This is a genomic window from Flavobacterium sp. PMTSA4, from assembly GCF_032098525.1.
Taxonomy (GTDB): domain Bacteria; phylum Bacteroidota; class Bacteroidia; order Flavobacteriales; family Flavobacteriaceae; genus Flavobacterium; species Flavobacterium capsici.
Genome location: NZ_CP134890.1, coordinates 807,402 through 922,744, shown reverse-complemented (window position 1 = coordinate 922,744; position 115,343 = coordinate 807,402). Strand labels below are relative to the sequence as shown.

At 33.9% G+C, this 115,343-nt stretch carries 110 protein-coding genes and 1 tRNA gene (2 of these 111 cut by a window edge); 51 read left to right on the top strand and 60 right to left on the bottom strand.

Translation table 11 applies throughout. The features are described from left to right. The 3 genes from RN605_RS04290 to RN605_RS04280 all read left to right on the top strand — a co-directional run. Window positions 1–60, top strand: partial view of a hypothetical protein gene (locus tag RN605_RS04290; RefSeq protein WP_313322516.1) — the end only. Its footprint begins 1,308 nt before the window's first position; the window shows 60 of its 1,368 coding nt (coding positions 1,309–1,368); the start codon falls outside the window, past its left edge; its stop codon occupies window positions 58–60. 76 nt (window positions 61–136) lie between these two features. Then, the gene (locus tag RN605_RS04285; RefSeq protein WP_313322514.1) at window positions 137–412 is read left to right on the top strand and encodes a helix-turn-helix domain-containing protein; all 276 of its coding nucleotides are present in this window, start codon (window positions 137–139) and stop codon (window positions 410–412) included. Window positions 413–443: 31 nt separating this feature from the next. Next, on the top strand, window positions 444–1,469 hold the full coding sequence (locus RN605_RS04280) for a protein rep (protein ID WP_313322513.1): 1,026 nt from the start codon (window positions 444–446) through the stop codon (window positions 1,467–1,469). A 200-nt stretch (window positions 1,470–1,669) separates the two neighbouring features. Here RN605_RS04280 and RN605_RS04275 read toward each other — a convergent pair whose 3' ends face one another. The 5 genes from RN605_RS04275 to RN605_RS04255 all read right to left on the bottom strand — a co-directional run bounded on the left by RN605_RS04275 (window position 1,670) and on the right by RN605_RS04255 (window position 10,081). Next, entirely contained in the window at window positions 1,670–3,718 is a 2,049-nt protein-coding gene (locus tag RN605_RS04275) for a heavy metal translocating P-type ATPase (protein WP_313322511.1), read from the bottom strand. A gap of 3 nt (window positions 3,719–3,721) precedes the next feature. After that, window positions 3,722–4,078 (bottom strand): hypothetical protein, encoded by a 357-nt coding sequence (locus RN605_RS04270; protein WP_313322509.1) that lies wholly within the window; start codon window positions 4,076–4,078, stop codon window positions 3,722–3,724. A gap of 30 nt (window positions 4,079–4,108) precedes the next feature. Continuing rightward, window positions 4,109–5,329 carry an efflux RND transporter periplasmic adaptor subunit gene (locus RN605_RS04265; RefSeq protein ID WP_313322508.1) on the bottom strand — a complete coding sequence of 407 codons (1,221 nt, stop codon included), beginning with the start codon at window positions 5,327–5,329 and terminating at the stop codon, window positions 4,109–4,111. An 11-nt stretch (window positions 5,330–5,340) separates the two neighbouring features. Beyond that, complete coding sequence (locus tag RN605_RS04260; protein WP_313322506.1) at window positions 5,341–9,657, bottom strand: CusA/CzcA family heavy metal efflux RND transporter; 4,317 nt, start codon at window positions 9,655–9,657, stop codon at window positions 5,341–5,343. A 97-nt stretch (window positions 9,658–9,754) separates the two neighbouring features. Beyond that, entirely contained in the window at window positions 9,755–10,081 is a 327-nt protein-coding gene (locus RN605_RS04255; RefSeq protein WP_313325787.1) for a DUF6660 family protein, read from the bottom strand. Window positions 10,082–10,940: 859 nt separating this feature from the next. On the opposite strand from RN605_RS04255, the gene RN605_RS04250 reads away from it, so the two are divergent. The 4 genes from RN605_RS04250 to RN605_RS04235 are packed head-to-tail and all read left to right on the top strand — an operon-like array spanning window position 10,941 to window position 12,549. Then, a complete protein-coding gene (locus RN605_RS04250) occupies window positions 10,941–11,699 on the top strand; it encodes a hypothetical protein (protein WP_313322505.1) in 759 nt (252 codons plus the stop codon). A 35-nt stretch (window positions 11,700–11,734) separates the two neighbouring features. Then, complete coding sequence (locus tag RN605_RS04245) at window positions 11,735–12,127, top strand: DUF5675 family protein (protein ID WP_313322504.1); 393 nt, start codon at window positions 11,735–11,737, stop codon at window positions 12,125–12,127. 37 nt (window positions 12,128–12,164) lie between these two features. Next, window positions 12,165–12,386, top strand: a complete 222-nt coding sequence (locus RN605_RS04240) for a hypothetical protein (protein ID WP_313322502.1) — start codon at window positions 12,165–12,167, stop codon at window positions 12,384–12,386. Then, the gene (locus tag RN605_RS04235; RefSeq protein ID WP_313322500.1) at window positions 12,370–12,549 is read left to right on the top strand and encodes a hypothetical protein; all 180 of its coding nucleotides are present in this window, start codon (window positions 12,370–12,372) and stop codon (window positions 12,547–12,549) included. The genes RN605_RS04240 and RN605_RS04235 overlap by 17 nt, the downstream gene beginning before the upstream one ends. A gap of 85 nt (window positions 12,550–12,634) precedes the next feature. On the opposite strand, the gene RN605_RS04230 is transcribed toward RN605_RS04235, so the two are convergent. Together RN605_RS04230 and RN605_RS04225 are read right to left on the bottom strand one after the other, a co-directional pair. Beyond that, a complete protein-coding gene (locus tag RN605_RS04230; protein ID WP_313322498.1) occupies window positions 12,635–12,814 on the bottom strand; it encodes a hypothetical protein in 180 nt (59 codons plus the stop codon). Between the two features lie 25 nt (window positions 12,815–12,839). After that, on the bottom strand, window positions 12,840–13,262 hold the full coding sequence (locus RN605_RS04225; RefSeq protein ID WP_313322496.1) for a DUF6943 family protein: 423 nt from the start codon (window positions 13,260–13,262) through the stop codon (window positions 12,840–12,842). A 768-nt stretch (window positions 13,263–14,030) separates the two neighbouring features. On the opposite strand from RN605_RS04225, the gene RN605_RS04220 reads away from it, so the two are divergent. Further along, window positions 14,031–14,393: a hypothetical protein gene (locus RN605_RS04220; RefSeq protein ID WP_313322494.1), complete on the top strand. Its 363-nt coding sequence runs from the start codon at window positions 14,031–14,033 to the stop codon at window positions 14,391–14,393. A gap of 302 nt (window positions 14,394–14,695) precedes the next feature. Here RN605_RS04220 and RN605_RS04215 read toward each other — a convergent pair whose 3' ends face one another. From RN605_RS04215 to RN605_RS04205, 3 genes are all read right to left on the bottom strand, one after another. After that, the gene (locus RN605_RS04215) at window positions 14,696–16,681 is read right to left on the bottom strand and encodes a TonB-dependent receptor plug domain-containing protein (protein WP_187657984.1); all 1,986 of its coding nucleotides are present in this window, start codon (window positions 16,679–16,681) and stop codon (window positions 14,696–14,698) included. Window positions 16,682–16,739: 58 nt separating this feature from the next. Beyond that, on the bottom strand, window positions 16,740–17,600 hold the full coding sequence (locus tag RN605_RS04210; RefSeq protein ID WP_235933220.1) for a FixH family protein: 861 nt from the start codon (window positions 17,598–17,600) through the stop codon (window positions 16,740–16,742). Window positions 17,601–17,702: 102 nt separating this feature from the next. Continuing rightward, complete coding sequence (locus tag RN605_RS04205) at window positions 17,703–18,077, bottom strand: hypothetical protein (protein WP_313322489.1); 375 nt, start codon at window positions 18,075–18,077, stop codon at window positions 17,703–17,705. Between the two features lie 137 nt (window positions 18,078–18,214). On the opposite strand from RN605_RS04205, the gene RN605_RS04200 reads away from it, so the two are divergent. The 7 genes from RN605_RS04200 to RN605_RS04170 all read left to right on the top strand — a co-directional run bounded on the left by RN605_RS04200 (window position 18,215) and on the right by RN605_RS04170 (window position 25,675). Continuing rightward, the gene (locus RN605_RS04200) at window positions 18,215–18,802 is read left to right on the top strand and encodes a Crp/Fnr family transcriptional regulator (RefSeq protein WP_313322488.1); all 588 of its coding nucleotides are present in this window, start codon (window positions 18,215–18,217) and stop codon (window positions 18,800–18,802) included. Next, entirely contained in the window at window positions 18,802–20,043 is a 1,242-nt protein-coding gene (locus tag RN605_RS04195; protein WP_313322486.1) for a hypothetical protein, read from the top strand. Before RN605_RS04200 ends, RN605_RS04195 begins: the two co-directional genes overlap by 1 nt. Before the next feature lie 65 nt (window positions 20,044–20,108). Next, entirely contained in the window at window positions 20,109–20,663 is a 555-nt protein-coding gene (locus RN605_RS04190) for a fasciclin domain-containing protein (protein ID WP_313322484.1), read from the top strand. Window positions 20,664–20,803: 140 nt separating this feature from the next. Then, window positions 20,804–21,235 (top strand): c-type cytochrome, encoded by a 432-nt coding sequence (locus RN605_RS04185; protein WP_313322482.1) that lies wholly within the window; start codon window positions 20,804–20,806, stop codon window positions 21,233–21,235. Then, window positions 21,225–22,535, top strand: coding sequence for a cbb3-type cytochrome c oxidase subunit I (locus RN605_RS04180; protein ID WP_313322480.1), 1,311 nt, complete (start codon window positions 21,225–21,227; stop codon window positions 22,533–22,535). Before RN605_RS04185 ends, RN605_RS04180 begins: the two co-directional genes overlap by 11 nt. 74 nt (window positions 22,536–22,609) lie before the next feature. Next, complete coding sequence (locus RN605_RS04175; protein ID WP_313322478.1) at window positions 22,610–24,403, top strand: hypothetical protein; 1,794 nt, start codon at window positions 22,610–22,612, stop codon at window positions 24,401–24,403. A gap of 33 nt (window positions 24,404–24,436) precedes the next feature. Then, window positions 24,437–25,675 (top strand): pyridoxal phosphate-dependent decarboxylase family protein, encoded by a 1,239-nt coding sequence (locus tag RN605_RS04170; RefSeq protein ID WP_313322476.1) that lies wholly within the window; start codon window positions 24,437–24,439, stop codon window positions 25,673–25,675. Here RN605_RS04170 and RN605_RS04165 read toward each other — a convergent pair. Genes RN605_RS04165 through ric form a run of 4 tightly spaced genes read right to left on the bottom strand, consistent with a single transcriptional unit; the run spans window position 25,668 to window position 29,377 of the window. Next, a complete protein-coding gene (locus RN605_RS04165) occupies window positions 25,668–26,342 on the bottom strand; it encodes an anaerobic ribonucleoside-triphosphate reductase activating protein (RefSeq protein ID WP_313322474.1) in 675 nt (224 codons plus the stop codon). The genes RN605_RS04170 and RN605_RS04165 overlap by 8 nt on opposite strands. A 12-nt stretch (window positions 26,343–26,354) precedes the next feature. Next, window positions 26,355–26,513, bottom strand: a complete 159-nt coding sequence (nrdD, locus tag RN605_RS04160; protein WP_187657992.1) for an anaerobic ribonucleoside-triphosphate reductase — start codon at window positions 26,511–26,513, stop codon at window positions 26,355–26,357. After that, entirely contained in the window at window positions 26,497–28,611 is a 2,115-nt protein-coding gene (locus tag RN605_RS04155) for a ribonucleoside triphosphate reductase (RefSeq protein ID WP_313322470.1), read from the bottom strand. Before RN605_RS04155 ends, nrdD begins: the two co-directional genes overlap by 17 nt. Window positions 28,612–28,636: 25 nt before the next feature. Then, window positions 28,637–29,377: an iron-sulfur cluster repair di-iron protein gene (ric, locus tag RN605_RS04150; protein WP_169523520.1), complete on the bottom strand. Its 741-nt coding sequence runs from the start codon at window positions 29,375–29,377 to the stop codon at window positions 28,637–28,639. Window positions 29,378–29,564: 187 nt separating this feature from the next. On the opposite strand from ric, the gene nadA reads away from it, so the two are divergent. The 3 genes from nadA (at window position 29,565) to RN605_RS04135 (ending at window position 32,951) form a co-directional block, all read left to right on the top strand. Then, the gene (nadA, locus tag RN605_RS04145) at window positions 29,565–30,494 is read left to right on the top strand and encodes a quinolinate synthase NadA (protein ID WP_169523521.1); all 930 of its coding nucleotides are present in this window, start codon (window positions 29,565–29,567) and stop codon (window positions 30,492–30,494) included. Further along, entirely contained in the window at window positions 30,494–32,038 is a 1,545-nt protein-coding gene (gene nadB / locus RN605_RS04140; RefSeq protein ID WP_313322467.1) for an L-aspartate oxidase, read from the top strand. Before nadA ends, nadB begins: the two co-directional genes overlap by 1 nt. Window positions 32,039–32,258: 220 nt before the next feature. Further along, on the top strand, window positions 32,259–32,951 hold the full coding sequence (locus tag RN605_RS04135; RefSeq protein WP_313322466.1) for a hypothetical protein: 693 nt from the start codon (window positions 32,259–32,261) through the stop codon (window positions 32,949–32,951). A 5-nt stretch (window positions 32,952–32,956) separates the two neighbouring features. Here RN605_RS04135 and RN605_RS04130 read toward each other — a convergent pair whose 3' ends face one another. The 16 genes from RN605_RS04130 to RN605_RS04055 all read right to left on the bottom strand — a co-directional run bounded on the left by RN605_RS04130 (window position 32,957) and on the right by RN605_RS04055 (window position 47,855). Continuing rightward, on the bottom strand, window positions 32,957–33,400 hold the full coding sequence (locus RN605_RS04130; RefSeq protein WP_313322464.1) for a copper resistance protein CopD: 444 nt from the start codon (window positions 33,398–33,400) through the stop codon (window positions 32,957–32,959). After that, a complete protein-coding gene (locus tag RN605_RS04125; RefSeq protein ID WP_313322463.1) occupies window positions 33,397–33,771 on the bottom strand; it encodes a group III truncated hemoglobin in 375 nt (124 codons plus the stop codon). The genes RN605_RS04130 and RN605_RS04125 overlap by 4 nt, the downstream gene beginning before the upstream one ends. A 1-nt stretch (window position 33,772) precedes the next feature. After that, window positions 33,773–34,540, bottom strand: a complete 768-nt coding sequence (locus RN605_RS04120) for an ABC transporter permease subunit (RefSeq protein WP_313322461.1) — start codon at window positions 34,538–34,540, stop codon at window positions 33,773–33,775. A gap of 24 nt (window positions 34,541–34,564) precedes the next feature. Continuing rightward, on the bottom strand, window positions 34,565–35,317 hold the full coding sequence (locus RN605_RS04115) for an ABC transporter ATP-binding protein (protein ID WP_313322459.1): 753 nt from the start codon (window positions 35,315–35,317) through the stop codon (window positions 34,565–34,567). Continuing rightward, the gene (locus RN605_RS04110; RefSeq protein WP_313322457.1) at window positions 35,314–36,543 is read right to left on the bottom strand and encodes a nitrous oxide reductase family maturation protein NosD; all 1,230 of its coding nucleotides are present in this window, start codon (window positions 36,541–36,543) and stop codon (window positions 35,314–35,316) included. The genes RN605_RS04115 and RN605_RS04110 overlap by 4 nt, the downstream gene beginning before the upstream one ends. Beyond that, window positions 36,540–36,971, bottom strand: a complete 432-nt coding sequence (locus RN605_RS04105; RefSeq protein ID WP_313322455.1) for a nitrous oxide reductase accessory protein NosL — start codon at window positions 36,969–36,971, stop codon at window positions 36,540–36,542. Before RN605_RS04105 ends, RN605_RS04110 begins: the two co-directional genes overlap by 4 nt. 1 nt (window position 36,972) lies before the next feature. Beyond that, on the bottom strand, window positions 36,973–37,557 hold the full coding sequence (locus tag RN605_RS04100; protein ID WP_313322454.1) for a hypothetical protein: 585 nt from the start codon (window positions 37,555–37,557) through the stop codon (window positions 36,973–36,975). Between the two features lie 51 nt (window positions 37,558–37,608). Beyond that, on the bottom strand, window positions 37,609–39,588 hold the full coding sequence (nosZ, locus tag RN605_RS04095; RefSeq protein WP_313322452.1) for a Sec-dependent nitrous-oxide reductase: 1,980 nt from the start codon (window positions 39,586–39,588) through the stop codon (window positions 37,609–37,611). 62 nt (window positions 39,589–39,650) lie between these two features. Further along, window positions 39,651–40,127, bottom strand: a complete 477-nt coding sequence (locus RN605_RS04090; RefSeq protein ID WP_169523532.1) for a c-type cytochrome — start codon at window positions 40,125–40,127, stop codon at window positions 39,651–39,653. A gap of 990 nt (window positions 40,128–41,117) precedes the next feature. After that, on the bottom strand, window positions 41,118–42,320 hold the full coding sequence (locus tag RN605_RS04085; protein WP_313325785.1) for a type II toxin-antitoxin system HipA family toxin: 1,203 nt from the start codon (window positions 42,318–42,320) through the stop codon (window positions 41,118–41,120). A gap of 149 nt (window positions 42,321–42,469) precedes the next feature. After that, on the bottom strand, window positions 42,470–42,766 hold the full coding sequence (locus tag RN605_RS04080; RefSeq protein WP_140996399.1) for a helix-turn-helix domain-containing protein: 297 nt from the start codon (window positions 42,764–42,766) through the stop codon (window positions 42,470–42,472). A gap of 569 nt (window positions 42,767–43,335) precedes the next feature. After that, window positions 43,336–43,956 (bottom strand): hypothetical protein, encoded by a 621-nt coding sequence (locus RN605_RS04075; protein WP_313322447.1) that lies wholly within the window; start codon window positions 43,954–43,956, stop codon window positions 43,336–43,338. Between the two features lie 83 nt (window positions 43,957–44,039). Continuing rightward, entirely contained in the window at window positions 44,040–44,663 is a 624-nt protein-coding gene (locus tag RN605_RS04070; protein WP_313322445.1) for a P-loop NTPase family protein, read from the bottom strand. A gap of 92 nt (window positions 44,664–44,755) precedes the next feature. After that, window positions 44,756–45,628: a transcriptional regulator gene (locus RN605_RS04065; RefSeq protein ID WP_313322443.1), complete on the bottom strand. Its 873-nt coding sequence runs from the start codon at window positions 45,626–45,628 to the stop codon at window positions 44,756–44,758. A 205-nt stretch (window positions 45,629–45,833) separates the two neighbouring features. After that, window positions 45,834–46,121 carry a helix-turn-helix domain-containing protein gene (locus tag RN605_RS04060; protein ID WP_313322442.1) on the bottom strand — a complete coding sequence of 96 codons (288 nt, stop codon included), beginning with the start codon at window positions 46,119–46,121 and terminating at the stop codon, window positions 45,834–45,836. 195 nt (window positions 46,122–46,316) lie between these two features. Then, entirely contained in the window at window positions 46,317–47,855 is a 1,539-nt protein-coding gene (locus RN605_RS04055; protein WP_313322440.1) for an AraC family transcriptional regulator, read from the bottom strand. A gap of 225 nt (window positions 47,856–48,080) precedes the next feature. On the opposite strand from RN605_RS04055, the gene RN605_RS04050 reads away from it, so the two are divergent. Further along, window positions 48,081–48,944, top strand: a complete 864-nt coding sequence (locus RN605_RS04050) for a restriction endonuclease (RefSeq protein WP_313322438.1) — start codon at window positions 48,081–48,083, stop codon at window positions 48,942–48,944. 95 nt (window positions 48,945–49,039) lie between these two features. On the opposite strand, the gene RN605_RS04045 is transcribed toward RN605_RS04050, so the two are convergent. Next, the gene (locus RN605_RS04045) at window positions 49,040–49,177 is read right to left on the bottom strand and encodes a hypothetical protein (protein WP_313322437.1); all 138 of its coding nucleotides are present in this window, start codon (window positions 49,175–49,177) and stop codon (window positions 49,040–49,042) included. A gap of 270 nt (window positions 49,178–49,447) precedes the next feature. On the opposite strand from RN605_RS04045, the gene RN605_RS04040 reads away from it, so the two are divergent. From RN605_RS04040 to RN605_RS04030, 3 genes are read left to right on the top strand one after another with little or no spacing between them, the layout of a single operon-like run. After that, complete coding sequence (locus RN605_RS04040) at window positions 49,448–49,660, top strand: helix-turn-helix domain-containing protein (protein WP_313322436.1); 213 nt, start codon at window positions 49,448–49,450, stop codon at window positions 49,658–49,660. Continuing rightward, the gene (locus tag RN605_RS04035; protein WP_313322434.1) at window positions 49,657–49,989 is read left to right on the top strand and encodes a HipA N-terminal domain-containing protein; all 333 of its coding nucleotides are present in this window, start codon (window positions 49,657–49,659) and stop codon (window positions 49,987–49,989) included. The genes RN605_RS04040 and RN605_RS04035 overlap by 4 nt, the downstream gene beginning before the upstream one ends. A gap of 16 nt (window positions 49,990–50,005) precedes the next feature. After that, the gene (locus tag RN605_RS04030) at window positions 50,006–51,007 is read left to right on the top strand and encodes a type II toxin-antitoxin system HipA family toxin (protein ID WP_313322432.1); all 1,002 of its coding nucleotides are present in this window, start codon (window positions 50,006–50,008) and stop codon (window positions 51,005–51,007) included. Window positions 51,008–51,451: 444 nt separating this feature from the next. Here RN605_RS04030 and RN605_RS04025 read toward each other — a convergent pair whose 3' ends face one another. Then, a complete protein-coding gene (locus tag RN605_RS04025; protein ID WP_313322428.1) occupies window positions 51,452–51,583 on the bottom strand; it encodes a hypothetical protein in 132 nt (43 codons plus the stop codon). Window positions 51,584–51,957: 374 nt separating this feature from the next. Between RN605_RS04025 and RN605_RS04020 the strand changes: the two genes are divergently transcribed. The 10 genes from RN605_RS04020 (at window position 51,958) to RN605_RS03975 (ending at window position 62,778) form a co-directional block, all read left to right on the top strand. Then, the gene (locus tag RN605_RS04020) at window positions 51,958–54,492 is read left to right on the top strand and encodes a cation-translocating P-type ATPase (RefSeq protein WP_313322426.1); all 2,535 of its coding nucleotides are present in this window, start codon (window positions 51,958–51,960) and stop codon (window positions 54,490–54,492) included. 217 nt (window positions 54,493–54,709) lie between these two features. Continuing rightward, window positions 54,710–55,801 (top strand): sensor histidine kinase, encoded by a 1,092-nt coding sequence (locus tag RN605_RS04015; protein ID WP_313322425.1) that lies wholly within the window; start codon window positions 54,710–54,712, stop codon window positions 55,799–55,801. Between the two features lie 5 nt (window positions 55,802–55,806). Continuing rightward, window positions 55,807–57,132 (top strand): sigma-54-dependent transcriptional regulator, encoded by a 1,326-nt coding sequence (locus RN605_RS04010; protein WP_313322423.1) that lies wholly within the window; start codon window positions 55,807–55,809, stop codon window positions 57,130–57,132. A 174-nt stretch (window positions 57,133–57,306) separates the two neighbouring features. Continuing rightward, on the top strand, window positions 57,307–57,516 hold the full coding sequence (locus RN605_RS04005; RefSeq protein WP_313322421.1) for a hypothetical protein: 210 nt from the start codon (window positions 57,307–57,309) through the stop codon (window positions 57,514–57,516). Continuing rightward, entirely contained in the window at window positions 57,516–58,796 is a 1,281-nt protein-coding gene (locus RN605_RS04000; protein WP_313322420.1) for a Glu/Leu/Phe/Val family dehydrogenase, read from the top strand. The genes RN605_RS04005 and RN605_RS04000 overlap by 1 nt, the downstream gene beginning before the upstream one ends. Window positions 58,797–58,812: 16 nt before the next feature. Further along, window positions 58,813–59,205 carry a GreA/GreB family elongation factor gene (locus RN605_RS03995; protein ID WP_313322418.1) on the top strand — a complete coding sequence of 131 codons (393 nt, stop codon included), beginning with the start codon at window positions 58,813–58,815 and terminating at the stop codon, window positions 59,203–59,205. A gap of 10 nt (window positions 59,206–59,215) precedes the next feature. Next, entirely contained in the window at window positions 59,216–59,620 is a 405-nt protein-coding gene (locus RN605_RS03990; protein WP_313322416.1) for a hypothetical protein, read from the top strand. A 354-nt stretch (window positions 59,621–59,974) separates the two neighbouring features. Next, window positions 59,975–61,432 (top strand): WG repeat-containing protein, encoded by a 1,458-nt coding sequence (locus RN605_RS03985; RefSeq protein WP_313322415.1) that lies wholly within the window; start codon window positions 59,975–59,977, stop codon window positions 61,430–61,432. A 319-nt stretch (window positions 61,433–61,751) separates the two neighbouring features. Further along, on the top strand, window positions 61,752–62,348 hold the full coding sequence (locus RN605_RS03980) for a DUF6498-containing protein (RefSeq protein ID WP_313322414.1): 597 nt from the start codon (window positions 61,752–61,754) through the stop codon (window positions 62,346–62,348). Continuing rightward, entirely contained in the window at window positions 62,332–62,778 is a 447-nt protein-coding gene (locus tag RN605_RS03975) for a hypothetical protein (RefSeq protein WP_313322413.1), read from the top strand. Before RN605_RS03980 ends, RN605_RS03975 begins: the two co-directional genes overlap by 17 nt. Window positions 62,779–62,949: 171 nt before the next feature. Here the strand turns inward: RN605_RS03975 and RN605_RS03970 are convergent, their stop codons facing one another. The 8 genes from RN605_RS03970 to tpx form a co-directional block, all read right to left on the bottom strand. Continuing rightward, entirely contained in the window at window positions 62,950–64,194 is a 1,245-nt protein-coding gene (locus tag RN605_RS03970; RefSeq protein ID WP_313322412.1) for a site-specific integrase, read from the bottom strand. Window positions 64,195–64,453: 259 nt separating this feature from the next. Continuing rightward, window positions 64,454–64,541, bottom strand: a tRNA-Ser gene (locus RN605_RS03965). Between the two features lie 134 nt (window positions 64,542–64,675). Further along, a complete protein-coding gene (ribB, locus tag RN605_RS03960; protein ID WP_313322411.1) occupies window positions 64,676–65,809 on the bottom strand; it encodes a 3,4-dihydroxy-2-butanone-4-phosphate synthase in 1,134 nt (377 codons plus the stop codon). A 1-nt stretch (window position 65,810) separates the two neighbouring features. Next, window positions 65,811–67,712, bottom strand: a complete 1,902-nt coding sequence (locus tag RN605_RS03955; RefSeq protein WP_394853491.1) for an LptF/LptG family permease — start codon at window positions 67,710–67,712, stop codon at window positions 65,811–65,813. Window positions 67,713–67,717: 5 nt separating this feature from the next. After that, window positions 67,718–68,359: a LolA family protein gene (locus RN605_RS03950; protein ID WP_313322409.1), complete on the bottom strand. Its 642-nt coding sequence runs from the start codon at window positions 68,357–68,359 to the stop codon at window positions 67,718–67,720. A gap of 1 nt (window position 68,360) precedes the next feature. Further along, window positions 68,361–70,817 carry a DNA translocase FtsK gene (locus tag RN605_RS03945; protein ID WP_313322408.1) on the bottom strand — a complete coding sequence of 819 codons (2,457 nt, stop codon included), beginning with the start codon at window positions 70,815–70,817 and terminating at the stop codon, window positions 68,361–68,363. A 38-nt stretch (window positions 70,818–70,855) separates the two neighbouring features. After that, window positions 70,856–71,236 carry a diacylglycerol kinase gene (locus RN605_RS03940; protein WP_313322407.1) on the bottom strand — a complete coding sequence of 127 codons (381 nt, stop codon included), beginning with the start codon at window positions 71,234–71,236 and terminating at the stop codon, window positions 70,856–70,858. 3 nt (window positions 71,237–71,239) lie between these two features. After that, on the bottom strand, window positions 71,240–71,737 hold the full coding sequence (gene tpx / locus RN605_RS03935; RefSeq protein ID WP_313322406.1) for a thiol peroxidase: 498 nt from the start codon (window positions 71,735–71,737) through the stop codon (window positions 71,240–71,242). 58 nt (window positions 71,738–71,795) lie between these two features. Between tpx and RN605_RS03930 the strand changes: the two genes are divergently transcribed. Both RN605_RS03930 and RN605_RS03925 read left to right on the top strand, forming a co-directional pair. After that, window positions 71,796–72,410 (top strand): class I SAM-dependent methyltransferase, encoded by a 615-nt coding sequence (locus tag RN605_RS03930; RefSeq protein ID WP_313322404.1) that lies wholly within the window; start codon window positions 71,796–71,798, stop codon window positions 72,408–72,410. Between the two features lie 137 nt (window positions 72,411–72,547). After that, complete coding sequence (locus RN605_RS03925) at window positions 72,548–74,266, top strand: tetratricopeptide repeat protein (protein WP_313322402.1); 1,719 nt, start codon at window positions 72,548–72,550, stop codon at window positions 74,264–74,266. 47 nt (window positions 74,267–74,313) lie between these two features. Here the strand turns inward: RN605_RS03925 and lpdA are convergent, their stop codons facing one another. From lpdA to RN605_RS03905, 4 genes are all read right to left on the bottom strand, one after another. Continuing rightward, window positions 74,314–75,717, bottom strand: a complete 1,404-nt coding sequence (gene lpdA / locus RN605_RS03920; RefSeq protein WP_313322401.1) for a dihydrolipoyl dehydrogenase — start codon at window positions 75,715–75,717, stop codon at window positions 74,314–74,316. Window positions 75,718–75,783: 66 nt separating this feature from the next. Beyond that, complete coding sequence (locus RN605_RS03915) at window positions 75,784–76,413, bottom strand: carbonic anhydrase (protein WP_313322399.1); 630 nt, start codon at window positions 76,411–76,413, stop codon at window positions 75,784–75,786. 32 nt (window positions 76,414–76,445) lie between these two features. Further along, the gene (locus RN605_RS03910) at window positions 76,446–77,504 is read right to left on the bottom strand and encodes a bestrophin family protein (protein ID WP_313322397.1); all 1,059 of its coding nucleotides are present in this window, start codon (window positions 77,502–77,504) and stop codon (window positions 76,446–76,448) included. 76 nt (window positions 77,505–77,580) lie between these two features. Beyond that, the gene (locus RN605_RS03905; protein WP_313322395.1) at window positions 77,581–78,033 is read right to left on the bottom strand and encodes an Lrp/AsnC family transcriptional regulator; all 453 of its coding nucleotides are present in this window, start codon (window positions 78,031–78,033) and stop codon (window positions 77,581–77,583) included. Window positions 78,034–78,208: 175 nt separating this feature from the next. Between RN605_RS03905 and RN605_RS03900 the strand changes: the two genes are divergently transcribed. Further along, a complete protein-coding gene (locus RN605_RS03900) occupies window positions 78,209–79,411 on the top strand; it encodes an aminotransferase class I/II-fold pyridoxal phosphate-dependent enzyme (RefSeq protein WP_313322393.1) in 1,203 nt (400 codons plus the stop codon). Between the two features lie 78 nt (window positions 79,412–79,489). Here the strand turns inward: RN605_RS03900 and RN605_RS03895 are convergent, their stop codons facing one another. From RN605_RS03895 to RN605_RS03885, 3 genes are all read right to left on the bottom strand, one after another. Next, complete coding sequence (locus RN605_RS03895; protein WP_313322391.1) at window positions 79,490–79,813, bottom strand: hypothetical protein; 324 nt, start codon at window positions 79,811–79,813, stop codon at window positions 79,490–79,492. A gap of 106 nt (window positions 79,814–79,919) precedes the next feature. Next, window positions 79,920–80,309, bottom strand: coding sequence for a hypothetical protein (locus RN605_RS03890; protein WP_313322389.1), 390 nt, complete (start codon window positions 80,307–80,309; stop codon window positions 79,920–79,922). A 28-nt stretch (window positions 80,310–80,337) separates the two neighbouring features. Further along, window positions 80,338–80,544, bottom strand: a complete 207-nt coding sequence (locus RN605_RS03885; RefSeq protein ID WP_313322387.1) for a hypothetical protein — start codon at window positions 80,542–80,544, stop codon at window positions 80,338–80,340. 480 nt (window positions 80,545–81,024) lie between these two features. Between RN605_RS03885 and RN605_RS03880 the strand changes: the two genes are divergently transcribed. From RN605_RS03880 to RN605_RS03870, 3 genes are all read left to right on the top strand, one after another. Beyond that, window positions 81,025–81,714, top strand: a complete 690-nt coding sequence (locus tag RN605_RS03880) for a hypothetical protein (RefSeq protein ID WP_313322385.1) — start codon at window positions 81,025–81,027, stop codon at window positions 81,712–81,714. Between the two features lie 164 nt (window positions 81,715–81,878). Beyond that, window positions 81,879–82,244 (top strand): hypothetical protein, encoded by a 366-nt coding sequence (locus RN605_RS03875; protein ID WP_313322383.1) that lies wholly within the window; start codon window positions 81,879–81,881, stop codon window positions 82,242–82,244. A 300-nt stretch (window positions 82,245–82,544) separates the two neighbouring features. Then, window positions 82,545–83,885, top strand: coding sequence for a M28 family metallopeptidase (locus RN605_RS03870; protein WP_313322382.1), 1,341 nt, complete (start codon window positions 82,545–82,547; stop codon window positions 83,883–83,885). A 53-nt stretch (window positions 83,886–83,938) separates the two neighbouring features. Here RN605_RS03870 and RN605_RS03865 read toward each other — a convergent pair whose 3' ends face one another. Further along, the gene (locus tag RN605_RS03865; RefSeq protein ID WP_313322381.1) at window positions 83,939–85,852 is read right to left on the bottom strand and encodes an amino acid permease; all 1,914 of its coding nucleotides are present in this window, start codon (window positions 85,850–85,852) and stop codon (window positions 83,939–83,941) included. Window positions 85,853–86,069: 217 nt separating this feature from the next. Here RN605_RS03865 and RN605_RS03860 point away from each other — a divergent pair, with 217 nt between their 5' ends. The 3 genes from RN605_RS03860 to RN605_RS03850 are packed head-to-tail and all read left to right on the top strand — an operon-like array spanning window position 86,070 to window position 87,325. Next, window positions 86,070–86,705: a peroxiredoxin gene (locus RN605_RS03860; protein ID WP_313322379.1), complete on the top strand. Its 636-nt coding sequence runs from the start codon at window positions 86,070–86,072 to the stop codon at window positions 86,703–86,705. 7 nt (window positions 86,706–86,712) lie between these two features. Further along, the gene (locus RN605_RS03855; RefSeq protein WP_313322377.1) at window positions 86,713–87,021 is read left to right on the top strand and encodes a thioredoxin family protein; all 309 of its coding nucleotides are present in this window, start codon (window positions 86,713–86,715) and stop codon (window positions 87,019–87,021) included. Between the two features lie 46 nt (window positions 87,022–87,067). Next, entirely contained in the window at window positions 87,068–87,325 is a 258-nt protein-coding gene (locus RN605_RS03850) for a DUF6952 family protein (protein ID WP_313322375.1), read from the top strand. Between the two features lie 29 nt (window positions 87,326–87,354). Here RN605_RS03850 and RN605_RS03845 read toward each other — a convergent pair whose 3' ends face one another. Together RN605_RS03845 and RN605_RS03840 are read right to left on the bottom strand one after the other, a co-directional pair. Then, complete coding sequence (locus RN605_RS03845; protein WP_313322373.1) at window positions 87,355–87,732, bottom strand: DoxX family membrane protein; 378 nt, start codon at window positions 87,730–87,732, stop codon at window positions 87,355–87,357. A 94-nt stretch (window positions 87,733–87,826) separates the two neighbouring features. After that, the gene (locus tag RN605_RS03840; RefSeq protein ID WP_313322372.1) at window positions 87,827–88,732 is read right to left on the bottom strand and encodes a DUF4349 domain-containing protein; all 906 of its coding nucleotides are present in this window, start codon (window positions 88,730–88,732) and stop codon (window positions 87,827–87,829) included. A 193-nt stretch (window positions 88,733–88,925) separates the two neighbouring features. Between RN605_RS03840 and RN605_RS03835 the strand changes: the two genes are divergently transcribed. The 5 genes from RN605_RS03835 to RN605_RS03815 all read left to right on the top strand — a co-directional run bounded on the left by RN605_RS03835 (window position 88,926) and on the right by RN605_RS03815 (window position 95,572). Beyond that, complete coding sequence (locus RN605_RS03835; RefSeq protein WP_313322370.1) at window positions 88,926–90,212, top strand: anthranilate synthase component I family protein; 1,287 nt, start codon at window positions 88,926–88,928, stop codon at window positions 90,210–90,212. Between the two features lie 66 nt (window positions 90,213–90,278). Continuing rightward, window positions 90,279–90,629: a hypothetical protein gene (locus RN605_RS03830; protein ID WP_313322368.1), complete on the top strand. Its 351-nt coding sequence runs from the start codon at window positions 90,279–90,281 to the stop codon at window positions 90,627–90,629. A gap of 162 nt (window positions 90,630–90,791) precedes the next feature. Then, window positions 90,792–92,099: a tRNA lysidine(34) synthetase TilS gene (gene tilS / locus RN605_RS03825; protein ID WP_313322367.1), complete on the top strand. Its 1,308-nt coding sequence runs from the start codon at window positions 90,792–90,794 to the stop codon at window positions 92,097–92,099. A gap of 3 nt (window positions 92,100–92,102) precedes the next feature. Beyond that, the gene (locus tag RN605_RS03820) at window positions 92,103–94,118 is read left to right on the top strand and encodes a protein-disulfide reductase DsbD family protein (protein WP_313322365.1); all 2,016 of its coding nucleotides are present in this window, start codon (window positions 92,103–92,105) and stop codon (window positions 94,116–94,118) included. Between the two features lie 536 nt (window positions 94,119–94,654). Then, window positions 94,655–95,572: a carboxypeptidase-like regulatory domain-containing protein gene (locus tag RN605_RS03815; RefSeq protein WP_313322363.1), complete on the top strand. Its 918-nt coding sequence runs from the start codon at window positions 94,655–94,657 to the stop codon at window positions 95,570–95,572. A gap of 105 nt (window positions 95,573–95,677) precedes the next feature. Here RN605_RS03815 and RN605_RS03810 read toward each other — a convergent pair whose 3' ends face one another. The 3 genes from RN605_RS03810 to RN605_RS03800 form a co-directional block, all read right to left on the bottom strand. Further along, window positions 95,678–96,043, bottom strand: coding sequence for a hypothetical protein (locus RN605_RS03810; RefSeq protein WP_313322361.1), 366 nt, complete (start codon window positions 96,041–96,043; stop codon window positions 95,678–95,680). Between the two features lie 202 nt (window positions 96,044–96,245). After that, complete coding sequence (locus RN605_RS03805; protein ID WP_313322359.1) at window positions 96,246–97,058, bottom strand: alpha/beta hydrolase; 813 nt, start codon at window positions 97,056–97,058, stop codon at window positions 96,246–96,248. Between the two features lie 120 nt (window positions 97,059–97,178). Further along, entirely contained in the window at window positions 97,179–98,096 is a 918-nt protein-coding gene (locus tag RN605_RS03800; protein WP_313322357.1) for a YfaP family protein, read from the bottom strand. A gap of 558 nt (window positions 98,097–98,654) precedes the next feature. Here RN605_RS03800 and RN605_RS03795 point away from each other — a divergent pair. Beyond that, window positions 98,655–100,421 (top strand): Ig-like domain-containing protein, encoded by a 1,767-nt coding sequence (locus RN605_RS03795; RefSeq protein WP_313322356.1) that lies wholly within the window; start codon window positions 98,655–98,657, stop codon window positions 100,419–100,421. 47 nt (window positions 100,422–100,468) lie between these two features. Here RN605_RS03795 and RN605_RS03790 read toward each other — a convergent pair whose 3' ends face one another. The 3 genes from RN605_RS03790 to RN605_RS03780 all read right to left on the bottom strand — a co-directional run bounded on the left by RN605_RS03790 (window position 100,469) and on the right by RN605_RS03780 (window position 102,772). Then, window positions 100,469–101,728, bottom strand: coding sequence for an NAD(P)/FAD-dependent oxidoreductase (locus RN605_RS03790; RefSeq protein WP_313322354.1), 1,260 nt, complete (start codon window positions 101,726–101,728; stop codon window positions 100,469–100,471). Window positions 101,729–101,949: 221 nt separating this feature from the next. Further along, complete coding sequence (locus RN605_RS03785; RefSeq protein ID WP_313322352.1) at window positions 101,950–102,141, bottom strand: cold-shock protein; 192 nt, start codon at window positions 102,139–102,141, stop codon at window positions 101,950–101,952. Window positions 102,142–102,247: 106 nt separating this feature from the next. Then, window positions 102,248–102,772 (bottom strand): DUF7935 family protein, encoded by a 525-nt coding sequence (locus RN605_RS03780; protein ID WP_313322350.1) that lies wholly within the window; start codon window positions 102,770–102,772, stop codon window positions 102,248–102,250. A 109-nt stretch (window positions 102,773–102,881) separates the two neighbouring features. On the opposite strand from RN605_RS03780, the gene RN605_RS03775 reads away from it, so the two are divergent. Together RN605_RS03775 and RN605_RS03770 are read left to right on the top strand one after the other, a co-directional pair. After that, window positions 102,882–105,215, top strand: coding sequence for an ATP-dependent helicase (locus RN605_RS03775; protein ID WP_313325784.1), 2,334 nt, complete (start codon window positions 102,882–102,884; stop codon window positions 105,213–105,215). Window positions 105,216–105,256: 41 nt separating this feature from the next. Then, window positions 105,257–105,877 carry an L-threonylcarbamoyladenylate synthase gene (locus tag RN605_RS03770; RefSeq protein WP_313322349.1) on the top strand — a complete coding sequence of 207 codons (621 nt, stop codon included), beginning with the start codon at window positions 105,257–105,259 and terminating at the stop codon, window positions 105,875–105,877. A gap of 107 nt (window positions 105,878–105,984) precedes the next feature. On the opposite strand, the gene RN605_RS03765 is transcribed toward RN605_RS03770, so the two are convergent. The 3 genes from RN605_RS03765 to RN605_RS03755 form a co-directional block, all read right to left on the bottom strand. Beyond that, the gene (locus RN605_RS03765) at window positions 105,985–106,821 is read right to left on the bottom strand and encodes an OmpA/MotB family protein (protein WP_313322347.1); all 837 of its coding nucleotides are present in this window, start codon (window positions 106,819–106,821) and stop codon (window positions 105,985–105,987) included. Between the two features lie 81 nt (window positions 106,822–106,902). Next, a complete protein-coding gene (locus RN605_RS03760; RefSeq protein ID WP_313322345.1) occupies window positions 106,903–107,895 on the bottom strand; it encodes a glycosyltransferase family 2 protein in 993 nt (330 codons plus the stop codon). 1 nt (window position 107,896) lies between these two features. Next, window positions 107,897–108,346 carry a type I restriction enzyme HsdR N-terminal domain-containing protein gene (locus RN605_RS03755; RefSeq protein WP_313322343.1) on the bottom strand — a complete coding sequence of 150 codons (450 nt, stop codon included), beginning with the start codon at window positions 108,344–108,346 and terminating at the stop codon, window positions 107,897–107,899. 63 nt (window positions 108,347–108,409) lie between these two features. Between RN605_RS03755 and holA the strand changes: the two genes are divergently transcribed. Both holA and RN605_RS03745 read left to right on the top strand, forming a co-directional pair. Then, the gene (gene holA / locus RN605_RS03750; protein WP_313322342.1) at window positions 108,410–109,417 is read left to right on the top strand and encodes a DNA polymerase III subunit delta; all 1,008 of its coding nucleotides are present in this window, start codon (window positions 108,410–108,412) and stop codon (window positions 109,415–109,417) included. Window positions 109,418–109,483: 66 nt separating this feature from the next. Then, window positions 109,484–109,666, top strand: coding sequence for a CAL67264 family membrane protein (locus RN605_RS03745; protein WP_313322341.1), 183 nt, complete (start codon window positions 109,484–109,486; stop codon window positions 109,664–109,666). 74 nt (window positions 109,667–109,740) lie between these two features. Here RN605_RS03745 and RN605_RS03740 read toward each other — a convergent pair whose 3' ends face one another. Further along, on the bottom strand, window positions 109,741–115,343 hold the 3' portion of the coding sequence (locus RN605_RS03740) for a PKD-like domain-containing protein (protein WP_313322339.1). The gene runs 1,543 nt beyond the window's last position; the window shows 5,603 of its 7,146 coding nt (coding positions 1,544–7,146); the start codon falls outside the window, past its right edge; the stop codon is at window positions 109,741–109,743.

Sequence of the window (115,343 nt, the reverse complement as noted above, 5' to 3'; positions counted from 1 at the left end):
CAAAGGGCTTTAGATGAGTTAAGTATATTAAAAATCAATAGAGATAATTTATTTGGATAAAAATTGTAACCGGTTATAACCGGTTACCTAAATCAAATTAGACAAAACATTTGCACATAACTCAAACGCAAATGTTATGAATAATCCCTTTGAGATAATCGAACAACGATTATCAAATATCGAAAACCTTCTATTGGATATTAAGCATAAACCGACTGAAGAAGACAAAGCCGAAAATCTAACGGTAAAAGAAGCCGCTGAACTCCTAAAGGTTTCTGAACAATCAATACACAATTACATCAAAAGAGGTTTTTTACCGGCTCAAAAAGTTGGTAGAATCCTGCTTATAAAACGTATTGATGTTGAGCAATCGCTCCAAGAGGTAAAATCACTAAAGTACAAAAGAGCCTAACTCTAAAAGTTGAGGTAATAATCTGCCGGAAATGGGAAACATCTATACATTAGGACAAAGTGGGACAAATAAAACGGGACAAAGACCGGTTTTTATTTCAGGAAATGGCTCTGACCTCAGCAATAATGAGGTTTTGCAAGGAAGGGCAAAGCGCAAATTTATCACCCAAAATATGATGCTAAATCTGATGGATGTAGCAAAAGAAAAAGGCGATAATGAAAAGCAAAAGGCATATTGGAATACCTACTACTGCCAAAATAGAGTTACAAGTGTCGATGGTCGTTTGTATGGTAACTACTGTAAAAACAGATTTTGTACTCTTTGTTGCAGCATCAGGAAAGCTGAAATCATAAACAGATACTATCCGATTATTGAGCAATGGGAAGAACCTTATTTTGTAACCTTAACAGTCAAAGCCTGTTCTGCTGCAAGGCTAAGAGTATTGGTCAAAAAAGTTATGCAGGGATTTCAAATGATAAAGGAAAGACACAAAAAGAATTTCCAAAGAGGAAAAGGAATCAAACTCATTGGCGTTAAATCGTTGGAGTGTAATTTCAATCCGGTAAAAAAGACTTATAATCCACATCTGCATTTGATAGTTGCCAATAAAAAAATGGCGGAAATACTGATTCAGGATTGGCTAAAACTATGGACACCGAAATTTGCCCAAAGACAGGCGCAGGATATGAGAAAAATATTCAACGCTGAAACAGGACTGATAGAGATTATAAAATATGGAAGTAAAATTTTTACTGAACCGGAAATAAAGAAAAAAGGCGATAACGCTTCCTATCAAATTTATGCTTCTGCTTTGGATAATATCCTTACCGCTATGAAAGGCATTCGTATTTTTGAGCGTTTTGGCTTCAATGCTGAGAAGAAAGAAGAAATTACAATCAAAGAACCTCAGCCGGTTTATAATTCTGAGCAATGGGAATTTAACCCAAATCTTTTTGATTGGGAAAATACAGCCACAGCTGAGGTTTTAACCGGATATAAGCCAAAACCTCAACTTACAGCTATATTGTCAAATTGTATTGACATTACTTCCCAATAGAAAGTGATTATTAAATTAATCAAACAAAGAAATAAACCATAAGATTAAAGTGGCTAAGCAAACTATATAACATATAACTTCATAAGGTTTAATAAGCTCTTTACTTTTTTTCTCAATGATTATTTTGCCGTTTTTGGTAATAACTCTTTTTGTGATTATCCTTCCCATCTCAATATAGATTATTGAACACAACCATTAGCCTAAAATTTCATTCGTTGGATTCTCACTGCATTTAGTATAGCCAATAATGCTACACCCACATCAGCAAAAACCGCTTCCCACATAGTAGCCAAACCGCCTGCACCAAGAATCAAAACAATTCCTTTTACTACAAAGGCTAATGTGATGTTTTGCCAAACTATCTTTTTGGTTTGTTTCCCGATATTAATAGCCATTGGGATTTTACTCGGCTTATCATCCTGAATAACTACATCGGCAGTTTCAATAGTGGCATCACTACCCAAACCACCCATTGCTATACCCACATCACTTAACGCAACTACCGGAGCATCATTAACACCATCACCAACAAAAGCAACGGTTTCATTTTTAGCTTTGATTTCTTTGACCTTGTTTACTTTGTCTTCAGGTAATAAATCGCCAAAAGCATTTGTGATGCCTAACTTATCAGCAACATATTTTACAACTGTGCTTTTATCACCACTTAGCATAGTAGTTTTTATATTCAAAGACTTTAGCTTGTTAATCGTTTCCTGAGCATCTTTTTTGATAACATCGGCAATAGTTATATATCCAACAAACTTTTTATCGTAGGCAACGGCTATGAGCGTGTAAACGATTGAATTAGGGTCAATATCGTATGGAATGGAATGTTTGTCCATTAACTTAAAATTACCCACTAAAAGGCTTTTGCCGTCAACGGTTGCTTTCAATCCCTGCCCTGCGATTTCTTCCACTTTTCCAAGTTTGATAGAAGTATCAACTTTGCCAACAAATTCGTGAATGGCAGTCGCTACCGGATGAGTACTTTGGCTTTCTAAGGTATTGACCATTTGCAGTATTTCCTTTTCCTTAAATTGCTTATCAAAAACAACTTCCTGTACTTTAAAAACGCCTTCAGTCATTGTTCCGGTTTTATCCATCACAACGTTTTTAACCGTAGCTATCACATCGAGGAAATTGCTGCCTTTGAATAATATTCCGTTTCTACTCGCTGCACCAATTCCACCAAAATAGCCCAATGGTATTGATATTACTAAAGCGCAAGGACAAGAAATAACTAAGAATATTAAAGCTCTGTATAACCAATTTGAAAAGACGTAATTCTCAACAAAGAAATAAGGCAGAAACGCTATCAAAACCGCCAATAAAACCACAATAGGTGTATAGATTTTGGCAAACTTTCGAATGAATAGTTCAGTAGGTGCTTTTTGCGCTGTGGCGTTTTGTACCAATTCCAAAATTTTAGAAAGCTTACTATCTGTGTAGGCAGTGGTAACTTTCACCTGAGATACTTTGTTGAGGTTAATCATTCCGGCTAAAACCGTATCGCCTTTAGACTTTGTATCGGGTTTGCTTTCACCTGTTAAGGCTGATGTATTGAATGAAGCTCCATCAGAAAGCAGTTCACCATCCAAACCTAATTTTTCACCGGCTTTCAATTGGATTATATCACCAATTTTTGCATCGGCAGCTTTGATGGTTTGCGCTTCAGATTTAACCAAAATAGTTACTTCATCAGGTCTTTGGTCTAATAAGGATTTGATATTGGCTTTGGCTCTCGTTACGGCTAACGTTTGGAAAACCTCACCAACTGAATAGAATAGCATTACAGCCACCGCTTCGGGATATTGACCAATTGCAAACGCTCCCACAGTGGCTATAACCATCAAAAGAAATTCAGAAAAGAATTCACCTTCCTTAATACTTTCAAATGCTTCCTTCAACACCGGAAAACCAACAGGGATATAAGCTGCTATATACCAAATAATCCTTATCCATCCTGTAAACCAATCAGCAGTAAAAACATTGTCAAATCCTATTGCAGTTAACAGTAATACCAAAGAAATGGCAGAAGGCGAAAACATTTTGAATGTGCTTTCATTTGCAGAATGACTGTGTTCGTGGTTGTGTCCATCATCCTCAGAATGTTGGTGCTTTTTGCTTTTAGTGGAACAGCAGCTATCATCCTCAATCAAATCTTTTGCACCGGCTTTGGTGTAGATTTTTTCTTCCTGAGTACAACAAAGCTGTTTTCCATTAGCATCGTATTTGTGTTGATGTTTCATAATCTAAGCTTTACAGCATCCATCTAAGGAAGCTAATCCTTCTTCAGTAGCTTTTACTTCATCAGCATCATAGCCTAATTTAGCAATTCCTTTTTTGATTTCAGCTAAGGTCGTTTTCTTTGGATTGTAGTAGATAGTAAAGTTTTGAGCCTTATCATCCAACTCATACATCCTAATGCCTTTTATTTTAAGCATTTCGGTTTTGAATTTCAATCCGCAGGTTTCACATTGTTTGCAATGGTCGCAATGCAAAGTTGTTTTGATTACTGCTTTTTGATTGCTCTTTTGAGCCATTGCCGAATTAGAAACAAATAGCATTATTGCCAAACAAAAAAAAGATTTTAAAATTGTAGTTTTCATAGTGTATGTATTTATATTGTTAGAAATTTATTAATGTTCGTGTTCGCCACCGCCTTTGGATTGTGCCAATAGATAGTAAGCACCTTTAATCACAATTTTGGCATCTGAAGGAATTTTTTCAATTACCTTTACTTCAGTATAACCTAAATCAGTTGTACCTACTGCCACCTCAACGGCTTTGAAATGGATTTCTTTTCCTTCTTTATGGGTTTCGCCTTCTTTGTGTTCGTGTTCTTCTGTTTCTTTTTTCGGAGCTTCTTCGTGTCCTTCTTCCTGAATGTAGATAAAATATTTATCTCCGTTTCTCACCACTGCATCTTTAGGCAGTGCCGGAACAGTTTGATTGGAAATATTGATGTTGGCTGCTACATACATTCCCGAAATCAAATCTTTGGTACTGCTCGTTATTTTGGCGTGAACGGCTACTGTTTTGCTTTCATTTGAGAAAGATTTATTGATTCCGAATATTTTCCCTTTGATGGATTTATTGGATTGGTTAGTCAATACAAAATCAACTTCCTGACCGATTGAAATTTTGCCTAAGTCTTTTTCAAACACATTCAAATCGAGGTGCATTTGTGTATTATCGACAACTTCAAACAATGTTATTCCTGTTTCTGCAAAAGCACCTTTTGTAATACTGATTTTACCAACATAACCGCTTATTGGTGAAACAATAGGCACTAAAGAAGTGCTGCCATTCGGACTTACATTCAATGCCTGTAATTTGTTTTTGGCTGCCTGAGCTTTGGCTCTTTCTGATGCCAATTTTGACTTTACTTCCTGAAATGCTTTTCGAGGATTTACATTTTCATCAGTTAGAGTTTTTTGGCGTTTATATTCCTGCTCCAAATACTCAATATTGGCAACAGCGGATTGATATTCTTCCTGCATTTCAGAAACCTCAAGATTTTGGATTGTAGCCAATGTTTTGCCCTTAGTTACAAATGTACCTTCCAAAACAAAAATATCCTTTACAACGCCACCAATTAGCGTAGAAACATCAGCCCTGTTTTGTGGTGGAACTGCTGTATAGCCATTGGCTTTTATAATTGTGTTGAGGTTCTTCATTTCGACACTTCCGGTTTCAATTCCGATTGTCTTGGCTTGTATTTCTGTTAGTGCTACTTCTGTTTCTGACTTTTCTTCTTCGTGTTCTTCAGTAGCTTCTTTTTTGCCACAGGAAACAAGCAGGAATAGTGAAACAGAAAGTATAAATAGCGATGATTTATTAATGATTATATTTTTCATTTTACGTGATATTAATTATTAAGGATTGATGGGAACTGCAACTGAATTGCGCTCTGATTGTAAAGATTAACCGCTTCAGCATTTTGTTTCTTTATATCAATAGCCTGATTTAAGAAACTGATATATGACCAATAACTCATATCACCATTAGCATAGCTTTTTTGTGCTGTATTGATAATTTGATTGGCATATTCCAAGCCTTCATTTTGATAATAGTCGAGGGCTTTTTTCTGTTTGTCATATTCATTTTGCAACTCCTCTTTTTTCAGCTTCAAGGTTAACTTATTCCTGTCGAGCATCATTTGTGATTGGGAAACATTGATTTCTGAAGCTTTGGCTTTTGCTGTATTAGCTCCACCAAACAAAGGAATCTGCAAACCGGCTGTGAATCCCTGAAACATTGATTTCGTGTCAATGGTTTGGGCAAAATATCCCAATCCCAATTTTGGCATCCTTTGGGCTTTGTAAACGCTTGTTTCCTTTTGATTAACTAAAACCTGTTGGGAGTAATAATCATTTACCAAACCATCTACTTTTGAATTGTCTGCGCCTAAAGCAATTTTGTATTGCAATGCAGAAGAAGCATCAGGAATTATATCATTATCGCTCTGCACAAAGTATTGTAATTGCTTTTGATAAATAGCCAAATCATATTCAATCTGTGCTTTTACAGTTTCAATTTCCTTTACTTTGACTTTGGCACTGATAACTTCGATTTTACCGCTTTCTCCGGTTTCAAAACGTAATTCAGCATTTTTGAGAAACTTGGTGTAAATCTCATTCAATTCATTGTTCAGTTTTTGTAATTCAACACCATACAAATACTGATAATAAGCTAATGTTACTGCCTTTTCAATTTCATACTCAGATAATGCTTTTCGCTTCTCTGCCAAATTAGCCAATTCTTCCTGTAACTGTCTATTGGCTTTAGTTACTTTCCCGATGGGGAAATACTGCTGAACCGAAACGTTGTGGTCATAGGCATCACTGTTGAACTGTCCACCCTGATATTGAATCTGTAAAGGGTCAGCCTGAAAAGCTCCTTTTTTAAGTGCTTTTTGCTTCTCAATTTCCTTATCCGCTATTTTCAAAGTACTGTTGTTATTTTTAGCTAATTCAACAGCTTGCTCCAATGAAACTTTTTGAGGGCTTTGAGCAAAAGAAAAGGCACTGAATAATAACAGTATAGCTGTAATGATTGGGGTTTTCATATTTTTTCTTCTTTTGATTTTTGTTTCAAATAATAAATAGAGTATTGGCAATACAATCAGGGTTAATAGTGTTGCAGAAAGTAAACCACCTATAACCACTGTTGCCAAAGGCTTTTGAACCTCAGCACCACCGCTGGTAGATAATGCCATTGGCATAAATCCTAATGATGCCACAGCAGCAGTCATCAATACAGGGCGTAACCTTGTTTTAGTTCCGATTAAAACTCTTCGTAATGGGTCTGTAATGCCTTCCGTTTTCAGTTGATTGAAATAGGAAATAAGCACAATTCCATTTAATACAGCTATACCAAACAAAGCAATGAAACCTATTCCGGCTGAAATACTGAATGGCATCCCTCTTAACCATAAGGCAAAGACACCACCAATAGCAGAAAGCGGAATTGCAGTAAATATCAAAAGAGATTGTTTGATACTGCCAAAAGTGAAATACAGTAAAACTAAAATCAAACCTAAAGCAATAGGAAGCGCAACCGATAACCTTTTATTGGCTTCGATGAGGTTTTCAAACTGTCCACCATAAGTGATATAGTAACCTGCAGGAAGTTTGAAGTTTTTATCCAACTTAGATTGGATTTCCTCAACTACGCTTTTAACATCTCTGCCACGAACATTTAAGCCGACAGTAACCCTTCGTTTTCCATCTTCACGCACTACCTGAACAGCTCCCTGTTCATAGCTTATAGTTGCCACCTGAGAAAGTGGGATTTGCTGTCCGTTTGGTAAGGGAATAAACAAATTACTAACGTCTGAAATATCAGCCCGATTGTCTTTGTTTAATCTTACTACCACATCAAAGCGTTTGTTTTCTTCATAAATTTTACCGGCAATATCTCCGGCAAATGAAGAACGAATTATTTGGTTTATATCACTGATATTTAATCCATATAAAGCAATTTTATTGTAATCATATTTTACAGTGATTTGTGGCAACCCTGCGACCTTGTCAGCTTTCAAATCGCCAATACCTTCAATAGATTTAATTTTACTTGTAAGCTCTTTGGCTTTATTTTCTAAAACTTCTAAATCATCGCCAAAAATTTTAATAGCTACATCACTTCTGCTTCCGGTCATAAGCTCATTGAAGCGCATTTGGATTGGTTGTGAAACTTCGATATTCGCTCCCGGAATTACTTCCATTTCCTCTTTCATCAAATTGGCTAAATCTTCCCAATTGTCAGCTGAAGTCCATTCGCTTTTATCTTTAAGCACTATAATCAAATCAGCACTTTCGATTGGCATTGGGTCAGTTGGGATTTCACCACTTCCTATTTTAGCCACAATAGTTTTTATTTCAGGGAATTTTGCTTTTAGAATCTTTTCATATTTGGTTGTGGTTTCTACTGTTTGACTTAATGAGCTTCCTGTCATTATTGTTACATTGAGAGCTAAATCGCCTTCCTCAATCGTAGGGATAAATTCACCACCCATATTTTGAAAAGTGAATAAAGCCAAAGCAAACAAACCAACTGAAATCAATAAGACAGTTTTTTTCATTTCTAAAGCCTTATTGAGTAATGGGATGTATTTACTTTCAAACCAAGCCATCATTCTATCACTAAAATTGATTTTATGCTCTGTATTCTTTGACAGGAACATTGCACTCATCATTGGTACATAAGTCAAAGACAATATGAAAGCCCCAATTACAGCAAAGCCTACTGTCATAGCCATTGGCTTAAACATTTTGCCTTCTGTTCCAACTAAAGCTAAGATTGGCAAATACACAATCAGAATGATGATTTCGCCAAAAGCAGCACTATTCCTGATTTTAGAAGCCGATAGATAAACTTCACTATCCATTTTGGCTTGTGTTAACTCCTTTTTCCGTTTTAGTTTGGCTAAATGGTGCATTGTGGCTTCCACTATAATTACTGCGCCATCGACTATGATTCCGAAATCAATAGCTCCTAAACTCATCAGGTTTCCGCTAACACCGAAGTAATTCATCAGGATAACGGCAAAAAGCATTGATAATGGAATTACTGAAGCAACGATAAGCCCTGCACGAAGGTTTCCAAGAAACAGAATCAATACAAATATTACGATTAACGCTCCTTCGATGAGGTTTTTGGTAACCGTACCTATGGCATTATCCACTAACTTACCTCTGTCGATAAAAGGTTCAGCAACCACTCCTTCAGGTAAGCTCTTGTTGATTTGTACCATTCGCTCTTTTACTCTGTCAACAACTGCGCTTGAGTTTTCGCCTTTGAGCATTAGCACCAATCCACAAACAATTTCGCCTTTTCCATCTTTGGTGGATGCTCCATAACGTAAGGCAACGCCTTCACGAACCGTTGCCACATCACGAACCAACACCGGTGAACCATTTCTGTTTTTGATAACCACGTTTTGCAAATCACTAATCCCTGAAGCCATTCCGACACCACGAATGAAGTAAGCATATTGGTCTTTCTCTATATAAGCGCCACCGGTATTTTGATTGTTTTTTTCCAAAGCATCAAAAATCTCAGTTATGGTTACACCTTGACTGTTAAGCGTGTTGGGATTAACGGCAATTTCATATTGCTTTAGTTTACCACCCCAACTACTGACCTCAGCAACGCCTTCGACACCTTGCAACTGAGGAATGATAATCCAATCCTGAATGGTTCTTAGCTGAATAGCATCATATTTATTTTCGTAGCCTTTTTTGGCATAAACATCGTATTGGAATATTTCGCCAAGTCCGGTGGAAATTGGAGCTAACTCAGGTGAACCGGCATATTTCGGGATATTTTCTTCAGCATCTTTTATCCTTTGGAAAATTTGCTCCCTTGCCCAATAAATATCCACATCATCTTTGAAAACCACAGTAACAACCGAAAGCCCAAAGCGTGAAATACTACGCAACTCAACGACTTTCGGAATGGTTTTTACAGATTGTTCTAATGGATATGTGATTAACTGCTCTACTTCCTGACTTGCTAAAGTCGGAGCGGTTGTAATAATTTGCACCTGATTATTAGTAACATCAGGTAAAGCATCAAGCGGTAACTGCTTAATGGAATAGCTACCCCAAGCCAAAAGCACAAGGGTAAAAAGTAGTATAACGAACTTGTTCTTTATACTGAATTGTATAATCTTATCTAACATTGAAAAGTATATAATGAATTAGAAAATCAGCAAATAAGATATTTGCCATTGTTAGTGCTATTGCACAACTTTCTAACCCGAAATTACTCGGGCTTCATTATACTATCTGAGGGGGTTGCCAAATACTTCCGAAGAAATTGGAATGTAAGGCTGAGGTATAAAATGAATTTGGAGTTTTTATTACCTCAAACGGATTTTGAAAATTATAAGTAATAGTAGGAACATAAGATAGTGTAATGCCTGAACAGCAGTTACAAATACAAAAAGGAGAACATAAGTCGTTTTCCTTATCGTGGGAATTAGCTTTATTTTCAGATGAATGAATAACTGTTGAATGCGCAGCACTTCCAATTTCGACATCTACACAAGGTACAGCCGAAAGAGTAAAAATGTAAATGGATAATATAACAGTTAATAATTTCACGGTTGTAAATGTAAAAATATTTTTTAGAAAATTATGATTATTGATGCTTAAACGATGCTTAAAAAACAAAGAACTGTCAACTACATTGTCAACTAAAAAATAAAAGCCCCGAATAACGGGGCTTTGCAATGTTTTAAGCGGAGAAAGAGGGATTTGTCTGCTACAAAAGACACCAATGAAATTAACACTTCGCAAAGCATATTATTTAAGTGACACCTCAACTGACACCTCCTTTATAAGGATATTATTATTCCATAATTCAAAGTATACAAATATAAGGATAAATATTTGAATATTAAAACATCAAGACTAAAAATTGAACTAGTTGTTTAAGTCTTTGATTATCTATGTCTTGATTAAAAATTGTTCAAAAGTGTTTTAAATTTTAACCAAAAATCAAGTGAGTTACTTGTTCATATTTTATTCCAGTATATGCACAGAACTCTTCAATTGTTAGGAACTCATTTTCGAGTTTGTTGAGGTCGCTTTTAATCTTTTGCATCAATCTAGTACTTTGACGATAACTCTTACCTGTTATGCGTTGTATGTCCTTTGGATAGATGCAAACCCTCTGTATTTCATTTTTCATACTTCATCCATACCTTTGATTAGGCTTTGACTAACTTCTGTCGTGCAGAAATTCTTTCCGCAATTTAGTTATTATTTTTCATACTTCTTTACTGGTTTTTTATGTTGATTTAGGACACTTATGTCGTTTTAGGACATATGGTACAATATTGATTTTTACTTTACTAAACGCTTTATAAACTTTGTCCTTATCATTCAAGATTTAGTTGCAACGATTAACGAAATGAAAGTGAGTTGTGAAAATGAGTATTAATCAAAAAATGTAAAGATTATGGCTAGACAGAAAGGCATAATTAAATTAAAAGGTACTATCGGGGATATTACTTTTTATAAAACGCAAGATGGTCACTTGGCAAGAGAAAAAGGCGGAATTGACGCTAGTAGAATTGCAAATGATCCTGCGTTTCAAAGAACTCGTGAGAATGGTTCTGAGTTTGGTAGAGCAGGGAAGGCTGGGAAGCTTTTGCGTACTGCTTTGAGATCATTGCTGTTGAATTCTGCGGATAGTAGAATGGTAAGTCGTTTAACCCAAAGAATGGTAAAAGTTATTCAGGCTGATCAAGTGAGCGAGCGAGGTTTACGTAACGTTATTGATGGTGAGGCTGAATTGTTATTTGGTTTTGAATTCAATATTCGTGGTAAGCTTGGCACTAGTTTGTATGCTCCATTTGTAGCAGCTATTGACCGCGTTTCGGGAGAGATTAAGGTGGATATGGCTTCATTTGTACCAGCCAATATGATTGCTGCACCAAGTGGTACTACACACTTTAAAATTATCTCTGGCGGTGCTGAAGTTGATTTTGAAGCTGAAACTTTTGTAGTTACTACTTCGGAGACTGCCATTTTGCCTTGGGATGCAACACCTACGGCAGTAATTAGTCAAACGAATGCAGTTACTGCTAACTCAACTAAGCCTTTGTTTTTGGCATTGGGAGTGGAATTTTATCAAGAGATTAATGGGCAAATGTACCCTTTGAAAAATGGTGCTTTTAACCCATTATCAATTGCGAAAGTTGATAGCGGTGTGTAAACTGAAGTTAGAAATTAGAAATCAGAATTTAGAAGATGGTTTTGTTTTTAACTAGAACTTATTTCCCTGATGGAACGAATGGTAAACTCGAATGCGAAGGCAAATTGATTTGTAAAACTATCGAATTGCCCTGGAAGATGAACGAAACGAAGGTCTCCTGCATTCCTGAGGGGAAATATTTTATTAGAAAGCGATACAGCGCCAAATACAAATGGCATATGGAGGTAGTGGATGTACCAAATAGAAAATTTATTCTTTTTCATCCTGCCAACAATGCTCAAAAGGAATTGCAAGGTTGTATTGCTCCGGTTACTAAACTTTCTGGACCTGGATTAGGTTTGATGTCAAGGAAAGCGTTTGATAAACTTAAAGCTTTTGTTTACAAAGCTTTGGAGAATGGAGAAAGTGTAGTGTTGATTGTTGAATAAATTTCCGCTTTAGCTGGAATGACAATAGAAATTAATTATGAATAAAATTGTAGAAAGAGCAAAAGCTCCCACGCCAAAGTTTTTTAAAGTGCTTCGAACGATTGGATTAGCCATGGCTACGCTTGGTGGAACTATTTTGGCAGCACCCGTTGCATTGCCTGTAATTGTAACCACAATTGGAGGTTATGTTGCTGTTGCAGGTGGTGTTTTGTCTGCTGTTAGTCAATTAACGGTTGATACCCATGAGCAACCAGATTAATCCAACAATGGTTGGAACTGCGGGAGGTACTTTTTTGAGTATAGTACCGAATTTGAACTCAGAAGATTTGATTAAAACGGTTGTTTTAGCAACAGTTGGTGCTGTAGTGAGTTTTTCAATTTCGGTATTGCTTAAATGCCTCTTCAAGAAGCACAAGAAATAAGTTTAACTCTCGTTGTGCCCCGAAGCTTCGGGGTTTGGGTTAAACAAAATGAAAGCCAAGTCGAAAGACCTGGCTTTTTTTGATTTTAAACTTCTCCAAATTGATTGAGAATTACCTCAATGACTACAACTTCGGAATTATACCAATATAATTCATTGTATTTTGCATAATCAAGTGCTTTAGTTCTACTATCAAATGCACCAAAAAACACTCTTGATGCTTTTGATTTCCATGTATCGGTTTGAAATAATAAAAAAATACTCATAGTGTTGATTTTAAGATTAAACGGATTATTTTTTGCAATAGCGGTATAGAATTACCCTTCTCAAATCGTTGATAAGGTTAATATTCTGACGAAATTGATTTTCTTTTAGCTCCAAAAGTCGCAATGCTTCAACATTTTTTTTGTGTTGCTCAAAATCTTGTAACATTTCCTCTGCTTTAGCTGAAAATTCTTTGACAAAATCAATTTTTCTTAGAAATGGAATAACAGAGCCACAGAGGTTTCTGTGCCAAAATTTGGATTGCCATAGACTGTAGGTTATCCAAAAAACATTTTCGTAATCTTCCTCGTTTTGAAAAATCACAACAAAGCTGTTTGTAAATGGCGTTTTTTGTGGCTTTCCGCTGTTTAATCCCTTGTTAAGTATGAATAAATGAGGTCTGGCGTAAACAGTGTCTTTTCGGTGGGTTTTGATGATAAAATTTGTCATACTTTCAGATTTAAAATTTAGTATTTCTTCTGATTTCTGTATTTCTTCCAATGAATGCTGGTATGCCTCGCTACGCTCCGCACACATAAAATTTTTTAAAAGAAAAAAAAGAAAAAAAGAAAGCCATTCGTCCAAGTGGAAGGTTTCAAAAAAGCAAGTTTTTCAGAAAAAATACTACCCGATACGTGATTGAATTCGGCAACGTCTAATCGGAAATTAAATGTGTTTTGAAACGGTTTGGGTGGAGATTTTTTCTGAAACCCGGAGGGCTTGAACTTGCTTTTTTGAATACCTGGAACTTAACTTTGCTTCCTTTTTTTATTTATTTTTTTTGAAATTTTCAATCAAATGTTCTTGTTCAATCGGAATTTGTTTGAAAGAATGGGTGTTGATTTGAAAGATAGACGTCCTCGGAAAGGGTATCAAATTCTTTGGATGGATGAATAAACCAAATCAGAAAATAAAAAAAGCTATTCATCCGGCCAAAGAATTTGATACTCTTTCTTACGGTTTGATTTTTGAGGATGCTTAATCGTCCTATGAAATGGAAGTTATCAATTTAGTCGGATGTTGTGCTGAAAATGGGAAGCATCTTCAAAAAACAATGCATTATACTACCGAGTGGGATGTGGCAGTAGCGTGAGTAAGGGTATCATTTTTTATTTGCTTACTGGGATGTTTCTGATTGCTTTAGTGGAAAAGCTGATGTTTGAAATTTAGCTGGCAGTCGTAGTGTTCAGTATTCGGCAGACTATCTAAAAAAACGGTATGGCATCAGCTTTTTCGCTGGAGCAATTACTGCTAGTTTTCTGGCAAATAAAAAATGATACTCTTACTGGGGATTTTGGTTTTGTGGGTTCTAAAAATGGATTTACCACAGGCAAATCACTAAAAGTTAAAGCCATTTTTAGAACTTACAAAAGCAATGAAAACACTTCCTATTTAAACGCAAAGTTGATAAAAACAGTTACCGTGAACGTTCATAAAAGCAATGGTAACCGAAACTATTCCTATGAAATGGTGAACGTTCTTAAAGACAGTGGCGAAGGACGGTTTTTTTTTAAAACAGGGTGGTGCGAGGAAGTTTTAAAAAAAAGTTGTCCTAGAGCCACTGGCAAGCGCGTTGGGTGAGGGGCTTTTTTACATAATGTTATTATAGTGCATGCACAATTTTGATTAGAAGCAGGATAGTCCTTATGCACTATAATGCAACATTATGTAAAGAAGCTTGGGGGAAAAAATTACTGGCGCAAGTCACGCAGTGTACGTATTATTGTTTCAATAATTGTGACAGTAATTTTTTTAGGAGCGTTGGGAAGGAGTGGTGAGTGGTAGCAAAATAATAAAGCGTTTAATTATGCTACTCTTTTAGACATCTTTTATTAGTTGAGTTTCTAAAAACAGATAAATTTCATAACCTATAAACTAATATTTTAAATTTTAATTTCTAAATTCAAATATATATTTCTACCTATTCGCGGAATTTTATTCCAATCGGAATATGTAGTATAATAAGTGTTTATTATATTTTCTACTCCCATTTTAATATGAAGAATACTTCCGTCCCAATTAAATTTATAACCTGCACTGAAATTTAGTATGGTGAAAGCTGCTGTAGGTTTTTCTTCATAAAATGAACCAAATTGAGTTTGAGATCCGTTGCCAATACATTCAATTGCTACATTCAGTTTTTGATATCTATATTTTAATTCCGTTTGATAACTTACAGGACTAATAAACGGTAAATTATTCTTGTTACTATCTTGACCTCGACTGTATTTGATTTTTCCACTCCACTGAAACTGTTTTGAAATTTTCCATTCTGTAGTTATGTCAACATTAAAAATGGTTGCATAATCCAAAGTTGTGTAAAGTTTTACTCCAGAAGCACCAATCGTCATCGGGACAAAAAAATCATTAGGTTGACCAACAATAAAATCTGAAATTCTGAAAAAAGTCGATGAAATCTTAACGTTGTATTTACTCTTTTTATATCCGAAGAAAACATTTGTTTCAATCGATTTTTCATTTCTCAAATTAGGATTACCAATATAGTCAAAACGATCAGAACTATTGAACAAATAAAAACCATATCCTTCGGAAACTGATGGTGCACGTTCGCTGTAACCGGTTCCAAAACCATATTCCAATCCGTTTTTATTGTAGTTATAATTTAATCCGATGCTTTTTAGTAAACGTGTTTTTTGAGCTTCCATTTCGGGATAAAAAATCTGCAAACTTTGTAATCCAAAATCACTTGCTACGTCATTGGTATGACTTCCTAAAGACAACGACAATTTCAAACCCGAATGGCAATTAAAAACCCAATTATCTTCGGCAAAAAAACCTGTATAAAATGTTCTCACATCGGGCCAAGTGTACATAAACATACTGTTTTCATTAGGATTTGAAGGATACATTGTCATTTCGGCAACCGATTTATTGTAAAAACTATTCAGGTTAATCAAAAAATGATGATTGCTTTTATTACCTGTAATTTTAGAATACATTCCAAACGTTTCGCTCCAACCAGGCATATCCATGTGAATAGGAACCGATGGTCGCTTGGTATCATCCATTCTGTGTGTAATAGTGTTAAAATATACTTTGGTTTCCCAATCTTTCAATAATGGAGATTTTGGAATAACCATATATTTAAGCGAAGTAATCAAAGCTTCGGCTAATGAAACATCCATTGGTAATGCTGGATAACCAACATCGGTCGCTTTATCATAAATTAAAGATGCTTCAATGAGTTTGTTTTGGCTGAATTTAAACCCCGAAGTTCCTGAAAAATTGAGTTTTTTAAATTGAGAAAACAAAACTTCTTTGTTGTTTCCTGCCTTGTAATTATCGGCATCACGAAACATAATATCGGTATCAACATAAAATAAACTGTCTGTATAATTTACTGATGAACCAATGATTTTTTGACGATTATTGGTTTCAAAACCACTATTAACCGCAAAATCCCATTTTTGATTTCCAAATTGATTTTGATTTCTTTTCAAATCAATTGCTCCGCCAATGGTCGACCCAAAACACGAACCTTGTTGCCCAGAATGTATCGTTGCTTCAGAAAGATTAGAAACTTCAACATACGAAGTAATTGGGTCCATTTTATCGGTACAAGCGCCAAAAATTCGCATTCCGTCAATGGTTATCAATGTTCTTTCGGTAGCCATATTGTTGATAATTGGTTCCCAAGCATACGCGCCACGTTTTATTAAATCTACCTGACTAGCTTTGTCTAGAAATTCATCTATTGAAGCCAATGATTTTGATTGTTTTTCGTGAATTTTTGCTTTTTTACCAATGATTATTACTTCTTTCAAGTCTTTAGGAACCAAAGTATCTTTTTGTTCTTGGGCAAAAGAAACCAAGCCGTTGAGTAACAACAGAAATAGTATTTTTTTCATCGCATTTTGGATTTTAAAAAGTCTTGCCTTTAATAAACAAGACTTTTTTGAGACTATTTTAGAATTCAATTTCTACAAAAAGACTACTTTCGGTAACAGTTTCGGTAATGGTTTCGCCTTTTAAAACATCGCCAGCAGCGTTAAGTAACTGCAAGTTTATTTTCCAATAACCTGTCATTGTTAATGATAATTTACCTTCATATAAACCGCCAATTGTTTTTTGGGTAGCATCAACATTATTAGGCGAACTGTGATTTCCCATACTTGGCATACGTGGATCGATTTTTACTTTATAGCCATCAACTACAGGAAAATCCATCATATTTTGCATTTTCCAAACGCCTAAAGCTATGTCATTAACTGCAACTTTTGGATTAGTTGGTTCGGCATAAGCCACAACATATTTCACACCATCAGTTCCTGTAAATGAACTTACTTTTTTCTTTGCCGATGCAGGAACATCAATTACAGAAGTAGCCGTATAAGCCGTTCCTTCTATCGTATAATCAACTTTTAAATCCCAATATTCTGTTGTGTTTTGTGCCATTTGAAAAACAATATAACCATTGTATAACGTTCCGTTTGGAGTTGTTTTTTCTACTTCAGATTTTGGACAAGAATGGTTCATCATTGTCATGTGCATAATTGGCATCCAACTCACTTCTGCATTTTTTTCATAATTTCCAGTAGATTTATCTTTAATTCTGATAGAAATTTCATTAAATCCTTGTTCTAAACTTCCTGCTTTAGAATATAATTCTATGGTATGTGTATCGTTTGAAAATTCTTTAAATTTAGTAATTCCAGATAATTCGTCGGTGGTTGTTGTAGTTGTATCATCATCTGATGAGCATGAAGTAAACATAGTTGTTGCTGCCATTATAAAAAAGGCAAGTGTATATTTTAGTAAAGATTTCATTTTGTAAATTTTAATTAATACGAATTCTATTGGAAGTTTTTCCAATAATTTTTAGACATAGTTTGTCCTGTCAATCCAAAAAAGATTGATGCAATTTTTGTATTAAGTAATAATTGTTGGTGGATGAAAAACGGCGCAACCATTCAAGTGAAAGTAAAGATTGGAATAGTTGTCGCTAATACTAATTTTATGTTGAAAATAAGTTTGTCTTGCGATTAGAGTTTCAATTTCTTTAAAAAACAGTAATTCCGTTTCTAAATGAACTACTTTTTTATCACTTGAAATTGGTTTATCTTCATCAGAAGCTTTTGCAAGTCCTTGCATCAACTTACATTTTCCGTTACATTCTAATTCGGGTTTTGCTTTATTTTCACAAAGCTCTTTAGAAATATAATCATAATTAACGATGTAATCTATCACCGGAAAAACCGGTTTTAAAAACATTACAAGGGCTACTATGATTACTAATTTTTTCACAGGACAAATTTATAGTTTAAAAAAGGATTGTTTATATGATTTTAGTCATGTTTTATACTCTTTATAAAATGTAGTTTTGTTTTTATAAATCAGACACATCATTTTATTGATGTTACAACTTAAAATCAACGTCTGTTATGGCAATAGATTTGGATTTACTTTTTACTTGGGGAGCAATTGCCAAAGAATATAAAAAAAATGAAATCATAATTTCAGAAGATGAAACGGCGCATTTTTATTATCAAATAATGGAAGGTTGTGTGCGAATGTTCAATTGTAATGATGATGGTAAAGAATTTACTCAAGGTTATTTTACTGAAGGACAAAGTTTTGGAGAACCACCATTGTTTATTGACGAAAAATATCCTTCTACCGCTACCGCTTTTCAAGATTGCAAAATCATTAAACTTTCTAAAGAAAAATTTTTAAAAATTTTAGAAGAATATCCCGCCATTCAGAAGCATTTTCTAACACTTATGGCGCAACGAATTCACAGTAAAGCCAAGACTTCAAAAGATATTATCAATCAAAAACCCGAATTTAGAATTATTGCCTTTTTAAATACACATAAAAAAGGAAATAGCAGCAAAAAAGAGTTAGTTCCGTTTACGCGCCAAGAAATTGCCAATTTTACAGGTTTGAGAGTAGAAACCGTTATTAGAGCTTTTTCAAAAATGAAAACAGATAAAAAAATTGACATTATCAACCATAAAATTTATTTCTGATGCCGTTTAATTCAAAATTTTGGTTGCGTTTTTCTGTAATAAATCTACTTATTGTAGCACTTCTAGGATTGTTAATGCGATATAAAATTGGTTTTGAATTTCCTTTTTTCAATCAAAAAAACATTCTGCATTCACATTCTCACTTTGCTTTTTCGGGTTGGATTAGTCATACCTTAATGCTATTGATGATTCTTTTTTTAGAAAAAAAAACAGCTCAAAAAAGAGAAACTTTTTCTGAAAATTATAATCTAATCTTGATGGCAAATTTAATTTGTGCCTATGGAATGTTAATTTCGTTTATTATTGAAGGTTATGGAGCAATTTCGATCTTTTTTTCAACTATGTCAATTATTGTTTCTTATGCTTTTGGTTATCGATTTTGGAACGATTTAAAATTTGTAGAAAAAGAAAATCTTTCTATCAATTGGTTCAAAGGAGCTATTTTTTTTAATGTACTTTCTTCAATCGGAACGTTTTTTTTGGCTTATATGATGGCAACCAAAAACATTCTTCAAAATGAGTATTTAGCATCAATTTATTACTATTTACATTTTCAATACAATGGATGGTTTTTCTTCGCTTGTATGGGTTTATTGTTCTATTTTTTCAATTTAAAAACAACCGAAAATTCATTTTACAATAAGGTTTTTTGGTGGTTTTTTGTAGCGTGTATTCCTGCCTATTTTTTATCAACACTTTGGTTGAAATTACCGTCTTGGCTCTATTTTTTAATGATTATAGCGGCTTTTGTTCAAGTATATGCTTGGTTTCGATTATTGTATATTTTATATAGAGAAAAGCAAATTTCGCTAAAAAAATATCCACTTTTTTTACGTTACATTTTACTGTTTGTTGTCATCTCACTTACGATAAAACTTTTGCTACAATTAGGTTCTGTTATTCCTGCATTAAGTCAGTTGGCATTTGGTTTCCGACCAATCGTTATTGCTTACTTGCATTTGGTTTTATTGGCAATTATTAGTTTGTTTTTGCTTTTTTACATCTTTGCAAAACATCTTTTATTTATTTCAAAAGGTGCCAAAAACGGATTAATTCTATTCTCGATTGGAGTTTTCTTGAACGAACTATTTTTGGCAATTCAAGGTATGGCATCATTTAGTTATACACTTATTCCAAAAATAAACGAATTACTTTTTGTTGCAGCTTTGGTCATGGTTTCTGGATTATCAATTATGATTTTTCATGCCTTAAAAAAAGGTAAAATTTCTCCACTTTTATGAGCAAAATCATAAAATAACCATTTCGTAATTAGGTACTTTGCTCTATAAACCAAGTATTTCACATTATGAAAAATTCTATTAAAATTTTGCTTTTAGCGAGCTTTTTTGCCATCGTTAGCTGTAAACAAAACAGCGAAACAGAAACATCTGAAACAACCGAAAGTGCTCCAACAGAAAGTGTTGGTCAAGAAGGTGTACAAGATGAAACGTCTAACCCGAATATTGTACAGATTGCTTCGGGAAGTAAAGATCACACAACATTGGTAACTGCCGTTAAAGCCGCAGGTTTGGTTACTTCGTTAAGTAATGCTGGACCTTTTACCGTGTTTGCGCCAACCAATGCTGCCTTTGATAAATTACCAAAAGGAACTGTAGAAGGTTTATTAAAACCGGAGAAAAAAGGTGATTTAGAAAATATTTTAGGTTATCATACTTATGTTGGCGTGTTAAAAACCGAATATATGCAAGACGGACAAGAGTATGATATGGTGTTTGGCGGAAAAGTTAAAATCACTAAACAAGGAGAAAAAACGTTTGTAAACAATTCAGAAATTGTAGCTTCTATCGAAACTTCCAATGGAATAATTCATGTAATTGGTGATGTTTTACTTCCAAAATAGGATAATTATTAATTCAAGTTTGTTTCCTTTTTAGAAGAAAAAAAGCGTGAAATTATATTCACGCTTTTTTTTATGATTAATGTCATAAAAAATGGAATTTAGTTTTCTTCTATTTGTGTTTTTAATCCAATCCTTCGGATATGAAACCGAAAAAATATTTATTTATTCTTTTATTACTTTCGACATTATTTCTTGTATATAATTTTTTTATTTACACAGATAGTTCTGCTTATGGAAACGTTCATCTTTCTGAAAAAGCCATTCGAGGAGAAAATCTTTGGCTAAAAAACAATTGCAATTCTTGTCATCAGATTTATGGTTTAGGCGGTTATCTCGGACCAGATTTGACCAATGCATATTCGTTCAGAAAAAATGATAATTATCTGAAAGCCATGTTCAACAGCGGAATTAAAACTATGCCAAAATTTGACTTTAACGAATCTGAAAAAGAAGAATTGCTCCAATTTTTAAAAGAAATTGACCAAACCGGACATTATCCGAGTACCAATGCCAAAATTAAACCCAACGGCTGGGTAGAAATCCAATATAAAAACGACGTTCATGAAAACTAACCGTTATCCTTTTTACTTTATTTCTGCCGGATTAATTTCGCTGTTGCTGACGTTATTTTTTGGCTTGCTTTCCGGATTTCAATACATCATTCCTGATTTTATCAAGGAAATTCTGCCGTTTAATGCGGTTCGTCCGTTGCATACTTTGTTTGCCGTTTCATGGGTAATTCTTACCGCTACAGGCGGAATTTATTATTATTTGGAGCAAAAAAATCAAAACTATAAGTTGGTTTCCGTTCATTTTTGGCTTTTTATACTAACCGGAATCGGGATTGTAGTTTCTTATTTATCGAGAAATTTTGCCGGAAAAGAATATCTGGAATTTCCGTCTTATTTTTATTTTCCTATTGTTTCGGGTTGGATTTTATTTGGAATTACTTATTTCAAAAATGTATTTTCTTCTTTCAAAAATCTTCCGGTTTACTACTGGATGTGGGCAACTGGAATTGTGCTGATGATTTATCATTTTACCGAAGCTCATTTATGGCTGTTGCCTTATTTTAGAAATCATTTTGTACAAAATGTCGCTATGCAATGGAAAGCCGGCGGTTCGTATGTCGGTTCGTGGAACATGCTGATTTATGGAACTTCGCTTTATGTCATGACAAAAACGAGCAGCAATGACAGCTATGCCAAATCAGGAAAAGCGTTTTTCTTTTACTTTTTGGGTTTGACCAATTTAATGTTTGGTTGGGCGCATCATATTTATATTGTTCCAACGGCGGCTTGGCTGCGTTATTTTGCCTACATTATCAGCATGACCGAATGGATTGTGCTTTTTTCGATTATTTATGATTGGAGAAAAAAATTATCTCAGGAGAAAAAAATCGAATACATTTTGGTGTATCGATTTACCGTTTTGGCTGATTTCTGGATATTCCTGAATATCATTCTGGCGTTGCTGATTTCTATTCCTTCTATCAATTTATTTACACACGGAACGCATATAACCGTTGCGCATTCAATGGGAACAACTATTGGAATTAATACGTTAATATTGCTTTCTTCCATTGCTTATATTTTGGAACTGAACAAAAGCATTACTTTGAATTCAACAAAAAAAATCCAAATCGGAATTAAAATTTTCAATAGTTCTTTTGTGCTTTTCTGGATTTGCCTGTTGATTATGGGAATGAAAAAAATGCATTGGACATTTTTTAATCAAACGGTTTCTTTTTCTACATTTCAGGATTCAATTCATTGGTTCTACCTGCTTTTTGTATTGTTTGGTTTGGGAATTATTATCGGACTTTATTACATCATTTTCGAATTACTGAAAAGCATTAAAAAAACCTTATGATTATGATATATATCATACTTTAATCGGGATGATTTCCCAAAATTCGCCTCTTTATTTATTCTAAAAAAATTCGCATGAACATTTTAAAAAATGCACACACTTTTCATATTCCTGTAATGGGATTGGCTTATACTATTGATAGTCCGATTCGGGTTGCTCATTATGGAATATCTTCTGTAATTTCTATCACCGATGATGAACTGATTGAAAAAATGAGAGCTTTTTACAGCAAAAAATTCAGCATTCCTTATCAGGAAATTACTCAAAAATGCTATGATTATCGTGCCGAACGCATAAAACATTATCTAAATTTGGTTGATACCATTGTTAAAAATAAAGTCGAAAATTTCAAAAATGAATTAGCCGAAAACAAAACAACATTAGATTACTATATTTCATTACTTCCTAATAAATCGGAATTGAAAAACCGTCTGCAAAAATTTATTGATGAAGGTTTACAGATCACAGAAAATGTAAAAAAATATGTAGCCGAACATCTTTTACCTGGAGATATTGATGTTAACATTATGACCAAAGTTGACAAAGATAATTTTGATAAAAACCGGCAGCTTCCGGTAGAATTTAACGATGCTCATGCTTCTTTACGTGGTTTTGCCAACAGCAACCTGAATTCTTCCGTAGTTCTTTCTGCCGGAATGAACCCAAGATTGTACAGCTATTTTGAGCAATTTTCCGACTTTTATCCGAATAAAAATGGTCAGTTAAAAAAGAAGATTATCCTGAAAGTGAGTGATTTTCGTTCTGCCATGATACAAGGTAATTTTTTGGCAAAAAAAGGACTTTGGGTTTCCGAATATCGCATAGAATCTGGGTTAAATTGTGGTGGTCACGCTTTTGCTACCGATGGTTTTTTATTAGGACCAATTTTAGAAGAATTTAAAACCAAAAAAGAGCAACTCATCCAATCGGCACACGAACTGATGATAAAAGCATTAGAAATTAAAAATTTACCTATTCCGTTGCAACCATTAGAATTAAAAATAACAGCGCAAGGTGGCGTTGGAACTGCCGAAGAACATGATTTTTTACTAAATCATTATGAATTAGACAGTATTGGTTGGGGCTCGCCTTTTTTATTGGTTCCCGAAGCGACTTCTGTTGATGATGAAACTCGAAATTTATTGGCAAATGCTAAAGAAGACGATTTTTATTTGAGCAATATTTCGCCGCTTGGCGTTCCTTTCAACACTGTTAAAGGAATGAGTAACGATTTTTGGAAACAAAAACGGATTGACGACAATAAAGCCGGAAGTTCTTGTCCGAAAAAGTTTTTGGCATTAAGCAAAGAATATGATACTCAAGGAATGTGTACGGCTTCCAAAAAATATCAAGATGTCAAATTAGCAGAATTGGAACAACAGAAAAACGATTTTTCAAATGAAGTTTTTGAGCAACAAAAAAGCAAAATATTTGAAAAATCGTGTCTTTGTGTTGGTTTAGCTAATTCGTCTTATCTTGAAAACAAAATGGAAATTAAAGGTCAGCAACAAGGCGTAGTGGTTTGTCCCGGACCAAATTTGGCTTACTTTGATAAAATTGTGCCGTTAGCAGAAATGACAAAACATATTTATGGCAATACATCTGTTATTTCAGATACCAACCGTCCGAATATGTTTGTAAAAGAATTAGGAATGTATGTTGATCATTTGAAGAATGATATTCTTAGCTTTTCTGGTGAAACTTCTACTGCAAAAATAAAAAAATGGAAATCGTTTCAAGATAATCTTCTTCAAGGTATAGAATACTATGAAAGCCTATTCCGTTCAACCTTGATTTTTAAAAATACGCTCCAAATAATCAATCAATTACATTTTTATAAAGAAGAAGTCAAGCAAATTGAATTTTAGTTTAAAAATGTAAATCCTAAACATATATTAATAATGAATAATTGGAAAAAATTAACTTCTGAAGAACGAATAACAAGAATACAAAAAGCACTAGAAGAGAATGTTAACTTCATGAAAGACATTTCATTAGGCTATCCTGCTTCAAAATTAGATAGTAAAGTTTTTAACGATGATGCTCCTTTTTTAAAAGACGCACCAGTATTAATGACTTATCTTTCTAATCCAAACCATATTGGTTGTCATACCACAGGAACTTCGGAAGTTGCGTTTAAAGGAACACAAGAAATCGAAAAAGAAGTATTAGGAATACTGGCAGTTGACATTTTTAATGTAGCCGAAAACCAGTTTGACGGTTATATTGCTACAGGCGGAACCGAAGCGAACATTCAGGCTTTGTGGGTTTACAGAAATTTTTTCATAAACACATACAATGCAAAATTATCTGAAATTATGATTATCGCTTCAGAAGACACTCATTATTCTATTGCAAAAGGAGCAAATTTATTATCTATTGAGTGGATGAAAGTTCCTGTGGATTTTGAAAACCGAACGATTCTCGAAAACGAATTTGAAACATTACTCCAAAAAGCTATTACTGAAAACAAAAAATATTTTATTGTAGTGGCAAATATGGGTACGACCATGTTTGGTTCAGTCGATAATCCTGATAGTTATACAAATTTTTTAGACAAATATAATTTAGCATACAAACTCCATATTGATGCGGCTTATGGTGGCTTTGTTTATCCATTTATTGCACCAAAAAGTAACTTAGATTTTAAAAATAAAAATGTTTCTTCTATTACTATTGATGCTCATAAAATGCTACAAGCTCCTTATGGTTCCGGAATATTTTTATGCAGAAAAAATCTAATTGAAAATGTATTGACCAAAGAAGCAGAATATGTTGAAGGCATGGATTTAACCTTATGCGGCAGCAGATCAGGTGCAAATGCTGTTGCTACCTGGATGATACTTACAACTTATGGCGAAAATGGCTGGTTTGAAAAAGTAAAAATTCTTCAAATGAGAACGGACTGGATTTGCAAGCAATTAGATTCTCTTTCTATTAAATATTTCCGAGAACCTTATATGAATATTGTGACCATAAAAGCTGAACATATTTCTGCAGATATTGCACATAAATATGATTTAGTGCCTCAAAAACACAATGTCGATAACGAATGGTATAAAATCGTTTTGATGGAACATGTAGAAGTTGACAGCTTAAATCATTTAATAGACGATTTAAAGAAAAATTGTGTCATCTAAGATGAACTTTTATCTTCTTTGTATTCAGAATTATTGGATTAAGATTTTTTAAAGAATGACGCAGATTTCCTATGGTTTCTGTATCATTCCTAAAATGTTGTATGTAAAAATTGCCTTGGTAATTATGGCTTTCCAATACAGAAATCATTGTTTGTATATCTACTTCATTAAGTAAACTTGAGTGATACGTAGTTCTTACTTCAAATGATATGTTCGAAACCATAAGCAATTTTAGACAAGAAATAAACTCATCGTAGAACACTTTTTTCGTTATTTCCCGAGCTTTTGCTATTGGACTTTTAAAATCAATAGCTACATAATCTAGCAGATTTTGTCCCAAAAGTTCCAATAAAACTTTTGGGCTGGAACCATTGGTATCTACTTTTACCAAAAATCCCATTTCTTTCACCGTTCGGATTTGCTCTACAATGTTCTTATGAATTAAACATTCGCCACCGCTAAAAACAACGGCGTCGAGCAATCCTTTTCGGGTTTCGAGAAAAGAAATCATTTCGGGAAAAGAAAGTTTTCCTTTCCCAAAAACAATTTCAGGATTGTAGCAATACAAACACCGCATATTACAACCCGAATACCAAAGAATACAAGCACTTTTATCTGGATAATCTAGTAATGTAAACGGTGTTATATTGCTGACAGGTTTAGCCATTTTAAACAGTTTCTAACATTCTTTGAAATGAATTCGTTGTTTATGTTCACCTTTTTTTCCGATGTTAAAACTTTCTACAGGACGATAATATCCCATAACTCGTGTATAAACCAAACATTTGGTTCTTGATTGCTGATGCTGTTCCAGCAATTCGTTAGTTTTTGTTTTCATAAGTGTCATTATTTAATTGTTCTAATAAATTTTCATCACATTTTGGGCAAAATTCATGCTCGCCGTTTAAATAACCATGAACTGGACAAACGCTAAAAACTGGCGTTACCGTGATGTATGGCAGTTTGAATTTTGATAAAACGGTTTTGACGAAATTTTTACAAGCTTCGGAAGAGCTTATTCTTTCGTTCATGTACAAATGCAAAACCGTTCCACCGGTATATTGACATTGTAAATTATCTTGCATTAATAACGCTTCAAACGGATCTTGAGTGAAATCTACTGGAATTTGCGAACTGTTGGTGTAATAAACGTTTTCTTCCATTCCTGCCTGAAGAATATTTGGATAACGCTTTTTGTCTTCTTTGGCAAAACGATAGGTTGTTCCTTCTGCTGGCGTAGCTTCAAGGTTGTAAAGGTTTCCTGTTTCTTCTTGGAATTCTTTCATTCGGTTACGAATATGTTCCAAAATTTCCATAGAAAATTCATGACCAAAAGTAGTTGTAATATCTTCTTTGTCTTCGGTAAAATTGCGTATCATTTCGTTCATACCGTTTACACCAATGGTCGAAAAATGATTTCTGAAATGTGGTAAATAACGTTTTGTATAAGGATACAAACCTCGATCATACATTTCCTGAATAAATTTTCGTTTTTTCTCCAAAGTAGATTTAGACAATTCCATTAAATAATCCAATCGGCGGAAAAGTTCTTCTTTATTTCCTTCATATAAATAACCCAAACGAGCCATATTTATGGTAACTACACCAATACTTCCCGTCATTTCTGCACTTCCAAAAAGTCCGTTACCACGCTTCAATAATTCCCGCAAATCCAATTGCAAACGACAACACATACTGCGAACCGCATTTGGTTTATAGGCATTTGGATTTTCGACTTTGTTTCCGTTTTCATCTAAAATATATTGACTTCCGATAAAATTTTGGAAATAAGAAGAACCTATTTTAGCCGTATTTTCAAAAAGTAATTCGGTGTTTTCACCATTCCAATCAAAATCTTCGGTGATATTTACTGTTGGAATTGGAAACGTAAATGGTTGTCCATTGGCATCGCCTTCAGTCATTACGGTATAATATGCTTTATTTATCAAGTTCATTTCTGGCTGAAAATGTTCATATCGCATTTCCGTCAACGAAGTAACGCCTCGTTCTTTGGCTCGAATAAAAACACTTTCATTAGTGATTTTTTCAAATAAATGATGGTCATTTTTTGTTGGAATTTGTTCTTTCAAATCGGCTGGAACAATCCAATCCAAAGTAATATTCGTAAATGGAGATTGTCCCCATCGTGCCGGAACATTGAGATTATAAACAAAACTGCGAACGGCTTTCAAAACTTCATCAAATGAAAGATTGTCCTTGAAAACATAAGGTGCCAAATAGGTGTCAAAAGAGCTGAATGCCTGTGCTCCAGCCCATTCGCTTTGCAAAATCCCTAAGAAATTTGCCATTTGTCCTAAAGCTTCTCTAAAATGTGACGGAGCTTTACTTTCCACACGACCACGAACACCATTAAAACCATCATTCAACAGAACACGCAAACTCCATCCGGCACAATATCCCGTAAGGCAATCCAAATCGTGAATGTGCACATCACCATTTCGGTGCGCATAACCTTCTTCTTTAGAATATACTTTATCCAACCAATAATTGGCGATGATTTTTCCAGCGACATTGTTTACCAAACCTGCGTTAGAATAGGAAGTATTTGCATTAGCATTAATTCGCCAATCGGTTTGTGAAATATATTCTTCAATGGTTTGCGTACTGTCAACATACGTCGTATCATCATTCAGTCCTTGGATGTGTTCGCGCTGTAATTTTCGTGTATGACGATACAACATGAACGAACGCATTACTGTGAAATATTCGTTTTCAAAGAGCGTTTTCTCTATAATATCCTGAATTTCTTCAACAGCCCAAGTTTCTTTTTTGTCAATGGCTTCGATGACATTCTCAAAAACACGCTCATCAAACGGAACGGTTACACTATCAAAACTCCTAATAATCGCATCCTTTATTTTAAAGGTTTCAAAAGGTTTATAATCGCCGTTTCTCTTGATAACATATTTTTCCATTATGAGCGTGTTTTTGATTTTTGTATTAGTTAATTGGTTCTATGATATTGAATTTTGTTTCCATTTCTTTGGCTTTTGGAAATACAATATTGTTTTCCAAATGAATGTGTTTGTGTAAATCTTGTTCAAACTCTTTTAGCATGGCAAAAGTTACTTTGTAGGTTTCACAAGCATCGGCTGGCGGATTATAATCATTTGTAAGCTTCGCAATAATTCTAAAACGTTCGCCTTCATTATCGTGTTCATCCATCATCATCGCGATAGGATTACTCACGGTTCCAAAATGAGCTTGTTCGATAGAATTATTTTCTCTCAAAGCATTGTACATTTTTTTGACAAATGGAAATAAAATCAGCTCTTCTTTTTTCATGTGTTGCGCCAATTCGCCTGCTGAGATTTTAAAATGAAGCGCAATTTCAAACAACTCTGGATGTCTTTGTCCGTGAACTTTGCAAAGCTTATCAAGGTAAAACAACAAAGCAGTCGATTTTTCTTCTACATAACGATGATGTGTCTTTTCGATATAATCAATAAGCAAATCAATTGGCCACGATTTAAAATCAATTTCTTGCCCGGTTTGAGTATTTAAAACTTGCAATACTTCTTTTTTTACTTCTTCGGGATCAATACCTTTTTTTTCACAAGCTTGTTCTATCGTTCTATTGCCTTTGCAGCAAAAATCAATACCATATTTAGAAAAAACGGCTGCTGTTCTAAAATCTTCGGCTACAAATTCGCCTACTGTTGGATGTTCTAATGTATTCATAATGAAATGTTTTTAATGAGATTTTCAAGTACTAAAGTTGTTTCAATATTACGCCATAAAACCAATAGCATTCTATGACTAAAATCATATTAAATGGAAAATTTCAGTAGTTACTTTGTTCTTTTATTGAACAGATTGAAATGTTGTGAATTGAAAATCTGTGTAATTCGTGGTAAAAAAATATCTAATGGAAAATCTGAAACAAAAGATACTTGCTTTAAAAAAAGAAAAAAATGCTGTGATTTTGGCTCATTATTATCAGCAACCCGAAATTCAGGAAATTGCCGATTATGTAGGTGACAGTCTAGGTTTATCACAAGAAGCCGAAAAAGTGAATTCTGATATTATCTTGTTTGCTGGAGTTCATTTTATGGCAGAAACAGCGAAAGTTTTAAATCCAAAAAAGAAAGTTTTATTGCCCGATTTGAATGCTGGTTGTTCTCTAGCAGAATCATGTCCGCCGGATATCTTCAAGAAATTCATCGAAGCGCATCCTAATCATATTGTAATTACGTATGTCAACTGTTCGGCAGAAATAAAGGCATTAAGTCACTTGGTTTGTACTTCGTCTAATGCTGAAAAAATTGTGAATTCTGTTCCCGAAAATATTCCGATAATTTTTGCTCCCGATAAAAACTTAGGCAATTACATTAACCGAAAAACCGGTAGAAAAATGATCTTGTGGGACGGAAGTTGTGTTGTTCATGAAGCTTTCTCTTTGGATAAATTAATTGAACTTCACAAAGAACATCCCGATGCTGATATTGTTGCGCATCCCGAATCGGAAACACATATTTTGGAAACAGCAACCTATATTGGTTCAACTGCCGGAATGATTGATTATGTAAAACAAAGTCCAAAAAACAAGTTTATCATCGCCACCGAAGCTGGAATTTTATACAAAATGCAGGAAGAAGTTCCCGATAAAATATTAATTCCTGCGCCATCATTTGAAAACAATACTTGTGCTTGCAGCGAATGTGGTTATATGAAACTAAATACACTTCAAAAAGTATATGATTGTTTAGCAAATGAAACTCCCGAAGTTATGGTACCAAAACAAATTGCAAAAAAAGCATTGACACCGATTAAACGAATGTTGGAATTATCAAAATAATGAAAATAGAAACCGATTATCTTATATTAGGTTCAGGTATTGCCGGACTTACCGTTGCCATCAAACTGGCAGAACAATTTCCCGATCGAAAAATACTGATTGTAACCAAGTCCAATGCGGATGAATCGAATACTAAATATGCACAAGGCGGAATTGCCGTAGTGATTGATGGCATTGATGATGATTTTGAAAAACACATTAACGACACTTTAATTTGTGGCGATGGATTATGCAATCGTGAAGTTGTAGAAATGGTCGTGAAAAAAGGACCAAAACGATTGAAAGAACTTATCGATTGGGGAACAAATTTTGATCTTACTGCCGAAGGAAATCTGGATTTAGCCAAAGAAGGCGGACATTCCAATCATCGTGTTGTGCATCACAAAGACCAAACTGGACGAGAAATTGAAAGAGCAATTTTGACCAAAACACATCAAAAAAAGAACATTGAAATCCTCGATTTTCATTTTGCCATCGATTTAATTACCAAATCCAATAGTTGTTTTGGTGCATTTGTTTTAGATGAAAAAAACGACACTATAATTCCAGTTTATTCTCGTTTCACAATTTTAGCAACCGGTGGAATTGGTCAGGTTTATAAACAAACAACCAATCCGTTAATTGCTACAGGTGACGGAATTGCTATGGCTATTCGAGCAAATGCTACCATTAAAGAAATGGAATTCATACAATTTCATCCAACCGCTTTGTATATGCCAAAATCAACGTCAACATTCCTAATTTCGGAAGCCGTAAGAGGTTTTGGAGCTTATTTGAAAACCAAAAAAGGTCGCCGATTTCTATTTGATTACGATGTTAGAGGCGAATTAGCATCACGTGATATTGTGTCGAGAAGCATTGAAACCGAACTGAAAAAATCCAAAGACAAATGCGTTTATCTCGATTGTACGCATTTGGATATTTTAGCTTTTAAAAATCATTTTCCAACCATTTATCAAAACTGTTTGTTATCTGGTATTGATATTACAAAAGACTGGATTCCGGTAATTCCAACGCAACATTATTTATGTGGTGGCATTTTGGTAGATGCAAACGGACAAACTTCAATTGAGAATTTATTTGCCTGTGGTGAATGTTCCCAAACAGGATTACATGGTGCCAACCGATTAGCATCCAATTCACTATTGGAAGCATTGGTTTATGCCAATCAGATTTTTGAATTTCTGAAAAAATTGGATGTCAAAAAAATAATCGTAGAAAAACCTGTTCCCGATTATTTTCCTTCAAAAAAAATATTGGACAAAAAAATCATCGCTAAAATCAAAAAAGATTTACAAAATTGTATGCAGCAAAATGCCGGTATTATAAGAAATGATACTGATTTGAAAAAAGCATTGGAACAATTACTTATTTGGAAAAAACAATGCCAGGAAATGGAACACGAATATAAAGTGACCAAAGAATTTTTGGAATTAAAAAACATGATTACGGTAAGTATTCCGATAGTTGCTTTTTCACTGAAAAGAAACGAAAATAAAGGAAGCTTTTTCAAAGAAGGAAAAACTATAAACCTCCAATTCTAATCAATTCGAAGTGATTGATTAAATATATAAAACTCACCTACAGATTAATCTTATCTATTTTTCATTAGATTTGATAAAAAATTAACATTTTAATCAATAATTATGAAAAAAATATTACTATTAACATTAGTATCACTTCCGTTTTTAATGTTTTCACAAGTAGTTAACAAAACTAGAAAGGCTGTAAAGATTATTGAAGAACAAAATATATTTGTAAACAGTGCCAACTAATATAGGAGGAAAGACGAGAGTTTATTATAAAATTGACTTACCACCAAACACTTTAGAATGGTATTACATTTTTACGACAACCCCAAATACTAATAATAACAGTCTACAACTTTTTACTCAATTATCAAATATATTATATGCGAATTCAATAGCCTCCATTGCTGCAAGTTCTTTATCCGTTAGTAGCGGTAATGCTCCAGTTGATGTTTTTTTAATGAATAAAAAGGGATTAGATGCCTTTTTAGAAAAAAGTATATTTGGTAACTACGAATATTCAAGACCTTCGCATTTTTATGAAGGAACTGTTTTAAACGCAAAAGATGGTAAAATAAAGATAGACGACCTACGTTCAGGAACATTCTTTTTAGGTATTAGAAATCCATCACTCAATACAGGAGTCAATGTGAAATTTGAAGTAGTTGCAATCATTGAAGAAACCACAAGCGATAATACAAAATGGTCTAAGGATATAAAAGAAAAAGTTTATAATCATATAATAAACAGCTTGAGCAGTTCTGATATGGAAGAAAATGCAAAAATAGATTTTGCTACTTGTATGATGGATGAAATCACAAAAAATATATCTCCTAGTGATTTTTCCGAATTAGCAAATTATGAAATCTTAAATATTCTAAAAAAATATTCTTTAACTTGTGATAAAACTGGTATTTTTAAATTTTAGAAAAACTATAAACCTCCAATTCTAATCAAACTTCCTAAAATTAACATTGTTACAGCAATTATTGTAACTGTTATAATAAAAAATTCAGCTGGAAACATTCGTTCCGATTTGAGTTTTGGGAAAATTAATGTTTCTGCACATGCAGCCATTAGTATCGTAGTAAATAGCAAAATTAGTTTTATAGAAATGACTTTTTCGATAGCATTTGAAAACGAAAACCATTTGGTAAATGTTACATCATAATGATATGCCATCAAAATTCCAGTAACGAACAAAACCAATAATGACGGCATTCCAACAGGTTCAAATTTACTTTTGAAATTTTTCAGGATAGAAGCATCTTTCTTTTTCAATGCTTCGGGCAAAATCCTGATAGCCAAAAAAAGATGCCCGCCAACCCAAATCGTTGCCGCCAATAAATGAAAAATTAAAATAACGTGATGCATCATTGGCTTAACGTTTTATACATCATCGCCGCCGAAATATTCATTGCCCGGTTTTTAATTTCTTCTGCTTTTTGACCTTCAAAAAGTGTATCAACCGTTTCGATAAATAATTTATTCCAATGTCCGAAATGTGTTGGGTTCATCGGGCTTTTTTGATGTAATTCTTTATGTTTTGCCATTGGATTACCTTCATAATTGGCTGTAAAAAAGAGTATATTTTCCCAAAAATCATACATCTTTGGCAAATGCTTTTCCCAATTTACTTTGGCTATGTCATTAAACAAATAACCAATCACGTCATCCGTTTTTACTCTGTCGTAAAACGCATTGACTAATGTTTCGATGTCTTTTCGGTTTCTTATGTCGGTTTTCATGTTACAAATCTTTTTTGTTGAATTTTTTCAGTGAAATAAAAAACGGAACAACTGCCCATAAACAAAGCAGCAGAAAAGAAATTATCAATCCTGATGAAGTTCCGAAGAAGTCTTTGAAAATCGCTCCGGTATAGCCCATCATTGCCGAGATGTCAAGATGCATCAATATTTGAATTCGGGCTAAATCAATCGGACTAAAAGCGGTTAATCCAACCATAAAATTCTCTATCGGATAATCTGATAACTGGAACAAAAGGAACAAAACGATGCCGTCAAAAAGCAAGGCAAAAAACAGCCAAATCATGATAGCAATCCCAATTCCTTTGGCTTTATCACGTGTTAAAATCGAGCTTAAAAATGCCAATGCTACAAAAATTATGGTAATTAAACATCCAACAGTTATCATCATAAAACCCACGCTATCAGGTGAATTGAGCAACAACGGAATTCCTGCGCCGACCAAAAAGGCAAACACCATAGAAAACGATAATCCGAGAAATAAACTCATCCAGATTTTGCGGCGTTTTACCGGTTGGCTTAACAAAAGTTCGATAAATTCATTACTGTTATAAAGGTAAATCGTTGAAAACAAAACGGAAACCAATGGCACAGTAAACAAAATCACGTTGAGAATCGTAAGTAAACCTTTGGCTGAATTGTCTTCCAAAGCAAAAGAACTCCAGGAAAGTGCTGCTAAAATTACCGTATAAGTCAGTACGATTTTGTTCTTTAGTATATCAAGTAATATGATTTTAATAATTCGGTTCATGATACAATTGTGAGTTTTTGGTTGTTATACTGAACGTAATCGGATAACCGGTTTTTCTTCTTTTACAACAGGTTGTTTTTGCTTTAAAATACAAGCGATAGCTTTTGAAATTTTATTTTCTCCGGTTTCTTCTTTTATCACTTCGATGTTTTTATGAAAATGAACTTTTCCTTCCTGCATAAAAATGATTTCAGTAATTAAATCGTCCAATTCACTCAACAAATGTGACGTAATCAAAATCAATTTTCCTTTTTCTTTTTCTCGAATGATTTTTTCTTTTAAAATTTCAGATGCCAATGGATCCAAACCAGCTGTTGGTTCGTCCAAAATCAACACATCAGGATTGAAAAGAAAAGCCAAAACAGCACTTACTTTTTGCGTTGTTCCACCAGAAAGCGTACGCATTTGTTTGTAGAACATTTTTTCGAGTTCAAATGCTTTTAATAAATCTTCGTCTAATTCTTGATTTGATTTTCTGATTTTTTTAATCATTTCGATAATTTGTCCGATAGTCATATTATCAGGATAACGACCAATTTGTGGCATATAACCAATAGTTGAACGGTATAAATAATCTCCAAGAATAGATTTTCCATTGAATTCAATTACTCCATTATCAGGAATTACCATACCAAGAATGGATTTAATCAGTGTGGTTTTTCCGCAACCGTTCGGACCAATCAAAGCAATACACTGACCTTTTTCAAACAAAAGATTAATACCATTCAAAACGGATAACTTTCCGAATTTTTTATTGATGTTTTCTATTTTTATCATAACGGTAACTTTTTCATTAACGGTTTGTTATCGATAAAATTATCAGGGGTTATACTAGGTAAAACTTTTTCGGATTTATCTAAAAGCGTAATCATAAAACTGCGGAATAAAATCATAGCAGACGGATTATTTTCTGTTAAAACACCAAACAAACTCAAAGGATGATATGGTACATCGCCAATGCCATTTTTATCCAAGTCATAACCTTCGTATTTGTCCCAATAATTACTGTTAAATGTATTGAGAACTAAACTTCCATTGGTGCTGATGTCAAAAGTATTTCCAAGAAAGTTGTTGTTCACAATCTCATTTTCCATACAGCTCGCTTGAATTTTCATTCCCCAACCATTGGCTTCAAAAGTATTTTTTTCGACTTTAATTCTTGATGTTCCTTCCATGTAGATTCCGGAAGTGTTTCGGGCAAAACGGTTGTTGAAAATATAACTATCTGAGATTTCTTTGAGTAATAAACCATAAGCCGAATCACCCCAATTTTCCTCAAAATAATTATTGAACATTTTTACATTTTTGGTAAACATCACGGCAACTCCGGCTCCATTTCCTTTGAAGACGTTGGTAAAATAGGAATCGTCATTGGAAAACATAAAATGCAATCCGTAACGAATATTATTATTGGCAATATTTCTCCAAATGACCGATTGCGTTACAAATTCAAAATAAATTCCGTCTCGATGCCCTGAAATTTTATTACCAATGATTTGCAGATTGTCACTTTTCCAGCAATGTATCCCGTTACCAATAAGCTGTTCCTGTTTTCCATAGGCTTTAATTGTGTTGTTTTTTACAACTGTATTTTTACAATTCTGCAGATAAATTCCAAAGAAATTGTTGTCGAGTATATTATTTTCTATTACTACAAAATTCCGGTCATATACTTTAATTCCGCATGGATCATCGAGTGCAGCATGACCGGAATTAATAATTTTAAATCCTTTTATCACAACACTGTCAGCAGTAACAGAAAGTACTTCAGTTTTGTTTTGACCGTCAAGAACAGGAAAATTTTTGCCTAAAAATTTAATTTTTTTATTGATGATAATATTTCTTTCTTTATAAACACCTTGAGTAACGATGATGATATCGCCATCATTAGCCAAAGCGACAGCCTGTTTTATGGTTTTTACAGCATATAATCTGCCTACGGTAATCGTTTTGGCATTACCCATCAGACAAAATAGAAATACTATGTAAATTAATTTTTTCATTTATAAGCATTATAAACTTCAGACCAATTCATGGATTGGGCTTCAAGTTTTTTTCCAAATTCAGTTTGTTTTTCAGTAGAAGTAAAAGCGGCTAAATTGCCCCGCATTGGAGAATTTATTTTTTCTCCTTTTATAAAATGAGCTGTCTCAGCCGGAATAAGTGTGTTATCTTTTAAATAATCATTTACATAAAATGATTCATAGGAAACAATAGTGCTAGACTTTGCAAACTGAATCATACAGGCTACATCATCAAATTTATAGTGTCTCCCTTTTTTTGTAATCAGTTCGGCTCCAAATTTTCCATTGGAAATAGTCATTTTACAAAATTCACATGCATCCACATTTAGTTTAATAGGAACAGGTTCTTTTGAGCCACAAGAAATTAATGTAACTATAGTAATCAGAGATAAAATTAGCGTTTTCATACTATTTATTTTTATTGAATTTATATTCTTTAAGTACTACTAAAAATATCAGTATTCCTGCAACAGTCAACATCCATCCACCAGTATCAGGAATAGAGTAGGCCCCAAAGTTTAATAATTGTTTATAACCTATAAGAGGTGGTTGATATGCCATTCCGGGGACTTTGATAGCCGCATTAGGGTCAAGATTATGTCCATATTCATAATTCCATCGATAAAAATCTACTGCAGCTAAAATTACAAAGACAACATATAGAAACAGAAAATAAAGCACTGCTTTTCTTTTGGTAATAAAAATCAGTAAAACTGAAATCAAAACAAATCCACCGATGATATAAGGCAAAACGGTAAATTCGAAAAAGTTTTCTGTATGTAAAGTTGCCATGCCGATATAGTGGTTTAATCCGTTGATTATTTCCACATCACCTCCGATTTTATTAGCATGTAATCTAAGAACAAGTCCTTCGGGATATTGCGGTGCTTCGAGTTGAATTTGCCACATTGGAACAAATAGTGAACTGGCAAAAAGTACTGCTGTTATAAGTAATAATACTTTGGATAATCCGGATATTTTTACATTTTTCATTTGATTTGAGAAAAAAAGGGAACAAATAAAATCCGTTCCCTTTGGTTAATTTTATTTGGTAGTCTTTGGAAGATTAGTTCCTACACTCCAAGTGAGCGGAACGGAACTTCCTACAGGAGAAACTCTTACATAACCTTGCATTTCCTGATGCAATGCACTACAGAAGTCAGTACAATACATCGGATACATTCCTGCTTTTTTCGGAAGCCATTTCAAGGTAGTGGTTTCACCAGGCATAATGAGTAATTCACCGTTATCAGCACCTTTGATAGCAAATCCGTGAGGTACATCCCAATCTTGCTCCAAATTAGTTACATGGAAATATACTTCGTCACCTACTTTTATTCCTTCAATATTATCCGGAGCAAAGTGAGAACGGATAGATGTCATATAAACATGAACTTTATTTCCTTCGCGAACTACCTTAGCTTCTTTTTCACCTTTGGTTGCATACGGATGATTATTATCTTTAATAGGATAGAATTTCAACTGACCGTTGTTTCGGATTAAATCAGCTGGAGCAGCTTGTGCATAATGCGGCTCACCAATAGTCGGAAAATCGAGTATTAACTGCATTTTATCTCCGCTAATGTCAAATATTTGAGCCGATTGTGCTAATTCTGGTCCTGTTGGTAAATAGCGGTCTTTTGTGATTTTATTGTAAGCAATTAAATATTTGCCAAAAGGTTTTTTACTGTCACCGCCAGGAATACAAAGATGACCTACGGAATAATAAGTAGGAACCCTGTCTAATACTTTCAGTGATTTGATATCCCATTTTACAACTTCAGAGGATACAAAAAACGTTGTATAAGCATTTCCTTTGCCGTCAAACTCAGTATGTAACGGACCTAATCCTGGTTTTTGAACTTCACCATGTAAAGCTGCTTCATATTTTACAACAGGAATTCCGCTATAATCACCTTCAAATTGTTTGTTTTTAATCGCTCCCATTAATTTATCAAAACTAAATACAGGTATTAAAGCAGCTAGTTTTCCTGAACCTACGATGTATTCACCTGTTGGATCTACGTCACATCCGTGTGGTGATTTTGGACAAGGAATCATATAACAAATGTCTTTCAGTTCAGCAGAATCCAATACCAACACTTCGTTTTTGATTTCTGATGTTGCTGTATGTGTTTTTTCATTCCATTTGTTATGAGCATATTTTACAGACTGTTTTTTGCCTTTTCCTGCTTTGATGTATTCTTCGGCTTTTTTCCAGTTTACAGCCATAATAAAGTCCTTATCACGTTGAGAAGCATTTACTTCAAGCAAAGTATTTGCTTGCTCTGTATTATAACAAGAGAAGAAGAACCAACCGTGAGACTTTCCTTTTCCAGCATGGGAAAGGTCAAAGTTAATTCCTGGAGTTACTATTTGAAAAGCCAAATCCATTTCGCCTTCCTTACCTACTTTTACAAAGCTGATATGACCTTTGAAGTTTTCTTTATACGTATTAATAGGAACGTCACCATTTGAATAATCTGCAGGTACACTGAAACGAGTTCCTGCCACTACATATTCTGTGTTTTCAGTAATGAATGGAGAAGAATGATTTCCACCACTGTTAGGCAACTCTATAATTTCGGCAGTTTTAAATGTTTTTAAATCGATACGAGCAATACGAGGTGTGTTATTAGCATTACCAAAAACCCAACGTCCATCAACTTCTCCATTGGTTTGTGACATTTCAGTATGATGCAAATCATCCCAAGGCACAAATCCATTAGAGGTATTTAACATAGGCTTTGTTTCTTCACTATATCCCCAACCTTTTTCTGGATCTACCGAAAAAACAGGAATTACCCTAAACAATCTTCCGCTCGGAAGACCATAAACACTTAATTGTCCGCTGAAACCTCCTGATACGAAATTATAGAACTCATCATATTTTCCTGGAGCAACGTATGCTTTTTGAGCAGCATCACCACTAACGGCATCACCAGAATTTTTTGGTTTACAAGAAGTGACTAAAGCACTTCCAAGGACAATAGCAAAAATTGCTTTTACAAACTTATTTTTCATATTATTGAATTTAAATAAGATTGGTCAGCACTTTTACGGGTTAACCAATCTCTTGTTTTGGTTTATTTTACACCGTCATTTTTACGCATATATTCCAAAATGTTTCGGGCATCATCGTCACTAAGCCCTTGATTTGGCATACGAACCAAACATATCTCCAATTGCGCCTGAACTTCAGGATCTTTATCAATCATTGGATCAGGATTAGTTATGAAATTCATAATCCATTCCGGTTTTCTTCTTTCTGTTACACCTTTCCAACCTGGGCCTACTAATTTTTCATCGGTAAGTTTGTGGCAAGAAGTACATTTTACACTGGAAACTTCCTCTCCTTTGGAAGCCATTGCTTGATCTAAAGTTGGCCCAAGTTCTACATTGTCAAATTTTCCTTCACCTCTTTTTGGATCATAACTCGAAGGATCTGCAGATGTTGTTGCATTTTCTGTGGCTGTTGCCGGATTGTATTCCTCTGCTTCTTTTTCTTTTTTACCACAAGAAAATAGCATTACAGCTGTGATAAATACTACTAATTTTTTCATATTGTTTAGATTTAAAATAATATTCCAAAGGTCTTAATTGAATAGAGTTAATTTTATGACTATAATCATAAAGTAGGTTGTTTTTTAATAGTTTAGGAATTAAAAAAAATTAAGCATTGGTTAGTACTTTACTTTTAGTTACATTTATTTAAAAAGGATATTATTATTTTAGAGGTATTGAATTTGTAGTTCAAATAATCAAGAAAATTAAATTTGGTTATTTACTATTTGAGATACTAATCTAACCCTAACTATTTAGTAGAGTAGGGAGTAAGAAGTAAGAAGTGAGAAAGAGAGTGGTTACAGAAGAATATAACGTCAGTTTACCAATAAATGAAAAAGTACATTCTGGTTATTACATTTTTTAAAATGTTTTATATACTTTTTTTGAAAGTTTCATTAGAAATCAATAATTCAGAATTCTTATTATGTATAATGATTCATAGCTTAGGTCTTTTATAACTTTTTTTCTATAAATATGTTTATCGATAGTAATTACTTCCTCTTTATTATTATCTACAATTTTAGAATGTACTACTACACCTAAATATGTTTTTAAATATCGTAAACTTGTATATAGTTACCAAACTATAATATGAAGGTAGGTAATGAAAATTTTTATGAAAGAAATAATAATTATCTCTTGTTGTGATTCTTTCTTGGTTTTCATTGAGTGATGAAACTTCAATGAAAAAAAATCATTAGTGTCAGTAGCTTTAATTTTTATATCAGGGGATTTATCAATATTATTTTCTACAGGAAAACTAACTTTAAATTTTTAGCGAACAAATGTATCAGCTATTTCTACAAATGGAACTCCTTCTTGTGTAGATTTATTTGTAGGAAGTAATTTTTTCTGAAGCTCTTTAAAATTGTTATCTGTTTTTTATAATTCTCTTAATGTCTCTGCAAAATGAATGATTTCATAAAATCTTCAATATTGTCTTTACTCAAATGCATATCTGATAAATGAATGATTCTCATTATTGTTTATAGTTTAAACGCTTTTTCCATCAATTCTTGTTCGTTACGGGAAATTCCGATTTCATTTGCCATTGTTTTCCATTTGTTTGTAACTCTTAAGACTTGTTGGATAATTTCCTCCATTTGATTATTGTTTAATCGAAAATATTCACCTATACTTTTTGCTAAATCGAAATCCAATTCATTGTTATCAGCATCAATATTTAAGGCTAGACCGTCCTTATCTATTGAGGAGTTGAGGTCATAAGCCGGAGATAAAATCCAACCTTCTTTGGTTAGTATAAATCCATGGTTTCTTAAATGATCATCGGTGTTGGAAATGGCTATGTTAAATATTATTCTTCTCCATAGTTGGTGTAGGTTGGCTTCTATGTTTGCTCCGTGATTACTGATGAATTCTGCTATGTCTAAGTAGCTTGCTTGGTTGTCTCGAATGGTGTCTTCGTTATTTCCTGTCATTGTCATTGCAGATGCAAAGTGGATTCGTTCTCCTTTTTCACGGTCGAAGCGTTTTGTGAAAAAGGTATGGTGTTTGCCTAAAATTCTTTCCATACGACAAGGTGCCATTTCAATACCAGCCTTAGTTGCCAATTGATACGCTAAAAATTCCCAAGCAGCTTTGTCAATGGTATCTGTTTTGGATGGAAATTTGGCAATCCAAAGACTTTTATCTGCGTCTAGAATATTGGCTTTAGGTCGTGCTCCACCTAATGAAGAACCTGGTGCCATCAATACCGATAGCCATCGATTTACTTCTTCATTATGTACGTCATTTTCGAAGATATGTGCTGCATTTTGTAATTCTCTAATGGACGACCAAGGTGGTGTGGGAACTGTTTTGTTATTATCTAAAAAATCTCTATTGGGATCTATTTTAAAACGTAATGCTCCCATACGGCTTTCATCGTAAACTCCCAATAAGTAATCTATGTCATAGAGTGTTTTCGGTTTTTCTTTTTTCTCTTTTGCCTGTTGAGCTTCTCTACGTTTCATAAGTGTGCGACCCCAAGTATCGGGCATACTGTCGAGAAAAATTCCGAAGTTCTCTTTTTGATTTGGATATTGTGGCCCACCATACAATTGTATGTCGGGGTCAAGTAAGAATTGTTGTCCTGATTTGAGCCATTCCTTATCGTACTCAAAGCTAAATGCTTTCTTGCCTTTGGCTTGTTGTGCAGACAAAATACCAACTATCTTTGGTTCTTGCATTCCAATCCAATGAGCGTAAACGTATATATCAGTTTTTGTGGACATTTTAGATGGTTGTATTTTTTAATTTAAAAGGTTTTCGATACAATTTTCACTCCATTGCATTACGTAAAAATCACTCGAATTGACGTTTTATTTATATCTTATAGTTATTTTAAAAGTTCTAGGTCTTGGAGTTTTCTTCCCAGTTCGTCGTCTGCAGCTAGTTTTAGGAAATCATCTTGTAGGCCTAACACTCGTAGTACATTGAAATAGGCACCCATAGCCACACTTGGGCTTCCTTGCTCAATTAGGTGTAAGGTTGACCTCGCAATATCAGCTCTTTCCGCCACTTGAATCATCGTAAGTTTTCGCCTTTTACGAGCCATCTTTACATTTTCTCCCATCTGTTCTAATACTTTCTCGTATTTTGGAAAAACAGATTGCTTTTTACTGGTAGTTGCCATATCAAATGTTTGTTATTCTGAACAAATATACTATTTATGTTTGAAATAACAAACATAATGGTTTTTAGTTGTGGTATAACTTTGGCAAAAAAACTACTTTTTGCCAAAGTTATATAGCAGATTTCTTTTGTTTCGTATTGTGATTTACTTTGTATTGCAAACGATAAACTAAAGTATTAATAGTAAACCAATGTGGTTTATTGTATAAAAACAGGTTTATTGTTTTGTTTTTTAAGTATTTAGTTTTTAATTTTTTTTACCCACTTTTAGATGTTAATTTCTCTTGAATTGAAAACGATTATTTTTTATTATTCAATAAATCAGTAGTTTAGCAATATGATATAAAGCGATTTTAGGTTGATTATCTACCCATCTTTTCTACCCACTTTCTTGTATTCACTACTCTATTTTGTCCCAAATGTTGTCAATAATTGGGACAAATATCGAACATTGGGATATGGGATGTTATCATTCATAGTTATTTCGTCAGGTTAAACCTGATTATTTTACTACGAAACATCTTTTTTATCAGTTAAGCTTTGGCAGTAAATGAGAATTATTGCCAAAACTTAACTTTTCATTTCAATGTCGATATAGGATTTTAGATTATATAATTCAATCTGGTTTTGATTGTCTCCTTCCAATTGTGCAATCTCAATAAATGCTATATCATTTGCAAAGGATTTTTCACCAATTAGATGTTCAATATGAACGTAAACTGCTTCGCGAAGTCTAGGGTTGTCTTTGTGGACGATGTGGTTTTTGAGTAACACTTTTATACCTAAATCGGTTGGTTTATCCGGGTTTTCTAATGGGATGAAATACATTTCGCTTATTCGTAAAGTGATGCCGTAATAGTCTAGTGGCTTGTCGGTGCCGTTTTCGTATTTGGTTAGGTTGGTTTCTGGCTGAAGGAATGCGGTTATTTTCCAGCGTTCTATAACTGGTGCATGATGGACTAGTAATTCTACTTCTTTGAAAAGATAGGGATTTCCGTTTGCGGTGATGATTAATTCTGTACCATTTGTTTTATTTTTAATGATGAGGTCTATATCATTATTGTATTGATGTAGTATTTCGATTAGCTTGTCGAAATGGTTTTTTAGTTCGTCTTTTGGGATTTCGTTTAGGAGTAGGAAAACGAAGTTGTTTTGTTGGAAGTAGTTCCAGAAGGTGGTTATAGTTTTCATGTTGTTCTTTTTTTAAACCGCAAAGGGCACAAAGAAGGCACAAAGTCCGCAAAGCACTTCGACTGCGCTCAGTGTGACAACTTTTATCTCTTGTCTGGTGTTGATTTATCGTATGCTATTAGGTTTACCATCTCTCTTAATCGTGAACGAACTCGGTTGCCGTAATGGGTTTCTATTTCTGTGGCTGATAGGTTTGTGGTGATGTGTGTTTTTAGTTTTTTAGAGATGAATAGATCGTATCTGCTTAATAGAATTTCTGCCATTACATTACACTCGTTTCCAAAATATTTTAGGTTGTTTTCTGTTCCCAAATCGTCAAAACAATAGGTTCTTGGTTCGGATTGGTAGAGTTTGCCGATGCTGTATTTGTGGATGATTTGGTAGCCGTCCTGAATAAATTCAAAGCTGATGTCTCGACAGGGTTTTACGTAGAATTTATGTTCGGTTGCTGTTAGGTATTTCATTAGGTTCATGAGCGATGTTTTCCCGCAACCGATTGGACCGGATAATAGTATTCCCTTTTCGAGATTTATTCTATATTGAAAACATGTTGGCTCGTCTCTTAGGAAATAGGCAATGAGTTTGTACACGATTGGGTAATCCGTTTCTATAATTTTGAAATGATTGCCGTATAGTTCGACGCCTTTTTTTTCTAGCCATACTATGACTTCTGAATAGCTGTAATGGGATTTTATTTCGTTTTCCATATTATTTTAAAGCTTCTCGATACAATTTTTAAGTGAAAAACTTAAAAATTACTCGAAGTGACGGAATGAGATTGCTTTGTGCCTTTCAATGACTAAAGCGGTTCGGCATAGTTTTTATCGGTTGTGGTGTTGAGGTATTTTGGTCGATTTGTCGGTGTTGTGTCGTTGTTGTGATTGAAATTGACGCTGTTTAGTATCCAGTTTTGTGCTGCGGCTTGCCAGTCGATCATAGGTGTTTTACCGCCAACTAGCCAACCGATGCTGGAGAAATAATTGAAGAATTTTTGGGCTTCAAGTTCCGGGAAGTTGTTTTCTTGGAAATAGGATTTTATTTCCTGAAAGTCTGGTTCAATGAAACTTTTCTTTTTTTTACGCAACTTTTTTTCTTTTTGAGTTCCCTCGCATCTCGACTGCGCTCGATGTGACACGCTCGGGATGACAATTTTATCTGAAGAATTATTTTTATCTTCAAAATTTTTTGCTTGATCGTTCAAGTTTGCAATCTTTTCATTGTTTGAATCGTTTGATATGTTTATATTGTTTATATAAGGTACTAGGACTTGTTCACTAACCTGTTCACTACTTGTTTCATCACTTGTACAAGACTTGTTCACTACTTGTTCAATTACTGGTTTAGAATTTGAACTGGTACTTTTTGGTAACGGCTTCAAATCATCGGAAAAATTGAATAAAAAAACATGGCTTCCTTTGAATGGGTTATAGGATGGTTCATATTTAATATAGCCTTGTGCATGCAAATTCTTCAAGCACTTGTGGTAGGTTGCTTTGGAACTGATTTTGCTTATTCGCATCACCTCATCGCGAGAGATACTGATTGGGTTTTTAAACCGGTTGCAATTCCAAAATTGGAATAATGCTATGTACAAACTTACATGGGTTGGGTTGAGTAGTTTGTCTTTTGCTACTCGGTCGAAAAAGCCAGTTAGGTGTTTTATGTAGTTCATTTCGCTAGTGATTAGTGAGGAGTGATTAGTAATTAGTGAAAAGTTTAACCGCTAAGGGCACAAAGTTTTCGCAAGGTTCGCTAAGTTTTTTGATGTAGTTCATGTGGAAGTATTAAGATTGGAGTATTAAGTATTAAGACTTTGATAAAGATTATGAGATACCTCGACACTTCGACTGCGCTAAGTACAAGCTATTGCAATGACATTACTTGAAAAGAGTAGGCAAAGCATTTACCTTATTTCCATTTAATAACTTATCGATATCTGCGTTGTCGTAATACATGATACCTCCGATTTTAGTGTAGGTTAGTGTTCCGTTGATGCGGAGGTTTTGGAGTGTTCCTAGCGAGATGTTTAGTAGTTTTCGGACTTCATTAGATTTGAGCCACTTTTTGGCTTGTTGGGTTTTGGAATGCATGATTTCTTTTAAGTCGTTTAAAAGAAGTGTTCTGAATTCGTTTAAGTCTTCTCGGGTAATAACTTCGACTGCCATAACGTATGTTTTATTAAATTATGGTGCAAAATTGTATGGTTTGGTTGTTTTTATTTCAGAAGTATATCCGAAGTGGAAATTTAATAAATGTAAAGTGTAGTTTTTTAAGCCACAAATTTCACGAATTTTCACAAATTAATTCCTAAATAAATTTTAAGAGTTACTTTTAAACTTCTTCATTTGAAAATTGTTTTTTTAGTTCGTTGATGAAATAGGTAGGGGAGAATTTATTCCGGCTGATGAATGCTTTGGTAAAAATTTGGGTTGAGCCAAACCAACCTCTTCTGCCAAGGCTTTGTTTGTGTAATTTCTGTACTTGTTATGGTTTTTTAATAGTTCGACTATATGATCTATTTTTAAATCATTGATGTAATTGGTTAATTTTTTACCGCGGTATTCTGAAATTATTACTGATACGTATTTTGTATTGGTGTTTAGCATTGAAGCCATTTTCACTAAACTTATGTCTTTTTCCAAATACTTTTTCTTGTCTTCGAACTTTTTAAGGTTCTGCAGTATTTCTTTTACTAGTTCTGGATTTATGTTGGTTTTGGATTTATTTGCATGGACTGGCTCTTGAAAAACTTCGGCTGGTTTGTTTTTCATCATTTCATTAAATCTTTGTTTGTAGCGTCTCTTTGTTCTAAAATGCCAAATTGTTACTCCAACGATTGAAGTTGAGAAAAAGACAATCGTAATAGTATAGATTCTCTTGTTGAAAACCATCTTGTTTTCAATATCTTGTTTTGCTTGAATCAAACTTTTAGTATCAAATTCTTTGTGAATTTTATACGATAGGTATTTGTAGTTATTATTTAGGATTTTATCAGCTGCTAAAAGTTTATTGATGTATTTTAATTGTTTTACTAAATCGTTATTACTACTGTAATACTCTATTAGTAGTTCGTAGTTTTCTCGTAAATCAGGTCGGATAAAATTTTTATCTGTAATTAATTGGTCGGTTTTTAAGAAATAGGATACTGCTTTGTCTTTTTCATTTTGTTCCCAAAAACACTTGCCCAAATAAAACCACGTAATTGTTTGGCTTACATAATCGTTTCTTTTTTCGATTTCGGGTACTGTTTCCTCCAGCAGTTTAATCGCTTTTTGATACTTTTTTAATTTATATTGGTTTATTCCTTCGGAGTTGATAAAATAAGGTATCATTTCTTCGTTCTCCAATTCTTTGGATGCTCTTATGCCAAGTAAATTGTTGAACGAACTCAAATCGTATCGTCCTACTTGATTATAACATAACCCGATACCATGTAATGATTTTAGATACCCTGTTTCGTTTTCTTCTTTGAAAAAGTTAATACAATCGGTAAATATAGCAATTGCTTCATCAAAATATCCGAGGTAATATTTTGTTTGCGCTATGGTGTATTTTACTTTATGAATTAAGTATTGGTCCTCCGTTTTAGAAATGTAACTGTTCGCTATGATATAATTATCCAATGCTTTGGTGTACTCTTTATTGTCGTAAAAAGCCGCACCAACTGTTAGGTATGCACTTCCAAGAGTGATGTCGTTTTTTGACTCTTTTGCTTTTATCAATAAACTATCGGCATAAATCATTCTGAACTTCTTTTCAACCAAATGCATTATTGCCTTGTATGCTGAAGCTTGCTGTTGTGAATTCTTATGCTTTTTTGCTTCTATTAGCCTTTTTATTGAACTAAATGACTTCTTTTTTCTCCATGGTAAACCTGCTAATGGAGCAATGCTAATCATTCCTATAGATGATATATTTAAACTAGCTGAATCCAACTATAAATTACCTGAACATACTAAAGCTGCATATCATTATCATCTAAAAGAAAAACAAAAAGAGATTAAAAAACGAACAACGGACAAAGATTAACTAGTTTACTGTCGTTTGCTTTATACTAATCAAAATGTTATTTATCTTTGAGAAAGCTAGATGGAAGCATTCAATACTCATTATAAACAAACAGTATGCCTAGAGCGAATACCTTAGATTGGAAAACCTATGAATCAATCACAAAATATATCTATGAAACTTTAGGAAAACAATCTGGAGTTACTATAAAAGGGTATGGTAATAATTGTAAGGTAGTGGGTAAATCGGGACTTTGTCACCAAATCGATGTACATACTTCGCACACTGAAGGCAACAATACCTATGAAACTGCCATAGAATGTAAATTTCGAAAGGAAAAAGTCAACAAGGATGTTGTTATGAAGCTGTTTGCAATACTAGAAGATACTGGAATTAGTAAAGGAATTATTATTTCGAAAAGCGGTTTTACGCGTGATGGTATTCAATATGCAAAGCATAAAAATATAGGTATAGTTAACCTCCGGGAATATGAAGAGAAAGACTTGAAAGGTAATAGTCATCAAATTGATATTGCAACTCTTGATTTGAACATCAAGATAAATAGCACTCGACCAGAAATAACAAGTATTGACATAGGTGACAATAGGAAAATTGAAATTAAAGACGAATTCGATTATTTCGCTTATATAGTAATGCTCAAGAATGGAAATCGAGTTTCTTTTTACGATTACGTGAATGATTTTCGAAAGGAAATTAATCGTAAAAACTATAAAACTAAGCCATTAACAGGAAAGTATAAAATTTTGGGTGGTAAGTTATTGAATCGACAAACTGGAGAAAAAGTAGATTTAGATGAAATAATATTTACTGGTCAACTAACTGAAAGTGATGACAATCGTAATTTAAAATATACTATTATTGACAAAGTATGGCTACTTATGAAATCTATTTTTGAAGAGCGAACATTTTCTCTGTCGGAAAATGGAATAATAATCGAGCATAAGAAGAAGGATTTATGAAAGAAGTAAACAACTATATTTGAGAATAAGATATTATTAAATAAATTGATGTTTTAAATATTCTACAGTCAAAAATATTTTTCCATTAAAGATTATCATAAATACCCAAACCCATTATTATGAGCAATGGTAATCAAGGGATGTATGTTTTCTTTAAAACGGGTGTAATCAAAGCTGTCTTTACTGTTCAAATCAGGGAATAATAATAGATATTCCTCCAGTAATTTATTCATAGTATATTCATGGTTAAGGTTCGTATTAACAAATAGATATGACTTAATGTTTGCTATAGGACAGGCAGAAATAAAGGAGTGAGGACATTTTTTTATAAAAATAGAACCTTCATAAACTATTAATCTTGTTTTTGTAAAGTGCTTTTTACGGCACTTTTAAGTATCAATCTTCTACTTGTGGTTTTTTAAATGCAAAATAGTGCTTTTTAATGCTCTTTTTGTTGTAAAATAGAAAAATGGTTTTATATTTGTATTAAATTATGCAATATAATGCACTCTATAGAAATCATAAAAACCATCAAAGAACGTAGGGAAGTTTTACAAGTAACGCAAGAAACCTTAGCAGAACTCTCTGGCGTTGGCTTGCGTACTTTAAAACAGCTTGAAAGCGGCAAAGGAAACCCAACCTTAGTAACGTTGCAGAAAATAGCCGACGTATTAGGTATGGAAATTTGTTTAAAAGTTAAAACGATTGGTACATGAGAAGTGCCAAAATTTTGTTTAAAAATGAAGAGGCTGGAATTTTAATCCAGTATGACGATGCCTCGTTTAGCTTTCGTTATCATGATGCTTGGTTTGCCAACGAGAATAAGCCCGCAATAAGTTTGGGCTTACCTAAAGTAAAGCAGGAGTATCAATCACAATATCTTTTTCCTTTTTTTTATAATTTATTACCCGAAGGTTCTAACAAGGAGGTTGTTTGCAAATTAAATAGAATTGATCGTAACGACTATTTTGGTTTGTTGCTTACTACTGCCAAGAATGACAGTATTGGTGCTGTACGCGTTATTGAAATAGCACAGGAAGTATAATGTATAATCGCTATATATGAAAGCAAAAGATATGGATTTATTGACCTTTACCCATTGCCCAGGAACACTAGCTAGTGGATTTGACACCTATAGCAAAACGGCTTTAAACAGAGTGTTTCAAGGTAAAAAAGTGCATCCTATTTTGCCTTATGCTTCTCCTGCTTCTAATGCCGAAACAGCAGCTTTGTTTGAGGAAAACCGAAGACAACTTTCGATATCCGGTGTTCAAGAAAAATTTTCTGTGCTTCTTGAAAAAAATAAACTACGCCTTGCTACTGAAAGCGAGCAAGGTACCTATATTTTAAAGCCTATTCCCGGTGCCGGAAAGAAACCCGATCAAATGCCTGCCAATGAACATGTAACCATGCAAGTAGCCCGTCAAGTGTATGGTATAGAAACAGCGGAAAACGCCATGATCTTTTTCCAAGATGGTACTCCAGCCTACATCACTAAACGATTTGATGTGCAAAGCGATGGTTCAAAATTGGCTCAAGAAGATTTTGCTTCTTTGGCACAGCGAACACCGCAAACACATGGTACTGATTACAAATATTTAGGTAATTATTTAGAACTGTTTGAGTTGATGCAAAGGCATTTACCCACTTATAAAATAGAAGCTCCCAAGCTATTGAAATTATTGGTGTTTAATTATCTTTTTTCTAATGGAGATGCTCATCTTAAAAATTTTTCTGTTATTGAAACGTCGATGGGTGACTATCGTTTAAGTCCGGCTTATGACTTGCTCAATAGTCGCATTCACATAGAGGATAAAGATTTTGCTTTGGACGATGGTTTATTGCCTAAAAATTTGGCTCAAGGTAAAATAGGTTTGCAATTTGCTAAACTGGCAGAACTTGCCGGAATTAGTGAGAAGAATTTTCAAACTATTATGGAATTGATGCTCTCTAAATCTGATTTGGTTGAAAAAATGGTAGTTGCTTCTTTTTTGAACGATACTACTAAGCGGAATTATTTGCAGTCTTATCAAGGTCGATTGAAACAGTTGGTGAAGGCGTGATGTGTTATTTTTGGTTGCTAGCATTAGGTATTGTTCTCAATTAATAAATGTATGTGGCGAAAAGAAAGTTGGAAGAGTGGGAGAAATAGTGATGAATGAGTTTTAAAATGAAGTTGAAAGCTAATTATTCACAAATTAGCTTTGTTTTTACATTGAGATGACACTATCTTACAATATTTCATTTGCCATTTACTACAGTTTGTGTAGTAAATGGCAAATGAAATGTGTCAAATGTTCTTTTGTTTTAAAATGTAAATACTGAATAGGAATAACTATTTGTTTCGTTCATATCGCATATCGCGATATGTGATATGTTTCTTTAATCACTTTTTTTTATTACTAAAGCTTATTCATGATATTGAAGGCTTATTTTAAATTATGACCGCATTTTTGCGGTGATTGATAGTTGTAATCACCGCATACTGAGGTACAAATTGAAAAGTATTATCTATTATTAACCCATTTAGCTACTGGAACTTTGAATTTATCTCTCAAAACCTGCATGTCTTCGCTTACTTTTCTATCCAAAATTTTAGCGTAATGTTGGGTTGTTTTTAAGTTTTTATGTCCGAGCATTTTGCTTACACTTTCAATAGGAATAATTACTTATCAATTCCAGATTATTAGAGTTTACTTTACTTGTCCTTTATAATTACTATTCTATTTTTGAGGATTTAATGTTTGTGCAATAGGTTTTGTGGGTGATAAATACCTTTATATCGTACAATTTTACAGAATACAAAAGTTTATTAGAAGATAGATTTATTGGTTACAAAATTGTTATTTTGAGTTGAGAATATTTTTTTACTATTATGAGAATCTATAACTTTAGTATCTACTTATTTTGTACATTGGGATAAACTTATTACTTACTTGTAGATTAGCATTAAAGTAGTGTAATAAAAATAAATAGCCATAGATAGTCACATAACTTAAATACTTCTTTGATAATGCCAACAAATCAATTCAATATATTGGGTTTGACAAACGAGCAGGTTATACTTGCAAGGGAAAAATTTGGGCAAAATAAATTAGACTACAAAAAAGAAAATAGCTTTTTAGAAGCACTAAAACATATTTTTAAAGAACCAATGACGATTATTTTATTGGTGGCTGCTACTATCTATTTCATTAGTGGTGAATCAGGAGATGGTTTTTTTTTAGTTGGAGCTATACTGTTCATTACTTCTATTTCTTTATATCAGAATTCCAGAAGTAATAATGCTTTGGAAAAACTGAAAGATCTTTCAGAACCAAATTGTAAAGTTATTCGCAATGGTATTATTGAAGAAATAAAAAGTGAGGATTTGGTAGTTGGTGACAGTATGATGGTAGAGGAAGGGACATCTATCTCGGCAGACGGAACTATTATACATTCCAACGATTTTTCAGTAAACGAATCTATACTTACTGGCGAATCACTTCCGGTTTTTAAGGATCAAACAAAAGAAGATAAATTTATCTTCAACGGCACAACTGTCTCCAGTGGTTTAGCCATTGCAATAATAACCGCTATTGGCAAAGAAACCAAATTAGGTAAAATAGGAACAAGTCTAGAAAATATAAATGAAGAAAAAACACCACTCGAAATACAAATTACAAATTTTGTAAAGAGGATGGCTATTACTGGTGTTGCTATTTTTATAATTGTTTGGGCAATCAATTATTGGAATTCTCAAAATGTTTTGAATAGTTTGTTACAGTCACTTACTTTAGCTATGAGTATTTTACCCGAAGAAATCCCAGTTGCTTTTACAACTTTTATGGCTTTAGGCGCATGGCGTTTAATGAAAATAGGTATTGTGGTTAAGCAAATGAAGACCGTCGAAACTCTAGGCAGTGCCACTGTTATTTGTATTGATAAAACAGGAACAATTACAGAAAACAAAATGAGTTTAGCAAAACTATTTTTACTATCATCAAATAAAATATCACACCCCAAAGAACATTTAACAAATGATGAAAAGCAACTTATAGCATTGGGAATGTGGGCAAGTGAGCCTATCCCTTTTGATCCAATGGAAGTTGCACTACATCAGGCTTATAAAGAGACCCAAGAAAATGATGAACGACCATTTTATAAACTCATAAATGAATATCCCTTAGAGGGTAAACCGCCTATGATGACACATCTGTTTGAGGACAAGATAGGAAATCGCATTATAGCAGCCAAAGGTGCACCTGAAGCATTGATTAATGTTTCAAGCCTCACAGAAATAGAAAAAAATCAAATAAATGAAGCTATTCAACTTTTGGCAATTGATGGCTACAGGGTATTGGCTGTAGGTACATCAAATTTTACAGGGAACGATTTTCCTATACAACAACAAGATTTGCCATTTGAATTTAAAGGGATTGTTGCCTTTTATGATCCACCAAAAAAGAAAATTCAAAAAGTATTAGAGGATTTTTATACAGCTGGTATTGCTGTAAAGATTATAACAGGCGACAATGCAGCTACGACCCAAGCCATTGCAAAACAAATTGGATTTAAGGAGTATGAAAATAGTATTACTGGTGATGAATTAATGGCATTAGATGAAGACTCATTACAAGTTTGTGTAACGAACATTTCCATTTTTACCCGTATGTTTCCGGAAGCCAAATTAAAAATTGTTAATGCCTTAAAATCCAACAATCAAGTTGTGGCAATGACAGGTGATGGAGTGAATGACGGTCTAGCCTTAAAAGCTGCTCATATTGGTATTGCTATGGGTAAAAAGGGTACAGAAATAGCCAAACAAGCAGCCTCATTGATTTTATTAGATGATGATTTATCAAAAATGGTTGATGCAATAGCAATGGGCAGAAGAATATTTACGAATCTAAAAAAAGCAATTCAATACATCATATCTATACATATCCCAATAATCCTAACTGTATTTATTCCTTTGGCTTTAGGATGGATTTATCCTAACATATTTTCACCGATCCATATTATTTTTTTAGAAATAATAATGGGGCCAACCTGTTCTATTCTTTATGAAAATGAACCAATGGAAGAAAATACTATGCTAAAGAAGCCTAAAAAATTGACCACTACTTTTTTTAACTGGAAAGAGCTATCTGTAAGTATTTTTCAAGGATTAATGATTACAGTTGGAGCTTTATCTGTTTATCAATATTCCGTTATTAATGGATACAACGAAGCACTGACAAGGACAATGACTTTTACTGTTTTGATATCCGCAAACATTTTTCTTACTTTGATAAACCGTTCATTTTATTATTCTATTTTAAAAACTTTGAAGTATAAGAATGACATGGTTTTATTTATTATTTCTATAACCATAGCTATTGTAGGACTTATACTTTATGTAAACCCACTCACAGCTTTTTTTGAATTTGAGAGGTTGAATTTGAAACAATTATTTATTAGTATTTCTACAGGTTTTATAACAGTAATTTGGTTTGAAATTGTAAAACAGATTAAAAGAACAAAAATAAATGCAGAGGAAAAGTTAGCTTCTTCACATCTGCTTTAGTTCTAAAATGATATGCAAGTCCAAAACAAAGGAAAGAGAAAACTACTTATTTAGATTTTGGAAATTTTAGTTTTTTTTATTTTTCTTTTTTAATATCTAATTATAGTGTTCTTTTTAGTCTAAAATTCTACCAGATAAGTCTAATTACAAAATATATTAGATATCTTTGAAATGGGGAAATTTTACCCGATTATTAATACTGTAAAATTATTCTGTGATGAAACAATTTTCTACTGAAGAAAAATTAACCGAACGGATTAAAGAACTCAGTTGCCTTTATGAGGTGACTAATATTCTTAATCAATCACAGTTGACTAATGAAGAGGCATTTATTGCAATTTCATCAAGGCTTAAAGAAGCTTGGCGCTTTTCTAAAAGCGCAATTGTTGAAATTTCTTTTGAAGATTTTTATTTTTCTACAGATGAAAAAATTGAGAATACAATCTTTATAAAAGATGATTTAGTAATTGAAAATAACATTGTTGGAGAAATAAAAATTCATTATCCTGCTTTGGATTTCACTGAAAATGATTTTTTGGAGGATGAAAAAAAATTATTAAAAAAAGTATGCTTTGAAGTTGGATTTTTTTTGGAAAAAAAAGAAAAGCAAATTAAAGCAGATCAACTTAAACGAAGTGTTGAACGAGTCGACAGATTATCAATTTTAGGTGAAATAACAGCCGGAATTGCACATGAATTGAACACTCCATTGGGAAATATTTTAGGTTTTGCAGAATTAATCAAACAACAAAATACAAATTCTCAAATAGATCGAGATGTTTCAAAAATTATTAATGCTGCCATTTACTCGCGTGAAATAGTTAAAAATTTAATGTTTTTTTCCTGCGAAATGCCTCAAAACAAAAGTTTTTTCGCGGTAAAACCAATCATTATGCAAGCTTTAACTTTACTTGGTCCTAATTTTAAAAAAGGCGATATAACCTGTAAAGTTAATTTTACTGATGATACAATTAGAGCTAAAATAGATAATATTCAACTTACTCAAGTTTTATTTAATATCCTTTTGAATGCCATTTATGTTTCACCTCCCAAAAGCAAAATTTATGTGGATGTATTCTCAGCAGAGAATGATTTTGTGATTGAAATTAAAGATAACGGAACAGGTATTGATGATGAAAATAAACAAAAAATATTTGAACCATTTTTTACTACAAAACCAATTGGAGAGGGAACCGGACTGGGATTAAGCGTTGTCCATGGTATTATAAAAAGCCATCAAGGAGATATTCAAGCTTTGGACAACAGACCTAATGGTACCATTTTCAGAATTAAATTACCTTTAAAATAACCTTTATGAAACTTAAAAAGGAAAATATTCTAATTGTAGATGATAATTATGACATGTTAGAACTGCTTCAACGTCACTTGAAGTCATTTAATTTTCATACTTATAAGGCTTCTTCGGTTGTCGAAGCTATTGAGGTTTTAAAGACTACTTCAATTGATCTTTTAATTACTGATTTACAGATGCCGGAAATTAATGGTATTGAGCTTATCAGATATACTTCTGAACATTTCCCGTCTATTCCAAAATTGGTTATAACCGGTTTTCCATCAGTAGATACAGCTATAAATGCAGTGAAGTCGGGAGCTTTGGATTATTTAATTAAACCTTTTACCGGTGAAGAATTTAAAAAAGCAATTCAAAATTGTTTGAAAAATGATGTTCTAAAACCTAATCAAGCCATTGAAAGAAAAAATCTGAAAGAAACATTTTATTCAGGAATCGTTGGTAGTTCAGAAGAGCATTTTAAGTTAATTGATGTTATTGAACGTGTTAAAGATAATCGTGTAACTGTTTTAATTGAAGGAGAAAGCGGAACGGGAAAAGAACTTATTGCTAGAGCAATTCATTATAATGGACGTTTTGCGGCGCAACCGTTTATTACAGTCAATTGTGGTGGAATACCGGAAAGCTTACTGGAATCGGAATTGTTTGGTTATGTGAAAGGAGCTTTTACAGGAGCAAACGAAACTAAAAAAGGATTATTTCATGCGGCGGAAGGAGGCACTATTTTTTTGGATGAAATTGGTAATGCTTCTTTAGCTGTTCAAAGCAGGCTACTGAGAGTTTTACAAGAAAAAGAAATTACTATGGTTGGTTCACAAAAGCCACAAAAAATAGAAGTTAGAATTATTTCAGCTACCAATAGTAATTTACAAGAAATGATGAAAAATGGAACTTTTAGAGAAGATTTATATTATCGATTAAACATTGTAAGTATTGAGTCAATACCTCTAAGAAATAGAAAAGCAGATTTATTACCTTTAATCAACAATTTTATAAAAAAATATGAAAAAGAATATGGGAAATCAAATATCACAATCACACCCAAAGCGATAGCCATTCTAACTCGTCATGATTGGCCAGGAAATGTTAGAGAATTAGAGAATATCATACAGCGGTTAATAGTTTTATGTGATAATACAATTGATGTTGATTTGATTCCCAATCAATTAAAGTATAAACAGCCTTCTGAAACTTTTCATCTAAAGCCATTACATGAAATTGAAAAAGCTTATATCCTTAAAGTATTATCGGCTGTACATAATAATAAAACAAAAGCAGCTGAAATTCTTCAAATAGACAGAAAAACTCTGCGACAAAAACTTCTATAAATAGCTCTAAAAAATCGGGGAGAAATGAACCGATCGAGACTTTATTCTACAGTCTAAAATACACTTGTTTTTATTTCCTTTTTTATAATCACCTATCTATCAAGCTAGTAGTTGTCTTAAATTTCTTTTGGCACATACCTTGTATACCATTAGCTAAAAAAGTTTATAATTATTATGGAGATTTTAAAAAACAAATCCGTTGAAAAGAAAGAGAAAATTTTATTTGCAGCAACCGTCTTTGAGAACAAACAAACAATGTTATCTCATTTTGAAAATCATATAGTTTTATTTGGTATTTGCAGCAATTGTTTGAATAACAGTAATTGTGTTTGGATAGAAAAAAATAAAATTGAATGTGAAGAGTATAATTTAAATAATGGATAATGGAAGTTTTAAAAGAGAAAAGACAAAATACAATGTTGGATAACGTAATTGAGCAATTCAATACCATATCCGACATCATGGATTTAAATCCAAATATTCGAAAAATTTTATCTATTACAAATAATGAAATTATAATTCGATTTCCGGTAAAAATGGACAATGGTTCAATAGAAATATTTACAGGATATAGGGTACAACATAATAATGCTCTAGGACCTTATAAAGGAGGATTGCGATATCATCCTAGTGTGGATGTAAATGATGCCAAAGCTTTGGCAATGTGGATGACATGGAAAACCTCTCTAGCAGGATTGCCCTATGGAGGAGCAAAAGGAGGCATTCAAATCGAGCCTAGGAATTACTCATTGGCAGAGCTAGAAAGAATTACTCGCCGTTTTGCATTTGCTTTAGGTGAAAATATTGGACCGGAATACGATATTCCTGCTCCCGATGTTAATACAAATGAACAAACCATGGCTTGGATTGCTGACACTTTCATGTCAACCAAATCATCTTCGGAGCGTTCTAACAATAAACATGTTGTTACCGGAAAGCCAGTTGGATCAGGTGGACTAGAAGGAAGAGACCGAGCAACGGGATTTGGAGTATATATAACTTTGCGATTACTTTTTGATAGTAGAAAGGAGAGTTTAAAAGGTAAAAAGTTTATTGTACAAGGCTTTGGGAATGTGGGTTACTGGGCTTCAAAATTCTTGACAGACGATGGCGCATTATTAATTGCTGTTCAAGATGCTCATGCTACTCTAATTAATGAAAAAGGGATTTCTGTAGCAGATTTACATGAGCACAGTAAACCAAGGAAAGGTTCTGTTAAAGGATTTGAAGGAGCCAGTGAAATGGAGCCAGAAGACTTTTTTGGATTGGAATGTGATTTTATTATTCCAGCAGCATTGGGCAATCAAATTACCGAAAAAAATGCGAGAAAAATTAAATCAAAAGTAATTGCTGAAGGCGCTAACGGACCAACAAATAATGAGGCAGAACGTATTTTACTAGCTAATAATGTTACTATTATTCCTGATATACTCTGCAACTCAGGAGGGGTAATTGGAAGTTATTTTGAATGGCTTCAAAATAGGAATGGTGAACTTTGGTCTTTGGACGAAGTAATGGTAAAAATTGAAAAAAAATTGACTGAAGTTTTCAAGAAAGTAGAAAAATTAGCTAACGAAGATAAGATAGATTACAGAACAGCAGCTTATATTTTAGCAATCAAAAGAATAGAAACAGCCTATATTCAAAGAGGTATTTTCCCATAAATAAAAATTAAAAAGTATGAAGTACGGAAAAGTAGTAGTTGATAAAAAAGAACTTGACGTTTTGAAAAATCTTTTTTCAACTATTCATAATGAAAAAGATAAAACCTATCGACTATCGTTTGAAAAATTGATGGAAGAAATTAAAAAAGCAAAGGTTTTGGATTCGACTAATATGCCATTGGATGTAATTAGATTAAATTCAGTGGTAACTATAAAAACTGATTTTGGAGGAGAAAAAAAATTTCAATTGGTTATCCCTACAAAAAGTGATTTATCTCAGAATAAATTATCGGTCATGGCTCCTATGGGATTAGCTTTGTTTGGCTATGCTGAAAGTGATGAGGTAAAATGGGAGTTTCCATCAGGATTGAACACTATTAAAATTACAAAAGTAGAACAACCTTTATAATTGGTATTTTATGAATCTATTGAATAAATTTTACAATCAGGATACAATACAGCACCAATTTCTTAATCGTGATATTAAACTTTGGCGAGAAGAATTGGAAGGAATTGAGGAAGAAATTCATTTTTTTAAAAATTTCCTTGAAGTTCCTCAAAACAGAACTAATCAGGAATTAAGTTCTGAAAAGCTACTGTTAAAGCTTACTGAAAAGCGATTGGAAAATGCTAATTTTTTATCACTACTAAGCAATTTTTCTATAAAATTGGAAGGTATAAATGAATGTGATAATATTCAGTGTGAAACTTTCTATTTTAATGATTTTGTTAATTTTAAGATACAAATTGAATCCTTTTTGTCCCAATATAGAAAACTTAAGAAGAATCTTTTTTTAAAGATAAACAGTCATTTCAAAAAATGAAAATGTTTTTTTAAGTTCTTATTTTTTAATAAAAAGTGCAATTGAAATGTTTTCTTCTTTTTATGAGTAGAACGTTTTCGTTTTTTCAATTGCTTTTTTAAACACCGGTTTTTTGCCGGTGTTTTTTTATTCTAATAATTGTTATCTTAATCATTACGTTAATTTAGGTTTTTAATCTTGATTATAAAGTTTTATTTTACAGTAATTAAATTTAAGTTTATAAAGGAAGGTTTGGAAGTTTTTATTATAGAGTAACCAATTGTTTTGAAAAAATACGGCAAATTGCGTATTGACAACGAACACTAAATTCAATAAATTACCATACGATAATATATAACTTAATAAAACAGCAGAATGAATAGATTAACACTTATTGCCACAAGCTTTTTGCTATTTATGACATTCACAATACAAGCACAAGAAGCTCATCGAAAATATAATACCACGGTCAGTCAAATTGAAAAACAGCCTGATAGCAGAAGTAAATCGGAAGAGAGAGGAAAAGCATTGGCAATTTTTTACGACAGCCGTATTATAGAAGCAGGTTCTGAAACTGCCAAAACAGAAACTGCCACAATATTCAGGCAATTAATCGACTACGATTTTCTTGCAGCATACAACTTTTTAATGAAGCTAAAAAAACAAGACGATGCGCTGCTTTTCACTAAAAGTTATATGTCGCAGCAGGAACGAACAATGATAAGGACTGTTGCAAGCCATACCGTATCAAATGTCAATACAACCACATCATCATCTTATCCCGCCAATATCCCCCAACCAGGATATGGTGTAAAAGGGAAATGGAACTCCGGTACTTTAACTGCAAACACGACCAATGCCAATAATAATGCTGTGGTGCAAACCCAAACCAACAATGGTGTAACTGAAGTAAAAAGGGTATATAATGCAGAACAGACAAAAAACTTACCAGTATTAGAACTAAAACCTTTTAAAAACCACGACGGAAAATGGGGTTTTAAGGATGATAAAAATATAATTATTGTACAATCCAAATACGATGAAGCAAGTCCTTTTTCAGAAGGAATGGCGGCTGTATGCATAACAGAAAACAATACAAAGAAATGGGGATATATCGACCAGAATGGTAAAGAAGTCGTACCACTGATATATGGCGATGCCATCCGTTTTTCGGAAGGATTGGCAGCAGTACGCCCTGTCGGAAAAACTTGGAACTCCTTTTATGGCTTCATTGACAAATCGGGGAAATTAGTTATCCCACACGAATATCCTTTTGTATTTGACACAGCAATGTATGACGGATGGGTTTTCGTTGACGGTAAAGCGAAAGTGTATAAGGATAAAAGAATTTTCTACATTGATAAAACAGGCAAGGAACTAAAAGATGGAGCAATAGTAGCACAGGAATTAAAGGCTTTTAGTGATAAGCCTTTCAATCGTTTCGGAAAATGGGGTTTTAAAGACCAAAGCGGAAAAGTAATCGTAGCACCCAAATACAATAGTTCCCATCAATTCAGAGAAGGTTTGGCTGCGGTAAGTATTGGCGGTAGCTATGATGAAGAATTTGATATGGTTTTGGGAAGCAAGTATGGCTTTATAGATAATACAGGTAAGGAGGTCATTGCACTGAAATATGAGAGTATAAACGATGGATTTTATGAAGGATTAGCAGCCGTAAAGCTCAATGGAAAATGGGGTTACATCAATACGGCAGGTAACGAAGTGATACCATTTCAGTATTCGGAAGCATTCATATTTATGAACGGGAAAGCCAAAGTAAGAAAAGACGGTAAAGAGTTCTTCATCGACAAAACGGGCAAGGAAGTGAAGTAAATGAAACCCACCAAAAACGACATACTGTTTAGCATTACCGTATTATTTGCCTTATGGTTTATGGTAGGCGGTATATTTTGGGTGTATTGGTTTGCCCTCATTTTCGCTTACCCTTTCGGGATAGCAAGTTTGGTAATATGGCTTTGTATTAAAAAAGACGACAGAAAACGAAACCGTACCATACCGATAATCCTTATCGCAGGATTACTGCTTTCGTTCTCAATGCTATTACCAATGATAGTGAACAGGTAAAACAAAAAAATGAGGATACTGAACAACAAATAACATACAAGGATATATTGAAAGAACAAAATTTAGAATGAAGCAACTCTACAAAATAGATATACTGACGATGCTTGTCATTACTCTTTTGGGTATTGTCCAAGGGCAGGTTACTGTATTCTACATTATTTATCTATTCTGGTTTCAGGAGCTTATTCGTACTTTGGTAGATTTTGTATGTCTGATATGGAAAAAGAATACCATCCGGAAAAAATTTGATTTTATAAAAATTTCTTTTGGAAGTTTTTTTATCTTGTTCATTTATGTAGTGTTTATCGTCTTACTGTTTGGCTTTATGCTCAATTGGGGCAACAGGGATTTACTCGGCAAAAATATATTGGTGCTGATGTTTCGGAATTGGTACTTCAATGCCAATATGCTGTTGTTTTTTGCCGAATACATTTACTTTCGAAGTAAATCCGATAATACAAATTTACAGATGCCGTTATTCAGCCGAAGACACATTATTTTGCACATTTCCATTATACTGGGAGGGTTGATGCAACTGGCAGTTGTACCACATTTTAATCTTGAAAATAATATATGGGCTTCCGCAATGGTTATACTACCTTTTTTATTACTGAAAATATGGATTGACAGACCTGAAAAAATTAAAAATGCTATACCAAAATAAAAGAGCTGTTACCTTACATTTGGTAAGTTTGCTGACATTGACATTGTCAGTTTTTGTATTTTATATGATTTTCTCGGATTTGGACGATTTTTTTATAGAATACAGTTCCAAAGCATCGGGTATTGGTTGGATGATTTTTTTTCTTGTAGCAGGAAATTGCATGATGGCTTGTATGCTTTGGATGAGTGGACGATACATTTTACGAATTGAACGTATTGACGAAAAAAATATTCTCATTAAAACTTGGTCAATTATTGGTTTTCACAAGACTCGGAAATATCCTGCCACTGTTCTTAATACAAGCGTATTCAATAAAGGTGTGTCTAATTACTTAGGGGCACCTGTTGTTGTAGCTCCTTATTCCGTGTTAAAAACTTCCACAGGAAAAAAACTGATTTTAGATGAACAAGGAATTTTTTATACCAATTAAAGAGAAAATAATTTTCCATACTTTTTGTCATTTTTATATAAAGAAAATGAAAATAGAATAAAGTTTGATGGCAAAAATAGAAGAGTATTTATCAAGATTATTTAAGTAGGTAGATATGCTTACTAACTAAGTATAAAATTTTGGATTGAGATAAAAACGACGTTTCCAAAATTATGAAACTTGCGTTTTTTGATCCCTAGAATTAATGATGAATTTATTTTTTAATATCTTCATATCCTCACTCACTTTTCTGTCTAAAACTTTTGCATAATGTTGAGTAGTTCTGAGGTTTTTGTGTCCAAGCATTTTGCTTACGCTTTCGATAGGCACACCATTAGTTAATGTTACCGTTGTTGCAAATGTATGTCGAGCAATGTGAAAAGTTAGTTCTTTTTCAATTTCACATACTCCTGCTATTTCTTTTAGGTAAGCATTCATTTTTTGATTGGACAGGATAGGCAGGAGTTTATCTTCATTGATACACTGCGGATGATTTTCGTATTTATCGATTATCATTTGTGTAACTGGAAGGATTGGGATTTTAGAAGCACTTTCGGTTTTTTGTCTATGCGTGAATATCCATTTCTCACCATCAATACCGATGCTTATATGGGATTTTGTCAAGTTTTTAACATCAATGTATGCCAAACCTGTAAAGCAGCTAAAAAGGAAGATATCGCGAACTAATGAAAGTCTTTCTGTTTTGAAATCTTTTTCGATTATACTTTGAATTTCAGCTTCAGTAAGATAAACTCGTTCCACTTCTTTGACTTTTGATTTGTAGTTGGCAAAAGGATTTTTTTCTAACCAGTCATTGGCCAAACAAAGTTTGATTATTTTATTGAAGTTTTTAAGGTATTTGACAGCTGTATTATTAGCACAGTTTCTAACGCTTCGTAACCAAAATTCGTAATCGGTTATAAAGGCATGGTCAATTTTGGTAATATCTATATCGGAAATGTTGTATTTCCATTGCATAAACTCAATAGTATGTTTGAGTGAAGTAGTATAACGCTCTAATGTTCCTGGAGCGTATTCTTTTCCAACCAATTCTTTTATTTTGTTGTTGTGGTCTTGGAAGATAGGAACGAGCATGCGTTTGGTTTCTGATAAACCAAACAGTTCATTCTTTAAACTCTCAGAAGTAACTATAATATCTTTTTTGAAAAGTTTCTTCTCTGCTTCTAAAACTTGATTTTTTAGATAATCAAGATGACTATTGATTGTTCTAGCTTCTTCTGTTGTACCCTTAACTTTGTTACCTTCTGAGGACCATTTATCAGGATTGATATATTTGTTAGTGCTAAGCTCAAATCGTTTAGCATTAACTGTAACTCTGGTATAGATTGGACAAACTCCTAAATTGTTGGCTTTTGCTCTCTTGATGTAGAAGAGAATGGATACTGATGTGTTCATTGTTGGTGACCTTAAAGTTAGTATTAAATTTATTCGATTTAACAACTACACACAAGATGTACATTTTTTGAATATGCTATTGAACACCTTGTAGTAGCGGTGCTTTCGTTGCGAGGTGTCACTTAAAATTTAATTTATTAGTGACACCTTGAAAGACACCTAAACTTTGAGATTTAATGAATAATTTGGTACAGCCCTAAAAGAAAAAACCCGCTAAATCTTTGAATTTAGCGGGTTTTAGTACCGTTTGTATTTCTACTGGCGGAGAAAGAGGGATTCGAACCCCCGGACCTGTTACAGTCAACAGTTTTCAAGACTGCCGCAATCGACCACTCTGCCATTTCTCCAATAAGTCATGCATTGTTTTCTAATGCGGTTGCAAATATAACAACCTTTTTGGTTTTGCAAAAAGATTTTTAGTAAAAAAAGTAACTTATTTTAAATTATCTTTTAATGTGTTATAATTCTTTGAGTTACCTTATTAATAATTTACATATTCTGTTATTTCTAAACCATAGCCAATCATTCCGACACGTTTGGTTTGGGTGGTATTTGATACTAATCTAATTTTTGAGATGTCTAAATCGTGTAGAATTTGTGCTCCAATTCCAAAATCTTTATTGTCCATTTTGATTTGAGGTGCTTTCATGATACCATTTTCCTGGAGTGATTTTAGTTCGGTTAAGCGGTTTAGAAGCTCGAATGATTGTATTTCCTGATTGATAAAAATAATTGCTCCTTTGCCTTCGTTGGAAATCAAAGAGAACATATCGTCTAATTTTTTATCTACATCAGTGGTTAATGTTCCCAGTAAATCATTGTTTACCTGAGTCGAATTTATTCTGGTTAAGATTGCTTCGCCATTATTCCAACTTCCTTTTGTTAGCGCTATATGTACTTGTTTGTTTGTTGTTTGCTGGTAAGCTCTCAATCTAAATGTTCCAAAGCGTGTGTGGATTTCGAAATCTTCTTTTTTTACAATTAGACTGTCGTGTTGCATTCTGTATGCCACTAAATCTTCAATTGAAACTAGTTTCAGGTCAAACTTTTTGGCTACTTCGTACAGTTCAGGTAAACGCGCCATTGTTCCATCTTCATTCATGATTTCAACAATTACTCCTGCGGATTTGAATCCTGCTAAACGGGCAAAATCAATAGCTGCTTCGGTGTGACCAGTTCTTCTTAAAACACCACCTTGTTTTGCGGTTAATGGAAAAATATGTCCTGGACGTGCTAACTCGAAAGGTTTTGTTGATTCATCTACCAGTGCTAAAATGGTTTTAGCTCTGTCTGAAGCCGAAATTCCAGTTGTAACTCCATTTCCTTTTAGATCTACGGAAACTGTAAATGCTGTTTCCATATGGTCGGTATTGTTTGTTACCATTGAATGAAGTTCTAATTCTTTGCAACGTCTTTCGGTTAGTGGTGCGCAAATCAATCCACGTCCATGAGTTGCCATAAAGTTTATCATCTCGGGTGTAACTTTTTCGGCTGCAGCAAGAAAATCGCCTTCATTTTCTCTATCTTCATCATCAACAACTATTATGACTTTTCCTTGACGAATATCTTCGATAGCTTCTTCAATAGTGTTGAGTTTGATTTTTATATCATCCATTTTAGTTAATGAGTTTGTGTTTTAGCAGTTCATTTAGCGAAATTCTATTGTATATGTAAAAGATAAAATAGAATGGAAATGATGCAATTAGTTGTGTAAATAAATTTATGGGTAGTGTTGTTAGTTTGTGTTTGTAAATTGTTTTTAAAATCAATTGAGTTTTTATTAAACAATAAATAAATAGTATTGCTAATCCAATTAAGATATAAATGTTATTTGGTTGAAGTAGAATAACCGCAACCAACAACACGTTGCAGATTAATGTTATATTGCTGTAAATATTGTAGTCTTTGATTAAACCTGATAAATCTATTATCGGTTTTTTTTCTTCGACTTCAATTTTTTCAACTTTTTGAATTTGTTCAGTAACTATTGGGCTTGATGGTACTGAAGCGTTAGTTGAATAGTCTAAAGTTGTTTTTGAAGTTGGAGCTGCAAGTACTAAATCTTCTTCTTTTTTGCTAAATAATTTTTCAATCCATTCAATAAAAGGAAATAGATTTATAGACATAACGCCTTTATCATCGGTTGCTCTTTTGGTTAAAAATATAGCAAATGGAAGCAAGATGAGTGTTGCCATCCAACATCCTAAAAATGGAGTTATTCCGTTTTCTTGAGCAAGCTTTTTTCCAAAAGTATTTATGAAGTGGTAAATAATAAATATCAAAACCGCAAAAACAATTGGTAACCCTAAACCACCTTTTCTAATGATAGAACCAAGCGGCGCACCAATAAAAAACATTAGTATACAAGAAAAGGCAATGACAAATTTATCATACAAAGCAATCCAATGTCCGCTTATGTTTTTTGATTTATTTTCAAACTCATAAACTGAACTTTCTAATGAAAAATTTGTTCCATCAACATTTGCAGTAGCTACTTTATAAATTTGTTGTTTATCAGTATCTGAAAAATTAGATATGACTTTGTTGTTATTAATTAGATTTTTTGATTTTAAAGTGTCGCCATTGTAAACAAAGTTACTCGAGCCGTAGTTGGAATTTGAATATGCTGTTCTGTCGTTAATGTTTTCAACATACGATTTGATGTCTTTATTGTAATTTTTAGTTAAAGAATCAATAGTATAATTAAGTTCACCAACAGTTAGCATTGTGTTAGTGTTCGTGATTTCTTCGTCTTTTAAATCCGTATTATTGAATTTAGACAAGTCAATATTGATGATGTATTTTTTGAATTCGCTTTTTGCAAAAGGAATTTTATTTCGTTCTTCAAATTTTTTAGGAACAATATCTTCGTAATAATTTCCATTTTTTAAAACGAGTTTTAAAATATTTGATTCTTTACTACTAACAATTTCTCCTTTATCTGCTTTGATAATTGCATTTGTTCCAAATCCAGTATTAGTTTTTTTGTGAATGGTTACTTTATCTAAAAATCTGCCTTCGTCACCTGATTTTTTGTCAACTTTTATAGTATAATTTCCAACTTCTGAAAATTGTCCTTCGGCAATTGCCATTGCAGGTTTCACTTGAGCAATATTTCTTCTAAAATTGATGAATTTAAATTCCGCATATGGAATTACATTGTTTGCAAATAGAAAAGCGATGACACTTAAAATTCCTATGAACACAATCAAGCTGTTCATAGCTCTTTTTAGAGAAATCCCAGAGGATTTCATTGCTGCAAATTCGTAGTTTTCTGCTAAGCTACCAAACGTCATTATAGAAGCCAAAAGCACTGATAGCGGTAAAACTAAAGGCACAACTCTTGGAGTTGCAAAAAGTAAAAATTTGATAACCGAAACGAAGTCTAAATCTTTTCCGGCTAGTTCAGAAATAAACAACCAAACTGTTTGAAGAATAAATATGAAAAACAGTATGACAAATACCGTTGCAAAGGTAGAAATGAATAATTTTAGTAAGTACTTGTCAAGTATTTTCACTTGTATTAATCTAGTTTATTGATGTAGTAATTTGGATATTTACTAGATGCAAAGGTAAACTGATTTTTTGATAAGGGTTGATTTGTTTTAAAAGAATTAACAGTCAAAGTAGTTTTTGTTCCATTTTTACCAATTTCAATTACGTTGTAAATGGTTTTGGTTTGTGAATCTATTCCAAGAAGTATTTCTTTTCTTGCATCTCTAGAACTGTTAGGTACCAATTTTATGTACTGAATTTTTCTTCCTTTTACGTCTTGTAGAATGTCCCAATAATATTTAAAACCGCTATTGAAAAAAGTCAACATTTTTGATGGTGTAATAGCGTTTTCATCTTTTTCGTCAATACTTGAAATTGTAATTTCTTCGTCTTCAGGAACAATAGTGTAACTTTTTTTGCCATCATAAATTTTTGTAACTCCCATAAAATTTAAATAGTACATATCACCATTTAAAATTACATTTCCTTTACTTTCTTTATTGATGTTTTCTTTAGCATTGTATAGCGAATATTTAAAATCGATTACTATATTGTTATACGATTTAATTTTTGCCGTAACCTGATCTAATAAATCTTTCGCTTTTTTATCCTGCGCATTGATAGTAAATCCTACTATTAAAAATAATACAGTTGCTATCGCTTTTTTCATTTTAAATATTGTTTTGTTCATTGTTTAAAAATTGTTCTAACGAAGCCAAGTCAGTTATATTTACACTTCTAGCTTTGCTTCCTTCAAATGGACCAACAATTCCAGCTGCTTCTAATTGATCAATTAGTCTTCCAGCACGATTGTAACCCAGTTTCAATTTTCGTTGCAATAATGATGCCGAACCTTGTTGGGATGTAACAATTATTTCAGCAGCTTCTCTAAATAATGTATCTCTTTCTGAAATATCAATCTCTAATGAAGTGCTACTTCCTTCTTCGCCAATATATTCTGGAAGTAAATAGGCACTAGCATATGCTTTTTGCGAACCTATATAATCTACAATTCGCTCAACTTCTGGAGTATCAACAAAAGCACATTGTACTCGAACCAAATCGTTTCCATTAGTATATAATAAATCTCCACGACCAATTAATTGGTCAGCGCCTTGTGTATCAAGAATTGTTCTAGAATCTATTTTTGATGTTACTCTGAATGCAATTCTCGCTGGGAAATTTGCTTTGATAATACCAGTAATTACATTGACCGATGGTCTTTGAGTAGCAATAATTAAGTGAATTCCAATAGCACGAGCTAATTGAGCCAAACGAGCAATAGGTGTTTCAACTTCTTTTCCAGCAGTCATAATCAAATCGGCAAACTCGTCGACAACCAAAACTATGTAAGGTAAAAAACGATGTCCGTTTTCTGGATTTAGCTTCCTTGATTTGAACTTTTCGTTATATTCTTTAATGTTTCTAACCATTGCATCTTTCAACAAGTTGTAACGATTATCCATTTCAACACAAAGAGAATTTAACGTATTAATTACTTTGTTATTATCCGTAATAATAGCATCTTCAGTATCTGGTAGTTTAGCTAAATAATGACGTTCTATTTTATTGAATAATGTTAGTTCAACCTTTTTTGGATCAACCAAAACAAATTTTACTTCGGCTGGATGTTTTTTGTACAATAGAGAAGTTAAAACAGCATTCAAACCAACTGATTTTCCTTGACCTGTTGCTCCAGCCATCAAAAGGTGAGGCATTTTGGCTAAATCAACTACAAAAGTTTCATTTGAAATGGTTTTCCCTAAAGCAATCGGCAATTCCATTTCGGCTTCTTGAAATTTAGAGGCAGAAATTACAGTTCTCATTGGAACCATAGTTGGATTCTTATTTGGAACCTCAATACCAATAGTTCCTTTTCCAGGAATTGGTGCTATGATACGAATTCCTAATGCTGAAAGTGATAAAGCAATATCATCTTCTAGACTTTTAATTTTTGAAATACGAATTCCTGCTTCAGGAACAATTTCATATAACGTAACCGATGGTCCAACAGTTGCCTTAATTTGAGCAATTTCAATTTTGTAGTTTTTTAAAGTTTCTACAATACGATTTTTATTTTCCTCAAGCTCTTCTTGATTGATTGTTATTCCAACAGATTTATATTCTTTTAGTAAATCAATTGTTGGAAATTTATAATTTGACAATTCTAGTGTTGGATCAAATTCTCCAAAATCTGCAACAAGTTTTGCTGCCAAATTTTCTTCAACAATATCTTCTTCAGTAGCTTTTTCTATTACAAAATCATCAGAAGTTGATTCTATTATTTCTAATTCCTTAGAAGCAATTGGAGTAGAAGTTGTTTCTTTTATTGTTGGTTCTAAATTAATTTCGGATGCTTTTTCGATTGTTGGTTTTAAAGCTTCTTTATTTATTTCAAATTGAGAAGTTTTTAAAACGGGTTCTTCAATTTCTTCTTCGTCTTCTTTTACTGCAAATTCCTCAAGATTATAATCTGTAGAGTTATTTGGAGTTGAAATGCTTTTGAAATCTTCAGTTATGTCTTTTTTCTTTTTTTCAAAAAACGATTTAATAGAATCGGGAGAAACTTTTATTTTAAAAATTATGTAAATCAATAACCCAAATATCAATACTAGAATAGTTCCAGTTTTTCCAATATAATCTTGAAAAAACAAATTCATTTCATAGCCAATTGTACCACCAAGTTCTGGTAATGTTGTCGCAAAAAAACCAAAAGTTATCGAAAGTAGAATGATGGCGAACAAATCCCAAAACCAAGTATTTTTGAGTTTTTTAAGTGGTAAATCTAAAAGTAGAAATGCACCACTTAGGAAAAACAATTTAACAAAAACAAAAGAAGCTGCACCAAAACCTCTGTAGATAAAAAGATCTGCTAAATAAGCACCAAACTTACCAAGCCAATTTTTTACAGTGTCTTCTCTGTCCAATAAATCGCTAACTGCGCTTTGGTCTTCTTGTCCGTAAATGAAAAAGGAAACAAAGGAAACTAGAAGTGCAATTGAGAAAAGAATCAATAAAAAACCAAACAATACTTTGTACTGTTTTTTTCTTGCAACGTTTTTTTCAGGACTTTTTTTATCGGTTCCTTTTTTATCAGCTGTTGTTTCTTTTTTGGTTGTTTTTGCCATTTGTTATAGTATCGTAGCTATAAAAGTAAAAATTTAATCTAAAAATTACACAATTTTGGAACATATATCAATAAACCAACGGCAATTGAGGCAATTGCAGCAAATAAAACTGCTCCACCAGCAATATCTTTTATGAATCCTATTTTTTCGTGATACTCAGGATGAATAAAATCGCATATTTTTTCTACAGCAGTATTCATTCCTTCAATGGCTAAAACCAATCCGGTTGCCAATATCTGCATCATCCATTCTTCTCTTGAAATGTCAAAATAAAAACCAGCAATAATTAAAAGGATTGCTATTGAAAACTGAACCATTACACTATGCTCAGTAGTTATTAGTTTTCGTGCACCAATAATGGTATAGCGAACGCTTTTTAATCTTCCTGTAATGAATGAATTGTCTTTTTGAAATTCCATAATTTATAATTCTTTTAAAGCTGATTCATAATCAGGTTCATCAGCAATTTCAGGAACTTGTTCGGTATATTTTATAATTCCATTTTCATCAATTATGATAACTACTCTAGAATGTAAACCAGCAAAAGCACCATCAATAATTTCTAGACCATAACCTTTTCTAAAGTCATCTGATTTATAATCTGACAGCGTAATTACATTTTCTAAGCCTTCTGCGCCACAAAAACGTCTTTGAGCAAAGGGTAAATCTCTTGAAATACAAAGAACTTTAGTGTTTTCTAATTGACTTGCTTTTTCATTAAATTTTCTAACTGATGTAGCACAAGTACTTGTGTCTATACTTGGAAAAATATTTAAAACTAATCTACTTCCAGCAAAATCTTCTAAAGTAGCAACGGTTAAATCATTTTTTATTAGTGAAAAATTTGGTGCTTTTGTTCCAATTTTTGGTAAATCACCATTGGTATTAATAGGAATTCCTCCTAAAGCTATTGATGCCATTAAAAATTAAATTTTTTAGATTTCAAAAGTAGTAAAAATTAAATAATTTAGCACCAATATGGAAAACATCAAAGAACATTGGGAAACTGTTTTTTCTACAAAAAAGGAAAAAGAAGTTAGCTGGTATCAATCCAAACCAGAAACATCAATTAATTTTTTTATTAATAACGCTATCTCAAAAGAGGCTAATATTATTGATATTGGCGGTGGCGATAGTTATTTGATTGATAATTTGTTGGATTTAGGATATACCAATTTGTATTTATTGGATATATCTTCAAATGCAATTGAAAAAATCAAAAAAAGACTTGGTGAAAAAGCAGCACATGTAAACTTTATAGTTTCTAATATTTTAGATTTTGAGTCAGAAGTTAAATTTGATGTTTGGCACGACAGAGCTTCATTTCACTTTTTAACCAAGCCTGAAGATATTCAAAAATATAGAAGTATACTTAATAATTTGACTAATAAAAAAGCTCATTTTTTCCTGGGAACTTTTTCTGAAAATGGTCCAAAAAAATGTAGCGGATTAGATATTAGTCAGTATACCACTGAATCATTAAATGAAGTATTTAAAGATGAATTTCTGATAAAAAACAGCTTCACCCAAAATCACAAAACACCATTTGATACCGAACAGAATTTTGTTTTTTGCGACTTTATAAAAAAATAAATTATCTATAAATGTTTTTGAAAGCCAACTTGTCTCGAGTTGGCTTTTTTTATTAAAAATTTCAGTTTATGTTTTTGTAAATGTTTGATTTTTAGTTCATTTATTTTATATTTGATAGTGTTTTAAAGCTTACTATTATGAAAAGTATTTTTGGATTATTTATCATGTTTTTCCTGTTGTTATGCTCTTGTAAAAAAGAAGCAACAGACGAAAAAATTGCAATTGGAAAAAGTAGATTCAGTTGTGCGCCACAAACTATTGATGCAAAATGGTTTGAATCTGATAATAAAGCACCACTTTTTGAAGGCTTAGATGTTGTTAATTATCCTATAAGCACTAATAATCCAGAAGTTCAAAAGTACTTCAATCAAGGGTTGGCTTTTGCTTATGGATTTAATCATGCCGAAGCAGCTCGTTCTTTTTATTATGCTACAAAATTAGATTCATTATGCGCAATGAATTTTTGGGGTTATGCATATGTATTAGGTCCAAATTACAATGCTGGAATGGAACCAGATAATTATGAAAGAGCATACAAAGCTATTCAGCAAGCTATAAAACTAAGTGATAATGCTACCGATAAAGAAAAAGGACTCATAAATGCTTTATCAAAACGATATGTTGAAAAACCAATTGATGACAGAAGTGCTTTGGATATTGCTTATTCAGAAGCTATGAAAAAGTTAGCTATGCAATATCCTGATGATAGTGAAATTAATACTTTGTATGTAGAGTCAATTATGAATTTGCATCCCTGGGATTTGTATGATAAGAAAGGTTTACCTAAACAATGGACACCAGAAATTGAATTGCTTTTAATTAAAATATTAAAAAAAGACCCAAAACATGTTGGTGCAAATCATTTTTACATTCATGCAGTTGAATCTTCAAATACTCCAGAAAGAGGAAATCAAAGCGCAAAACTATTTTATGAAGGTTTAGCAGATAATTTAGGGCATATAGTTCATATGCCTTCGCATATTTATATAAGAACGGGTGAATACCATAAAGGTACTTTAACAAATATCAAGGCTGCAAAAAAAGACAGCACTTATGTAACAATGTGTCATGCACAAGGTGCTTATCCTTTGGCATATTATCCACATAATTATCATTTTTTAGCTGCTTGTGCTACTTTAGAAGGAAATTATAAATGGGCTAGAATAGGAGCAAATGAAACTTCTAATCATGTACATCCTAAAACAATGATTGAACCTGGATGGTCTACTTTACAACATTACTATGTAATTCCATATTATGTTGCAGTTAAGTTTGGTAAATGGGATGATATCTTAGATATGAAGTTAATATCAGACACTCTAAAATACCCAAATGCAATTTCTCATTATGCTAAAGGAATGGCTTATTTAGGAAAAAAAGATTTAAAAAAGGCTAAATTAGAGTTATCCAAATTAGAAAAAATAGCCAATGATGATTCTATGAAAAAAATGACTATCTGGCAAATTAATTCAATGTACGATTTGATTCAAGTTTCCTTTAAAGTTTTAAAAGGAGAGATTTTAGCTTCTGAAGGAAAGTATGATGAAAGCATAGCTGAACTCAAGGCAGCAGTTGTTGTTGAAGATGCATTAAATTATAATGAACCACCAGATTGGTTCTTCTCTGTACGACATAATCTTGGTGCGGTTCAAATAGAAGCAGGAAAATATAATGATGCAATAAAAACATTTGAGCAAGATTTGAAAGTATTAAAAAATAACGGTTGGGCACAACATGGTTTAAGATTAGCCTATGAAAAACTAAACAATAAAGACAAGGTAAAAGAAGTTGATGACTTGCTTGCAAAAAGTTGGGCAACATCTGATATAAAAATTACTTCTTCAAGAATTAAATAAAAAAAGCCAACTCATTTGAGTTGGCTTTTTTTATAGAAATATATTTTTTAAACATGCAAAGCTCTATTTTCCGTAGCAGCTAAGGCAGCTTCTTTAATTGCTTCAGCATAAGTTGGATGCGCATGTGACATTCTCGAAATATCTTCAGCACTTGCTCTGAATTCCATAGCAGTTACAGCTTCGGCTATTAAGTCAGCACAACGAGCACCAATCATGTGAATTCCCAGTACTTCATCGGTTTTAGCGTCAGCTAAAATCTTAACAAATCCATCAGTATCACCACCAGCACGAGCTCTTCCTAAAGCTTTGAAAGGGAAACTTCCCGCTTTATAGTTCACTCCAGCTTCTTTTAATTGCTCTTCTGTTTTACCAACAGCAGCAACTTCTGGCCAGGTATAAACAACACCAGGAATTAAATTATAATCGATATGTGGTTTTTGACCAGCTAGAATTTCAGCTACCAAAACACCTTCTTCTTCTGCTTTGTGTGCTAACATGGCACCACGAACTACGTCACCAATAGCATATATATTTGGAACATTAGTTTGTAAATGGTCGTTTACTTCAACCATTCCGCGCTCTGTTACTTTAACTCCTGCTTTATCTGCGTTTAATCCATCAGTGTAAGGACGACGGCCAACAGATACTAAAGCATAATCTCCTTCAAGTGTTATTACTTCACCTTTTGCGTTTTCGGCTTTTACAGTAACGGTTTTTCCTTTTCTATCTACCGATTGTACTTTGTGAGAAACATAGAATTTCATGCCTTGTTTCTTAAGTACTTTGGTTAATTCTTTTGATAATGAACTATCCATTCCAGGGATAATTCTATCCATAAATTCTACAACAGAAACTTCAGCACCAAGACGCAGATAAACTTGTCCTAGCTCAATTCCAATTACACCACCGCCAATAATTACCAAATGTTTTGGAACTTCTGGCAATTTTAACGCTTCTGTTGAAGTAATGATTCTTTCTTTGTCTAATTTGATGAAAGGCAAATTAGATGGTTTAGAACCTGTTGCAATGATGATATATTTACTTTCAATGGTTTCTGATGAACCATCATTCTTGGTTACTTTTACGTGAGTTGCATCTTCAAAAGAACCTATACCTTCAAATACAGTAACTTTATTTTTATCCATCAAAAATTTTACACCACCTGATGTCTGGTCAACTACTGCTTGTTTGCGAGCAACCATCTTTTCTAAGTTCACTTTTACATCGCCTTTAACTTCAATTCCGTGGTCAGCAAAATGTTGTAATTCTTCATAATGGTGAGATGATGCAAGCATAGCTTTTGAAGGTATGCAACCCACATTTAAGCAGGTTCCACCAAGTGTAGAATATTTTTCAATGATAGCGGTTTTGAAACCAAGTTGTGCACAACGAATAGCTGAAACATATCCGCCTGGACCAGAACCTATAATAGTAACATCAAATTGACTCATTTTATATATATTATTTTGTGTTATTTTAAAATCGGATACAAAAGTACATATTTTTAAGTATAAGATTTAATCTTCTAATCGGTAAATTTCCATGATGTCTTGAAGTGCTTTTTCAAAGTCAAATTTCAAATCAATAAGCTTACCTGTTTTGATGTCAAAAACCCATCCGTGTATCTTCATTCCTCGTTTGCGCATAGCTCTTTGAACTGATGCCATTTTTACCACATTGATAGCTTGCTCTTTTACATTTAACTCAACCAATCTGTCATAACGTTTATGTTGGTCTTCAATGGCGTTTAATTCATTTTTGTGTGCTCTATAAACATCACGAATGTTGCGCAACCAAGGATTTAAAATCCCTAAATCTTTAGCTTCCATGGCTGCTTTTACACCACCACAAGAGTAATGTCCGCAGATGACAACATGGTTCACTTCAAGATGCGCCACGGCATAATTAATAACGCTTTGTGCATTCAGGTCGATAGCATTTACGATATTAGCAACGTTTCTGTGTACAAACAATTCACCTGGTTGTAAACCCATGATGTCTTCGGCTGTAACTCTAGAATCAGAACAACCTATGTACAAAACATCAGGTTTTTGTCCTTTGTTTAAATCTACAAAATAATCTGGATTGTCTTTTGTTTTACCGGCAATCCATTTTTCGTTGTTTTCAAAAATTTTATTTAAATCCATCCGTGTGTTGTTTTTTAGTTTTTATGGAATTTTTACATCTGTACGTCATTTCTAATCTCAAATCCTTTAGGAATGTCTTCTTCTTTTTCTCCTAGATTTTGTCTTAAATCGATTTCTATTCCTCTGGAAATTGCCGATATTGGTACGTCGTTGGCTGAGCCTTCAAACGGGTTTTCGCCAACTCTTCCAATACGGTTCATGGTGAAAAACACCCACATTACTACTACCGAAAACGGTACCGAAAGCCATGTTATCCAGTTAGGACAGTGACCTGTTTTGGCTGCTATTTTGGTTGCAATCTCACCAAACTGCGATGCCATAGCCAATGGTAATATCAATAGAAATATCCAGGTGAAATAGTGCATTATCGATGCAAACTGTCTTGGATAGGGAAAGTTCTTAATTCGTTCTGATTTTCCTTGATGGGTAAAGAGTTCTTCGAGTACATTTTCTAATTCTAAAAATGAAAATTCCCAAATCAATCCTTTTTCTTTTAAGGTTCTTAAATGGTTGGATTGTAGGTATAAAATAGCCGTTTGCTTGTTTGTTTTTGATGCTATATAGTTCATTTCTTCTTTTGAAAGATACTGACTTATGGTAGTTTCAAAGTTTTCTTTAAACTCAGGAACGTATATCATATTAGCCCATTCTTTATTGGTCTTCTCATTCATTACATATTCCCAAGTGCGAGGTTGGCGCATTGCATAACGCAAAGCAGTAAGCCAGGCAATGTGTCGGTGGATAATTGTTTTTCGTTCCTGATGTAATTCTTCTTCCGATAAAGGATTTTTAGCATGGTCATTATTGATGAAATCCTGAGTCATCATTCCTAATGTTCTGGAGCTGTTTACGATGGCACCCCAAATTTGTCTTGCTTCCCATATTCTTCCATAGGCAGAATTGCTCTGAAAACCTATTATAAAAGCAACAGCTGTACCTATTAAAGCTATAGGCGTAAATGGAAATTGTATGATTTGATCACTATAAATAAACAGCAATACTTCTGCAATGGCAATGATAATGAACAAATACGTTTCAAATCGTGTCCATAGCATCATCTCTTTAAACGGGAATACTTTTCTAGTGTACATTGTTATGGGTTGGCTCTATGGTTAAAGTTTTAAAAATAATAAAAATATCTTTCTTTTAGTTAAAATAAATTAATAGCTATAAACTAAAAGCAGCCGTGTTCTTTACTTCTCCAATCATGAACGTGCTATGTGTGCTACCTATATGTTGAAGTGTCGTTAGCTTGGTAACCATAAACTCTCTATAGGCTTCCATATCCTTTACATAAATCTTTAGAATATAGTCGTAATCGCCGCTTACATGAAAACATTCCAGCACTTCTTCGAGCTTAACCACTTGCTGTTCAAACTTGGTTAAAAACTCTTTGGTGTGTTGCACCAGCTTGATATGACAAAATACCATAAAACTCTTGTCAATCTTTGTGCGGTCTAATTGTGCAATATAATTGGCAATAACGCCATCGCGTTCCAGCTTTTTAATGCGTTCGTAAACGGCAGTAACCGATAAGTTCAGTTTAGACGATAGCTCTTTATTGGTTTTTTTGCTGTCCTCTTGCAGCAAATTCAGTAGTTTTTTATCAATAGCATCCATAGATAGTGTGGCTTTAATCTTTTCGGTTTTTTTGAGTTTTAAAGAGTATTTTTAGAATAAAAATCTATAATAAATGATATTATTAGTTTAATATTCTAAATTTTTTCAAATGTATTGAAAATATGTTTATAAAGTATCAATTTTGGGTACCAATAAATCTAAAACCACACTTATAATGAGCACTTTTAATCCTGCTGATAAAATTCAAGACTTGCAATACTTTGGAGAGTTTGGAGGCGTAAACCCATCCATATCCGATAGTTCAACTTATACCTTTCTTTCGGCTAAGACCATGTTTGACACTTTTGAAGGCAACGCCGAAGGTTGCTACCTTTATTCGCGCCATTCTTCGCCGTCTAATTTATATCTTGGTCAGGCATTGGCTGCTATGGAAGGCACCGAAGCTGCTAATGTTGCCGCATCTGGAATGGGTGCCATCACGCCAGTATTAATGCAATTGTGTAGCGCTGGCGATGAAATCGTATCGAGTAGAACAATTTATGGCGGAACCTACGCCTTTATGAAGAATATGTTGCCAAAGTGGAACATCAAAACCAACTTTGTAGATATTACTAAATTAGATAGTGTTGAAGCTGCAATTACACATAATACTAAAGTGCTTTATTGTGAAACCGTGAGCAATCCGCTATTGGAAGTTGCCGATATTGCTGCACTTTCTAAAATAGCCAAGAAGTACAACATCAAGTTGGTGGTTGATAATACGTTTTCACCACTTTCGGTTACGCCAGCTCAATTGGGTGCAGATGTTGTAATTCACAGCTTGACTAAGTTTATCAATGGAAGCAGCGACACTGTTGGTGGTGTAGTTTGTGCTTCGCAATCGTTTATAGATGATTTAAAAAATGTCAATAACGGCGCCAGCATGTTGCTGGGTCCAACAATGGACAGTTACCGCTCTGCGAGTATCCTAAAAAACCTTCGCACGCTGCATATCCGTATGAAACAGCACAGCCACAACGCTATGTATTTGGCCAATGCTTTTGAAAAAGATGGACTAAAAGTAGTATATCCTGGTTTAAAAAGCCATCCTAGTCACGAAGTATATAGCGCTATGATTAACAAAGAATATGGCTTTGGTGGTATGATGACCGTTGATGTTGGAACCTTAGATAAAGCTAACGCTTTGATGGAGTTGATGCAAAACCGAAACCTGGGTTATCTTGCTGTAAGTTTAGGATTTTATAAAACCTTGTTCAGCGCACCAGGAACTTCTACATCGTCCGAAATTCCTTTGTTGGAACAAAAGGAAATGGGTTTGACTGATGGTTTAATCCGTTTTTCTATAGGGTTGGATAACGACATAGAACGCACGTATCAAATGATGAAACAGTGCATGAAGGAACTGAATATCTTGTAGTCTTTTTTATTTTTAATAGTTGAAATCCGCAGGTTTAGTCATGGCTTGCGGGTTTTTTTATGCTTGTAAAACTGATGTTTACATCTTACTCAAAAGCATCAAAACCGAGAACAACAGCAACCCTAAAAAGGCCAAACTAGAAGCTAAAATAGAGTTTTTGATATACGCATCGGGATAGTTGTTTGCTTTTAATAATTGGTTGGTGTGATAGGCTTTTAAGATGACCAACAGTATCAGTAACCAGAAATAAAGCGATAACAAAGTAAGCATTGGCAGTAAACCCGATTGTGCCAGAAATAAAAACCCAACTACCAAAACTATCATGATGATAAACGTATATTTTCTTTGCGGTGCAAAAAGGTCTATCAGTCCTGCTTTCTGCTCATGATTGAGGAGTTTCATGTTTTTTTCTCCCATTTGTCGGGCGATAAACATCATCACAAAAAAGCCGATTATATAAAAAATAACAGGATTCATAAGCAGTACTTTAAAAGGTAAAAATAAAGGTTTATTCTAAATTATCCCAACCCGAAGTATCTTCTTTTTTGATTTGAAGAATGGTATACAGTATAAGCAATCCTGCAAAGGTTAATGAGGAAGTCATTACATCCAAACCTTTATTGAGGTTGGTAAAAAACATCAAGGTGCTGCTAAGCGCTAAACCATAGAAAGCCCACTTCTTCCAAAACCAAAGTCCGATAGCAAAACCAAGGCTAAATATGCTTAAAATGGCACCAATTATCAACTCTTCTTTAGTAATATCAATGCCTTGTGGTTTAAAAAAACTTGGGTCAACAATAAAGCTTACTACCGAGTTTAGTGCATTTGCAACCATCATCAAGATTAACCATGCGGTTAAACAGCCGTGTCTTTGTTTAGGTGAAGTATTATTATCCATAGTTGGTGTTTTTTTAAGGAATGCAAAGCTACATCATTTTTTTGGTTTGTTGTTTTATAAGCCCCAGAAACAATCCATCACCTTCCCTTTGCAGACAGCGGCGTTTCGTTTGCAGACACCAGCGTTCCTTTTGCAGAGTCCAGCGCTCCATTTGCAGACACCAGCGTTCCTTTTGCAGAGTCCAGCGTTCCTTTTGCAGAGTCCGGCGCTCCTTTTGCAGAGTCCAGCGTTCCATTTACAGAGTCCAGCGTTCCATTTGCAGAGTCCAGCGTTCCATTTGCAGAGTCCGGCGCTCCTTTTGCAGAGTCCAGCGTTCCTTTTGCAGAGTCCGGCGCTCCTTTTGCAGAGTCCGGAGACGCGTTTGCAGACACACCGATACCATTTGCAGACTCCCGAGATACGTTTGCAGAACGCTCCCTTACCATTCCAAAAAAACAATATTAAAAAATCTTCTAAACTTCTAAATTTTTAACCTCATAACCTCTCTTCGTCATTGCGAGGCACGAAGCAATCTCTTCAACAACTAAACACTGACCACTAAAAATACGGACACTCCGTAAAACCCACTTACACCTTTTTTCTAACTTTGATGAAATTAGGGGGAAATCCCCCTTTTTTATAAAATGGAATTGATTAGATTTGGGAAATAAATAATGTCTGACGTTTGTCATACATATACACAAGTTATGCACAATGCCACTAAACCATTTGTAATATGAGAAACATTTTAATACTGATTTTATCTATTTCGTTAAGTTCATGTGCGCAATCAAAAATTGAAATTCCATCTAATTATAAAGAAATAGAAATTCCTAAAGAGAATAGTGCTGAATTTAGAAAACTCAACTATTCAGAAGATATATCAATTAAACTAACAGGAAGCAAAATTGAGACTTTTCCAACTCCTAGAAGAGTAGATTCAAAATTGAAATTTAAAAATGGATACTTAATTGGCTCTGATAATGGTGAATGGGGTGGAAAATTAATTTATAAAATTGGCGAAAAAGAAATTCAAATCAAGGAAGGAAATATCGTTTCCCTTTTTGAACTTGAAGGAAAAATATATTTCTTAGAAGGTTTGGCTCATGGCGTTACTAACTATGGAGAAATATATGAAGTTGAATATTCAAGAGATGTTTTTACATATAAAAAAGTCTTAGAACTTCCTGATAATCCGGAAACATTTCAAGTTTTTGAGAATAAAATATATATTGCCACTTTTGAGAATTTTGTAATAATAAATAATTGGAAAGTTGAAAAAGAAATTAAAGGTTTTTGGGATAGTCTTTACCCAAATTCACTCATAATTGAAAATGACAATCATATTTTTATAGGAATCAGAGGCGGAATAGTAGAACTACTTCCTAAAGATGAAATTATAAAACTCTATGTAAAGACAGATTAAGCACTGTGCATAACAGCGGTTTCGCGCAATAGCTCGTTAGCATTGCGCCGGAATCCCAACGGATTCCTGAAACCTTGTCTTCCGCATACTATTTTTTCTTAACTTGCCGCTACTGACGCGAAGCCGCGGAACGTTACCAGCAATTCTTAAACTCTCGTTTTCAAATGAAATACATCTTTATTATTCCAACATTAATATTTGTTGTGTCGTGTAAAAATGCCGAACCGAAAATTGAACCGAAAGAACTAATCGGAAGTTGGAAAATGCGAGATGTTATAGATCAAACTGGACAAAATGCAACAGAAAAGACAACTTTTTATAAAGACAGTGTAGTCGTTGAAATGTTTGCAAATAAAAAGTTAGCTCAAAGATTTAGTACTCAGTATAAATTTGATACTGTCAAAAATGTTATTCATTATGAGTTCGAAAAACAAAAATTGAATCTGAAAATTCTAAAGCTTACGAAATCTGAAATGGAAGTTCAATCACCGACAGAGAAAAAACCAATAAGACTTATACGCGCCGAATAAAAGAACTGCTTATAACAACGGTAACTGTTGCACAACAACCAATTTCAACAAATAATTTTAAAAAAAAGTAGAAAACAACCTCTTTTATCCCGAAGTTTCGGGATTATTAAAGATGGTTGTTTTTTTGTGTTGTTTTGATAAACCTGACAGGTTTTTAAAACCTGTCGGGTTTGGTTTTTATTAGTGTTATGGGATGCTTCGTGCCTCAGCATGACAAGGTTGGTGATTGTTTTGTGTTTGTATTACACTATCAATAAAAGTTATTTCTTAAATTTGAAAAAACACACTTAAAAACACACCATGAAACTAAAATTAGCCCTATTTTTTCTACTACCATTTTCAACTCTAGTAGCACAAACGGATACCCGTATCTATGATATTATCAATGCCGTTTCGGCGCAACGCATAGAAAAAGACATCAGAACACTGGCCGATTTTGGTACCCGAAATACGTTTAGCGATACGCTTTCCAACACCAGAGGAATAGGAGCAGCACGCCGATTTATTAAAAGTGAGTTTGATAAAATTAGCAAAGACTGCAAGAACTGTTTGGAGGTATTTTATCAAAAGGATTTGGTAACTCCCAAAGATGGGAATCGCATTCCAAAAGAAGCCTATGTGGTCAATGTAGTTGCTATACAAAAAGGTACAAAATACCCTAACCGATACATCATCATGAGTGGCGATATAGACAGCCGCAACTCGGATACAATGGATTACACTACCGATGCGCCTGGTGCTAATGACAACGCTTCGGGTATGGCAGGAACGATGGAAGCCGCCAGAGTGCTGAGCAAGTACCAATTTGAAAACAGTATCATCTATTTAGGATTATCAGGAGAAGAGCAAGGCTTGTTTGGCGGAAAAGGATTTGCAGAATACGCCAAAGCCAAAGGAATGGAGATTATAGCCGTGTTAAACAACGACATGATAGGCAATATTGAAGGTGTAGATGGTGTGATTGACAACCGCACGTTCCGAATATTTTCAGAACCAACACCAGTTACCGAAACTGATAAAGAGCGAAATGCACGCCGTTTTTATGGTGGAGAAGTAGATGGAATTTCACGTCAACTGGCGCGTTATATTCATAAAACCACGCAAACTTACATGCCCGAAATGAACCCAATGATGGTCTATCGTTTAGACCGTTTTGGTCGTGGTGGTCATCATCGTCCGTTTAATGATTTGGGTTATGCGGGTGTTCGCATTATGGAAGCGCATGAAAACTACAACCGTCAGCATCAAAATACCAGAGTAGAAAACGGCATCAAATACGGTGACGTTATCGAAGGGGTAAATTTTGAATATGCCAAAAAGCTTACAGCGGTTAATGCTATCAATTTGGCTAGTTTAGGATGGTCGCCACCAAGTCCAAAAAAAGTAGCAATTGGTGGCGTAGTAGCACCAAGTACAGTTTTAAAATGGGATACCATTGACGATAAACAAATAGCAGGATACAAAATCTATTGGCGATTAACTACTTCTCCTCAATGGGAAAACAGTCGTTTTGTAGGTGATGTTTCCACTTTTACACTGGATGGTATTGTGATAGATAACTACTATTTTGGAGTAGCAACAGTTTATAAAAATGGTTTTGAAAGCATGGTGGTATTTCCATCATCAGTGCTCAGAGAATAGCGTTTACCTAAATAAAGACATAAAAAAATCCCGAACATTCGGGATTTTTTGTTTTATACATTCAGTTTACTGTTCTTATAACTAAAGCCAAAGTAAATCAGCAATCCAATTAAAAGCCAACAAGTAAAGTATATCCAATTCCAAACACTTAGCTCTGCCATCATATACAAACAGCTAACAAGCCCTAATAATGGTATTAACGACAGGTTGTCTTTCCACGACCAATACACAAAATAGAGTAGAGAAATCAAGAATATCCACATTGGAATTTTGTGTTTGAACAAAGCAAAACCACTTTCATATTTTATGCTTTCATCTACTGGTAATTGGTCAACTACGTTTTTATACATATCGGCATCGTTATGAAAGAAATCAAGAACTTCTTCTAAATCGCTGCTTTTGTAATCGTTAACATTGTTTTGCAGATAATCGTGAACGGTAGCGGTTTGTTCTTTGGTTAGTGCGGTAACTATCGTTGTTGGGTCGTTTATTTGTTTTTCGTTAGTAATAAACGCCATGGTTTGCTCATTTTTGCTGGTAAAAGCAAAGGCTAATCCCAAAATAATTAACAAAGGAAAAATATATTTAGCATTGAAATAAGGCGTTTTAAACTTACCACGAGGTATATCTTTCTTATTTTGAAGCACCAAAACTCCAGCACAAACCAGTACGAAAGCAAACAAGGTACCGATACTACAAAGGTCGGTAACCATAGTTAAATTCATAAACAAAGCAGGAACAGCTACCACAAATCCTGTTACAATAGTGGCATAAGAAGGCGTTTTGTATTTTGGATGTACTTTGGAAAATTTCTTTGGTAACAAACCATCACGGCTCATACTCATCCAGATACGTGGTTGTCCCATTTGGAAAACCAAAAGCACACTTGCCATAGCTACCACAGCACTCACGGCTATGATTCCCGACATCCATTTTAAATCCAGTTTATCAAATACAAACGCAAGCGGATCACCTACGTTCAAATCCGAATAATTCACCATTCCAGTTAATACTAAGGCAATAGCAATGTATAAAATGGTACAGATAATAATTGCCCACATCATACCTTTTGGTAAATCGCGTTGTGGGTTTTTGCATTCTTCTGCAGTGGTAGAAATAGCATCAAAACCAATATAAGCAAAGAACACAGCCGAAACTCCTTTTAAAACACCTGTAACGCCATTAGGTGCAAACGGATGCCAGTTAGCAGTATCAACATAGAAAATACCCACAGCAATTACTAAAAGAATGATACAAAGCTTTACGACAACCATTAAATTGCTTGCATTTCTTGATTCTTTCATTCCTCTATATACCAACCAAGTGATAAGAATAATAATCAGTAGCGCTGGAAAATCAGCCACAAAATGAAAGGAACCAATAGTAGGAGCAGTGGTCCAAGCAGTGTAAGCTGCCTGAAGTTGTTCAGGTAAATTTTCAAAAGATTTTCCTCCTTGCATAAAAGCAGTTGCATCGCTAAAACCATTAGAAGCGGTCAAGTAATCCATTTGTGCCCATTGTGGCATGTATATTCCGCCGCTTTCGAGCAAGCCAGTAAAATAATCGCTCCAGGAAATGGCCACAGTAATATTCCCGATAGCGTATTCCATGATTAAAGCCCAACCTATTATCCAAGCAATCAATTCGCCAAAGGCAACATACGAATAGGTGTAAGCACTACCAGAAACAGGTACCATTGAAGCAAACTCAGCATAGGCAAAGGCTGCAAATCCACAGGCAACTGCTGTGAAAAGAAACAAGAAAATAACTGCTGGTCCACCATCGGCACTTGCTTTACCTATCGTACTGAAGATACCAGCACCAATGATAGCAGCAATTCCAAATGCGGCTAAGTCTTTTGCAGTTAAATGTTTTCCTAATGCGGTGTGACCATCAGATTCGTTTTTGGCCACTTGATTTAATATGTCTTGTACAGATTTTTTTCGGAAAAGATTAGAAAATCCCATTGATAGTTTTGGTTTTGGTTTAAAAAACAAATATAACCAAATCTTATTATTTCAAGTAGTTGTCAAGTATTTTGTTCTTACTGAAAATTCAGTACCATTTAAAAAATAGCCGTTTGTTATAAAACAATAAATAAATATGATTGTTGTCATTTTTATAAGCTTTTTTTAGCAGTACTTTTGCACCTGAAAAAAAATAACATTTTAAACCATTCACATTATGTCATTAGTTGGAAAAAAATTCCCAAACATTACAGTAGATGCAATCTCTTTTATGGGAGATAATTTAAGAATCAACGTGCTTGAAGAAGCTACAAAAAACAACAAAAAAGTAATTTTATTTTGGTATCCAAAAGACTTTACTTTCGTTTGTCCAACAGAATTACATGCTTTTCAAACAGCTTTACAAGATTTCGAAAACAGAAATACAATGGTAATTGGTGCTTCATGTGATACTAACGAAGTACATTTTGCTTGGTTAAATACACCAAAAAATCAAGGTGGAATCGAAGGAGTAACTTATCCAATCCTTGCTGATACTACTAGAAATTTATCAGCCGCTTTAGATATCCTTGATGCAGAATGGGTTTATGACCAAGAATTAAACGACGAAATCCTTGAAGGTTCTAACGTTACTTTCCGTGCAACGTATTTGATTGACGAAACTGGAAAAATATTCCACGAAAGCGTAAACGACATGCCATTAGGTAGAAACGTTAACGAATATTTACGTTTAATCGATGCTTACACTCACGTTCAAACTAAAGGTGAAGTATGTCCTGCAAACTGGGAAGAAGGAAAAGAAGCAATGAATGCAGACAGAAACAGTACTGCTGCTTATTTAAGCCAAAACTAATTAAACCATGTTTACAGAAATCGAACAAGATAACTTAGCCGATGTTGTTGCTAACAACGATACTGTTGTAGTGCAATATTCAGCAAGTTGGTGTGGAAACTGTCGTATTATGAAACCTAAATTCAAAATGTTGGCTTCTCAAAACGATAATGTTCCGTTTGTTATGGTTGATGCTGAGCAGTTTCCTGAATCAAGAAAATTAGCAAAAGTGGATAATTTGCCAACCTTTGCTACTTTCAAAAAAGGTGTTTTAGTAAACCAGACACAAACTAATAAATTGGAAGTTTTAACCGAATTAGTTAATGAAGTAGTTTAAGGTTAACTCTTAAACTTATAACCTTTTAAACTCATAAACTCATTTTATGAAATTACCAGTTATAAAACAACTAACTCAATTTATTGAGGAAAACGACCAAGATTACGTTGTAGAAGCCATTGAAGTGTTAGAAAACCTCACTGAAATTCCTTCACTGAAAGACGAAGAACTCGATGTGATTGCCGAATTGATTTCTAACATGTACGGTGCTTTAGAAGTGCATAAAATGGTTAAACAAGGCAAAGACAAAAAAGAAGCCTTGAACGATTTTATGAAACGAGTACTTGGTTCAATAGATAAATAAAAAATGTCCCGAAATTCGGGACATTTTTTTTATTGTGCTTTAAATAGTGGTTTGTAGTTTTCCCAATGTCCATATATCAAAAACAAATTGCCCAAGAAAATTGCAATAGCAAATAGTAATGTTTCTGGTGTCAAGAAATAATTGATTAACAAAATGTTTATGGTAACAGGAAAAATAACAACATTAGCTAACGTAGTGTATCTTCCCATCAGGAACGATAATCCACATAATAATTCAATCGCTTTTTCTAACGGAATAATATAAGATGATACAGCTAATCCAGCGTGAAAGGCTTTAAAACTATCGGTTGAAGCTGTTTGAGGATCTAGTTTCAAAAAGAAACTCATGGAAGTGTAAATAAAAGTAAGACCTAACAATACTCTAACAATAATGGTTGCGATTTTCATGGTTTTGTGGTTTTATTGATTGACTATCAAATTTAATAAAAAAAACGCCAATACGGTAAGATATTGGCGTTTAATTTATTGAGAAACAGCTTATTTATTGCTTTTTTAAATAAACTTTGTAAACAATAAATCCTAAAACTCCCAGTAATACTATCGACCACAACTGCGCAATAAAAGCCAGTATGCCTTCAAGTATATACCAACCTGTTTTTAAACTTTCCAACAACTGCAAACCAATATTTGGTCTATAGGCATCTGCGTTTTTGTCATTAGCAAACAGTTCGTGCTTGGTGGTTTCTCTTTGATACAAGTAAAGTGTAACGGTGCTAAAATTAACTTGGTCTTCCAAACTCAAAGTGTTTAAAAGTTGACTATCGCTATCAGTTTCTTTATCCAAAACCTTATCTTCTGCATCAACTATCTGATTCAGTTTTTTTCCTTTGCTGTCAATGCCTTTTTCCAATCGAGCTTGACTTTTCTGCAAGCGTTTTTGTGCCAGTTTATTCGAAAGCATTTGTATCGAAACATCGTCAGCTTTAATCAATCGGTTATCCAGAAAATCAATTTCTTTCACCATCGATTTCAAAACCGTATCCATAGCAGTATTTGGAACTCTGAAAGTTATCGAGTTATCAACCGTATATTTCGTGGTTTCCAAAATACTATCCTGACTAATCTTAGTTTCGGTCTTTTGATTAATATTACTTTTCAGGTCGGTAAAAGTTACAAAACCACCATGCTTGGCAATAATGCTTTCAATGACATAGGTTGATTGTGCTACGTTTTTTACTTTAAATTTAATATCGGCAGTTCTAACAAATTTCCGATTAGAATCTTTCGGTTCAACCGCAGCGTTCGACGAAACCATGTCGGCTGTTGTTTTGTTTTCTGATGCAATTTCTGTTACGTCTGCTGATGCTTCCGTGTTGTCAGCTTGTTTACACGCAAAGGCAATTCCAAGTAGGAGTAATGCCAAACCCAATTTTGAGTACTGTTTCATTTTACTTTTTTTAATGATTAATAGAATTTTTCTTTTTTGTTTAATTTTAAAAGCGCTTAAAAAAAGTAATGTTCTATCAATAAGTAAAATGAGTTTTGGTTCGTTAAAATGACTTGCACTAAAAAGTGTGCCAAACTTAATTTTTGCTTAAGACTATTTTTTTATCGTAATTTTGGAGGCAAAAGAAATCACTTTGAGAACGCATTTTTCTAAAACCATTTTCGAACCAATTCAGTTTAAAAACCAGCTATTACTTTGGTCGCAACAGTTTAGAGAAGTAGTCTTTTTAGACAGTAACAACTACCATCAAAAATATGCCTACTACGATTGCATTCTTGCTGTCGATGCCTTTACATCTATTAAAACCGATGAGCAAAACGCTTTCGAAGATTTAAAACAATACCAACAGCAAACTAAAGATTGGTTATTTGGTTATTTGTCCTATGATTTAAAAAACGATACAGAAGAATTACAATCCAACAATCACGACGGTTTGCATTTTCCCGATTTGTTTTTCTTTCAGCCTAAAAAGTTGTTTCTGTTAAAAGGCAACGAACTCGAAGTACACTATTTGCGACTTTGTGATGATGAGTTTGAAACCGATTTTGAGGAAATAATTCAATGTGCTGCGTTTGAAGTGCAAACCTCAAAAGTGGAAATCAAGCAACGCATTTCAAAAGAAAGTTATATTGCCAAAGTGACTTCGATGTTAGAACACATTCATCGTGGCGATATTTACGAAGCCAATTTTTGCATGGAATTCTATGCCGAAAACACAACCATTCATCCGCTGACGATTTATAACAAACTCAATTACATTTCTAATCCGCCTTTTGCAACTTTCTTCAAGAACAACCATAACTACTTGCTTTCAGCATCACCTGAACGTTTTTTAAAGAAAGAAGGTCTAAAAGTAATATCACAACCCATCAAAGGAACATCCAAGCGTTATGAAGATGAGATTTTGGACAACCAATCCAAACTCGATTTACAAAACAGCCCAAAAGAACGTTCCGAAAACATCATGATTGTCGATTTAGTGCGCAACGATTTATCTCATACAGCTACAAAAAGTTCAGTTGAGGTGGAAGAACTATGCCAAATCTATTCCTTCAAGCAAGTACATCAAATGATTTCAACAATAGTTTCTCAGGTCGACGCCAGTACTTCGCCAGTAGAAATCATCAAAACCGCGTTCCCAATGGGCAGCATGACGGGTGCGCCAAAAATTTCCGCCATGAACATCATCGAAGAACTCGAGGAAACCAAACGCGGATTATACAGCGGCAGCGTGGGCTATTTCACTCCCAATAATGATTTCGATTTCAATGTTGTCATCCGTAGTATTTTATACAACTCCAAGGAACAATACGTTTCCTTTTCCGTTGGCAGCGCCATCACATCACTTTCTGAACCTGAAAAAGAATACGAAGAATGTTTGCTGAAAGCCAATGCGATGTTTGAGGTTTTGAGTGAATAAATTGTTTATTTTTGGGAAACAAGAATTATCATTTATTCTGATATCATAATTACTTCAAAAAATAAAATGAAAAACTTAGTTTTAATTTGTTTATTAATATGTTATAATTTTTGTCAAGCGCAGAGTCGAACTGTGAAATTTAAAATCGTTGAAAGAAATGAAATTTCAATGCCTGGAGTGAATATATTACTCAAAAATTCTAATCCATTTATTGAAACTCAAACAGATATTAATGGAAATGCTGAATTGATTTTGCCAAAGAATTCAGTTTCTATTTCTTTATCATTTTTAGCGCCTAGTAGACCAGAATTTGTAATAAAAAATGGTATAGATTCTGTTAAAGTTGATTTAGTTAAAAAGAAAGTATTTCTTTATTCAGATAAGAAGTTTATTAAACGAATTAATTTAAAATACTAAATTATATATTTTAATAAATAGTTATCACTTGTCATTCCGACAAAGGAGGAATCGCATCAAACTTTGTAAGTCCAAAACATTATCAAACCTGACAGGTTTCAAAAACCTGTCAGGTTTATTTTTATCCTTCAAAAAAATAAAATAAAATAACTATTTTTGAACATGCTCGAAAAGTTCAAAAACCACATCATCCAAAACCTTCCTTTTCTAACCGAAAGCAAACTCCTTTTGGCGGTAAGCGGAGGAATAGACAGCATGGTTTTACTGCATTTATGCAAAGCCTCCAATTTTGATATTGCCGTGGCACATTGCAACTTTCAGCTGCGTGGTGAGGAAAGCAATGAAGATGAAGAGTTTGTAACTACTCAATGTAAAGAATTAAATGTTCCGTTGTTTCTAACGCACTTTGATACTGAAACTTATGCTAAGGAACAAAAACAATCAATCCAAGTAGTTGCCCGAAGCCTACGCTACGATTTTTTCCATTCCATCCTAATCAATAACGATTACGATTACATACTGACGGCGCATCATTTGAACGATAGTTTAGAAACCTTTTTAATCAATTTCACACGAGGAACTGGTTTAGAAGGCCTAACCGGAATTCCGCAACAAAACGATAAAATCGTCCGCACCTTACTGCCATTTTCCAAAATGGACATCGAAGAATATGCCATAAAAAACGGCATCACGTGGCGCGAAGACAGCAGCAATCAAACCGAGAAATACCAGCGCAACAAGTACCGTCATTCGGTAGTACCAATACTGCAAGAGCAGAACATCAACCTCTTGCAATCCTTCCAAAACACTTTAGAATATCTCAAACAAGCCCAATCTATGGTCGAAGACGCCAGTCAATTGGTCTATGATAAGGTCGTTTCCGAGGAAGATACCATCAAAATTAGTCTAACCAAACTACTTTCATTCCCCAATTACAAGGCATATCTCCACCATTGGTTGGCTGCTTTTGGCTTCACCGCTTGGGACGATATTTATAATTTGGTTAATGCTCAATCGGGTAAGCAAGTTTTGTCTGAAAATTATATTTTGCTAAAAGACCGAAGTTATTTGATACTTTTCCCGAAGCAAAACGAAGACCAATCGGTGCATTATCTGATTAAAAAAGACCAAAAAGAAGTTAAATTTCCCTTAAAATTGTCGCTTTGTAACACAGATGACATTTCAAATGCTGAACCTACTGCTATCTTTGTGGACGAAGAAAAAGTAACATTCCCATTAGTCATCAGAAAATGGAAAGAAGGCGATGTTATTTTTCCTCTCGGGATGAAGGGTTCCAAGAAATTGAGCAAATATTTCAAAGACGAAAAGTATTCTCTTTTTGATAAAGCCAACACTTGGTTGCTTTGTTCCAACAATCAAATTGTTTGGATTATCGGCAAGCGACAAGACGAACGATTTAAAGTAACAAACGAAACAACACAAATTTTAAAAATAAACTACACCAATTAAGTAATGAAGAAAATACTTTTACTACTACTTGCTTTCTTGAGCATCACAACTGCAACCGCTCAAATGGTAAAACCAGTAAAATGGAACTCCAAAGTAGAAAAAATCAGTGAAACCGAAGTCAATCTAATCATGGAAGCCACCATCGAAAAAGACTGGCACGTCTATTCTCAGTTCACACCAGATGGCGGACCACTACCAGCCGAGTTCGATTTCAAAGATGCCAAAGGCAATTATGAGTTGATTGGTAAAGTAAAAGAAAGCCCATATAAAAAACAATATAACGACATCTTTGAGGTGGATGAATATTATTTTGCCAACAAAGCAACCTTCACCCAAAAGGTAAAAATCACCAACCCAAAGCTAACAACCATTAAAGCTACGATTGATTTTCAAGTATGTAAAGAAGTGTGTATCAATGATAATAACGCCTTTACATTTACTTTGCCAAAGCTCAATCCAGCCGCAAAAGAAGAAACCGTTGCAACTCCAACTGAAACAGTTGTAGAAGACACAGCCAAAGCAACAGAAGTAACCGTTGACACCACCACTGTAGCCAAAGCAACCCCAGCAACAACCCCAACAGAAACACCAAAACCTGAAGAGAAAAAAGGACTTTGGACAATCTTTTTCTTGGCGTTTTTAGGTGGTTTTGCTGCCTTGCTAACACCTTGTGTATTCCCAATGATACCAATGACAGTAAGTTTCTTTACCAAGCAAAGTAAAAATCCTGCTCAAGGCAAGCGAAACGCCATTTTATACGGAGTTTCCATCATTGCAATCTATTTAATTTTAGGTTCATTAGTAACTGGTATTTTCGGTGCTGAAGCATTAAACGAACTCTCAACCGATGTTTGGTTCAACATTATTTTCTTCTTGCTTTTAGTAGTGTTTGCTGCTTCATTTTTGGGTGCATTCGAAATTATGTTGCCTAATTCGTGGGCTAATAAAGTCGACCGTCAAGCCGATAAAGGCGGAATAGTAGGCATCTTTTTCATGGCATTAGCATTGGCCATCGTGTCATTCTCTTGTACAGGTCCAATCGTAGGAACGCTTTTAGTAGAATCCGCTTCCAAAGGTGGCATTGCACCAACAATTGGTATGCTTGGTTTTTCATCAGCATTAGCATTACCATTCATGTTGTTCGCCATGTTCCCAAGCTGGTTAAGTTCACTACCAAAATCAGGCGGATGGTTAAACACAGTAAAAGTATCGTTAGGTTTCTTAGAGTTAGCGCTAGCATTCAAATTCCTTTCACAAGCCGATTTAGTATTACAACTTCATTTGCTAGAGCGCGAAGTATTCTTAGCCATTTGGATAGCAATATTCGGAACATGGGCATTATATTTATTTGGAAAAATCACTACGCCTCATGACAGCCCGATGACACACATATCAGTTGGTCGTTTATCCTTCGGAGTACTTGTTTTAGCCTTTACCATCTACATGATTCCTGGACTATTTGGCGCACCGTTAAAGTTAATTTCAGCTTTTCCACCACCACAAACGTATAGTGAAAGCCCACGAGGTTTCTTCGGAGGTTCATCTGCCAATACAGAAGTCGAATTGCCAGAAGGAGCAGAGCTTGGCGAACACGATATCATTACCTTCCACGATTACGCCGATGGTTTTGCCTACGCAAAGAAAGTAAACAAACCAATCATGCTCGACTTCACTGGCTATGCCTGTGTAAATTGTCGAAAAATGGAAATCAATGTATGGTCAGATGAAAAAGTATTACAGGTATTAAAGAACGATGTCGTTCTAATCTCGTTATATGTTGACGACAAGCGTTTATTACCAGCCGACGAGCAATACGTTTCAAAAGAAACCGGCAAAGAAGTAAAAACCATTGGAAACAAATGGACCGATTTCATCATCACACGCTATAAAACCAACACACAACCCTATTACGTGCTAACCGATTTAAACGAAAAGAGTTTAAACACACCAATAAGCTACACACCAAACATCGACGAATACCTCGCTTGGTTAAAAGACGGAATAGGAAAGTTTAAATAAACAATAGATACAAAACGCTGCTTCGGCAGCGTTTTTTTATTCCCCAAGCATAACCTTCCAAAACCCATAATTCTCTTTCCAGAACCTGTCAAATACCATTTCCATTCCGCCAGAAACCTTTTCTACACAGTAAGATTCCGTTTCTAGACTGCATGATTCTATTTCCATCATGTAAGACAGTGTTTCCACTTTGCAAGATGGTGTTTCCACTCTGCAAGACAGTGTTTCCATCATGTAACACTGTGTTTCCAACCTGCAAGAACGTGTTTCTATCATATTCATCCCATTTCTTCCAAAATCGACCTCAATTTCTTTTCATTTCATCTCAAAAAACCATAAAACGATTCAATTTCAATACCCATTCATTTAAATAATTTAGTAAGATAATTACAATATATTTTATATAAATTATGTATTTTATCGATAAAATATGTAAATAATCGATGTTTTTTTAATTTCGTACAAAAATATTTTCTACGTTTGTAGTGCAAGTAGGATTCGAATACAAGTTTAAGTTGAATTAAAACAAAAGCATCATGACCGGCAGACAAATCGATAAACTAACAATGCTACTAGTAGTAAGTTCGGTACTAAAAAGTACCAACGCTACTATCATTGTCCAAATGCCTCACATGGCTAGTTTAATTGAGGAGTTAGACCAACACATTGATGCTATTAATGAAAACTACCGAACGCAAACGAGCAATACCAAAGGAATCCGCATGCAAAAACTAACGCTTCGTGGTGAGTTAACCGCTTTAATCCTAGAAGTTGCCGCAAGAATGGAAGCTTATACTATTTCGATTAACAACAAAGTATTGCAAAAAGAAATCGAGCAAAGAGAATACAAAATAAAAAAAATGCGTGAACACACCGTTACCGATTTAGGCAACTATATTCACGAACGTGCCACAGCATTACAGGCAGAATTAGCGCCATTTGGCGTAATACCAACCTTGCTAACCGACTTGCAGGAAGCCACTATAGAATATGGTATTATGGTGCCAAAAACACGTGGCGCTATTGTAAACAAAGCCATCAGCACGATGACCATCAAGCAACTTTTAGAAAACATTGACCTGTTGATGAAACGCATTGATGGCTTGGTAATCATGCTGCGCTTCTCAGAAAAGGAGTTCTATACACAGTATTTCAACAGCAGAAAAATAATAACACGAGGCGTGCGCAAAAACGCGCTCCACGGACAAATAAAAGACGAGCAAGGCGAAACCTTAAGCGCCGTAACAGTAACTATTGTGGCAAACACCGCTATAGAAACCCAAAGCGGCGAAAAAGGAAACTACCTGTTCCGTAGGTTACCCGAAGGCGTTTGGCCAGTAACTTTCAGTAAACTTGGCTATGTAAGCGAAACCATTTACCTCGCCATAGTGCCCAATTCGCCTCACGAACTCAGCCTTCAACTAAAAAAGCAAGACCTCAAAATGCAGGCATAAAAAATTTAAAAAGAATGGAGATAGTTAAATAAATAATTTGTTTTGGTTTTAATTGGTTTGTTAAAAACCCAACGGAATGTGCGTTCACCGTTGGGTTTTTTTATATCACATGATTAATTTAGGCTCCCAAAATTTCCCTGATTTATCCAAGTAAACTCTATAATTATTTGCTTTTAAAATTATTAAAATCTCTTTAGCAATTAACCTTGTTTTATTCCATTCTTCCGAATCAAGGTTGTCATCCAAATTTGCTTTTTCGTCTATATAAGCTTGAAACTCTTCTAGTTTTTCTTTCTGTTTTTGATTAATTAAATTTTGCTCAAAAAAACCACTTAATTTTTTATTTGAAATACCAAAATTTATAAGCATTTCAGTTCCAACGTTCCCGTATCCAATTAAATTCAGTTGTTCCTCTTTTTCAGAAGATATAATTATTAAATTTTTTATTAAATCATCTAACTTTAAATCCATTTTTTAACTTTTAGAATGAAGTTTTACTAATCTGGTTTTATATCTTTTAGATTTTTAACCTAATCCAAAAATAAACAAAAAAGCAAAGAACAGCTTTGCTAACCTTTTACGCAGAATAGACTAAAAAAACTACGAAAAAAAGGAACAAACCTAAAACTTGAAACTTGACACGAGCGCAGCGACTGGCGAAGCAAACCTGAAACTATTCCCCCAAAGTCCAAACAATCGCCTTCACTTTCGCAGCTCTAAAAATAGTGCTGTGTTTTTCTTTAGGTTCAAAGCTATAGTGCCATTTTGGAGTATTGCTTTTTTGAGCAGTTAATATTTTTTCCAGTTGGTCAGTATACTTATAAATATCCTTCGCATCCGAACCAGCAAACCACACGCTCTTTTTACTTGTTTCAGGGTTAGTCAAAAGCGCTTTCGCATGCCTAATCAAGTAATGATTATTCCACCAAAACGAAGGATCAAAAGCAATATAATTATCAAACAACTCAGGCTTTAGCAAAAAAGTCTCCATCACAAACAACCCCGACAACGATTCACCAATAATACTTTTCTCCTTAGTAGTTCGGTAGCGTTTATTAACCTCCGCAAACAACTCTTCGCTTATAAAAGCTCTGAACTTCTCCGAGCCACCAACAACAGGCGCTATTTCTTTGTCTTTTTCTACCTCAGTAAAACCAGTCAAATCGCGTCTTCGTTGCGTATTTTCAATCCCAACAAGAATCATCGGTTTAATTTTTTTCTGCCCAATAAGTTCCGCCAAAGTATTCGCAATATGTGGAAAATCTTCTTTGATACCACCATCCGCCATATACATCACCGGCAAAGAATCAGAACTGATTTTATACACTTCAGGCACCCAAACATTAATTACCCGTTGCTCTCCAACCTGTTTCGAATCGATAGTAAAAGTATCATGAGCAGGAATTGGGTCATTCTCCTGCGCCATGCAAGAATAGGAGGAAAGTAATGATAGGAAAGATAAAAAGGGGTATATAATTTTTTTCATGTATCAAGTGTTTAAAGACAAAAATAAATAAAAACTATTCCACTTATAATTTTAAAGCAACCAAAAAAATAGCATCCTTGATAAAGGATGCCATTTGTACTGTGTTAATTTATAAAGAGTTTATTTCGTAAAAGTAGTCACTAAGTTTGTTTGATCATAATTACTTAAAGTTCCTTGATAAACAGATACACTACTTCCATTTTTAACCACAACATTATAGTTAGTTACCTGTGGTGCACCAGAAAAATAATCAACTTCTACTTTATAAGTACCTGATGGTGCAGAATTTTTATAAAAAATGTTCTCAGGACCATACTCTACGGTGTTATCAAAGTCTAATTCACCTCCAGTGCTTGAAGTACTATTAGCATAATAAATTTTATTTCCATTAGGTTCTGTTAACCATAAATCTACATCAGATTGTGTATCCCAAGTCAATGAAACTTGCACATCTCCTGTTCCAACATCCAATGCTTTAAATTTTATAGTACGTGGTGTACTCCAGCATTGAGGTTGTGATAAGAATGATAAATCCTGAAAACTCTGAACAGGTGGAGAATAAACATATACCTGAGCATTATTTTCATATGAATTTGGGTTAACACCTTGAGCATTTAGTCTGATATCATTACCTGTACAACTTAAGATACGTTGATTAACATTTGAATTTCTACTATTTACTATATCACCATTTTCATTAAGTTCAATCTCATAATATTTGTCAGAACCTTCTAATTTAATAAAAATCATTTTAGGAAGTCTTCCACTTGATGAGTTAGTACTAATAGGAATGGTAAACAAACTATTTGAAGTAACAATAACCGTATTGGGTATACTGGTTATATTATCTGCCAATGAACCCGATGGAACAGGAATATCACCATTTTTAAGGACTGCTCCAGGAATTGTCATGTGTCTCATTAAAGATGCTGTATCTTCAACATAATCTACACTGCCACCACTATCGTCACTACTACAACCGAGAATTCCGATAATAAGCGAACAAACTAAAACTGCTGCTGTAAATATTTTTTTCATTTTAATTAAAATAGGTTCGATGGTTAGGCTTTTTTGATTATTTCTAAAGTTGAACCCTTTAGACTTAAGAAATAATTTTTTTATTTAGTTGATATTAAAAAAAAAGAATCATCAATCTAACACTTTTAAAATCTACTACTATTTGATTTTTTAAACCAAATAGTTTCATTTTAATAGGCAAACCGTTAATTCCTTTCTTGAAAATCAATTTTGTTTTTAAATTGATTTTATTCAACTTCATTAAGTTGGTTTTCAGTTTTCTATATTATATTATTTTGTTTCTTAAATTTAAAATAAATGAATTTATGTTTGAGATAATAATTGTTAAAATGCAAATAAAAACGATTAAGTGTTTTTTTAGGATAAGTAAAATGATGAACAAAGAAAATAAATCTCACTTATCGTTCTGAAGACGAAAGAGTCTTATAACAATTTAAAAATTTATATTCAAAACACTTTTAACTTATAACCTCCTAAACTAAAAATAGATTTCCATTTCTCACGCAACTAATTCACAAATAATGTATCTTTAAATTATCAACACAAACCAAACCAATTATGAAAAGAATCTCTTTCCTCCTGAAAGTAGCCTTCATCAGCCTTGCTTTCGCGTCGTGTAACCCTAATGATGACAACCCATCATCCAGCCAAAACGACGATACCTTCGCAGAGAACTTTGGCGCAGCAGTCAACCGAGATTTCATTGGTCAAGTCGTTGACAAGGACAATCATCCCATTCAAGGCGTAACGGTTTCTATCGGAACATCAACCGCACAAACCGACATCAACGGAGTTTTCATCATCAACAATGCTAACGTCAATCAAAAGTTTGCCTACATACAGGCAAAGAAAACCGGCTACATTGATGGCTCAAGAGCTATGGTGCCAACCACAGGAAAAAACAACGTCAAAATCATGTTGTTACCAAATACACCTGTAGCAACAATTCAATCCGGACAATCCAGTGAAGTAGCATTGCCATCAGGAACCAAAGTAACCTTTGACGGTGCATTTCAAGACGAAAACGGCAATGATTATTCAGGAGCTGTAAATGTGGCAATGTTCCACTTAACAACATCCGATGAAAACATCGATAAGCTAATGCCAGGAATGCTCTATGCACAACGAAGCAATAACGAAGAAGCCGTGTTGGCAACCTTCGGAATGCTCAACGTAGAACTAAAAGGTGCAGCAGGACAAAAACTAAACATCAAATCAGGTCACACCGCCGAGATAAGCATGCTCATTGATGACACCCAACTAAGCACAGCACCAAGCACCATTCCTCTTTGGCACTTTGACGAAACCAAAGGCTACTGGAAAGAAGACGGCATAGCCACCAAAGTAAGCAATAAATACGTTGGTGAAGTATCCCATTTCTCTTGGTGGAATTGTGATACTTTCTCTTCAACAGTTTCTCTAACCGTTACAGTGGTTGATGCTAACGGAAACCCAGTATCCAATGCAGGAGTACAATTGGTAGTAAACAGCACAGGATTTACTTCATACATACAAAGCACTAACGCCAGTGGTCAAGTTTCAGGATTAGTTCCTGCCAATCAGGCTTTAACCATGAATTTATATCCTACTTCTAACTGTGGAATTAGTAACACAAGCACTATCGGACCATTTAGTTCCGATACGAACTTACCGGCTGTAACTATTGATGCTTCATCCGCCATTTCAACTCAGGTTACAGGAACATTATTGAAATGTAATGGAAATAATGTAACCAACGGTTACGTACTTTTAAAAAGAAACAATAATTTTTCACTTTCGACTGTAAGTAATGGTGACTTTTCTTTTAATCAATTATATTGTAATGATAACACTGAGTTTACTCTAAAAGGTGTCGATTATGAAAGTCTTCAAACCACCGACTCAATAACCTATAATTTCACACCAATAACAACTGCTATTGGTAATATACACGCTTGTAATGCTGTTTCTGAATTCGTTTCGTATCAAATAGACAATCAGCCAACAGTAATTTTATTTGAAACAATTCAGGCAGGCTATCAATCAGGACCTAATATTGGTTTTTATATTTCTGCATATAATCAAGATTCTACTACAGGAAATGGGCTTAGTATAGGAAGTGATACCAATATTCTCGGAACTTATGGTCCTACTAGTTCTTTTTATATAGAAGCTTCTCAAATTGGATACATAAGTGCAACTACAACAAATACCATGCAGTACAATCTCAATCAATTTGGAGCCGTCGGCGAATATATCGATATGACCTTTAGCGGTACCTATAACGATTTTAATGGAATTACGCATACCTTAACAGGTGTTGCGCATGTTCTCAAGGATTTTTAAGTAATTCAAAACAAAAAAGCCTTCTCAACGAGAAGGCTTTTTACATACTATTTTTTCGGTTTATTTGGCGTTAATATTAACCGCAGCGAAGTATCTTTAGTGACATAAGCCCATGCCCAGTTTATAAAAATAATCAATTTGTTTTTTACACTCAATATCAGCATTAGGTGTAAAAACATCCAAACAAGCCAGGCAAAATACCCTTTAAAATGAAACTTTGGTAAATCAACCACAGCCTTGTTTCTACCCACGGTTGCCATAGAACCTCGGTCTATATATTCAAACACTACAGTTGGTTTGTTCTCGGTTATTAATTTTAAATTCTTTACCAGTGTCTTAGCCTGATTGATGGCAACATTGGCTACCTGTGGATGTCCTTTTGGATAGTTAGGAGTTTCCATCAAAGCAATATCCCCAACGGCATAAATGTTTTCAGTTCCTAGTACTTTGTTGGTTCGGTCTACTTTCAGGCGGTTACCCGAAGCCATTTCTTCTTTTGCAAATCCTTCAATCTTATTCCCAGTAACACCAGCAGCCCAAATAACTGTTTTGGTTTTTATTTGTTCCCCAGTATTGAGTGTTACAGTCGTCCCGTCATAGTCATTAACAAAGGTTTCGGTATAGAGTGTAACGCCCATTTGTTCCAAATACCGTTTCGATTCTTTTTTGGAATCCTCACTCATGTTATTCAGGGTGTTTTTACTGCCTTCTATCAAATAAATTCTAAATTTTGAAAAATCGATGCCTCTGTAATCTTTGGGTAAAATATGATTTTTAATCTCAGCAAAAGCGCCCGACAACTCAACACCAGTTGGTCCAGCACCAACAATAACCAAATTCAAAAGAGTTTCTTTTTCCTCTTCATCAGCCGAAATTATTTTTTCAAACGTCTGTAAAATATGATTCCGAATCGTTATAGCATCATAAGTAGATTTAAGTGTTAATGCATTTTTTTCAATATTTTCATTGCCAAAAAAGTTTGTAGTACAACCAATAGCCAACACCAAATAATCATAGTTAAACTCACCTATGGTAGTCATGATTTTGTTATTCGCTCGGTCAACACTCAGTACTTCAGCAAGACGAATATGAACGTTTTTATTTCTTTTGAATATATTTCTGAGTGGAAACGATATGCTCGAAGGTTCAATCTGCGAAGTAGCTACCTGATAAAATAAAGGTTGAAATTGATGATGATTTATTTTGTCAATTAAAAGTATATCAAACAGCCTTTCATCTAAATTTTGAACCAGTTTAATTCCTGCAAATCCGCCACCAACAACTATTACCTTCTTTTTCTTTTTCATTTCTTAAGTTTAAAAATAACCTCATTCTATTGAATAAGAGAATTAAATTCTATTCTCTACTAAGATAAAAAAAACGAAGCAAAGTACATAATTAGGCCTTCTTTATTATTAATAAAAGTTCGCTTTTTTTCTATCAATTAAGCCATTTTAAATAATTATAGATACTAAAAAAGCCTTCTCAACGAGAAGGCTTTCTTTGGTATTAATATAAGATAAGTAGTTTATACCACCGTTACATTTACCGCAACGATACCTTTTCTACCTTCTTCAAGATCATAGGTTACGTTATCATTTTCACGAACTTGACCGTTAAGGCTAGTAGCGTGAACAAATACATCACTACTTCCATCTGCTGGAGTAATGAAGCCGAAGCCTTTTGCTTCGTTAAAAAATTTGATTTTTCCTTCGTTCATTATAATTATAATTAAAGTGCGAATATAACTTTAATTAATTGATATACAACAGAATATTTGTTTTGTTTTAAAAAAACAACATATTTTAACGCTTTTTAGTACTTTTTTACCCTAAAACCTGAGCTACTTCAGTTTTCAAATAAGCCAATGCAACAGTACTAGCTGATTCACCTTCAAGCAGATTGCTTAGTATCTTTTCGCGCAATTTATCTGCATTTTCAATGCTACTGTCAAGGGTAGTTTTTCTAATATTTTGAATAATCGCATTCTTCGCATTCAAAATCATTACCCAGGCATCATCCGTAATATAGATTTGTTGCGTAAGGTTGTGCTCATATTCCTGTTCAATATGACGAATCAATAAGTTTTGATATTCTTCTTTGTTGTCGCTCAAAGGTGCTACTCTAATCAACAACTTAGAAGGATTAATACGTTCCAAAAACAAAGCCAAGCGCTCATAAGCCTGTAATTTTAAAGGCATACTGTGTTTTTGTTTTTCTCTCAACAGCAACCATTTTCTAGTATTTTGTTGGTCTTTAAAATGACTTTGAAACATATAAAACGCTACAGCACCAACAATTAAAGAAGGTACAGCATACATCATTAGTTCTAATAATTTGTCGATATTCATTTTGTTAGAGTTTTTAATTAAATTGTTCACAAATATAATAGAAATACTAGAAAAAAATATTGCTATTGACTCTCAGTAGCATTAAATTTGAACTTTCGCAATTGCTATGATTACTAAATATATATCTCAACTCAACGAAGCGCAACAAGAACCTGTTTTCCAGAAGGATGGTCCAATGATTATCATTGCTGGTGCTGGTTCGGGTAAAACACGTGTGCTTACCGTTCGTATTTCGTATCTGATGAGTTTGGGTGTAGATGCGTTCAATATCTTGGCGCTTACCTTTACCAACAAAGCAGCGCGAGAGATGAAAAAACGTATCTCGGATATCGTTGGTAGCAATGAAGCCAAAAACCTTTGGATGGGAACATTCCACTCAGTTTTTGCAAAGATTTTGCGTATTGAAGCAGAGAAATTGGGCTATCCGTCTAATTTCACCATTTATGATTCTCAGGATTCTGTTCGTTTGATTTCTGCCATTATCAAGGAAATGCAATTAGACAAAGACATCTATAAACCAAAGCAGGTTTTTAGCCGAATTTCATCCTATAAAAACTCATTAATAACCGTAAAAGCCTATTTCAACAATCCCGAATTAATGGAAGCTGATGCCATGAGCAAAAAGCCGCGATTGGGAGAAATCTATGCCAATTATGTAGAACGTTGTTTCAAATCAGGCGCAATGGACTTTGATGATTTATTATTGAAAACAAACGAGCTTTTAAATCGTTTTCCAGATGTATTGGCAAAATACCAAGACCGTTTCCGCTACATTTTGGTTGATGAGTATCAGGATACCAATCATTCCCAATACTTGATTGTGCGTGCCTTGAGCGATAAGTTTCAAAACATTTGCGTAGTAGGCGATGATGCACAAAGTATCTATGCGTTTCGTGGTGCCAACATCAATAACATTTTGAACTTCCAAAAGGATTATGATAACGTGCAAACCTATCGCTTGGAACAAAACTATCGTTCTACCAAGAACATAGTAGAAGCCGCCAATTCCATCATCGATAAAAATAAAACCAAACTCGAAAAAGTAGTTTGGACAGCCAACGATTACGGACCAAAAGTAAAAGTACACCGCAGCATTACCGATGGAGAAGAAGGCCGATTTGTAGCCAGCGAAATCTTTGAAGTCAAAATGAATCAGCAAATGCACAACGGGCAGTTTGCAGTGTTATACAGAACCAATGCACAATCCCGTGCCATAGAAGATGCGTTGCGCAAAAAAGATATTCCTTATCGAATTTATGGTGGTTTGTCGTTCTATCAACGCAAGGAAATTAAAGATGTATTGTGTTATTTGCGTTTGGTAATTAACCCAAAAGACGAAGAAGCTTTAGTTCGTGTAATCAATTATCCAGCTCGTGGAATAGGTGATACAACAGTCGAAAAACTAACCATAGCAGCCAATCATTACAAGCGTTCCATTTTTGAAGTAATGGAAAACATCGATAAGATTGATTTAAAACTCAATTCAGGAACCAAAACTAAGTTAGAGGATTTTGTAAACATGATTAAGAGTTTCCAAATCATCAACGAAAGCCAGGATGCCTTTTACCTTGCCGAACATGTAACCAAGAAAACAGGTTTGGTTCAGGAATTGAAAAAAGACGGAACTCCCGAAGGTATCGCTAGACTTGAAAACATTGAAGAATTACTCAACGGTATCAAAGACTTCACCGAAGGACAAAAAGAAGTTGATGGTGCTCGTGGCGCATTATCCGAATTCCTCGAAGATGTAGCTCTTGCAACCGATTTAGATAAAGATACAGGCGATGACGATAGAGTTGCGCTGATGACTATTCACTTGGCAAAAGGTTTAGAGTTTCCTTATGTATTTATCGTAGGTTTAGAAGAAGATTTATTTCCATCGGCCATGAGTTTAAACACGCGCAGCGAACTCGAAGAAGAACGCCGTTTGTTTTATGTTGCTCTAACAAGAGCCGAACATCAAGCGTATTTAACCTATGCACAATCGCGCTACCGTTGGGGAAAACTTACTGATGCTGAACCTTCGCGTTTTATCGAAGAAATTAAAGACGAGTATTTAGAATATATGAATCCAGCCGAAAACACAGGTTATCGTTATAAACCAACCATCGACTTGGATATTTTTGGTGATATCGATAAGTCAAAATTGCGAACTACTAAGCCAGTTTCGGGTACACCACCAAAAAGATATGGAGAAGAACCTGTTTCTTCGTTAAATATTCGTAAATTAAAACCTGTAAATTCAAGCACTTCAAATAGTAACACTAATTTGTTTGACAGCAAACTAACCGTTGGAAATATCGTAATGCACGAACGCTTCGGAAAAGGAGAAATCCTGAACCTCGAAGGCGTTGGAGCTGACAAAAAAGCCGAAATAAAATTTGACGTTGGCGGAATAAAAAAGTTATTATTAAAGTTTGCAAAACTTGAAGTTATAGGATAATATTATTTTAACTTGAAACTTGAAACCTGAAACAAAAATAAATGGCAGAGTTTATCAAAATATACGAAGACAAACCCAGCGAAGCCGCTATTCAAAAGGTAGTAGATGTGTTGCGCAATGGTGGTTTGGTGATTTATCCAACCGATACGGTTTACGGATTGGGTTGTGATATAACCAATTCTCGTGCATTAGAAAAGATTGCCAAAATCAAAGGAATTAAATTGGACAAAGCCAATTTCTCATTTGTGTGTAGTGATTTAAGTAACCTTTCCGATTATGTTCGTCAGATAGATACACCAACGTTTAAGATTTTAAAACGTGCATTGCCTGGACCATATACTTTCATTCTTCCAGGAAATAACGATTTGCCAAAAGAATTCAGAAAGAAAAAAACAGTCGGTATCCGTGTTCCCGATAATAACATTGCGCTTGAAATTGTTAGAAAACTCGGCAATCCAATCGTTTCAACATCCATTCACGATGACGACGAAGTATTAGAATATTCCACCGATCCCGAATTGATTTTCGAAAAATGGCAAAACCTGGTCGATATGGTTATTGATGGTGGTTATGGTGATAACACTCCTTCAACAATCATCGATTTATCGGGCTATGAACCTGAAGTTGTTCGCGAAGGAAAAGGAGATATTGATATTTTTTAAAAGAAAATAGAGTAAAAAAGAAAAAAAAACGCCCTAAATGACTTAGGGCGTTTTTTATTTTGAATATGAGTCTTTGCTCTTGTTTCTATATTCTTTTTTCTTAAGAACTATTTTGTTTGATTTTTCATTTCTTTTTCAATCATTTCATAAAACTCATCAATCTTAGGTAAAACTACAATACGAGTTCTTCTGTTTTTTGATCTATTTTCAACAGTATTGTTTTCAACTAAAGGAATATATTCTCCACGACCAGCAGCAATAAGTTGAGATGGTTTAACACCTAAATCTTTCGTTAAAACTCTGATAATAGCAGTAGAACGTTTCACGCTCAAATCCCAGTTGTCTAAAAGAACTGCATTTCCAGTAAACGGTACATTATCAGTGTGACCTTCAACCATACATTCAAAAGTTGGACGGCTATTAACAACCTTAGCTACTTTAGCCAAAACTTCTTTAGCTTTATCACTAACTACGTAGCTTCCACTTTTAAATAATAATTTATCTGCAATAGAGATGAATACAACTCCTTTTTCAACATTAATTTCAATATCCGGATCAGAAATTCCAACCGAACTTTTTAAGCTGGTAACTAATGCAAGAGTAACACTGTCTTTTTTAGTTAAAGCATCTTGAAGACGTGATATTTTAAGGTCTTTCTCTTTTAAACTTTCTAGCGATTTTTCTAAATTTTGAGCTCCTTTTGTTGTTAAAACAGTCATCTCTTTTGAGCTATTAATCAAATCAGTATTGTTTTGTTTCAAATACTCGTTTTGTTTAGATAAAGCTTCTTTTTCTGATAAACATAAATTCAATTTCATTGTTGTTGAATTTAGTAAATCTTGGCATTCTTTGTTTTGTGCTTCTAAAGCGGCTATTTTTTTCTTCGTTCCACATGATGTCAATGTTAGTGCTACTAACGACATTACAATAATTGATTTCTTCATAAGAATATTTCGTATTTGATTTTAATGCAAAATTACGTATAAATTTAGTTTAATTAAAAGGGATAGTTTTATAAACTATTGTTAAATATTAACAAATCTGTTAAGTTTTTTAACAAAATAGGAATACACAATGCTATTATTGTAAAAATAATTTGGAGATTGATTTGCACTTCTCTTTTTGAGCATTTTGTTTATAAAACTATAAAATGAAAAGTGTGCTTTTAGTATCGCAACAAAATGTTTGAATTTCCCTTTCAATAAAAATTGAATTCCTGCAATACCATCTAAAACTAATCGAGTAAAAATTATAGGAACTAATTTATTTTCTGGAAGGTTTTTTAAAAGCATAAACAAAGAATTTCTAAAATTCAGAAATGTTTTTTTTGGATTACCTTCATTAAGCGTTGCTCCACCAACATGATAAACAGTAGAATTCGGTATATATTTAGCCTTATAACCTAGGTTAAAAGCACGCCAACATAAATCAATTTCTTCCTGATGGGCAAAGAAATCATCATCAAAACCATTAAGTTTTCTGTAAACTTCCTTTCTGATAAAAAAGCATGCACCCGAAGCCCAAAAAATTTCTTTTTCATCATCATATTGACCTGAATCTTCTTCTATATTTTCAAAAATTCTGCCTCTGCAAAAAGGATAACCATATTTATCTATAAAACCACCTGCTGCACCAGCATATTCAAACTTGGTTTTGTCCTTGTAATCTAAAATCTTAGGTTGAATAATTCCAATTTTTGAATCGTTTTCAAAAGCAGATAGAATAGGAGTAAGCCAGTTTTGAGTAACTTCAACATCAGAGTTTAAAAGACAATAAATTTCTTCTTCAATGTGTTCTAAAGCGATGTTGTATCCTTTTGCAAAACCAAAATTATCTTTGTTTTGAATAATTGAAACCGTTGGATAATTGTCCTTAATAAATTGAATCGAATTATCCGTCGAAGCATTGTCAGCTATGTATATAGTTGCTTCATCTGAAAAATTAATTACAGAAGGCAAAAACTGTTCTAAGAGTTTTGCACCATTCCAATTTAATATGACAACTGCAATTTTTTTCAATTTATTTAGAGATATAATTGGGTAAATCCTGAAGAAAATGATAGCGTTCCTGCTCAAAATCCATTTGACAAAAATAATGATTTAAACCATTGGTAACCATTAAATATTCTGCCTTTAAAATAAGATTATATCGGGCAATTTGGTCAAATGTAGTTTGGGTAACAGCAACTTCAGGTGCTTTACATTCTATTAATAATAGGATTTCTCCATTGGGTTTAAAAATAACAATATCATAGCGTTTATTGATATCGTTTACTTTAACTAGTTTTTCAACGTTGATATGGGAAACAGGATATTTTTTTTCTTGAATCAAAAATTGAATCGTATGCTGACGAACCCATTCTTCTGGTGTCAAAAGAATAAATTTTTTCCTGATTGGGTCAAAAATAGACACTTTATTTTCACTATTTTTGAAGCGAAACGAATAAGCAGGAAAATTAAGTTTTTGCATAGAACAAATGTAAATAAATTTAATAAACTGTCAACTGCAACTGAATACTGAACACTGAAAGTAATGGATGAAATTGTAAAAATCATTAACGATATAAAAGCAGGAAATATTAAACCTATCTATTTTTTAATGGGTGAAGAACCGTATTATATTGATAAACTTACCGAATATTTAGAAGATAATCTTTTAACGGAAGATGAAAAAGGGTTTAATCAAATGGTTTTATATGGTAGAGATACAACCATTGATGAAATTGTGAGCAATGCAAAGCGTTATCCAATGATGGCAGAACGACAAGTTGTAATTGTAAAAGAAGCACAAGATTTATCAAGAACTATTGATAAAATTGAACCTTATGTCGAGAATCCACAGCCAACTACGGTTTTGGTTTTTGCTTACAAATATGGTAAAGTTGATAAAAGAAAGAAATGGTTAAAAACAGTGGCCAAAAATCATTTACTTTTTGAAAGCGAAAAACTAAAAGATTATAAAGTGGGCGATTGGATAAAAAGAGTTCTTCAAGGTAGAGGTTATTCTATTGAACCAAAAGCTGCTATTATGCTTCAAGAATTTTTAGGAAATGATTTAAGCCGAATTGCCAATGAGTTAAAAAAACTTGAAATAATTCTACCTAAAGGAAGCACAATTACGCCTGATCATATTGAACAAAATATTGGAATCAGTAAAGATTTTAACGTGTTTGAATTAAGAAAAGCAATTGGCGAAAAAAATCATTTTAAAGCCTATCAAATTGTTACTTATTTTCACCAAAACCCGAAAGATAATCCAAAGCCTTTGGTGATTGCTCAATTATACGGCTATTTTGTTAATCTGTTAAAATTTCATGGTCTTAAAGACAGGTCACAAGGTAGTGTTGCAAGCGCATTAGGGATTAATCCTTTTTTTGTGGAAGAATATAAAATTGCAGCAGCCAATTATCCAATGAAAAAAGTGAGTTCTGTAATTAATAAATTGCAAAAAATTGACGGAATGAGTAAAGGAGTTGGAGCATCGAATATGGAAGATATCGAATTGTATAAAGATTTTTTAATAAGTGTATTTGGTAAATAGTTTTCTAGAATTCTCATCTTTTATTATTTACTATATTTGTATCCGCTAAAATAAATACCACAAAATATGGCAATGAACAAAAATACAGTCCTTGGTTGGGCTACTTTTATAATGATAATTATGGGTTTGATTTTAATTGGTTTAGGAATCTACCGTTATGCCGATGTTGCAGGTTGGGGATTTGGAGCTGTTGGAGTTGGCTTTTTGGCAAATGCTTGGGTTTTTAGCTCATTAAAAGGAAGAGTTTAAAATCTAATTTTAAAGTATAGAAAAAGAGGTATTATTGAACTCAATAATACCTCTTTTTATTTTTATGTTATAAACTATCTTTTAAGAGAAAAGTGTGCTCTGAATAACTTTCTAGTTCCTATAACAGGTAAATCTTCGGTATATTCAACAGAGAACCAATAATCACTGGCAGGAAGTAGATGTCCATTATATGTTCCATCCCAACCTTCGCCAATTGCACTGATTTGTTTAATTAATTTTCCATATCTGTCAAAGATGAGAATTTTTGCAGTAGCATCTAATCCAATAATGTTCCAAGTATCATTAAATCCATCACCATTAGGTGTAAAATAATGAGGATAACCTATAATGTTTACTTGTTTTGTCAAATAAGTACAACCATTACTATCTGTTACTGTAACCATATGTAATCCTGCAGATAAATTGGTAAAGATATTTGAAGTTTGCATTGGTCCATCGTCTACCGAATATAAAAAAGTTGCATTTCCACCAGTCACAGTAACTACAAGACTTGCATTAGAACTAAATGCTAAAGTTTGAGCCGTATCAATTGAAAGACCTGGGAAAGACGCCGATACTACCGCTTGTTCCATTGTTGATACACATCCAGTAGTTGAATTGGTCGCCACCACAGAATAGGTTCCAGCTTCATCAGCCTCGTAAGTATTATTCACAGCACCATTGATAATACCACCATTAAAATACCATACAAAATCATAAGCAGCATTACTCAAATGAGTGTCAAGCACATAATTTAGATAAGAAACATTGGTTGTCTCATTTACACAAATAACACCATCATTAAGTTGAGGTAACGGTAATGGATTAACGGTTACAGTGATGTTTAAAGGCGTACCAGAACATCCATTAAGAGTTGGTGTTACACTATAAATTACAGTTCCAACATTTGGAGTAGAAGATAATATATCATTGATTACATTTCCAGTACCAGCTTGAGCTCCAGTTACATTTGTCGGATTTACGGTCCATGCAAATGTAGTAGCTGCTATACTTGGTGTAAGAGAAATATTTGGAGAATCTCCACTACAAATAGTAGTTGCTGATGAACCAAATACTTCTGGAGTTGGATTAACTGTTACTGTTACGGTTACTGGAGTACCTGAACATCCATTAAAAATAGGGGTAATGGTATAAAGAACAGAACCTTGAGTATTGCCAACAGTAGTTAATGTTTGAGCAATATTTGACCCAGTTCCCGATGAGGCACCAAAAGTATCCGTTTGAATAACTGTCCAAGAATACGTAGTTCCAGCAACAGTACTAGTCAAAGGAATACTGATTGTTTGTCCTGAACAGATTGTAGAAGCTGAAGCATTTGTTGTAGCAACTGGAATTGGATTTACTCTTACCGTTACATTTAATGGAGCACCAGGACAACCACCAACTAAAGGTGTAACAGAATAAACTGCTTCCCCAACATTGTTGCTTGTTGTATTTAGTATTTGAGCAATAGAATTACCTGTTCCGTTTGTTGCACTGGTAACATTAGTTTGAACAACGTTCCAGCTATAAGTTGTACCTGTTATGTTACTGTTTAGTGTTATCGAACTAGAATCACCTGAACAAATTGATTGCATCGTTGTTGAAGCAACAACTGTTGGCGTTGGATTAACATTAATAGTAATTTGACTCACTGGTCCTTGACATACTCCAACATTCGCCGTTACAGAATAGATAACAGAGCCTGGTACAACACCTGTTGCAGTTAAATTTTGTGAGATGATTGAACCAGTTCCAGCACTTGCTCCAGCAACACCAGTTTGAGAAGCAGTCCAACTGAAAGTAGCTGTTCCAACATTACTAGAAAGCGAAATACCTGTTGGTTGTCCAGAACAAATTGTATTTGAAGATACAACTGAATTAACTAATGGAACAGGAATTACTGTAACTACTACAGAACCGACTAATCCTCGACTACAAGCTGGAGTTCCAGAGGAAACAATACTCACCAATTGATAGGTTGTGGTAGCAGTTAAGTTACCTGTAAGCACAGAACCTAAGCCAGTACCATCAAGAATCACAGTTTGATTAGTACTAGCACCATTAACGTTATAGGTAACCGTTGCATTAGGAGTACCATTGAAAGTAATAGTAGTTGAACCATTGTAGCAAACTGTTGTTGCTCCTGTTATAGTTGCTGTTGGCAATGTATTAACCGTTATTGTAGCTGTTGTTGGCAAGCCAGGACAACCACTTTGTACAGGTGTAATTGTATAAGTAACAGTTCCCGGAGTAGTACCCGTCGCGGTTAAAATATCAGCAATAGTTGTTCCTGTTCCTGATGAAGCACCAGTAACATTATTTTGAACAGAAGTCCATGAGAAAGTAATTCCAATAGCAGGACTTGATAAAGCTATATTGGTTGTGTCTAATGAACAAATAGTTGCAGTGCTTGGAGTAGCTGTTGCAACAGGAGGATTATTAATTACAATAGTAGTAGTTGCTGTTACCGGTGAACATCCACCAGCAGCTACTATTGTATAAGTTACTACATAGCTTCCAGGAGTACTAGTACTTGGAATAATATCTCCTGTAGTAGAATTAATAGTTAAACCAGCTGTTGAACTAAAGGTACCACCAGTATAAGCAGCTGTACCTGTTAAAGTTACAGTTTGAGCTGTTGAGTTTGTTGAACAGAATGGTGTTCCAGCATAACTGATAATTGCTGTTGGCAATTCGGTTATAGTTATTGATGTAGTTGCTACCACAGGAGCACAACCTCCAGAAGCAGCAATAGTATATAAAACGGTATACGTGCCAGGTGTACTTGTATTAGGAGTAATAGCTCCAGTTGTACTGTTTATACTAAGACCTGCAGTAGATGAATAGGTGCCATTAGTATAAGGACCAGTACCTGATAGAGTAACTCCTTGCGCTGATGATAGTGAAGAACAATAAGGCGTTCCAGTATAAGATATTGAAGCAGTAGGTAATAAATTAATGGTTACCGATGTTGTCGCTACAACTGGTGCACAACCACCAGCGGCACTAATTGTATAGGATACAGTATAAGTTCCTGGTGTACTTGTATTAGGTGTGATTTCTCCAGTTGAACTATTAATAGTAAGTCCAGCAGTAGATGAATAAACCCCTGTAGTATATGCTCCAGTACCATTTAAAGTTACTGCTTGAGCAGACGTTAAAGAAGAACAAAATGGTGCTCCAGCATAATTTATAGTTGCTGTTGGTAGTTGAGTAATTGTTATTGAAGTTGTTGCTACAACAGCAGCACAACCTCCAGTGGCAGCAATTGTGTAAGATACAGTATATGTACCTGGAGTACTAGTATTAGGTGTTATTGCTCCAGTTGAACTGTTTATAGTTAGACCAGTAGTAGAGGAATAAACACCATTTGTATATCCACCTGTACCAGTTAACGTTACAGCTTGAGCAGTTGCTAGAGAAGAACAAAATGGTGTACTAGCATAGGATATTGCAGCCGTAGCAATTGGATTGATAGTTATTGACGTTGAAGCAACTACTGCAGTACATCCACCACTTGCAGCAATGGTATAAGTAACAGTATAAGTATTTGGAGTGCTCGTACTTGGAGTAATTGCTCCTGTAGTAGGATCAATTGTTAATCCTGCAGTTGAGCTAAATGTTCCACCTGTGTAATTACCAGTTCCAGTTAATGTAACTGCCTGACCGGTAGTTAGAGTATCACAAAAAGGTGTTCCTGCATAAGTAATAGAAACAGTTGGAGTAACTTTAATTTCAACCGTTCCAGTAACTGGAAAAGCAGCACAACCACCACTAGCTGGTACCATATAAGTAACAGTGTAAACACCAGATGTACTTGTGTTTGGAGTAATTGCTCCAGTAGTAGGATCAATTGTTAATCCTGCAGTTGAGCTAAAAGTTCCGCCTGTATATGCTCCAGTTCCAGTTAAAGTGACTGGTTGTGGAGTACTCAACTCAGGACAGAATGGTGAGCCAGCCCAACTGAATGAAGCGGTAGGTGCTGTTGGAAAAGATAATGTAACAGAAGATGAAGTTAATCCACATACATTATTTGGATTACTTAAAATTACTTGATACATATCTCCTGACATTGCTGGAGTTGCTCCTGATATAACTAATGTATTAGTGGTTGCACCAGAATACGTTGAATTATTGGTAACGTTTGTCCAGTTAATGCCATCTGAAGAAAATTGCCATTGATATGAATTTCCACCATTGTCGGTAATACTTATAGTAGCAGTATTAGTAGCACAATTTGTAGTAAAAGAAGGTTGAGCTGTGATAGATATTGTAGCAGCTACAACATAGCTATTGTTTGGAGTAGTATATCCATTTGTTCCACTTGTTACAACTCCGTTAGCAGTAACGGTTAAAGGAGAATTTCCTAATAAACCATCTCCGTTTGAGTCTGAAAAACCAGCTTCAATTACGTCATAACATCCATCATTATCACTATCTAACTCAATGTAATTTTTAATTCCATCTCCATCAGCATCTGCTACAGTATAATTTATGATACCTGAATCAGCTGCAGTTTCTAATGAATTGGAAAGACCATTTGAACCAAAACTTGCAGCAGCGCCATCAACAATTCCATCATTATTTGCATCAACAGCTCCACTTCCTGATTCAACTAAATCAAATATTCCATCATTATCACTATCTAAATCTAAGTAATCGTAAATTGGGCCTGAAGCGTTTGAATCACCATCAGTATTTACCGGGTTGATGCCAGTTCCATAAGCATCAGATAAACCATCATTATTAGCATCTACATTAGTCCACGCGATAAAAGTTGAACCTTGTGCTTCAATATTATCAGGAATACCATCATTATCACTATCCAAGTCTAAATAATCAGGAATTCCATCTAAATCTGAGTCTCTTGGTACACAAGTAGCAACCAATTGAAAGGTTGAATTATTAGCGTCTATGCTGGATAAATTTTTATGTGTAATGCTAAACGAATTGGTTAAATAAGTTAAGAATTTAAAAGTTCCAGTTCCTGCAGGTAATGAAACAGCACTATTAAGTCTGAATCTAATATCGAACGAAGAAAATTTGGTTACACCACTTTCAAAAATGCCATCATAGTTGGTGTCAATTAAGAGTTGATTGTTAGGGTTTAAGACAGTGATATTTTTATTAACATCGCATGTTACTACATATTCAGATTTTGAATTCATTAAATCAGCTGCATTAGCTGTAGCAACATATTCTAAAGCAAGAGATATAGGATTGGTAAAATTCATTTTGTAGGTTACCCAATTGGTGTTTCCGGCAGGAATACTGGTGACAAAACTACCATTTGCATTACCTGTAAAAGGAGTGGCACTAGCGTTAGTAGAGGTTGTAATAATTCCAGTAAATGAATTTGAATAGTTTCCAACTGTTACTGCACCAGTACTAGAATTTGAAGTGTTAACTTGTTGATTGCCGTAAGATTCAGTACAATTAGTAATCCCATCATTGTCGTCATCTATATCTAAATTATCAATTACACCATCATTATCAATATCAGTAGGACAATCGCTAACAGGAATTAAATCTGAAGATATTGCTGCACAACCAGCAGCATTTTGTCTTGTTGCTTGATAATATCCAGGTTGAGTTGGTGTTAATGTGTTTGTAGTTTCACCTGGAATTGGCGTTGTACTTCCATTATAGTACCAAGCATAGGTATCTGTTAAAG

Bases quoted from the DNA above. Each gene is read 5' to 3' on its own strand.
- RN605_RS03845 (WP_313322373.1), bottom strand. From the start codon at position 87,732: ATGAAAATCGCAACCATTATTGTTAGAGTATTGTTAGGTCTTACTTTT.
- RN605_RS03765 (WP_313322347.1), bottom strand. From the start codon at position 106,821: ATGAAGAAATCAATTATTGTAATGTCGTTAGTAGCACTAACATTGACA.
- RN605_RS03945 (WP_313322408.1), bottom strand. From the start codon at position 70,817: ATGGCAAAAACAACCAAAAAAGAAACAACAGCTGATAAAAAAGGAACC.
- RN605_RS04250 (WP_313322505.1), top strand. From the start codon at position 10,941: ATGGCTAGACAGAAAGGCATAATTAAATTAAAAGGTACTATCGGGGAT.
- RN605_RS04000 (WP_313322420.1), top strand. From the start codon at position 57,516: ATGGAAGTTTTAAAAGAGAAAAGACAAAATACAATGTTGGATAACGTA.
- RN605_RS04230 (WP_313322498.1), bottom strand. From the start codon at position 12,814: ATGAGTATTTTTTTATTATTTCAAACCGATACATGGAAATCAAAAGCA.
- RN605_RS03870 (WP_313322382.1), top strand. From the start codon at position 82,545: ATGAAACTAAAATTAGCCCTATTTTTTCTACTACCATTTTCAACTCTA.
- RN605_RS04275 (WP_313322511.1), bottom strand. From the start codon at position 3,718: ATGAAACATCAACACAAATACGATGCTAATGGAAAACAGCTTTGTTGT.
- RN605_RS03790 (WP_313322354.1), bottom strand. From the start codon at position 101,728: ATGAAAAAGAAAAAGAAGGTAATAGTTGTTGGTGGCGGATTTGCAGGA.
- RN605_RS03820 (WP_313322365.1), top strand. From the start codon at position 92,103: ATGAAGAAAATACTTTTACTACTACTTGCTTTCTTGAGCATCACAACT.
- RN605_RS04225 (WP_313322496.1), bottom strand. From the start codon at position 13,262: ATGACAAATTTTATCATCAAAACCCACCGAAAAGACACTGTTTACGCC.
- RN605_RS04080 (WP_140996399.1), bottom strand. From the start codon at position 42,766: ATGGCAACTACCAGTAAAAAGCAATCTGTTTTTCCAAAATACGAGAAA.
- nosZ (WP_313322452.1), bottom strand. From the start codon at position 39,588: ATGAAAAATAAGTTTGTAAAAGCAATTTTTGCTATTGTCCTTGGAAGT.
- nadA (WP_169523521.1), top strand. From the start codon at position 29,565: ATGGAAAATCTGAAACAAAAGATACTTGCTTTAAAAAAAGAAAAAAAT.
- RN605_RS03785 (WP_313322352.1), bottom strand. From the start codon at position 102,141: ATGAACGAAGGAAAAATCAAATTTTTTAACGAAGCAAAAGGCTTCGGC.
- RN605_RS03865 (WP_313322381.1), bottom strand. From the start codon at position 85,852: ATGGGATTTTCTAATCTTTTCCGAAAAAAATCTGTACAAGACATATTA.
- RN605_RS03860 (WP_313322379.1), top strand. From the start codon at position 86,070: ATGTCATTAGTTGGAAAAAAATTCCCAAACATTACAGTAGATGCAATC.
- RN605_RS04130 (WP_313322464.1), bottom strand. From the start codon at position 33,400: ATGATGCATCACGTTATTTTAATTTTTCATTTATTGGCGGCAACGATT.
- RN605_RS04020 (WP_313322426.1), top strand. From the start codon at position 51,958: ATGCCAACAAATCAATTCAATATATTGGGTTTGACAAACGAGCAGGTT.
- RN605_RS03985 (WP_313322415.1), top strand. From the start codon at position 59,975: ATGAATAGATTAACACTTATTGCCACAAGCTTTTTGCTATTTATGACA.
- nrdD (WP_187657992.1), bottom strand. From the start codon at position 26,513: ATGAAAACAAAAACTAACGAATTGCTGGAACAGCATCAGCAATCAAGA.
- RN605_RS03805 (WP_313322359.1), bottom strand. From the start codon at position 97,058: ATGAAAAAAATTATATACCCCTTTTTATCTTTCCTATCATTACTTTCC.
- RN605_RS03990 (WP_313322416.1), top strand. From the start codon at position 59,216: ATGAATCTATTGAATAAATTTTACAATCAGGATACAATACAGCACCAA.
- RN605_RS04005 (WP_313322421.1), top strand. From the start codon at position 57,307: ATGGAGATTTTAAAAAACAAATCCGTTGAAAAGAAAGAGAAAATTTTA.
- RN605_RS04175 (WP_313322478.1), top strand. From the start codon at position 22,610: ATGAACATTTTAAAAAATGCACACACTTTTCATATTCCTGTAATGGGA.
- RN605_RS04185 (WP_313322482.1), top strand. From the start codon at position 20,804: ATGAAACCGAAAAAATATTTATTTATTCTTTTATTACTTTCGACATTA.
- RN605_RS04045 (WP_313322437.1), bottom strand. From the start codon at position 49,177: ATGAATAAATTACTGGAGGAATATCTATTATTATTCCCTGATTTGAAC.
- RN605_RS03930 (WP_313322404.1), top strand. From the start codon at position 71,796: ATGGAAAACATCAAAGAACATTGGGAAACTGTTTTTTCTACAAAAAAG.
- RN605_RS04030 (WP_313322432.1), top strand. From the start codon at position 50,006: ATGAAAGCAAAAGATATGGATTTATTGACCTTTACCCATTGCCCAGGA.
- holA (WP_313322342.1), top strand. From the start codon at position 108,410: ATGGATGAAATTGTAAAAATCATTAACGATATAAAAGCAGGAAATATT.
- RN605_RS03905 (WP_313322395.1), bottom strand. From the start codon at position 78,033: ATGGATGCTATTGATAAAAAACTACTGAATTTGCTGCAAGAGGACAGC.
- RN605_RS03810 (WP_313322361.1), bottom strand. From the start codon at position 96,043: ATGGATTTAAAGTTAGATGATTTAATAAAAAATTTAATAATTATATCT.
- RN605_RS03995 (WP_313322418.1), top strand. From the start codon at position 58,813: ATGAAGTACGGAAAAGTAGTAGTTGATAAAAAAGAACTTGACGTTTTG.
- RN605_RS04200 (WP_313322488.1), top strand. From the start codon at position 18,215: ATGGCAATAGATTTGGATTTACTTTTTACTTGGGGAGCAATTGCCAAA.
- RN605_RS04240 (WP_313322502.1), top strand. From the start codon at position 12,165: ATGAATAAAATTGTAGAAAGAGCAAAAGCTCCCACGCCAAAGTTTTTT.
- RN605_RS04090 (WP_169523532.1), bottom strand. From the start codon at position 40,127: ATGAAAAAATTAGTAGTATTTATCACAGCTGTAATGCTATTTTCTTGT.
- RN605_RS03970 (WP_313322412.1), bottom strand. From the start codon at position 64,194: ATGAACACATCAGTATCCATTCTCTTCTACATCAAGAGAGCAAAAGCC.
- RN605_RS04215 (WP_187657984.1), bottom strand. From the start codon at position 16,681: ATGAAAAAAATACTATTTCTGTTGTTACTCAACGGCTTGGTTTCTTTT.
- RN605_RS04220 (WP_313322494.1), top strand. From the start codon at position 14,031: ATGGCATCAGCTTTTTCGCTGGAGCAATTACTGCTAGTTTTCTGGCAA.
- RN605_RS04035 (WP_313322434.1), top strand. From the start codon at position 49,657: ATGAGAAGTGCCAAAATTTTGTTTAAAAATGAAGAGGCTGGAATTTTA.
- RN605_RS03755 (WP_313322343.1), bottom strand. From the start codon at position 108,346: ATGCAAAAACTTAATTTTCCTGCTTATTCGTTTCGCTTCAAAAATAGT.
- RN605_RS03885 (WP_313322387.1), bottom strand. From the start codon at position 80,544: ATGGAACGCTGGACTCTGCAAAAGGAGCGCCGGACTCTGCAAAAGGAA.
- RN605_RS04065 (WP_313322443.1), bottom strand. From the start codon at position 45,628: ATGAACTACATAAAACACCTAACTGGCTTTTTCGACCGAGTAGCAAAA.
- RN605_RS04265 (WP_313322508.1), bottom strand. From the start codon at position 5,329: ATGAAAAATATAATCATTAATAAATCATCGCTATTTATACTTTCTGTT.
- RN605_RS03925 (WP_313322402.1), top strand. From the start codon at position 72,548: ATGAAAAGTATTTTTGGATTATTTATCATGTTTTTCCTGTTGTTATGC.
- RN605_RS04235 (WP_313322500.1), top strand. From the start codon at position 12,370: ATGAGCAACCAGATTAATCCAACAATGGTTGGAACTGCGGGAGGTACT.
- RN605_RS03980 (WP_313322414.1), top strand. From the start codon at position 61,752: ATGAAGCAACTCTACAAAATAGATATACTGACGATGCTTGTCATTACT.
- RN605_RS04245 (WP_313322504.1), top strand. From the start codon at position 11,735: ATGGTTTTGTTTTTAACTAGAACTTATTTCCCTGATGGAACGAATGGT.
- RN605_RS04165 (WP_313322474.1), bottom strand. From the start codon at position 26,342: ATGGCTAAACCTGTCAGCAATATAACACCGTTTACATTACTAGATTAT.
- tilS (WP_313322367.1), top strand. From the start codon at position 90,792: ATGCTCGAAAAGTTCAAAAACCACATCATCCAAAACCTTCCTTTTCTA.
- RN605_RS03915 (WP_313322399.1), bottom strand. From the start codon at position 76,413: ATGGATTTAAATAAAATTTTTGAAAACAACGAAAAATGGATTGCCGGT.
- RN605_RS04260 (WP_313322506.1), bottom strand. From the start codon at position 9,657: ATGTTAGATAAGATTATACAATTCAGTATAAAGAACAAGTTCGTTATA.
- RN605_RS03975 (WP_313322413.1), top strand. From the start codon at position 62,332: ATGCTATACCAAAATAAAAGAGCTGTTACCTTACATTTGGTAAGTTTG.
- RN605_RS04120 (WP_313322461.1), bottom strand. From the start codon at position 34,540: ATGAACCGAATTATTAAAATCATATTACTTGATATACTAAAGAACAAA.
- RN605_RS03890 (WP_313322389.1), bottom strand. From the start codon at position 80,309: ATGGATAATAATACTTCACCTAAACAAAGACACGGCTGTTTAACCGCA.
- RN605_RS03800 (WP_313322357.1), bottom strand. From the start codon at position 98,096: ATGAAAAAAATATTTACAGCAGCAGTTTTAGTTTGTTCGCTTATTATC.
- RN605_RS03950 (WP_313322409.1), bottom strand. From the start codon at position 68,359: ATGAAAAAAGCGATAGCAACTGTATTATTTTTAATAGTAGGATTTACT.
- RN605_RS03910 (WP_313322397.1), bottom strand. From the start codon at position 77,504: ATGTACACTAGAAAAGTATTCCCGTTTAAAGAGATGATGCTATGGACA.
- RN605_RS04195 (WP_313322486.1), top strand. From the start codon at position 18,802: ATGCCGTTTAATTCAAAATTTTGGTTGCGTTTTTCTGTAATAAATCTA.
- RN605_RS04025 (WP_313322428.1), bottom strand. From the start codon at position 51,583: ATGCTCGGACATAAAAACTTAAAAACAACCCAACATTACGCTAAAATT.
- RN605_RS03875 (WP_313322383.1), top strand. From the start codon at position 81,879: ATGAAATACATCTTTATTATTCCAACATTAATATTTGTTGTGTCGTGT.
- RN605_RS04085 (WP_313325785.1), bottom strand. From the start codon at position 42,320: ATGCAAGAACCAAAGATAGTTGGTATTTTGTCTGCACAACAAGCCAAA.
- RN605_RS03880 (WP_313322385.1), top strand. From the start codon at position 81,025: ATGAGAAACATTTTAATACTGATTTTATCTATTTCGTTAAGTTCATGT.
- RN605_RS03770 (WP_313322349.1), top strand. From the start codon at position 105,257: ATGGCAGAGTTTATCAAAATATACGAAGACAAACCCAGCGAAGCCGCT.
- ribB (WP_313322411.1), bottom strand. From the start codon at position 65,809: ATGGATGATATAAAAATCAAACTCAACACTATTGAAGAAGCTATCGAA.
- RN605_RS04210 (WP_235933220.1), bottom strand. From the start codon at position 17,600: ATGAAATCTTTACTAAAATATACACTTGCCTTTTTTATAATGGCAGCA.
- RN605_RS04105 (WP_313322455.1), bottom strand. From the start codon at position 36,971: ATGAAAACGCTAATTTTATCTCTGATTACTATAGTTACATTAATTTCT.
- RN605_RS03850 (WP_313322375.1), top strand. From the start codon at position 87,068: ATGAAATTACCAGTTATAAAACAACTAACTCAATTTATTGAGGAAAAC.
- RN605_RS03900 (WP_313322393.1), top strand. From the start codon at position 78,209: ATGAGCACTTTTAATCCTGCTGATAAAATTCAAGACTTGCAATACTTT.
- RN605_RS04010 (WP_313322423.1), top strand. From the start codon at position 55,807: ATGAAACTTAAAAAGGAAAATATTCTAATTGTAGATGATAATTATGAC.
- lpdA (WP_313322401.1), bottom strand. From the start codon at position 75,717: ATGAGTCAATTTGATGTTACTATTATAGGTTCTGGTCCAGGCGGATAT.
- RN605_RS04115 (WP_313322459.1), bottom strand. From the start codon at position 35,317: ATGATAAAAATAGAAAACATCAATAAAAAATTCGGAAAGTTATCCGTT.
- RN605_RS04015 (WP_313322425.1), top strand. From the start codon at position 54,710: ATGAAACAATTTTCTACTGAAGAAAAATTAACCGAACGGATTAAAGAA.
- RN605_RS04100 (WP_313322454.1), bottom strand. From the start codon at position 37,557: ATGAAAAATGTAAAAATATCCGGATTATCCAAAGTATTATTACTTATA.
- RN605_RS03855 (WP_313322377.1), top strand. From the start codon at position 86,713: ATGTTTACAGAAATCGAACAAGATAACTTAGCCGATGTTGTTGCTAAC.
- ric (WP_169523520.1), bottom strand. From the start codon at position 29,377: ATGAATACATTAGAACATCCAACAGTAGGCGAATTTGTAGCCGAAGAT.
- RN605_RS04070 (WP_313322445.1), bottom strand. From the start codon at position 44,663: ATGGAAAACGAAATAAAATCCCATTACAGCTATTCAGAAGTCATAGTA.
- RN605_RS04060 (WP_313322442.1), bottom strand. From the start codon at position 46,121: ATGGCAGTCGAAGTTATTACCCGAGAAGACTTAAACGAATTCAGAACA.
- RN605_RS04180 (WP_313322480.1), top strand. From the start codon at position 21,225: ATGAAAACTAACCGTTATCCTTTTTACTTTATTTCTGCCGGATTAATT.
- RN605_RS04270 (WP_313322509.1), bottom strand. From the start codon at position 4,078: ATGAAAACTACAATTTTAAAATCTTTTTTTTGTTTGGCAATAATGCTA.
- tpx (WP_313322406.1), bottom strand. From the start codon at position 71,737: ATGGCATCAATAGCTTTAGGAGGAATTCCTATTAATACCAATGGTGAT.
- RN605_RS03940 (WP_313322407.1), bottom strand. From the start codon at position 71,236: ATGGAATTTCAAAAAGACAATTCATTCATTACAGGAAGATTAAAAAGC.
- RN605_RS04075 (WP_313322447.1), bottom strand. From the start codon at position 43,956: ATGAAAACTATAACCACCTTCTGGAACTACTTCCAACAAAACAACTTC.
- RN605_RS04050 (WP_313322438.1), top strand. From the start codon at position 48,081: ATGCCTAGAGCGAATACCTTAGATTGGAAAACCTATGAATCAATCACA.
- RN605_RS03745 (WP_313322341.1), top strand. From the start codon at position 109,484: ATGGCAATGAACAAAAATACAGTCCTTGGTTGGGCTACTTTTATAATG.
- RN605_RS04190 (WP_313322484.1), top strand. From the start codon at position 20,109: ATGAAAAATTCTATTAAAATTTTGCTTTTAGCGAGCTTTTTTGCCATC.
- RN605_RS04170 (WP_313322476.1), top strand. From the start codon at position 24,437: ATGAATAATTGGAAAAAATTAACTTCTGAAGAACGAATAACAAGAATA.
- RN605_RS03815 (WP_313322363.1), top strand. From the start codon at position 94,655: ATGACCGGCAGACAAATCGATAAACTAACAATGCTACTAGTAGTAAGT.
- RN605_RS03830 (WP_313322368.1), top strand. From the start codon at position 90,279: ATGAAAAACTTAGTTTTAATTTGTTTATTAATATGTTATAATTTTTGT.
- RN605_RS03780 (WP_313322350.1), bottom strand. From the start codon at position 102,772: ATGAATATCGACAAATTATTAGAACTAATGATGTATGCTGTACCTTCT.
- RN605_RS04285 (WP_313322514.1), top strand. From the start codon at position 137: ATGAATAATCCCTTTGAGATAATCGAACAACGATTATCAAATATCGAA.
- RN605_RS04155 (WP_313322470.1), bottom strand. From the start codon at position 28,611: ATGGAAAAATATGTTATCAAGAGAAACGGCGATTATAAACCTTTTGAA.
- RN605_RS03840 (WP_313322372.1), bottom strand. From the start codon at position 88,732: ATGAAACAGTACTCAAAATTGGGTTTGGCATTACTCCTACTTGGAATT.
- RN605_RS04280 (WP_313322513.1), top strand. From the start codon at position 444: ATGGGAAACATCTATACATTAGGACAAAGTGGGACAAATAAAACGGGA.
- nadB (WP_313322467.1), top strand. From the start codon at position 30,494: ATGAAAATAGAAACCGATTATCTTATATTAGGTTCAGGTATTGCCGGA.
- RN605_RS03895 (WP_313322391.1), bottom strand. From the start codon at position 79,813: ATGAAACTCCTCAATCATGAGCAGAAAGCAGGACTGATAGACCTTTTT.
- RN605_RS04125 (WP_313322463.1), bottom strand. From the start codon at position 33,771: ATGAAAACCGACATAAGAAACCGAAAAGACATCGAAACATTAGTCAAT.
- RN605_RS03795 (WP_313322356.1), top strand. From the start codon at position 98,655: ATGAAAAGAATCTCTTTCCTCCTGAAAGTAGCCTTCATCAGCCTTGCT.
- RN605_RS04055 (WP_313322440.1), bottom strand. From the start codon at position 47,855: ATGATTAGCATTGCTCCATTAGCAGGTTTACCATGGAGAAAAAAGAAG.
- RN605_RS04040 (WP_313322436.1), top strand. From the start codon at position 49,448: ATGCACTCTATAGAAATCATAAAAACCATCAAAGAACGTAGGGAAGTT.
- RN605_RS04110 (WP_313322457.1), bottom strand. From the start codon at position 36,543: ATGAAAAAATTAATTTACATAGTATTTCTATTTTGTCTGATGGGTAAT.